This window comes from Serratia sp. root2 (assembly GCF_031931805.1).
GTDB lineage: Bacteria > Pseudomonadota > Gammaproteobacteria > Enterobacterales > Enterobacteriaceae > Serratia > Serratia inhibens.
Window position 1 is genome coordinate 1,658,507 of sequence record NZ_JAUJXB010000001.1, and the last position, 112,736, is coordinate 1,771,242.

General features: G+C 56.5%; 113 protein-coding genes and 1 pseudogene (2 of these 114 running past the window's edge). 62 read left to right on the top strand and 52 right to left on the bottom strand.

Annotation, left to right across the window (positions count from 1 at the left end):
* Positions 1-105: the 5' end (the start) of a transglycosylase SLT domain-containing protein gene (locus QZQ97_RS07430; protein ID WP_311992919.1), read on the bottom strand. Its footprint begins 561 nt before the window's first position; only the first 105 of its 666 coding nucleotides appear in the window; it begins with the start codon at positions 103-105; its stop codon lies off the left edge, out of view.
* 109 nt (positions 106-214) lie between these two features.
* Between QZQ97_RS07430 and ghoS the strand changes: the two genes are divergently transcribed.
* The 5 genes from ghoS to QZQ97_RS07455 all read left to right on the top strand — a co-directional run bounded on the left by ghoS (position 215) and on the right by QZQ97_RS07455 (position 4,196).
* Positions 215-514, top strand: a complete 300-nt coding sequence (gene ghoS, locus QZQ97_RS07435; RefSeq protein WP_311992920.1) for a type V toxin-antitoxin system endoribonuclease antitoxin GhoS — start codon at positions 215-217, stop codon at positions 512-514.
* 130 nt (positions 515-644) lie between these two features.
* A complete protein-coding gene (locus tag QZQ97_RS07440; protein ID WP_311992921.1) occupies positions 645-1,589 on the top strand; it encodes a metal ABC transporter substrate-binding protein in 945 nt (314 codons plus the stop codon).
* On the top strand, positions 1,586-2,476 hold the full coding sequence (locus tag QZQ97_RS07445; RefSeq protein ID WP_311992922.1) for a manganese/iron ABC transporter ATP-binding protein: 891 nt from the start codon (positions 1,586-1,588) through the stop codon (positions 2,474-2,476). Before QZQ97_RS07440 ends, QZQ97_RS07445 begins: the two co-directional genes overlap by 4 nt.
* The gene (yfeC, locus tag QZQ97_RS07450) at positions 2,476-3,336 is read left to right on the top strand and encodes an iron/manganese ABC transporter permease subunit YfeC (protein ID WP_311992923.1); all 861 of its coding nucleotides are present in this window, start codon (positions 2,476-2,478) and stop codon (positions 3,334-3,336) included. Before QZQ97_RS07445 ends, yfeC begins: the two co-directional genes overlap by 1 nt.
* Positions 3,336-4,196 carry a metal ABC transporter permease gene (locus QZQ97_RS07455; RefSeq protein WP_311992924.1) on the top strand — a complete coding sequence of 287 codons (861 nt, stop codon included), beginning with the start codon at positions 3,336-3,338 and terminating at the stop codon, positions 4,194-4,196. Before yfeC ends, QZQ97_RS07455 begins: the two co-directional genes overlap by 1 nt.
* Before the next feature lie 37 nt (positions 4,197-4,233).
* On the opposite strand, the gene QZQ97_RS07460 is transcribed toward QZQ97_RS07455, so the two are convergent.
* The gene (locus tag QZQ97_RS07460; protein ID WP_311992925.1) at positions 4,234-4,683 is read right to left on the bottom strand and encodes a GNAT family N-acetyltransferase; all 450 of its coding nucleotides are present in this window, start codon (positions 4,681-4,683) and stop codon (positions 4,234-4,236) included.
* Positions 4,684-4,937: 254 nt separating this feature from the next.
* Between QZQ97_RS07460 and QZQ97_RS07465 the strand changes: the two genes are divergently transcribed.
* On the top strand, positions 4,938-5,807 hold the full coding sequence (locus QZQ97_RS07465) for a fructosamine kinase family protein (protein WP_311992926.1): 870 nt from the start codon (positions 4,938-4,940) through the stop codon (positions 5,805-5,807).
* A 40-nt stretch (positions 5,808-5,847) separates the two neighbouring features.
* Here the strand turns inward: QZQ97_RS07465 and QZQ97_RS07470 are convergent, their stop codons facing one another.
* The gene (locus QZQ97_RS07470; RefSeq protein ID WP_311992927.1) at positions 5,848-6,408 is read right to left on the bottom strand and encodes a YniB family protein; all 561 of its coding nucleotides are present in this window, start codon (positions 6,406-6,408) and stop codon (positions 5,848-5,850) included.
* Between the two features lie 195 nt (positions 6,409-6,603).
* On the opposite strand from QZQ97_RS07470, the gene QZQ97_RS07475 reads away from it, so the two are divergent.
* The 6 genes from QZQ97_RS07475 to QZQ97_RS07500 all read left to right on the top strand — a co-directional run bounded on the left by QZQ97_RS07475 (position 6,604) and on the right by QZQ97_RS07500 (position 12,872).
* Positions 6,604-7,896, top strand: coding sequence for an HdeD family acid-resistance protein (locus QZQ97_RS07475; protein ID WP_311992928.1), 1,293 nt, complete (start codon positions 6,604-6,606; stop codon positions 7,894-7,896).
* Positions 7,897-7,960: 64 nt separating this feature from the next.
* Entirely contained in the window at positions 7,961-8,626 is a 666-nt protein-coding gene (gene hxpB, locus QZQ97_RS07480; protein WP_311992929.1) for a hexitol phosphatase HxpB, read from the top strand.
* Positions 8,627-8,883: 257 nt separating this feature from the next.
* Entirely contained in the window at positions 8,884-9,720 is an 837-nt protein-coding gene (gene kduI, locus QZQ97_RS07485; RefSeq protein ID WP_311992930.1) for a 5-dehydro-4-deoxy-D-glucuronate isomerase, read from the top strand.
* A gap of 58 nt (positions 9,721-9,778) precedes the next feature.
* Complete coding sequence (gene kduD / locus QZQ97_RS07490) at positions 9,779-10,540, top strand: 2-dehydro-3-deoxy-D-gluconate 5-dehydrogenase KduD (protein WP_311992931.1); 762 nt, start codon at positions 9,779-9,781, stop codon at positions 10,538-10,540.
* Between the two features lie 208 nt (positions 10,541-10,748).
* A complete protein-coding gene (locus tag QZQ97_RS07495) occupies positions 10,749-11,297 on the top strand; it encodes a metal-dependent hydrolase (protein WP_311992932.1) in 549 nt (182 codons plus the stop codon).
* A gap of 183 nt (positions 11,298-11,480) precedes the next feature.
* A complete protein-coding gene (locus QZQ97_RS07500; protein ID WP_006320323.1) occupies positions 11,481-12,872 on the top strand; it encodes an L-cystine transporter in 1,392 nt (463 codons plus the stop codon).
* 159 nt (positions 12,873-13,031) lie between these two features.
* Here the strand turns inward: QZQ97_RS07500 and kdgR are convergent, their stop codons facing one another.
* Entirely contained in the window at positions 13,032-13,823 is a 792-nt protein-coding gene (gene kdgR, locus QZQ97_RS07505; RefSeq protein WP_311992933.1) for a DNA-binding transcriptional regulator KdgR, read from the bottom strand.
* Positions 13,824-14,052: 229 nt separating this feature from the next.
* On the opposite strand from kdgR, the gene QZQ97_RS07510 reads away from it, so the two are divergent.
* The gene (locus tag QZQ97_RS07510; protein ID WP_311992934.1) at positions 14,053-15,447 is read left to right on the top strand and encodes an MFS transporter; all 1,395 of its coding nucleotides are present in this window, start codon (positions 14,053-14,055) and stop codon (positions 15,445-15,447) included.
* A 48-nt stretch (positions 15,448-15,495) separates the two neighbouring features.
* Here the strand turns inward: QZQ97_RS07510 and htpX are convergent, their stop codons facing one another.
* The 5 genes from htpX to QZQ97_RS07535 form a co-directional block, all read right to left on the bottom strand.
* On the bottom strand, positions 15,496-16,374 hold the full coding sequence (gene htpX, locus QZQ97_RS07515) for a protease HtpX (protein ID WP_006320327.1): 879 nt from the start codon (positions 16,372-16,374) through the stop codon (positions 15,496-15,498).
* Between the two features lie 197 nt (positions 16,375-16,571).
* The gene (locus tag QZQ97_RS07520; protein ID WP_311992935.1) at positions 16,572-16,952 is read right to left on the bottom strand and encodes a DUF4260 domain-containing protein; all 381 of its coding nucleotides are present in this window, start codon (positions 16,950-16,952) and stop codon (positions 16,572-16,574) included.
* Between the two features lie 95 nt (positions 16,953-17,047).
* Complete coding sequence (prc, locus tag QZQ97_RS07525; protein WP_311992936.1) at positions 17,048-19,081, bottom strand: carboxy terminal-processing peptidase; 2,034 nt, start codon at positions 19,079-19,081, stop codon at positions 17,048-17,050.
* Positions 19,082-19,100: 19 nt separating this feature from the next.
* Positions 19,101-19,811, bottom strand: coding sequence for an RNA chaperone ProQ (gene proQ, locus QZQ97_RS07530; protein WP_311992937.1), 711 nt, complete (start codon positions 19,809-19,811; stop codon positions 19,101-19,103).
* 95 nt (positions 19,812-19,906) lie between these two features.
* Positions 19,907-20,404: a GAF domain-containing protein gene (locus QZQ97_RS07535; RefSeq protein WP_311992938.1), complete on the bottom strand. Its 498-nt coding sequence runs from the start codon at positions 20,402-20,404 to the stop codon at positions 19,907-19,909.
* A 619-nt stretch (positions 20,405-21,023) separates the two neighbouring features.
* Between QZQ97_RS07535 and yebS the strand changes: the two genes are divergently transcribed.
* The 10 genes from yebS to QZQ97_RS07585 all read left to right on the top strand — a co-directional run bounded on the left by yebS (position 21,024) and on the right by QZQ97_RS07585 (position 32,894).
* Entirely contained in the window at positions 21,024-22,271 is a 1,248-nt protein-coding gene (yebS, locus tag QZQ97_RS07540; protein ID WP_311993890.1) for a membrane integrity lipid transport subunit YebS, read from the top strand.
* Positions 22,240-24,870 carry a PqiB family protein gene (locus QZQ97_RS07545; protein WP_311992939.1) on the top strand — a complete coding sequence of 877 codons (2,631 nt, stop codon included), beginning with the start codon at positions 22,240-22,242 and terminating at the stop codon, positions 24,868-24,870. Before yebS ends, QZQ97_RS07545 begins: the two co-directional genes overlap by 32 nt.
* 101 nt (positions 24,871-24,971) lie before the next feature.
* The gene (gene rsmF / locus QZQ97_RS07550; RefSeq protein WP_311992940.1) at positions 24,972-26,408 is read left to right on the top strand and encodes a 16S rRNA (cytosine(1407)-C(5))-methyltransferase RsmF; all 1,437 of its coding nucleotides are present in this window, start codon (positions 24,972-24,974) and stop codon (positions 26,406-26,408) included.
* Between the two features lie 273 nt (positions 26,409-26,681).
* A complete protein-coding gene (locus tag QZQ97_RS07555; protein ID WP_311992941.1) occupies positions 26,682-27,221 on the top strand; it encodes a Csu type fimbrial protein in 540 nt (179 codons plus the stop codon).
* Positions 27,222-27,223: 2 nt separating this feature from the next.
* Complete coding sequence (locus tag QZQ97_RS07560) at positions 27,224-27,727, top strand: Csu type fimbrial protein (RefSeq protein ID WP_311992942.1); 504 nt, start codon at positions 27,224-27,226, stop codon at positions 27,725-27,727.
* Between the two features lie 5 nt (positions 27,728-27,732).
* Positions 27,733-28,281 (top strand): Csu type fimbrial protein, encoded by a 549-nt coding sequence (locus QZQ97_RS07565; protein WP_311992943.1) that lies wholly within the window; start codon positions 27,733-27,735, stop codon positions 28,279-28,281.
* Positions 28,282-28,304: 23 nt separating this feature from the next.
* Entirely contained in the window at positions 28,305-29,069 is a 765-nt protein-coding gene (locus QZQ97_RS07570; protein WP_311992945.1) for a fimbrial biogenesis chaperone, read from the top strand.
* A 151-nt stretch (positions 29,070-29,220) separates the two neighbouring features.
* Positions 29,221-31,566, top strand: coding sequence for a fimbria/pilus outer membrane usher protein (locus QZQ97_RS07575; protein WP_311993891.1), 2,346 nt, complete (start codon positions 29,221-29,223; stop codon positions 31,564-31,566).
* 18 nt (positions 31,567-31,584) lie between these two features.
* Complete coding sequence (locus QZQ97_RS07580; protein ID WP_311992946.1) at positions 31,585-32,517, top strand: Csu type fimbrial protein; 933 nt, start codon at positions 31,585-31,587, stop codon at positions 32,515-32,517.
* A gap of 137 nt (positions 32,518-32,654) precedes the next feature.
* Entirely contained in the window at positions 32,655-32,894 is a 240-nt protein-coding gene (locus QZQ97_RS07585) for a YebV family protein (RefSeq protein ID WP_004943489.1), read from the top strand.
* 65 nt (positions 32,895-32,959) lie between these two features.
* On the opposite strand, the gene QZQ97_RS07590 is transcribed toward QZQ97_RS07585, so the two are convergent.
* Both QZQ97_RS07590 and QZQ97_RS07595 read right to left on the bottom strand, forming a co-directional pair.
* Entirely contained in the window at positions 32,960-33,562 is a 603-nt protein-coding gene (locus QZQ97_RS07590) for a C39 family peptidase (protein ID WP_311992947.1), read from the bottom strand.
* A 1-nt stretch (position 33,563) separates the two neighbouring features.
* Complete coding sequence (locus tag QZQ97_RS07595; protein ID WP_126482234.1) at positions 33,564-33,956, bottom strand: ASCH domain-containing protein; 393 nt, start codon at positions 33,954-33,956, stop codon at positions 33,564-33,566.
* 329 nt (positions 33,957-34,285) lie between these two features.
* Here QZQ97_RS07595 and yniD point away from each other — a divergent pair, with 329 nt between their 5' ends.
* On the top strand, positions 34,286-34,393 hold the full coding sequence (gene yniD, locus QZQ97_RS07600) for a small membrane protein YniD (RefSeq protein WP_311992948.1): 108 nt from the start codon (positions 34,286-34,288) through the stop codon (positions 34,391-34,393).
* On the opposite strand, the gene QZQ97_RS07605 is transcribed toward yniD, so the two are convergent.
* Positions 34,390-34,587, bottom strand: coding sequence for a hypothetical protein (locus tag QZQ97_RS07605; protein WP_311992949.1), 198 nt, complete (start codon positions 34,585-34,587; stop codon positions 34,390-34,392). The two genes, yniD and QZQ97_RS07605, sit on opposite strands and share 4 nt — an antisense overlap.
* A 168-nt stretch (positions 34,588-34,755) precedes the next feature.
* On the opposite strand from QZQ97_RS07605, the gene QZQ97_RS07610 reads away from it, so the two are divergent.
* Complete coding sequence (locus QZQ97_RS07610; protein WP_004943477.1) at positions 34,756-34,965, top strand: hypothetical protein; 210 nt, start codon at positions 34,756-34,758, stop codon at positions 34,963-34,965.
* A 208-nt stretch (positions 34,966-35,173) separates the two neighbouring features.
* On the opposite strand, the gene QZQ97_RS07615 is transcribed toward QZQ97_RS07610, so the two are convergent.
* Positions 35,174-36,517 carry a 2-hydroxycarboxylate transporter family protein gene (locus QZQ97_RS07615; RefSeq protein ID WP_311992950.1) on the bottom strand — a complete coding sequence of 448 codons (1,344 nt, stop codon included), beginning with the start codon at positions 36,515-36,517 and terminating at the stop codon, positions 35,174-35,176.
* Between the two features lie 491 nt (positions 36,518-37,008).
* Between QZQ97_RS07615 and pckA the strand changes: the two genes are divergently transcribed.
* Positions 37,009-38,628, top strand: a complete 1,620-nt coding sequence (gene pckA / locus QZQ97_RS07620) for a phosphoenolpyruvate carboxykinase (ATP) (protein WP_311992951.1) — start codon at positions 37,009-37,011, stop codon at positions 38,626-38,628.
* 212 nt (positions 38,629-38,840) lie between these two features.
* On the opposite strand, the gene QZQ97_RS07625 is transcribed toward pckA, so the two are convergent.
* Positions 38,841-40,238, bottom strand: a complete 1,398-nt coding sequence (locus QZQ97_RS07625; protein WP_311992952.1) for an amidohydrolase family protein — start codon at positions 40,236-40,238, stop codon at positions 38,841-38,843.
* A gap of 146 nt (positions 40,239-40,384) precedes the next feature.
* Here QZQ97_RS07625 and QZQ97_RS07630 point away from each other — a divergent pair, with 146 nt between their 5' ends.
* Positions 40,385-41,275: a LysR family transcriptional regulator gene (locus tag QZQ97_RS07630; protein ID WP_311992953.1), complete on the top strand. Its 891-nt coding sequence runs from the start codon at positions 40,385-40,387 to the stop codon at positions 41,273-41,275.
* Positions 41,276-41,302: 27 nt separating this feature from the next.
* Here the strand turns inward: QZQ97_RS07630 and QZQ97_RS07635 are convergent, their stop codons facing one another.
* Positions 41,303-41,965: a TetR/AcrR family transcriptional regulator gene (locus tag QZQ97_RS07635; protein ID WP_311992954.1), complete on the bottom strand. Its 663-nt coding sequence runs from the start codon at positions 41,963-41,965 to the stop codon at positions 41,303-41,305.
* Positions 41,966-42,058: 93 nt separating this feature from the next.
* On the opposite strand from QZQ97_RS07635, the gene QZQ97_RS07640 reads away from it, so the two are divergent.
* From QZQ97_RS07640 to QZQ97_RS07685, 10 genes are all read left to right on the top strand, one after another.
* Positions 42,059-42,757 (top strand): DAPG hydrolase family protein, encoded by a 699-nt coding sequence (locus QZQ97_RS07640; RefSeq protein ID WP_311992955.1) that lies wholly within the window; start codon positions 42,059-42,061, stop codon positions 42,755-42,757.
* 92 nt (positions 42,758-42,849) lie between these two features.
* Entirely contained in the window at positions 42,850-44,160 is a 1,311-nt protein-coding gene (locus QZQ97_RS07645) for an MFS transporter (protein ID WP_311992956.1), read from the top strand.
* 268 nt (positions 44,161-44,428) lie between these two features.
* Positions 44,429-45,430 carry an ABC transporter substrate-binding protein gene (locus tag QZQ97_RS07650; RefSeq protein ID WP_311992957.1) on the top strand — a complete coding sequence of 334 codons (1,002 nt, stop codon included), beginning with the start codon at positions 44,429-44,431 and terminating at the stop codon, positions 45,428-45,430.
* A 61-nt stretch (positions 45,431-45,491) separates the two neighbouring features.
* Complete coding sequence (locus tag QZQ97_RS07655) at positions 45,492-46,364, top strand: ABC transporter permease (RefSeq protein ID WP_311992958.1); 873 nt, start codon at positions 45,492-45,494, stop codon at positions 46,362-46,364.
* Positions 46,364-47,134, top strand: a complete 771-nt coding sequence (locus tag QZQ97_RS07660; protein WP_311992959.1) for an ABC transporter ATP-binding protein — start codon at positions 46,364-46,366, stop codon at positions 47,132-47,134. The genes QZQ97_RS07655 and QZQ97_RS07660 overlap by 1 nt, the downstream gene beginning before the upstream one ends.
* A 10-nt stretch (positions 47,135-47,144) precedes the next feature.
* Positions 47,145-48,473 (top strand): histidinol dehydrogenase, encoded by a 1,329-nt coding sequence (gene hisD, locus QZQ97_RS07665; protein ID WP_311992960.1) that lies wholly within the window; start codon positions 47,145-47,147, stop codon positions 48,471-48,473.
* 18 nt (positions 48,474-48,491) lie between these two features.
* Entirely contained in the window at positions 48,492-49,826 is a 1,335-nt protein-coding gene (locus QZQ97_RS07670; protein ID WP_311992961.1) for a hypothetical protein, read from the top strand.
* 59 nt (positions 49,827-49,885) lie between these two features.
* On the top strand, positions 49,886-50,668 hold the full coding sequence (locus tag QZQ97_RS07675) for an SDR family NAD(P)-dependent oxidoreductase (protein ID WP_311992962.1): 783 nt from the start codon (positions 49,886-49,888) through the stop codon (positions 50,666-50,668).
* Positions 50,669-50,864: 196 nt separating this feature from the next.
* A complete protein-coding gene (locus QZQ97_RS07680; protein WP_311992963.1) occupies positions 50,865-52,124 on the top strand; it encodes an MFS transporter in 1,260 nt (419 codons plus the stop codon).
* The gene (locus tag QZQ97_RS07685; protein WP_311992964.1) at positions 52,121-53,563 is read left to right on the top strand and encodes a glycoside hydrolase family 32 protein; all 1,443 of its coding nucleotides are present in this window, start codon (positions 52,121-52,123) and stop codon (positions 53,561-53,563) included. The genes QZQ97_RS07680 and QZQ97_RS07685 overlap by 4 nt, the downstream gene beginning before the upstream one ends.
* A gap of 48 nt (positions 53,564-53,611) precedes the next feature.
* Here the strand turns inward: QZQ97_RS07685 and QZQ97_RS07690 are convergent, their stop codons facing one another.
* From QZQ97_RS07690 to QZQ97_RS07730, 9 genes are all read right to left on the bottom strand, one after another.
* Positions 53,612-54,613 carry a LacI family DNA-binding transcriptional regulator gene (locus QZQ97_RS07690; protein ID WP_311992965.1) on the bottom strand — a complete coding sequence of 334 codons (1,002 nt, stop codon included), beginning with the start codon at positions 54,611-54,613 and terminating at the stop codon, positions 53,612-53,614.
* A 58-nt stretch (positions 54,614-54,671) separates the two neighbouring features.
* Complete coding sequence (locus QZQ97_RS07695) at positions 54,672-55,766, bottom strand: iron-containing alcohol dehydrogenase family protein (protein ID WP_311992966.1); 1,095 nt, start codon at positions 55,764-55,766, stop codon at positions 54,672-54,674.
* Positions 55,767-55,779: 13 nt separating this feature from the next.
* A complete protein-coding gene (locus QZQ97_RS07700; protein ID WP_311992967.1) occupies positions 55,780-56,934 on the bottom strand; it encodes an alpha-hydroxy acid oxidase in 1,155 nt (384 codons plus the stop codon).
* Positions 56,934-58,076 carry a histidinol-phosphate transaminase gene (gene hisC / locus QZQ97_RS07705; RefSeq protein WP_311992968.1) on the bottom strand — a complete coding sequence of 381 codons (1,143 nt, stop codon included), beginning with the start codon at positions 58,074-58,076 and terminating at the stop codon, positions 56,934-56,936. The genes QZQ97_RS07700 and hisC overlap by 1 nt, the downstream gene beginning before the upstream one ends.
* A gap of 88 nt (positions 58,077-58,164) precedes the next feature.
* Entirely contained in the window at positions 58,165-58,947 is a 783-nt protein-coding gene (locus QZQ97_RS07710) for an ABC transporter ATP-binding protein (RefSeq protein ID WP_311992969.1), read from the bottom strand.
* Positions 58,944-59,807, bottom strand: coding sequence for an ABC transporter permease (locus tag QZQ97_RS07715; RefSeq protein ID WP_311992970.1), 864 nt, complete (start codon positions 59,805-59,807; stop codon positions 58,944-58,946). Before QZQ97_RS07715 ends, QZQ97_RS07710 begins: the two co-directional genes overlap by 4 nt.
* 14 nt (positions 59,808-59,821) lie before the next feature.
* The gene (locus QZQ97_RS07720) at positions 59,822-60,802 is read right to left on the bottom strand and encodes an ABC transporter substrate-binding protein (RefSeq protein ID WP_311992971.1); all 981 of its coding nucleotides are present in this window, start codon (positions 60,800-60,802) and stop codon (positions 59,822-59,824) included.
* 231 nt (positions 60,803-61,033) lie between these two features.
* Positions 61,034-61,597, bottom strand: a complete 564-nt coding sequence (locus tag QZQ97_RS07725) for a HutD/Ves family protein (protein WP_311992972.1) — start codon at positions 61,595-61,597, stop codon at positions 61,034-61,036.
* Complete coding sequence (locus QZQ97_RS07730) at positions 61,597-62,967, bottom strand: formimidoylglutamate deiminase (RefSeq protein ID WP_311992973.1); 1,371 nt, start codon at positions 62,965-62,967, stop codon at positions 61,597-61,599. The genes QZQ97_RS07725 and QZQ97_RS07730 overlap by 1 nt, the downstream gene beginning before the upstream one ends.
* 215 nt (positions 62,968-63,182) lie before the next feature.
* Between QZQ97_RS07730 and hutC the strand changes: the two genes are divergently transcribed.
* The 4 genes from hutC (at position 63,183) to QZQ97_RS07750 (ending at position 67,949) form a co-directional block, all read left to right on the top strand.
* On the top strand, positions 63,183-63,899 hold the full coding sequence (gene hutC, locus QZQ97_RS07735; protein ID WP_208295248.1) for a histidine utilization repressor: 717 nt from the start codon (positions 63,183-63,185) through the stop codon (positions 63,897-63,899).
* 160 nt (positions 63,900-64,059) lie between these two features.
* Positions 64,060-65,283 (top strand): imidazolonepropionase, encoded by a 1,224-nt coding sequence (gene hutI, locus QZQ97_RS07740; RefSeq protein ID WP_311992974.1) that lies wholly within the window; start codon positions 64,060-64,062, stop codon positions 65,281-65,283.
* Positions 65,280-66,080 (top strand): N-formylglutamate deformylase, encoded by an 801-nt coding sequence (hutG, locus tag QZQ97_RS07745; protein WP_311992975.1) that lies wholly within the window; start codon positions 65,280-65,282, stop codon positions 66,078-66,080. The genes hutI and hutG overlap by 4 nt, the downstream gene beginning before the upstream one ends.
* A gap of 333 nt (positions 66,081-66,413) precedes the next feature.
* Positions 66,414-67,949 (top strand): serine hydrolase domain-containing protein, encoded by a 1,536-nt coding sequence (locus QZQ97_RS07750; RefSeq protein WP_311992976.1) that lies wholly within the window; start codon positions 66,414-66,416, stop codon positions 67,947-67,949.
* Positions 67,950-67,958: 9 nt separating this feature from the next.
* Here QZQ97_RS07750 and QZQ97_RS07755 read toward each other — a convergent pair whose 3' ends face one another.
* Both QZQ97_RS07755 and QZQ97_RS07760 read right to left on the bottom strand, forming a co-directional pair.
* Positions 67,959-68,489, bottom strand: a complete 531-nt coding sequence (locus QZQ97_RS07755; protein ID WP_311992977.1) for a chorismate mutase — start codon at positions 68,487-68,489, stop codon at positions 67,959-67,961.
* Between the two features lie 126 nt (positions 68,490-68,615).
* Entirely contained in the window at positions 68,616-69,128 is a 513-nt protein-coding gene (locus QZQ97_RS07760; RefSeq protein WP_311992978.1) for an anti-virulence regulator CigR family protein, read from the bottom strand.
* Between the two features lie 469 nt (positions 69,129-69,597).
* Between QZQ97_RS07760 and QZQ97_RS07765 the strand changes: the two genes are divergently transcribed.
* Positions 69,598-69,777 (top strand): hypothetical protein, encoded by a 180-nt coding sequence (locus QZQ97_RS07765; RefSeq protein ID WP_006324851.1) that lies wholly within the window; start codon positions 69,598-69,600, stop codon positions 69,775-69,777.
* A 53-nt stretch (positions 69,778-69,830) separates the two neighbouring features.
* Here QZQ97_RS07765 and QZQ97_RS07770 read toward each other — a convergent pair whose 3' ends face one another.
* From QZQ97_RS07770 to QZQ97_RS07795, 6 genes are all read right to left on the bottom strand, one after another.
* Positions 69,831-70,712 carry a nucleoside-specific channel-forming protein Tsx gene (locus tag QZQ97_RS07770; RefSeq protein WP_311992979.1) on the bottom strand — a complete coding sequence of 294 codons (882 nt, stop codon included), beginning with the start codon at positions 70,710-70,712 and terminating at the stop codon, positions 69,831-69,833.
* Positions 70,713-71,112: 400 nt separating this feature from the next.
* A complete protein-coding gene (locus tag QZQ97_RS07775) occupies positions 71,113-71,985 on the bottom strand; it encodes a glycosyl transferase (RefSeq protein ID WP_311992980.1) in 873 nt (290 codons plus the stop codon).
* Positions 71,986-72,200: 215 nt separating this feature from the next.
* Positions 72,201-72,473, bottom strand: coding sequence for a hypothetical protein (locus QZQ97_RS07780; protein ID WP_212559478.1), 273 nt, complete (start codon positions 72,471-72,473; stop codon positions 72,201-72,203).
* A gap of 72 nt (positions 72,474-72,545) precedes the next feature.
* Positions 72,546-73,439, bottom strand: coding sequence for an aromatic amino acid DMT transporter YddG (gene yddG / locus QZQ97_RS07785; RefSeq protein WP_311992981.1), 894 nt, complete (start codon positions 73,437-73,439; stop codon positions 72,546-72,548).
* A gap of 91 nt (positions 73,440-73,530) precedes the next feature.
* On the bottom strand, positions 73,531-74,901 hold the full coding sequence (locus tag QZQ97_RS07790; protein WP_311992982.1) for an APC family permease: 1,371 nt from the start codon (positions 74,899-74,901) through the stop codon (positions 73,531-73,533).
* A gap of 317 nt (positions 74,902-75,218) precedes the next feature.
* Positions 75,219-76,637, bottom strand: a complete 1,419-nt coding sequence (locus QZQ97_RS07795; protein WP_311992983.1) for a glutamine synthetase family protein — start codon at positions 76,635-76,637, stop codon at positions 75,219-75,221.
* 239 nt (positions 76,638-76,876) lie between these two features.
* On the opposite strand from QZQ97_RS07795, the gene puuD reads away from it, so the two are divergent.
* From puuD to QZQ97_RS07815, 4 genes are read left to right on the top strand one after another with little or no spacing between them, the layout of a single operon-like run.
* Complete coding sequence (gene puuD, locus QZQ97_RS07800) at positions 76,877-77,638, top strand: gamma-glutamyl-gamma-aminobutyrate hydrolase (RefSeq protein WP_126482185.1); 762 nt, start codon at positions 76,877-76,879, stop codon at positions 77,636-77,638.
* Positions 77,635-78,192, top strand: a complete 558-nt coding sequence (gene puuR / locus QZQ97_RS07805; RefSeq protein ID WP_006320460.1) for an HTH-type transcriptional regulator PuuR — start codon at positions 77,635-77,637, stop codon at positions 78,190-78,192. Before puuD ends, puuR begins: the two co-directional genes overlap by 4 nt.
* 15 nt (positions 78,193-78,207) lie before the next feature.
* Positions 78,208-79,704, top strand: a complete 1,497-nt coding sequence (puuC, locus tag QZQ97_RS07810; protein ID WP_311992984.1) for an aldehyde dehydrogenase PuuC — start codon at positions 78,208-78,210, stop codon at positions 79,702-79,704.
* Between the two features lie 11 nt (positions 79,705-79,715).
* Positions 79,716-80,996, top strand: coding sequence for an NAD(P)/FAD-dependent oxidoreductase (locus tag QZQ97_RS07815; RefSeq protein WP_311992985.1), 1,281 nt, complete (start codon positions 79,716-79,718; stop codon positions 80,994-80,996).
* Positions 80,997-81,035: 39 nt separating this feature from the next.
* On the opposite strand, the gene QZQ97_RS07820 is transcribed toward QZQ97_RS07815, so the two are convergent.
* Together QZQ97_RS07820 and QZQ97_RS07825 are read right to left on the bottom strand one after the other, a co-directional pair.
* Positions 81,036-81,791, bottom strand: a complete 756-nt coding sequence (locus QZQ97_RS07820) for an SDR family NAD(P)-dependent oxidoreductase (protein ID WP_311992986.1) — start codon at positions 81,789-81,791, stop codon at positions 81,036-81,038.
* A 330-nt stretch (positions 81,792-82,121) separates the two neighbouring features.
* A complete protein-coding gene (locus QZQ97_RS07825; RefSeq protein WP_311992987.1) occupies positions 82,122-82,550 on the bottom strand; it encodes a universal stress protein in 429 nt (142 codons plus the stop codon).
* 268 nt (positions 82,551-82,818) lie between these two features.
* Between QZQ97_RS07825 and QZQ97_RS07830 the strand changes: the two genes are divergently transcribed.
* On the top strand, positions 82,819-83,499 hold the full coding sequence (locus QZQ97_RS07830) for a hydrolase (protein ID WP_311992988.1): 681 nt from the start codon (positions 82,819-82,821) through the stop codon (positions 83,497-83,499).
* Between the two features lie 402 nt (positions 83,500-83,901).
* Here QZQ97_RS07830 and cspE read toward each other — a convergent pair whose 3' ends face one another.
* Positions 83,902-84,114: a transcription antiterminator/RNA stability regulator CspE gene (gene cspE, locus QZQ97_RS07835; protein ID WP_004943356.1), complete on the bottom strand. Its 213-nt coding sequence runs from the start codon at positions 84,112-84,114 to the stop codon at positions 83,902-83,904.
* Between the two features lie 395 nt (positions 84,115-84,509).
* Between cspE and QZQ97_RS07840 the strand changes: the two genes are divergently transcribed.
* Both QZQ97_RS07840 and QZQ97_RS07845 read left to right on the top strand, forming a co-directional pair.
* Positions 84,510-85,133, top strand: a complete 624-nt coding sequence (locus QZQ97_RS07840; RefSeq protein WP_311992989.1) for a LysE family transporter — start codon at positions 84,510-84,512, stop codon at positions 85,131-85,133.
* A gap of 47 nt (positions 85,134-85,180) precedes the next feature.
* Positions 85,181-85,510, top strand: a complete 330-nt coding sequence (locus QZQ97_RS07845) for a DHCW motif cupin fold protein (protein WP_311992990.1) — start codon at positions 85,181-85,183, stop codon at positions 85,508-85,510.
* Positions 85,511-85,559: 49 nt separating this feature from the next.
* Here QZQ97_RS07845 and QZQ97_RS07850 read toward each other — a convergent pair whose 3' ends face one another.
* The 3 genes from QZQ97_RS07850 to QZQ97_RS07860 form a co-directional block, all read right to left on the bottom strand.
* The gene (locus QZQ97_RS07850; RefSeq protein WP_311992991.1) at positions 85,560-86,204 is read right to left on the bottom strand and encodes a Qnr family pentapeptide repeat protein; all 645 of its coding nucleotides are present in this window, start codon (positions 86,202-86,204) and stop codon (positions 85,560-85,562) included.
* 168 nt (positions 86,205-86,372) lie between these two features.
* Positions 86,373-87,116, bottom strand: a complete 744-nt coding sequence (locus QZQ97_RS07855; RefSeq protein WP_311992992.1) for a DUF3658 domain-containing protein — start codon at positions 87,114-87,116, stop codon at positions 86,373-86,375.
* A 147-nt stretch (positions 87,117-87,263) separates the two neighbouring features.
* Positions 87,264-87,473 carry a hypothetical protein gene (locus QZQ97_RS07860; RefSeq protein WP_004943339.1) on the bottom strand — a complete coding sequence of 70 codons (210 nt, stop codon included), beginning with the start codon at positions 87,471-87,473 and terminating at the stop codon, positions 87,264-87,266.
* Between the two features lie 154 nt (positions 87,474-87,627).
* Here QZQ97_RS07860 and QZQ97_RS07865 point away from each other — a divergent pair, with 154 nt between their 5' ends.
* Positions 87,628-87,978: a GFA family protein gene (locus tag QZQ97_RS07865; RefSeq protein WP_311992993.1), complete on the top strand. Its 351-nt coding sequence runs from the start codon at positions 87,628-87,630 to the stop codon at positions 87,976-87,978.
* Between the two features lie 43 nt (positions 87,979-88,021).
* Here the strand turns inward: QZQ97_RS07865 and rhaM are convergent, their stop codons facing one another.
* The 4 genes from rhaM to QZQ97_RS07885 all read right to left on the bottom strand — a co-directional run bounded on the left by rhaM (position 88,022) and on the right by QZQ97_RS07885 (position 91,678).
* Positions 88,022-88,276: an L-rhamnose mutarotase gene (gene rhaM, locus QZQ97_RS07870; RefSeq protein WP_311992994.1), complete on the bottom strand. Its 255-nt coding sequence runs from the start codon at positions 88,274-88,276 to the stop codon at positions 88,022-88,024.
* A 49-nt stretch (positions 88,277-88,325) separates the two neighbouring features.
* On the bottom strand, positions 88,326-89,498 hold the full coding sequence (locus QZQ97_RS07875; protein WP_311992995.1) for a Gfo/Idh/MocA family protein: 1,173 nt from the start codon (positions 89,496-89,498) through the stop codon (positions 88,326-88,328).
* Between the two features lie 14 nt (positions 89,499-89,512).
* Entirely contained in the window at positions 89,513-90,436 is a 924-nt protein-coding gene (locus tag QZQ97_RS07880; protein ID WP_311992996.1) for a TIM barrel protein, read from the bottom strand.
* 204 nt (positions 90,437-90,640) lie between these two features.
* On the bottom strand, positions 90,641-91,678 hold the full coding sequence (locus tag QZQ97_RS07885; RefSeq protein WP_442995178.1) for a LacI family DNA-binding transcriptional regulator: 1,038 nt from the start codon (positions 91,676-91,678) through the stop codon (positions 90,641-90,643).
* 222 nt (positions 91,679-91,900) lie between these two features.
* Here QZQ97_RS07885 and QZQ97_RS07890 point away from each other — a divergent pair, with 222 nt between their 5' ends.
* Positions 91,901-93,103, top strand: a complete 1,203-nt coding sequence (locus tag QZQ97_RS07890; protein WP_311992998.1) for an MFS transporter — start codon at positions 91,901-91,903, stop codon at positions 93,101-93,103.
* A gap of 47 nt (positions 93,104-93,150) precedes the next feature.
* On the opposite strand, the gene QZQ97_RS07895 is transcribed toward QZQ97_RS07890, so the two are convergent.
* Positions 93,151-93,558, bottom strand: coding sequence for a hypothetical protein (locus QZQ97_RS07895; protein ID WP_311992999.1), 408 nt, complete (start codon positions 93,556-93,558; stop codon positions 93,151-93,153).
* A 184-nt stretch (positions 93,559-93,742) separates the two neighbouring features.
* On the opposite strand from QZQ97_RS07895, the gene QZQ97_RS07900 reads away from it, so the two are divergent.
* Both QZQ97_RS07900 and QZQ97_RS07905 read left to right on the top strand, forming a co-directional pair.
* Positions 93,743-94,204, top strand: coding sequence for a GNAT family N-acetyltransferase (locus QZQ97_RS07900; protein WP_311993000.1), 462 nt, complete (start codon positions 93,743-93,745; stop codon positions 94,202-94,204).
* A 577-nt stretch (positions 94,205-94,781) separates the two neighbouring features.
* The gene (locus QZQ97_RS07905; RefSeq protein ID WP_311993001.1) at positions 94,782-95,894 is read left to right on the top strand and encodes an AI-2E family transporter; all 1,113 of its coding nucleotides are present in this window, start codon (positions 94,782-94,784) and stop codon (positions 95,892-95,894) included.
* Positions 95,895-95,998: 104 nt separating this feature from the next.
* Here QZQ97_RS07905 and QZQ97_RS07910 read toward each other — a convergent pair whose 3' ends face one another.
* Positions 95,999-97,696, bottom strand: coding sequence for a hypothetical protein (locus QZQ97_RS07910; protein ID WP_311993002.1), 1,698 nt, complete (start codon positions 97,694-97,696; stop codon positions 95,999-96,001).
* 257 nt (positions 97,697-97,953) lie between these two features.
* Here QZQ97_RS07910 and QZQ97_RS07915 point away from each other — a divergent pair, with 257 nt between their 5' ends.
* Positions 97,954-98,133, top strand: coding sequence for a hypothetical protein (locus QZQ97_RS07915; RefSeq protein WP_311993003.1), 180 nt, complete (start codon positions 97,954-97,956; stop codon positions 98,131-98,133).
* 101 nt (positions 98,134-98,234) lie between these two features.
* Here QZQ97_RS07915 and tolA read toward each other — a convergent pair whose 3' ends face one another.
* The 3 genes and pseudogenes from tolA to QZQ97_RS07930 all read right to left on the bottom strand — a co-directional run bounded on the left by tolA (position 98,235) and on the right by QZQ97_RS07930 (position 100,679).
* Positions 98,235-98,762: a cell envelope integrity protein TolA gene (gene tolA, locus QZQ97_RS07920; protein ID WP_311993004.1), complete on the bottom strand. Its 528-nt coding sequence runs from the start codon at positions 98,760-98,762 to the stop codon at positions 98,235-98,237.
* Between the two features lie 931 nt (positions 98,763-99,693).
* Positions 99,694-99,861, bottom strand: a pseudogene (locus QZQ97_RS07925) (NADP-dependent isocitrate dehydrogenase); the annotation flags it as partial.
* 266 nt (positions 99,862-100,127) lie between these two features.
* Positions 100,128-100,679, bottom strand: a complete 552-nt coding sequence (locus tag QZQ97_RS07930) for a hypothetical protein (RefSeq protein ID WP_311993005.1) — start codon at positions 100,677-100,679, stop codon at positions 100,128-100,130.
* Positions 100,680-101,322: 643 nt separating this feature from the next.
* Between QZQ97_RS07930 and QZQ97_RS07935 the strand changes: the two genes are divergently transcribed.
* Entirely contained in the window at positions 101,323-102,093 is a 771-nt protein-coding gene (locus QZQ97_RS07935) for a hypothetical protein (protein ID WP_311993006.1), read from the top strand.
* Positions 102,094-102,371: 278 nt separating this feature from the next.
* On the opposite strand, the gene QZQ97_RS07940 is transcribed toward QZQ97_RS07935, so the two are convergent.
* On the bottom strand, positions 102,372-102,482 hold the full coding sequence (locus QZQ97_RS07940) for a DUF4113 domain-containing protein (RefSeq protein ID WP_311993892.1): 111 nt from the start codon (positions 102,480-102,482) through the stop codon (positions 102,372-102,374).
* A gap of 185 nt (positions 102,483-102,667) precedes the next feature.
* On the opposite strand from QZQ97_RS07940, the gene QZQ97_RS07945 reads away from it, so the two are divergent.
* Positions 102,668-103,204, top strand: a complete 537-nt coding sequence (locus tag QZQ97_RS07945; protein WP_311993007.1) for a YqaJ viral recombinase family protein — start codon at positions 102,668-102,670, stop codon at positions 103,202-103,204.
* A 13-nt stretch (positions 103,205-103,217) separates the two neighbouring features.
* Complete coding sequence (locus QZQ97_RS07950) at positions 103,218-104,120, top strand: tyrosine-type recombinase/integrase (protein ID WP_442995179.1); 903 nt, start codon at positions 103,218-103,220, stop codon at positions 104,118-104,120.
* A gap of 113 nt (positions 104,121-104,233) precedes the next feature.
* Here QZQ97_RS07950 and icd read toward each other — a convergent pair whose 3' ends face one another.
* A complete protein-coding gene (gene icd / locus QZQ97_RS07955; RefSeq protein ID WP_311993008.1) occupies positions 104,234-105,487 on the bottom strand; it encodes an NADP-dependent isocitrate dehydrogenase in 1,254 nt (417 codons plus the stop codon).
* Between the two features lie 132 nt (positions 105,488-105,619).
* On the opposite strand from icd, the gene rluE reads away from it, so the two are divergent.
* From rluE to purB, 5 genes are all read left to right on the top strand, one after another.
* The gene (rluE, locus tag QZQ97_RS07960) at positions 105,620-106,246 is read left to right on the top strand and encodes a 23S rRNA pseudouridine(2457) synthase RluE (protein ID WP_311993009.1); all 627 of its coding nucleotides are present in this window, start codon (positions 105,620-105,622) and stop codon (positions 106,244-106,246) included.
* A gap of 61 nt (positions 106,247-106,307) precedes the next feature.
* A complete protein-coding gene (locus QZQ97_RS07965) occupies positions 106,308-106,754 on the top strand; it encodes an NUDIX hydrolase (RefSeq protein WP_311993010.1) in 447 nt (148 codons plus the stop codon).
* A gap of 94 nt (positions 106,755-106,848) precedes the next feature.
* Positions 106,849-107,952, top strand: coding sequence for a tRNA 2-thiouridine(34) synthase MnmA (gene mnmA, locus QZQ97_RS07970; protein ID WP_004943312.1), 1,104 nt, complete (start codon positions 106,849-106,851; stop codon positions 107,950-107,952).
* Positions 107,953-107,954: 2 nt separating this feature from the next.
* Positions 107,955-108,581 carry a high frequency lysogenization protein HflD gene (gene hflD / locus QZQ97_RS07975; RefSeq protein ID WP_311993011.1) on the top strand — a complete coding sequence of 209 codons (627 nt, stop codon included), beginning with the start codon at positions 107,955-107,957 and terminating at the stop codon, positions 108,579-108,581.
* Between the two features lie 22 nt (positions 108,582-108,603).
* Positions 108,604-109,974: an adenylosuccinate lyase gene (gene purB / locus QZQ97_RS07980; RefSeq protein ID WP_004943305.1), complete on the top strand. Its 1,371-nt coding sequence runs from the start codon at positions 108,604-108,606 to the stop codon at positions 109,972-109,974.
* A gap of 58 nt (positions 109,975-110,032) precedes the next feature.
* Here purB and QZQ97_RS07985 read toward each other — a convergent pair whose 3' ends face one another.
* From QZQ97_RS07985 to pdxR, 3 genes are all read right to left on the bottom strand, one after another.
* The gene (locus tag QZQ97_RS07985) at positions 110,033-110,734 is read right to left on the bottom strand and encodes a GNAT family N-acetyltransferase (protein ID WP_311993012.1); all 702 of its coding nucleotides are present in this window, start codon (positions 110,732-110,734) and stop codon (positions 110,033-110,035) included.
* A 21-nt stretch (positions 110,735-110,755) separates the two neighbouring features.
* Entirely contained in the window at positions 110,756-111,208 is a 453-nt protein-coding gene (locus QZQ97_RS07990) for a GNAT family N-acetyltransferase (protein ID WP_311993013.1), read from the bottom strand.
* A gap of 135 nt (positions 111,209-111,343) precedes the next feature.
* On the bottom strand, positions 111,344-112,736 hold the 3' portion of the coding sequence (pdxR, locus tag QZQ97_RS07995) for a MocR-like pyridoxine biosynthesis transcription factor PdxR (protein WP_311993014.1). Its footprint extends 125 nt past the window's final position; only the last 1,393 of its 1,518 coding nucleotides appear in the window; its start codon lies off the right edge, out of view — the gene reads right to left on this strand; its stop codon occupies positions 111,344-111,346.

Sequence of the window (112,736 nt, forward strand, 5' to 3'; positions counted from 1 at the left end):
GCCACGCGATGTGCCACTGCCTGAAATAGTACTTGTCGTTTGCGGGTCTTTGGCGCACCCCGACAAAAGCAACATTGCCGTCAGGCAACCGATTTTTGTTTTCACAGAATCCCTCACTCCTTTCAATGGGTTGCGTAGCATATACAACTTGTAAGGACGCCTGCATGATTTTTTTGGTCTAATCTCAAGCTATCCATATACCAAGAGGTGATTTATGAGTCAATCTGCAACGACGTGTTTTGTGGTGACTTTCCACTATCAGGAAGAAGGATTGGCTGATTTGGCCAAGCTTACCGGACAATTAACCCGTGATGGATTTGTCACTTCGGTGACAGACGAACAGGGCGTTCCGCATCAGTTGGGCAGCAACAGTTTTGCGTTTATAACTCCATTGAATCAAGAAGATGTTCAACAGTTGGCGCAGAAGCTCGGTGAAGTTGCCTTGGGGAAAACCCCGGAGGTCGACATAGCTCTCTATGAGGAGTACGTTAAGCGGTTACATACGGATACATAAAATGCTATAACTCACCTGACGGTATTATTGGTTCAATGGATTGATAGCCTGCCGTCAGCTTAAAGGTGACGCTTGACTTCGCTTCAATTGATATTGATAATCATTTTCATTTGAGCCAGGAGATGTCACCATGCCTTTGAAACAACGTGTTTTTCCCCGCCAGTCACTCATTCAGGTCAGAGCCTTTTACCGCCCTTTTGCCCTGCTGTGTCTGCTGTTCGCTGCGGGCCTCGCCAGTAATGCCGCACTAGCAGAAAAGAAACTGCGCGTGGTGACGACCTTTACCATCATTCAGGATATCGCTCAAAACGTGGCCGGCGATGCCGCCGTGGTCGAGTCCATTACCAAGCCGGGAGCGGAAATCCACGATTATCAGCCAACGCCGCGCGATATCGTTAAAGCGCAGCACGCCGACCTGATCCTGTGGAACGGCATGAACCTCGAACGTTGGTTCCAACGCTTCTTCGAGAATATCAAACAAGTACCCGCCGCCGTGGTGACCGAAGGCATCACCCCGCTGCCCATCCACGAAGGTCCGTATAATGGCAACCCGAATCCGCATGCCTGGATGTCCGCCAGCAATGCGCTGATCTATATAGAAAACATCCGTAAAGCGCTGGTGCAGCACGACCCGGCCAACGCAGAAACCTATAACCGCAACGCCAAAGCCTATGCCGCCAAAATCAGCGCGCTGGACGCCCCGCTGCGCGAGCGCCTTTCGCGTATTCCCGCAGCCCAACGTTGGTTGGTTACCAGCGAAGGCGCATTCAGCTATCTGGCGAAAGATTATCAGTTGAAAGAAGTCTATCTGTGGCCCATTAATGCCGACGAGCAAGGTTCACCGCAGCAGGTTCGCCGGGTCATCGATACCGTACGTGCCAACCGCATTCCGGTGGTGTTCAGCGAAAGCACCATCTCCGACAAGCCGGCCAAGCAGGTAGCGAAAGAAACCGGGGCGAAATACGGCGGCGTGCTGTATGTCGACTCGCTATCCACCCAGAACGGCCCGGTACCGACGTATATAGACCTGCTGAACGTCACAGTACAAACCATCGCCAAAGGATTTGATCAATGACCACCGAGGTTTTTGTCCGCCCTGAGTTGAGCGTTGATGACGTTACCGTTACCTACAACAACGGCCATACCGCGATTCACAACGCCAGTTTTAACCTGAGCGGCGGTGCCATCTGCGCGTTAGTGGGCGTCAACGGCAGCGGCAAGTCGACGCTATTCAAAAGCATCATGGGGCTGGTCAAGCCCACCACCGGCCGTGTGCAGTTGAACGACAAACCGGTGGCGCATGCGTTGAAGAAAAATATTATTGCCTACGTCCCACAAACCGAAGACGTCGACTGGAACTTCCCGGTTCTGGTGGAAGATGTCGTGATGATGGGCCGCTACGGCAAGATGAATTTTCTGCGTATTCCCGCTCGGGAAGATCGATTACGCGTCGATAAAGCGCTGGAGCGCGTTGGTCTGAGCGAACTGCGCACCCGCCAGATCGGCGAGCTTTCCGGCGGGCAGAAAAAACGCGTATTCCTGGCGCGAGCGCTGGCGCAGCAAGGTTCCGTGCTGCTGCTGGATGAACCCTTCACCGGGGTCGACGTCAAAACCGAGAACGCGATTATCGATCTGCTGCGCGCGTTGCGTGACGAGGGTCACCTGATCCTGGTTTCCACCCATAATCTGGGTAGCGTGCCGGAATTTTGTGACCGGGTGATCCTGATTAACCGCACGGTGCTGGCCGCCGGCCCAACCGAAACCACCTTTACCCAAAGCAATCTGGAACAGGCGTTCGGCGGCGTGTTGCGCCATATCAACCTGTCCGGCCCGGATCTGCACGACGATAACGATCCGCGCACCGTGACGGTATTGACCGATGACGAACGCCCGGCGGTGTTCTATGGCCATACCAAAAGCGACCCTCCTGCGCAAAGCCAGCCAAAGGAGAAACACCCCTGATGCTGGAAACTCTGCTGCAACCCTTCAATTACAACTACATGGTCAAAGCCATCTGGGTCAGCGCCATCGTTGGCGCCGCCTGCGCGTTTCTATCGGCTTATCTGATGCTGAAAGGCTGGTCGCTGATGGGCGATGCACTGTCGCACTCGGTGGTGCCCGGCGTCGCCGGGGCCTATGCCCTTGGGCTGCCGTACGCCGCCGGGGCCTTCTTCACCGGCATGCTGGCCGCGCTGGCCATGACGCTGGTGCGCCACGTCACCCGCCTGCGTGAAGACGCGATCATCGGCTTTATTTTTTCAACCTTCTTCGCCGTCGGGCTGCTGATCATTTCACTCAATCCTACGTCGATTAACGTGCAGTCGATTATCTTCGGCAATATTCTCGGCATCGCCGACGAAGACGTGCTGCAGGTCGAGATTATCATCGGCGTCTCGCTGCTGATTCTATGCCTGGTGTGGAAAGATCTGCTGGCGGTGTTCTTTGACGAAAACCACGCGGTGTCGATTGGCCTGTCGCCGCTGCGGATGAAAATTCTGTTCTTCACCCTGCTCAGCGCCTGTACCGTCGCGGCATTACAAACCGTCGGAGCGATTTTGGTGATCGCCATGGTGATTACGCCGGGCGCCACCGCCTATCTGCTGACCGACCGCTTTAGCCGATTGGTGATCATCGCCATCGTCATCGGCGCGCTGACCAGCGGTATCGGCGCCTATCTGAGCTTCTTCCTCGACGGCGCTACCGGCGGTGTGATTGTGACCCTGCAGACGCTGGTGTTCCTGGCGGCGTTTTTCTTCGCACCCAAGCACGGCCTGCTGGCGTCCCGACGCCGCGTAGCCCGTGAACAAAACGGAGGCCACTGATGGAAACCCTGTATCAACTGCTCAGTGAGCCCTTCGCCTACCCGTTTATGCAGCGGGCGATCCTGGCCGCTATCGTTACCGGCGGGGTGTGCGCGGTGCTGTCGTGCTATCTGGTGCTCAAAGGCTGGTCGCTGATGGGCGATGCCATCTCGCACGCCGTGCTGCCCGGCATCGTCGTGGCATTCGTGCTTGGCATCCCGGTGGTTATCGGTGCATTTTTCTCCGGCATTTTCTGCGCGGTGGCCACCGGCTATCTGAAAGAGAACAGCCGGGTGAAAGAGGACACGGTGATGGGCATCGTTTTCTCCGGCATGTTCGCCTTCGGGCTGGTGCTGTTTTCCCGCGTCGATACCGACCAGCATCTGAGCCACATCCTGTTCGGCAATATGCTGGGCATTACCGACGCGGAGCTGAAGCAAACGCTGCTGATTGCCGGCATTACGCTGGTGGTAGTACTGCTAAAGCGCAAGGATCTGATGCTTTACTGTTTCGATCCCAGCCATGCCAGGGTGATTGGTTTGCCGGTGAAGCTATTGCACTACGGTTTGCTATGCTTGCTGGCGCTGACCATTGTCGCTTCGCTGCAAGCCGTCGGGGTGATTCTGGTCATTGCGATGCTGATAGCCCCGGGCATCATTGCCTTTATGCTGTGCCGCAGTTTCGATCGCATGCTGATCATCGCAACTCTGGTATCGGTATTCTCCTGCGTGTTCGGCACCCTGATCAGCTTTCACATCGACGGCGCGACCGGCCCCTGCATTGTGATCGTTCAGGCGATTGTGTTTGTTATCGCCCTGCTCTACAGCAAACTCAGGCCGTTACAACGTCACGAAGAGGCGTTACTCAACGAGAAGCCCTAACGCTGGCGGCGGTGCGCACTCTCACCGCCGCTTATCATTATTGCTGCCGGTAGATATCTGGACGGACGATATGCCAGACATAGTCCTGACGATTTACTGCTTCATATCCCACTTTTTGATACAGCCACGGCGCGGTGCCCGTCACCAGCATAATGCGCCGTAGCCGTTGCAGCGTCGGGTGTTCCAGCATACAGTCCATCAGCCAGCGGGCCAGCCCCTGCCCCTGATAATCCGGCGCGACAAACACATCGCACAGATAACCGAAGGTAGCGTAATCCGTCACCAGACGCGCAAAACCTATCTGTTGCCGGTGATGATACAGGCCAAAACACAGGCTGTTGTCGATGGAAAGTTGCACCGTCTCCCGCGCAATACCAGACGCCCAGCTCGAGGTGGTCAAAAATGCGTGGGTGAACGCCAAATCTAATTCACTCTTATCCGTATCGATCAGGTATTCGCCGTGCTGCCATTGCTGCTTCTGCGCCATGACTTCCTCATCCTATTGATTAGAAAAATTATCTTATATCCCCACCCTTGCCACCAGCCGGATAAACATCGCTCCGGCGCCGCAAAGTTGCAATAGGCTGCGTGCTTAAATGAATCAATAGCGTATATACTTTGAGCAAATGCGAATGGCGAAAAAATCGCCTGCCATTGGCGCCAGTGTGCGCCAGGTCGTGTTTTCGGAACGGTAAAGACGCTAACCTAATGAATTCGCAGGCAACACAGAGGGGGTGTACCATGTGGCAAGCCGTTAGCCGTCTGTTAAGTGAACATCTTGGCAGCGCAGACATCCGCGAAAGGACTGAACTGCCCGGGGGAGAAATCCACCCGGCATGGCGCGTGAGTTACGGTGACAACGAGGTATTTGTCAAATGCGATGCCCGCGAAATGCTGCCGATCTTTACCGCTGAAGCCGATCAACTGGCATTGCTGGCACGCAGTAAAACCGTGCGGGTGCCGCAGGTTTATGGCGTCGGCAGCGATCGTGACTACAGCTTCCTGCTGCTCGAGTACCAGCCGCTGAAACCCTTCGACGCCCACGGCGCTCATTGCCTCGGCCAACAGCTGGCCCATCTGCACAAATGGAGCGAACAGCCGCAGTTCGGCCTCGACTTCGATAACGATCTGACCACCACTCCGCAACCCAACGCCTGGCAACGCCGCTGGTCGGAATTCTTTGCCGAACAGCGCATTGGCTGGCAACTGCAGTTGGCGGCGGAGAAAGGCATGACCTTTGGTGATATTGATGAAATTATCGACGTGGTGTATCTGCGCCTGCAGCACCATCAGCCGCAGCCTTCACTGCTGCACGGCAACCTGTGGCCGGGCAACTGCGGTATGACTACCAACGGCCCGATCCTGTTCGATCCCGCCAGCTACTGGGGCGATCGCGAATGCGATCTGGCGATGCTGCCGCTATACCCTGAGCTGCCGCCGCAGATTTATGACGGTTACCAAAGCGTCTGGCCATTGGAACATGGGTTTATTGAACGCCAACCGCTGTACCAGCTGTATTACCTGCTTAACCACAGCAATCTGTTCGGCGGCCAGCATCTGGTCAAGGCCCAGCGTGCGGTAGAAGCATTGCTGCACCCTCAAGTCCGATAGTGTCAAGGCGCCGAATGCAGCGCCTTGACTTAGCCTCGCCTTAAGCCGCGCCGGCCAATTGACCAAGTAACTTGATGACGAACCAGGCAATTACCGCGATCACCACCGGCAAAATGTACAGCGGGAAGTACTGCAGAAAAATGGTGTGATGTGGCAGCGTAATGCGTTCTTCCAGTTGCGCGCGCGTATGCCCTTCATCGCCCTTGGCCTGTTCGAGAATCATCTGGTCCTCCAGGCCTTCGCGGATAAACTTCACCTGGCGCGACATGCGCGCACCTGAGGCTTGCAACGCCAGCCCGACAAAAATCAAAAAATAGATAATGATAAACATCAGATTGGCACCGCTGAACAGGCTTCTCGCTACGTCCGGCACCGGCGAGTTATACCAGAAGATATTCAGGAACGGCGTATTGAAGCGCACCATATCCACCATCACGTGGACGAAATCCAACATCACCGCATTAATGCCTTTGGTCTTCTCACTGTGTTGATAGAAAAACAGCAGCAGCGAGATCAGCGTTGACAGCAACGCGGGGATGAAAACCACCCAGCCAAGAATTCGTTTCACAATGGCGATGCGCCCAGCCTGTTGATACGTCATGTGTTCCCCTTGTAAGCGACGTAACCGTAATTGGCTAAGTCTACCTGTAGTTACTGAAACTCGCCCACCGTTTTCTTTCGCCTCGCTGTGCTACAAGCGTAGCCGGGATTGGCCGTTTTCAACAACTTAACGGCGACAACGCATTCTCATTAAATGGCTATCATAGTTAATGCAATCATTCTGAAAGGGGGCGTAATGATTCGCCTGATTATCCTGTTACTGGGCCCACAGGCGCTGCACGGTCAGCGGCGCGCGTTGCTGTTGTTTGGCTGTGCATGGATGGCCGCCGGTTCGTTGATGTTAGTTGACGTGCTCGAAGATGGCCGTTCGGTGTTGGCGCTGGATGCACTGGCAGTGGTGCTGGCGCTCGAGGGTTTGGTAGCGATCTCCGCCGCGCTGGTGATTGGCTCCGCCGCCAGCCGACCGGTATTACTGAAGGGCCTGGGATTTCTGATGATGGCCTTTTTGGTACTGGATGTCCCGGCAGACGACAACATTGTCGCCACGCTGGTGTTCGGCAGCGCGTTGTTGCTGGACGGTTCCGTGCGTATCGCCTCTTCTACCCTTATCCAGCACAGCCGCTGGAAACCGGTCGCGCTGGCCGGCGGCTTCGAAATCTTGCTGTCGCTATTTATTTTTACCGACTGGCCGGTGCCGCACCGCATGACGGTCCCCTTTTGCGTCGGCGTCATGCTTTTGCTGTCGGGTTGGGCGGTGTTGCGCATAGCGCAGCGGCTGGAGAGTTTTTCCCTGAACCGACACCCGCCTGCCGCTGCGCTAACGGCTCAGGCCGATCCCTTGACGGTCTATGTCTGGACGCCGGTGGCGGCGGCGAAAGATGCGCGCCGGCGCTACATTGTTGACCGCTATATCGCAGCGGTGGATGGCGGCGGCAATATCTCCACCGGGCATGCTGCTCTGGCGCTGGAACCGGATTTGTACATCAGCCATTATCCGCTTAATGACATCAGCCATTCAGTGCAAGATTTCCGTCAGTTACTGCACTCCGGCGAGCAAAATAACGTCGACGGCCGCTTTTTGCCCGGCTTGCAGCAAGAAGTCGCAGCCTGGTGCGCACCCGACAAAAAAATCCGGTTCCGCCGTTATAACCCGGCCGCCTTGCATGCCTTCTGGCAAGGGTATCGCCAGGACACAACCTACAACCTGACGCGCCGCAACTGTTCCACCGCGGTGATTCTGGCGCTGGACAGTGCGCTGGAGGGCGTGCTGGGCGACAAGCCTCTGTGGCGTCGTTTTCTGTTTTTGATCCTCGACCCTCATCTGTGGATGCTGGCGATGCTGCGTAGCCGTGGCGAGAGCATGACCTGGACGCCGGGGCTGGTACTGGACTATGCGCGCATGCTGCAACAGGTTACCGAGCAACAGCACCGGCGCTGGTGGTCAAAACTGCGAGATCTGTGGCGTATCCTGCGCTTCGGCAAGGCCTCCAAAGCGAATGCGGCGCAATCAGGCAGGCAAAAATTTTAGTCTGGTTCCCGGCGATGATAAAGTGGCGGGTACATTCACCGACCCCGGCAGGAGTTAATCGCTAATGGCCTATTCGCAACGCATTGAGACCGCTATTTTTGATATGGACGGTTTGTTGATCGACTCAGAACCTCTGTGGCTACAGGCGGAACTGGATATCTTCGGCGCACTGGGGCTGGATCTGTCTGACCGCCATAAACTGCCGGACACCCTCGGGCTGCGCATCGATCTGGTGGTAAAAATGTGGTATCAGGCCATGCCGTGGCAAGGCGTTTCGCTGGAGCAAGTCTCTGCACGGATTATCGAACGCGCCATTGAACTGGTGCATGAAAAACGGCCGTTGCTGCCGGGCGTGCAACAGGCATTGGAACTGTGTCGCAGCCTGGATCTGAATATCGGCCTGGCCTCCGCATCGCCACTGCACATGCAACAACAAGTGTTGAAGATGTTCGATCTGGCGGGGTATTTCGACCAGTTGGTGTCCGCCGAGTCTCTGCCTTACAGCAAACCGCACCCGGAAGTTTACCTTATCGCCGCCGAACGTCTCGGCAGCGATCCGTTGCGCTGCATCACGCTGGAAGACTCGTTCAACGGCATGATTGCCACCAAGGCCGCGAGAATGCGTTCAATCGTCATCCCGGCGCAAGAGTATCGCCACGACACGCGCTGGGCACTGGCGGACCATAAGCTCGATACCCTCGAACAGCTCACGCCCGCACATCTGGCGTAATCTTCGCGGCGGCGTTATCCCGCTGCCGCCCTGCCTCTCTTTTATCTTCAGATTCCCCCCACTAATTTTCAAAAGCATGCCTTAGGTCAAAAAATAAATAAAACATTATTTCATTTTTATTGAATTAACGTGCCGCCATCTCTATGCTGGGACATCGAGAAAGCGCCGGGTAGTCGGCGAGCGCTGTCACTGCCACGCAGCGCAACCCTGCCGTTCGGCGCTTTCTCCCGCGTTTCTTTAGCCAAAGGGGCATTGAGATGGACGTCCGTCAAAGCATTCATAGCGATCACGCCAAACAGCTCGACACCGCCGGCCTGCGCCGCGAATTTCTTATCGAGAAAATCTTCGAAGCCGACAGCTACACCATGACCTACAGTCACATTGACCGCATCATCATCGGTGGCATCAACCCGGTAAGCAAAACGGTGACTATCGGCAGTGAAGTAGGTCAACAACTTGGCGTCAGTTACTTTTTGGAGCGCCGCGAGCTGGGCGTAATCAATATCGGTGGCGCTGGGATCATTATCGTTGACGGCGAAACCTACGAAATTGGCCATGAAGAAGCCCTGTATGTCGGCCAGGGCGCTCAGAACGTCGGCTTCAGTAGCCTCGACCCGGCTAACCCGGCCAAGTTCTACTACAACAGCGCCCCGGCGCATACCCGTTACCCGAATCGCAAAATCACACTGGCAGAAGCCTCCCCCCAGACGCTCGGCGACGACGCCACCAGCAACCGCCGCACCATTAATAAATTCATCGTGCCGGACGTGCTGCCGACCTGTCAGCTCACCATGGGCCTGACCAAACTGGCACCCGGCAATCTGTGGAATACCATGCCCTGCCACACCCACGAACGACGCATGGAAGTTTATTTCTATTTCGATATGAATGCCGAAACGGCGGTATTTCACATGATGGGCCACCCGCAGGAAACCCGTCATCTGTTGGTGCATAACGAGCAGGCCGTGATCTCGCCAAGCTGGTCCGTTCACGCCGGCGTAGGCACCCAGCGCTACACCTTTATCTGGGGCATGATTGGCGAGAACCAGATCTTTGGCGATATGGACCACGTTGCCGTCAGTGAACTGCGCTGATCTCCTTTCCCCTGTCATGGCTGCGCGGCACCCTGCCGCGTGGTGAGAGAGTATGATTATGATTGCTGATTCTTTTGATTTAACCGGTAAGGTGGCGCTGGTGACCGGCTGCGACACCGGCTTGGGCCAAGGTATGGCTGTGGGTCTGGCCCAGGCGGGCTGCGATATCATCGGCGTCAACCGTAGCCGCCCGCAGCAGACTCAGGACAAGGTCACGGCACTCGGTCGGCGTTTTCTCGATCTGCACGCTGACCTGAGCACCATCGATGTCATCCCGCCCCTGCTGGAAAATGCCATCGCCGAATTCGGTCACATTGACATTTTGGTGAATAACGCCGGCATCATCCGGCGCGACGACGCCATCGATTTCAGTGAAAAAGACTGGGACGATGTGATGAACCTGAATATAAAAACCCTGTTTTTCATGGCACAGGCGGCGGCAAGGCAGTTTATCCGGCAAGGCGGCGGCGGTAAAATCATCAATATCGCCTCAATGCTTTCCTATCAGGGGGGCATTCGCGTGCCATCCTACACCGCATCAAAAAGTGCAGTGATGGGTGTGACGCGGCTGTTGGCCAACGAATGGGCTAAGCATGGCATTAACGTCAACGCCATTGCCCCCGGCTACATGGCCACCAATAATACCGAGCAGCTGCGTGCCGATGAGGATCGTAACCTGGAGATTCTGGAGCGTATCCCGGCCGGGCGCTGGGGCCTGCCGGAAGACATGATGGGGCCGGTGGTATTTCTGGCCTCTGACGCGTCGGATTACGTTAACGGCTATACCCTCGCGGTCGATGGCGGTTGGCTGGCGCGCTGACGTGAAGTTTATCCGCACCGGGCTCTGCTTACAGAGCCTTTTTTACCTCCGCGGTTATCACAACGCGCAATGTATCATCGCGTTACGTAACAACTCCTTGTAAAACCGGGGAAAATAAACAATTAGTTACAGGGTAACTGCTTCCGCTACTGGGAATTTTCCCATATACTGGATAAATTAACAGTTTACCAGCCGGAACAACAGCAGCATGACCGCGGAAGGACATCTTATTTTCTCTGTCGCTTGCGCGATTTTCGCCAAGAAGGCCGAAGTGACTCCAGAACTGGCCACCGGAGACTGGTGGCACATCATTCCTGCCGCGCTGCTGACCTCACTGCTGCCCGATATCGATCACCCCAAATCGGTACTGGGCCAACGCCTGCGATGGATCGCCATTCCCATCTCCCGTGCCTTTGGGCATCGCGGTTTCACCCACAGCCTGCTGGCGATCGTCGGCGGTATGGCACTGTTCCAGTTAGACGTGCCGCGCAGTTGGCCAATTCCGCCCGACGTGCTGCATGCAATGATCATTGGCTATTTCAGCCACCTGTTGGCCGACATGCTCACCCCTGCCGGCGTGCCGTTGCTTTGGCCCTGTCGCTGGCGTTTTCGCCTGCCGGTGCTAAATTCTCAGAAAGGCAACCAATTGGAGCGCGCCCTGTGCCTGTGCCTGGTGGCTTTCGCCATTTACTGGCAAGGGGATTGCACTATTCCAGTGCAGTCCTATTTTGAACAAATCAAAAATATCAGACTGTGATCACAAAAAATCGGCCACTAAATATTCACAAAGTATATTAATCAAACAAATCCATATTCAAAGTTATATCAAATTCCATTTGGATATAAGTGAGCCGTTGCGCAAACTGTTACGATATTTGGTATCGCTACACGTTGGTGCGTAGCCGTTTTTATATAAGAAAAATGATTGGAGACATTGGGGATGAATTTTCCGCTGGTAATTAACGTGGTGGTTTTTGTCGCCCTCCTTTTGCTGTTGGCGCAAACCCGCCATAAGCAATGGAGCCTGGCGAAAAAAGTACTGGTCGGCCTGGTGATGGGCGTAGTGTTCGGCCTGGGCCTGCAACTGGTGTATGGCTCGGACAACCCGGTACTGAAAGAATCCATCAGCTGGTTCAACATTGTCGGTAACGGCTATGTGCAACTGCTGCAAATGATCGTGATGCCGCTGGTATTCGCCTCAATCCTGAGCGCGGTGGCCAAGCTGCATAATGCCTCTTCACTGGGCAAAATCAGTTTCCTGACTATCGGTACTCTGCTGTTCACCACGCTTATCGCCGCGTTGGTGGGTGTGCTGGTGACCAACCTGTTTGGCCTGACCGCGGAAGGCCTGGTGCAAGGCACGCAAGAAAGCGCGCGCATGGCGGCCATCCAGAGCAACTACGTCGGTAAAGTGGCGGATCTGACCGTACCTCAGCTGGTGTTGTCGTTCGTGCCGAAAAATCCGTTTGCCGATCTGACCGGTGCCAGCCCGACCTCGATCATCAGCGTAGTGATCTTCGCTGCCTTCCTGGGCGTGGCTTCGCTGCAATTGTTGAAAGACGATAAAGAGAAAGGCCAGCGCGTACTGGTGGCTATCGACACCCTGCAAGCCTGGGTGATGAAGTTGGTGCGTCTGGTGATGAAACTGACCCCGTACGGCGTGCTGGCGTTAATGACCAAAGTGGTGGCCGGTTCCAACATCCACGACATCGTCAAACTCGGCAGCTTCGTGGTGGCGTCTTACCTCGGTCTGGCAATCATGTTTGGGGTACACGCCCTGCTGCTGGCCTTTACCGGCGTTAACCCGGCGAAATTCTTCCGCAAGGTCTGGCCGGTCATCACCTTCGCCTTCACCAGCCGCTCCAGCGCCGCCAGCATTCCGCTGAACGTCGAAGCGCAGACTCGCCGTCTGGGCGTACCTGAGTCCATCGCCAGCTTCTCCGCTTCGTTCGGTGCCACCATTGGCCAGAACGGTTGTGCCGGCCTCTATCCCGCGATGTTGGCGGTGATGGTTGCCCCAACCGTTGGCATCAACCCGTTAGACCCGGTGTGGATCGCCACGCTGGTGGGTATCGTCACCATCAGCTCCGCCGGCGTTGCCGGTGTGGGCGGCGGTGCTACCTTCGCCGCGTTGATTGTGCTGCCTGCGCTTGGCCTGCCGGTCACGCTGGTCGCCCTGCTGATTTCGGTCGAACCGCTGATCGACATGGGCCGTACCGCGCTGAACGTCAGCGGTTCAATGACCGCCGGCACCGTCACCAGCCAATTGATGAAGCAGACGGACAAAAGTATCATGGACAGCGAAGACGAAGTGGAACTGGCTCACCAGTAAGTTTCGTCCGCAATAAAAAACCGGGGCTGCGATGCTCCGGTTTTTTTATGTCTGCGGTAGCGGTTCGTTGATTTATTTCGGCAATCGCCTGGCGCACGGCAAGTGCCAAACAATGAAGGCACGGCAGGCCGTGCCTTGACTCATCCAACGCCGGCGGGCTCAGAATGGGTAATCGTGGTAGCCCATTTGCTCGGAAATGTTGCGCGCGGCGGTATGCAGACGTTTAACGTAATCCGCCTTGGCATCTTCAGAGAAACGGATGGTGGGGAACGAGATGCTCAGCCCGGCGATCACCACGCCAAAGCGATCGAATACCGGCACCGCAATGCAACGTAGCCCCTCTTCCTGCTCTTCAATGTCTTCGCCCACCCCGTGCTCACGAACCTGATCCAACACCGACAGCAGCGCAGCGGCGCTGGTAAGGGTATGCGGCGTACTGCGGGTAAATTCAATCTGCGACAGGATTTCTTCCACTTCAGCACGATCGCGCCAGGCCAGCAACACCTTACCAATAGCGGTGCTGTGCAGCGGGTTACGGCGACCGATGCGTGAATACATACGCAGGTTATACATTGAGTCGATTTTATGGATATAGACAATGCTGTCTTCATCCAGCGCACCGAGGTGAATGGTTTCACGGGTGTGATTCGACAGCTCGCGCATCTGAATATCGGCGCTGCGGATCAGATCGACGTTCTGCAGCGACTTGGCGCCGAGTTCAAACAGCTTGAGAGTAAGCGCATATTTTTCCGATTCCCCTTCCTGTGAGACATACCCCAGCGACTTCATGGTCTGCAGAAAACGGTAGACGGTGCTTTTGGACATCATTACCCGTTGGGAAAGCTCAGTAATGCCGATCTCGCGTTCCTCGCCCAGTGCTTGCAAGATGCCGAACACTTTCAGCACTGATGAAACAGAATCCGGTTGTTTATCTAGATCTGCGTTAGCCATGGTAAATATCCTACTCAGCTTTTTCTGTTTTAAGAAATTTGAACAAGGGTTTCAGTATACGCGCAAGCCCTGATGCCACGCAATGGAGCCAAAGGGAAATGCCAGAAGATGAAGGGATTAGGCCTGCCCTCATCGGTTATTACAATTGAGCCGGCCAGTGAAGGTGCAATCATCGGCGAATATGATTAGCATATTAATATTCCCCCGTATTAATACTTTTGAGATCAACATGCGTTCTTGTACTGACGGCCTCCCCGTCCCGCAACGCTATGGGGCTATCCTCGCCATCGCCCTGGGCATTACCGTTTCCGTGCTTGACGGTGCGATCGCCAATGTGGCGCTGCCCACCATCGCACGCGATCTTAACGCCAGCCCGGCCAGTTCGATCTGGGTGGTCAACGCCTATCAATTAGCCATTACCATTTCACTGCTGTCGTTGGCCTCGCTCGGCGACCTGATTGGTTATCGCCGCATCTATCAGGCCGGTTTGCTGGTGTTCAGCATTACCTCGCTGTTTTGCGCCCTGTCCGATTCGCTGGTGACCTTGACCCTTGCCCGCGTGCTTCAGGGGTTTGGCGCCGCCGCCATCATGAGCGTCAACACAGCACTGATTCGCATTATCTATCCGCAGCGTTTTCTCGGGCGCGGCATGGGCATCAATTCGCTGATTGTCGCCTTTTCGTCGGCCGCTGGCCCCACAGTGGCGGCGGCGATACTGTCCGTGGCTTCCTGGCAATGGTTGTTCGCCATTAACCTGCCGATTGGCATTGTGGCGCTGGTGCTGGGAATGAAGTTCCTGCCCGGCAACAGCCAGAAAAGCAGTAATCAGCGTTTTGACCCGACCAGCGCCGTGATGAACGCCCTGACCTTCGGGCTGTTGATTACCGCCATCAGTGGCTTTGCCCAGGGCCAGAACCTGACGCTGATTTTCAGCGAGATCGCCGCACTGCTGGTTATCGGTTTCTTCTTCGTCCGCCGCCAACTGCGACAAGAGTTTCCGCTGCTGCCGGTCGACCTGCTGCGCATCCCTATTTTCGCCCTGTCGATGGGCACCTCCATCTGTTCCTTCGCCGCGCAAATGCTGGCAATGGTCTCGCTGCCGTTCTTTTTGCAAAGCACGCTGGGCCGCGATGAGGTTGCTACCGGGCTGCTGCTGACACCCTGGCCGCTGGCGATTATCGTTATGGCACCGATCTCCGGGCGACTGGTGGAGCGGGTTCACGCAGGGTTATTGGGCTGTATCGGGCTGGGAGTCTTTGCCCTGGGGCTGTTCCTGCTGGCGCTGTTACCGCATAACCCATCGGATCTGGACATCATCTGGCGCATGGTGCTGTGCGGCGCCGGCTTCGGGCTGTTTCAGTCGCCGAATAACCACACCATTATTTCTGCCGCGCCCCGCAACCGCAGCGGCGGTGCCAGTGGCATGCTCGGCACTGCCCGCCTGTTAGGACAAACCTCCGGTGCCGCGCTGGTGGCACTGATGTTCAACCTGTTCCCCACTTCCGGTACTCACGCCTCGCTTATCCTGGCCGGCGCCTTCGCCACGCTGGCGGCAGCGGTCAGCAGCCTGCGTATCACCCAACCGCGCGCGGAACCGGCGGAACACAGCCCGCAAGCCAAATAGCAGACATAAAAAAACCCCGGTAAACCGGGGTTTTTAACATTCTCAACGTTACTTCAGGTACTGACCTGAGCGCAGTGCTTCGATACGCTTATCGAGCGGCGGATGCGACATGAACAGTTCGCTGAACGACTTGGATTTGCCGTTGATGCAAAACGCCATCATGCTGCCCGCTTCCTGCGGTTCGTAGCTGGTTTTCAGGCGTTGCAGCGCTGCAATCATCTTCTCGCGGCCCACCAGTTTGGCGGAGCCTGCATCGGCGTAGAACTCACGGTGGCGTGAGAACCACATGGTTATGATGCTGGCCAGAATGCCGAACACCAGTTCCAGCACCATCGACACGCCGAAATAAATCATCGGGTTGCCGTTGCTTTCGCCTTCACCGTCGCGGTTGCCGAGGAAGCCGGCGGCGACTTGCGCAATCAGGCGAGAAATAAAGATCACGAAGGTGTTCACGATGCCCTGAATCAGCGTCATGGTGACCATATCGCCGTTGGCGACGTGGCTGATTTCGTGCGCGATAACCGCTTCCGCTTCATCCCGGCTCATGCTTTGCAACAGGCCGGTACTGACGGCGACCAGCGAAGCATCACGGCGTGCGCCGGTGGCGAAAGCGTTAATGTCCGGTGCGTGGTAAATAGCGACCTGCGGCATGGCAATGCCTGCCTGCTGCGACTGACGGCGCACCGTTTCGAGCAACCAGTTTTCGGTTTCGTTACGCGGCTGTTCAATCACTTCCCCGCCTACGGAGCGCAGCGCCATCCATTTGGACATCAGCAGTGAGACAAACGCACCGCCGAAACCGAACAGACCGGCCATAATCATCAGGCCCTGAACGCTACTAGATTGGATTCCTGTCAGGCTGAGCACCAGCCCGAAAACCAACATCACCGCCAGGTTGGTGAGCAGGAACAGAGCTATACGCATCATAAAATGTTTACTTCCTCATAAATGTTAACAAAACGCTGCCTTGGATACCCTAGATCGTATGGGCATTCGTCACAGTTTCAAGAGTTGCACGCCATTAACCTACTAAAAATACGAAACTTTACAAAATCGGCATTCCAGCATGGCTTTTCAAATTGTAAACGATTGTTGCACAAGGCGGTGGTTTTTCTGACGGCAAGTCAGTGGCGTTTGTTATTCAAATGCCCGAGGTGGGTATAGGCAAAACCTTGGGTATATTTCAACCCATAGCCCAAGGTGCGGTCAAAGCCGATATGAGCACACCAAATCAGCGACGTCATCAGCCAGTACGGCTGTGGGGAGAAGACAAACGCGAAGGCGCACAGTGCCGGGCCGATATAGGAATGAGCAAGATTATAGCCGATAGTCCCCACCTTTTTGCCAAACGCATAACCCAGAAACGAAATGTCCGGTATCAGGAAGCAGGCGGCAAACAACCACCAGCCGTAGTGTTGGCTATGATATACCGCTACGGACAACAACAGCACCAGCAGCGACTCAAGCCGCAGAGTAACGCGCATCGGGGGAGTTAGCTCGCTCATCATTGCCTCACAGAATGTTTGACGCCTGAATGCGCCTTCAGCGGCGCTTAACAAAAAACGCACCCGAAGGTGCGTTTTTTATTTACTCGACTGCATTATTTAGCCGTTGGCTGCGCCTGTTCAAGGTGAGCCAGATCCAGCGCGATATGCACGCTTTCATCCAGGTATGGGTCCGGCTCCTGGTAATCCTTCGGCAAATCTTCCAGCGCCTTCAGCGGTTTTTTACCTGCGCGCTGCAGACGATCGTTAATGCGCTGCAAACGGGTAGCGTCATCATCGTGGTTCTCTTTCTCGCGCTGGGCAAGATTGAGTGAGACGATGTTGCGCTTGTCTTTCAGCGCCTTGTAATGGGCGATATCCTGCGCGATGTACTGGAACTCCGGATCCTTGGCTATACGCTGCTCGTGGTCTTTCAGCAGTTCAGGATCGAAAGGTGTCAGGTCGCCGGTTTTGCTGTAGGTAGCCGCGTTGATGCTGTCCCACGGCATGGCGTTGTCTTCAAACGCCTCGCCGGTTTCCGCTGGATCGACACCCGTAGGCATCAGGATATCCGGCGTTACGCCCTTACGCTGGGTGCTGCCGCCGTTAACGCGGTAGAACTTCTGGATGGTGTATTGCACCGAGCCCAGCGCCGGCCATTCCGGCCGCAGCATCTGATCGTAAATGCGGTTCAGCGAACGATACTGCTGCACGGTACCTTTACCGAAGGTCGGTTCACCGACAATCAGCGCACGGCCGTAGTCCTGCATCGCCGCAGCAAAGATCTCGGAAGCCGAGGCGCTGAAGCGGTCAACCAGCACCACCAGAGGGCCTTTGTAGTAAACGATGCCGTCAGCGTCGGCGTCTTCACGCACTTTGCCGTTGTTATCCCGCACCTGTACCACCGGGCCGCTCGGAATGAACAGACCGGAGAGCGAGACCGCTTCGGTCAGCGCGCCGCCGCCGTTGGTACGCAGATCGATAATCAGACTCTTGACGTTCTGCTTGGCCATTTTCTGCAGTTGCACTTTCACGTCATCGGTCAGGCCCACGTAGAAGCCAGGAATGTCCATCACCGCGACTTTCTCTTTGCCGACGGTCTTGATGGTCATTTTCACCGCACGGTCTTCCAGACGGATACGTTCGCGGGTCAGCGTAACGACGCGGGTTTTCGTGCCCTTGCCGGCCGGCAGGATTTCCAGGCGCACTTTGCTGCCCTTCGGCCCTTTGATCAGGGAAACCACGTCGTCCAAACGCCAGCCAATAACATCGACTACAGGTTTCCCCGTCTGGCCGACGCCGACAATGCGGTCACCCACGGTGATAGCCTTGCTCTTCGCCGCCGGGCCGCCCGGTACCATGGAGTTGATCAACGTGTAATCGTCATCCATCTGCAGTACCGCACCAATACCTTCCAATGACAGGCTCATCTCGGTGTTGAACTGTTCGGTGTTGCGCGGAGAAAGATAATTGGTGTGCGGGTCGATCTCGTGCGCAAAGGCATTCATCGCCAGTTGGAACACGTCTTCGCTGTTGCTTTGCGTCAGGCGCTTAATGGCGAACTGATAGCGCTTGGTCAGCGTCTCGCGGATTTCTTTGTCGGTCTTGCCGGTCAGCTTGAGGTTCAGCTCGTCATATTTGACTTTCGCATCCCAGAGACTGTCCAGTTCGGCCTTGTCTTTCGGCCACGGCGTTTTGCTGCGGTCGAGATCGATAGTGTCGTTGCCGGTAAAGTTCATCGGCTTTTCGAGCAACGACAACGCATAGGTATAACGCTCAAAACGGCGTTTCTGGGCCAGATTGTACAGCGCGTAAGGCGTATCCAGCTTACCGCTTTTCAGTTCTTCGCCCAGTTGATTGCGCTTGTCGGCGAACTGCGCCACGTCGGAGGCCAGCAACACGTTATGGTTGTAGTCCAGCATATTCAGGTAACGATCGAAGATCTTGCCTGAAAAATCCGCATCGAGGGCAAACTGACGGTAATGAGAGCGAGTGAAGCGCGAGGTTACGCGCTCACTCACAGTAGCATGCTGCGGCTCCTGATGAAGCTGAGGCAGTTGGTCGATGCGGATGTTGGCTGTATCCGCTCCGTAACTGACACCCGCCCACAACAGACCCGCGACTGCTGTTAATCTGACAAATTTGTTCATGCCTTGGTTGGCCTCCGTATCAGAACTGCAAGTGTTCTGCGCGCACAATCATCGCCAGACCGGAAGAGAGCTGCACACGTACGCCATCTTTAGCGATTTCAAGTACGGTTGCAGCCATCGCGCTCTGGCCTGCTCTGACTTTGATTTCTTGGCCAATTTGCAGTTTAGAGATATCCGTGACTGGCACATGACGCTGCTGGCCTTCCTCTTTTGCTGCACGAGGTTGACGAGCTTGCTGTGGACGAGTTTGTGGGCGCGGCTTGCGGTTCTCCGGTGCGGCTCCGCCTTCGCGACGTGCAGCAGGTTTTTTACCGGCTGGACGTGGACGGCGTGGCTCGGCATCGGCTGATTCACCGGCAGCTTCACGTTTTTTGGCATTTTGTTCGGCACGCTGTGCCTGAACGCGCGCTTTGGCTTCTTCAAGCTGTTGGCGGGCATGATCGACATGCTGCTGTTCCAGCTCACCGCACGGGTTACCGTCCAGATCGACGCGCTGCGCGCCAACTTTGACACCGTACAGATAACGCCAGCTTGAGGTGTACAGGCGCAGTGCAGAACGTAATTGCGTTTTGCTTAAGCTTTCTTCCCCCTGAACACGCTCTACCAGATCTTGAAAAATACCGATTTTCAACGGGCGAGCTTCGCCCTCGGCGCTAAAGCAGAGCGGAAAACGCTCGGCAAGAAAAGCAATGACTTCTTTACTAGAGTTCAACTTAGGTTGATTTTCCATGAAATTTCCTGATTACAACGGGTTGCCAACAAGCCACAGGCATGAACAGGCGTCATTATAATGACGTCATCGGTAAATGCCACGTTAACCGTAGATCAACTTGCCGCCACAGTGACGTATTTCGCACTATCACAGTGTTCCAGTTGCACGCAAAGCCCCGCCACCACTGCTTCCAGGCCCAATTGGTCCTGTTCGTCGAAACGTTGATAAACTGTGCTGTCGATATCAAGAACGCCGATGATCTGACCGCGAACCTGCAGCGGCAGTACGATTTCCGCATTACTGGCCGCGTCGCAGGCGATGTGGCCCGGGAACGCGTGGACATCGCCAACGCGCTGCACGCGATTTTCCGCCACCGCGGTTCCGCATACGCCCTTGCCCACCGGAATGCGCACGCAGGCGATTTTGCCCTGGAACGGGCCTAGCACCAGTTGGTTGCCGTCCATCAGGTAAAAGCCGGCCCAGTTGACGTCGTCAAGACGTTCATTAATCAACGCGCTGGCGTTGGAAAGTGCGGCAATGAAGTTGGTTTCCCCGTCGAGCAACGCACTTAAGTCGCGTTTTAATTCCGCGTAGAATTCTTCTTTTGTCATTTGTTAACCATGGTTATCTATTCCCGTGCCGAATAGAGTGAAACACAGGAACCAGTCATAATGTGCGCAAGCTACAATAGATTTGATTTTCTATTGTATATCATGCAGGTAGTTTCGCTGTCTTGCCATTTTCCTGTCGGCTTGCCCCCAGCATAATTGCTATTGCGCCGCATTGTCCAAAGCAATCATGAGACGTTTTGAAACAGGGAGTTAGCGTAAGGAGCGCACGATCAAACACCCTGGTTTTTATTCTTTTAATATCAATAAATTGAGGGTCAAGACGAACAACGACGCTCAGGAGCGGCACAAGGTTTCACCACCGGCAGCCCGCAAACGACTGCCGTGACTATCGACTGCCGTGACTATAATGAAGCCATGTCCAGAAAGGCCAACCTCGAAAACGCTGCGGTGATGGCCGGCCCGCATTGCTCTTCCTACAAAAAATGCGTATAGCCATCGGGTTCTTCATCTGTCGCTTCACAAACCCCTGCCGGGCAAGGTATGTTTGCCTCGCAGAAACCCTGTTTACCGCCCCGCGCTTTACCCGAAGCGGGTTACAGCAGGTTTATTTTTCAGCTACGCTACCCATCCGGCGGGCTTTAGAGCAGCTTTTGTCATGATGAAAATACACGCGATCACCGGCCCCCTTTCCAAAGCACGCCACCAGCGCTGTTGCGAATGCGACCTGCTGTTCGTGTTACCGCCGCTGAACGGCAATCAGGCCGCCTACTGCCCGCGCTGCAATGCTAAAGTGGTGCATGGCCGCGACTGGTCGATGACCCGCCTGACCGCCATGGCGGTCGCCATGCTGCTGCTGATGCCGTTCGCCTTCAGCGAGCCGCTGATCAGCATCCGCTTGCTTGGCACGCGCATTGACGCCAGCCTGCTGGAAGGCATCTGGCAGATGAGCCGCCAGGGCGACCCTCTCACCGCCAGCATGGTGGCGTTCTGTACCTTGGGTGCCCCGCTGACGTTAGCGCTGTCGCTGCTTTACCTGCGTTTCGGCCATGCCTTCGGCATGAATTTACGCCCGGTACTGCTGATGCTGGAGCGCTTGAAAGAATGGGTGATGCTCGATATTTACCTGATCGGCATGGCGGTAGCGGCGATAAAAGTCAAAGAGTATGCCGATATCCAGGCCGGAAGCGCGCTGATCGCCTACCTGTCGCTCACGCTGCTCAGCATCCTGACTCTGATCCACCTCAACCTGGAACAGCTGTGGGAGCGCTATTACCCGCAGGAACAACCGGAAGGCCCGCCGGCGGCGCTGCATGTTTGCCTGTCGTGCCATTTCACCGGTTATCCGGACGATCGGGGACGCTGTCCGCGCTGCCATATCCCCATGTGTCACCGCCAGCCTTATAGCCTGCAAAAAACCTGGGCGGCGCTGATTGCGGCGATGATCTTGCTGATCCCGGCCAACCTGCTGCCGATTTCCATCGTTTACGCCAACGGTGCACGGCTCGAAGACACCATTTTCTCCGGGGTAGTGTCGCTGGCGACCTCCGGCAACGCGCCGATCGCCGCTATCGTTTTTATTGCCAGCGTACTGGTGCCCTTTACCAAAGTCATCGTACTGATCACCCTGCTGTTCAGCATTCATTTCAAGACCTCGCACAGCCTGAAAACGCGTATTCGCCTGCTGCGGCTGGTCACCTGGATCGGCCGTTGGTCCATGCTCGATCTGTTCGTTATTGCGTTAATGATGTCGCTGGTGAATCGCGACCAGCTGTTATCTTTTACTATGGGGCCGGCAGCCTTTTACTTTGGTTCGGCGGTCATTTTAACTATTCTTGCCGTAGAGTGGCTGGATAGCCGATTGATTTGGGATGCACATGCAACAGGAAACGCCGAATACACCGACTGAAGCGCGGGTCAAAAACAAGCGCCGCATTTCGCCATTCTGGTTACTGCCGTTTATCGCCCTGCTGATCGCCGGATGGCTGGTCTACAGCAACTTTCAGGAGCGCGGCAGCACGGTTACCATCGATTTTCAGTCTGCGGCGGGCATCGTCGCGGGCCGCACCCCTGTGCGCTATCAAGGGGTAGAAGTCGGCACCGTGCAGTCCATCAGCCTGAGCAAGGATCTGCGCAGCATCGTGGTTGAAGCCAGCATCAAGAGCGATCTGGAAGATTCGCTGCGCGAAGGCACCCAATTCTGGCTGGTTACGCCGAAGGCTTCACTGGCCGGGATATCCGGCCTGGACGCGCTGGTAGGCGGTAACTACATCGGCATGATGCCGGGCAGCGGCAAAGAACAAACCCATTTTACCGCCCTCGACACCCAACCCAAATACCGGCTGAACACCGGTGAGTTGATGATTCACCTGCACGCCGACGATCTCGGCTCGCTCAACACCGGTTCGCTGGTGTATTACCGTAAAATTCCGGTCGGCAAGGTGTACGACTACACCATCGCGGAAGGCAATAAGGGCGTCACTGTCGACGTGCTGATCGACCGCCGTTTCGCCAATCTGGTAAAAGGTAACAGCCGTTTCTGGAATGTTTCAGGCTTTAAGGGCGATTTCAGCCTGGCGGGCGCTTCGGTACAGGTTGAGAGTCTGGCGGCGCTGGTCAACGGCGCGATAGCCTTCGATTCACCGCCCGACGGCCAACAGGCCAAGGCCGACCAAAGCTATGACCTGTATCCGGATCTGGCACACAGCCAACGCGGCGTGAACATTACGTTGGATCTGCCCAGCGGTAATAACCTGAACGAGAACCGCACGCCGCTGATTTACCAGGGGCTGCAGGTGGGCACCCTGACCAAGCTGACACTGCAGCAGGACAGCAAGGTCACCGGCGAACTGACCGTCGATCCCTCAGTGGTGGATTTGATGCGCAGCGGCACACGCATTGTGATGCGCAGTCCGCGCCTCAGCCTTAACGACGCCAAAATCAGCCAACTGCTGACCGGCAATACCCTGGAACTGGTGCCGGGCGACGGAGAACCGCAGCAGCATTTCAACGTACTCGACAGCAGCGAAACCCTGCTGCAACAGCCGGGCGTGCTGACCGTGACGCTCAACGCCCCGCAAAGCTACGGCATCGACGTAGGCCAGCCGCTGATTGTTCACGGGGTTAAAGTCGGCCAGGTAATGAGCCGCGCACTGACCGACAACGGCGTAGTCTTCACCGCCGCCGTCGAAGCCCAATACCGCCGCCTGCTGCATAAAGACAGCAAATTCGTGGTCAACAGCCGCGTCGACGTCAAGCTGGGGATCGACGGCATGGAAGTGCTGGGCGCCAGCGCGCAAGAGTGGCTGGACGGCGGCGTGCGCATCATCCCCGGCAGCAAGGGTGAGCCGGTCGGCCAGTATCCGCTGTATGCCAACGCCGAGAAGGCCGAAGCCGGCATTGTCGGTAACAGCCCAACGCCAACCCTCACGCTGAATGCCGTCAGCCTGCCGGACGTGCAAACAGGTTCGGTGGTGCTGTACCGTAAATTCCAGGTGGGTGAAATAGTTAATGTTCGCCCGAAAGCCAACGAGTTTGAGGTAGACGTCTATATCAGCCCGGAATACCGCAAACTGCTGACCAGCGAAAGCATCTTTTGGGCCGAGGGCGGCGCCAAGGTACAACTGAACGGCAGCGGCCTGACGGTGCAGGCTTCGCCGCTCAACCGGGCGCTGAAAGGCGCCATCAGTTTCGACAATCTGCAGGGCGTTACGCTGGATAAAGGCGCCAAACGCGTGCTGTATGCCAATGAAACCGCTGCCCGCGCGGTGGGCAGCCAGATAATCCTGAAGACCTACGACGCCAGCAAGCTGTCACCCGGTATGCCGCTGCGTTACCTCGGCATCGATATCGGCCAGGTAGATTCGCTGAAACTGGCGCCGGAGCGTAATGAAGTGCTGGCCAAGGCGGTGCTGTATCCGGAATACGTGCAAACCTTCGCGCGTCTGGGCAGCCGTTTCTCCGTAGTGTCGCCGGAAATTTCCGCTGCCGGAGTCAGTAATCTCGATACCCTGCTGCAGCCGTATATCAACGTCGAGCCGGGCCGCGGCCGCGAACTGCGCAGCTTCGAACTGCAGGAAGCCAGCATCACCGACTCACGCTATCTGGACGGCCTGAGCGTGATCCTCGATGCAGCGGAAACCGGCTCGTTGCAGGTCGGCACGCCGGTGCTGTTCCGTGGCATGGAAGTGGGCACCATCACCGGTTTCTATCTCGGCGCCATGTCCGATCGCGTCCACGTTGCGCTGCGCATCAGCAAGAAATATCAGCACCTGGTGCGCAACAACAGCGTGTTCTGGCTGGCCTCGGGCTACAACTTGCAGTTCGGCCTGACCGGCGGCGTGATCAAGAGCGGCACCTTCCAGCAGTTCATCCGCGGCGGCATTGCCTTCGCCACCCCGCCAACCATTCCGCTGGCGCCTAAGTCGACGCCGAACAAGCACTTCATGCTGAATGCGGAAGAACCGAAAGACTGGAAAGAATGGGGCACCGCGATCCCAAGGGATTAACCGTGTAACCCAATGCCGGCAGGGGGTATCCGCTCCCCCTGCCGGCCCATTTTATGCTAGAATCCCGCCCTTGTTTTGATTGCTGCCAGAGAGCTCACCCCGTGGCCAAACCTGCCTCCGTTATTTTGCCTCCCGCTTTTCTCGACGCGACGCGTGCCGTCATGCCCGCCGAACTGTCGATGGACGATTTTATAGCCGCTTGCCAGCGCCCGCTGCGCCGCAGCCTGCGGGTGAATACGCTGAAGATCAGCGTCGCCGACTTTCAGGCGCTGGTGCAAGGTTATGACTGGCGGCTGGAACCTATTCCCTGGTGTGCGGAAGGCTTTTGGATCGAGCGTGAAGATGAAGAGTTGCGACTCGGCAGCGCGGCAGAGCACCTGAGCGGCCTGTTTTACATTCAGGAAGCCAGTTCGATGCTGCCGGTCAGCGCCCTGTTCGCCGATCGGGAAAAACCGCGTCGGGTACTGGACGTTGCCGCAGCGCCGGGTTCCAAAACCACCCAGATTGCGGCACTGATGAACAACCAGGGCGGTATCGTGGCCAACGAATACTCCGCCAGCCGGGTCAAAGTCCTTCACGCCAACATCAGCCGCTGCGGCGTGAAAAACGTGGCGCTGACCCACTTTGACGGCCGGGTGTTCGGCGCGGCGCTGCCGGAAAGCTTCGACGCCATTTTGCTCGACGCCCCCTGTTCCGGCGAAGGCGTGGTGCGCAAAGATCCGGACGCCATGAGCAACTGGTCACCGGAAAGCGTTACCGCCATTGCCGCAACCCAGCGCGAACTGATCGATAGCGCTTTCCATGCGCTGGCCCCCGGCGGCGTTATGGTCTACTCCACCTGCACGCTCAACGCGCAGGAAAATCAGCAAATCGTCAACGGCCTGCTGGCAGCGTATGGCGATGCGGTGAGCATTGAACCGCTGGGCGAGCTGTTCCCCGGCGCGGCAAAGGCGCTGACCGCCGAAGGCTTCCTGCACGTCTTCCCGCAGATCTACGACAGCGAGGGTTTTTTCGTGGCGCGGCTGCGCAAGAACCATTCCGTTGCCCCGTTGCCAAAACCGAGCTACAAACTGGGCAAATTCCCGTTCACCCCGCTTTCCGGCAAAGATTCGGCCGTGGTTAGCCAAGCCGCTGCGGCTTCCGGTCTCGCCTGGGATGAAACCAGCCGGCTGTGGGCGCGCGATAAAGAGATCTGGCTGTTCCCTGCAGAACTGGAAACGCTGGTCAGCAAAATACGCTTCTCACGCATCGGGGTGAAACTGGCCGAGTGTTTCCCTAAAGGATACCGCTGGCAGCATGAAGCCGTCATTGCGCTGGCCGTCGCCGACGGCAAGCAGCGTTTCGAGTTGGACGCCGCGCTGGCGCAAGAGTGGTATCACGGCCGCGATCTGTATCCGGAAGCACCGCCGCAGAGTGATGAATGCATCGTGACCTACCAACAGCAGCCGCTGGGTATCGCCAAACGTATCGGCAGCCGGATTAAAAACAATCTGCCGCGCGAACTGGTCCGCGATGGTACATTGGATTTCCATCAATAGTTTATAAGTTGGCCGGGAAACTCCGGCCAATTAACACCGCTAATAATATTCCTAACGATAAGTATTACCCTTCTAATAATTCTACATTCATGCCTTCACGCTTCCCAGACGGCGAAATACCGATATCTTTCAAAATAAAGAAACTTTTTAGCCTCCTACCAAGACAATTCCGAATTCTTACTCTATTAATTAACCTATAAAGAAATTAATACGTTCGGCCCCCTTTCTCGGATGGGCTTTTGCGATTCTCTCTGGCACAGCAAGGAATAAAATATGAAAAAGACTCTGGTGGCATTGTCCTCGGTAGCAATCTTGCTGTGCGCAAACGGCGCAGCCAATGCAGCGGGTACCATTCAGGGCAACCTGGGGGTGACGTTGACCATCGGCGCAGGCTGCGTGGTGGGCGGCGGCAACAGCAGCGGCACCGCCAATGATTTTGGCTCCATCAGCTTTGGCACCTACTCCTCGCTTGCAAATATTATCGACGCCAGCGCAACCGGCTCCGGCGGCGCCGGCACGCTGTCGCTGACCTGCACCGACGGCACCGACTATACCGTCGCGTTGGACAACGGGCTGCACGTAACCACCGGCAGTCAGCGCCGCATGGCCAGCACCGCCGGCGCCTTTATCAATTACAACCTCTATCAGGATCAAGCCCGCGCTACCGCCTGGGGCAGCGGTGCCAACGCCCTGACCGGCACCGGTACCGGTGTGGCGACCCCTCTGATTGTCTACGGGCGCGTTCCGGCAGCAGGCAGCACGCCGGCGGCCGATACCTACAACGATACCGTGACGATGACGGTAACCTGGTAAGGGTGCGGCAGGCGGTTTTCGGTTGCGGATTACTGGCGTTAAATCTGGCGGTTTACGCCGATAGCAAAACCGCCAATATTGGCGTCAGCGCAACACTGCTGAATGCGTGCGAAGCCGGCAGCAGCTCGGGAGGCAACGTCAGTTTCGGCTCGTTGAACTTTGGCACGGTGTATTTTCTCACTACCGCCGTCAGCGTAGCCGGGCAACAAAATTCCGGCGCCATCCGCGTGAAATGCAACAACGGCACCAGCTACAACGTGCTGCTTGGCGGCGGGCAAAGCGGCAACACCGCCGCACGCTACCTGCAAAGCGCCGCCAGCCAACGGGTAAACTACAACCTGTACACCAACAGCGCCCACAGCGTCATTTGGGATAATCTGACCGGGGTCTCGCAAACCGCTAACGGCCAGGATAACTGGTTGCCGGTGTATGGCATGATCCCGGTGCAATCCACCCCGCCGGTCGGCAGCTACACCGATACCGTACAGGTGACCATCAATTGGTAACGGCAATGCGCATTTCAGCCTGCGGGCTGCTGCTCGCGATGACGGCGGCCCCGGTAATCGGTGACACCGGCGTCAACGACTTGCAAAAGAGTACGCCGTTCACCGTCAATGCGACGGTAGTAAAAGGCTGCGTCTTGGGCAGCGGCAATAGCGATGTCACCACCTTCGGCACTCTCAGTTTTGGTCAGATCTCTTCTTTGGCCAGCAATATCAATATTGTATCCAGCGCTGGGGCCGGCTCAGTGCTGTTCCGTTGCAACCCGGGTCTGAGCGTCACGCTGGCGCTCGGCGTCGGCAACAACGTCACCGGCTCCATCTCCGCAGGACGCAAACTGAAAAATACCCTGACCACGGAGACACTGCTTTATCAGCTCTACCAGGATAACAACTACTCCACGCTGTGGGGCGATGGCGGCAACGGCGGCAACGCGCAGGTGATCGCCGCCACCGGCAGTACCCAGGAAATCAAAGTTTATGCCCGTCTGTTTTCGGCCAGTACCCTGCCCAGCAGTGGCACATACAACGATACGGTCTTGCTGACGGTAACTTATTAAGTATTTTGAATAAGGATTTAGCTATGCGTATTCCCTTCTCCCTGCCGTTGACGGCAGCGCTGCTGCTTGTCGGCCAGCAACAGGCGCTGGCTGCAGCGTCGATTCTGATTTGGCCCATCGATCCGGTGATTGAAGATCAACAGCCCGCAACGGCGCTGTGGCTGGAAAACCGCGACACGAAACCGGTCTATATGCAGGTACGGGTACTTGGCTGGAGGCAAACCGACGGCAAAGACGATTACCGTAACCAGAGCGAGGTGATCGCCAGCCCGCCGGTCGCTTCGATAGCGCCGGGCAAGCGCCAACTGATCCGACTGATTAAGCAGACCCCGCCGCCCGCAGGCCAGGAACGCGCCTACCGCATTCTGATTGATGAAGTGCCGGTAAAAGAAAACGACAGCTCGTCCGCACCCGACGGTGCCCAAATGGGATTGAAATTCCAGATGCGTTATTCCGTACCGCTGTTTGTCAGCGGCCAGGGTATCTGGACCAAGCCGGATCCTGAAAAGCCGCGCGACTACGCCACCGCCAGCCAACCGCAACTCAGCTACCGACTATTGCAGCAAAGCAGCCAACGCTGGGTGGAAGTGCGCAATCAGGGCATTGTGCACGCGCGTATCTCCAAAGTAACGTTACAGGGAAAAACGCTCAATGCCGGGTTGATGGGCTACGTGCTGCCCGGTTCGCAAATGCGCTTTGCCGTGCCGCCTTCAGGCAGTTTCAGCAGCGGTACACTGCAGGCGACGGTCAATGACAATAAACAACCAATGACCTTCCCGTCTTACTGAGTTTCACGTGCGGTTAACAGGGAAGCCATCACCCAGCGGCAACGGATTCGCGCTGAAACCGTTAGCCTTCGCCGTAGTCTGTACAGTGGCCACGCCGTGGCTACCCTGCGCGTACGCCGATGATTTGCCGCCGCCTCCCAGCGCCATCAGCATGCCGGATACCACCCTCTATCTGGAGCCGGTGGTCAACGGTCGCCAGACCGGCAAAGTGGTGCCGGTGAACTACCGTGGCGGTCACTATTACCTCACGCCGCAGCAATTGATCGACGCCGGCCTGCCGGTGGAGGACAAACAGGCAAAAGAAATTGCGGTCGACCTGTTGAAGCAGGTGGATGTCACTTACAGCGGCGAAACTCAGCAATTGCTGATCAACATCCCCAACGACTGGCTGCCCAAACAGAAGTTCAACGCGCAGAATCCGCTGGATCGCCTGCCGGCGCAAAGCAGCCTCGGCCTGCTGTTCAATTACGACGTTTACGCCAGCCAAAGCAACACCAACGGCCAGCCGGGCTACCTTTCCGCCTGGAGCGAACAGCGGCTGTTTGACGGTTTTGGCGTGGTAGCCAACACCGGCATCTTCCGTGGCAGCTTTAACGGATCCGCCGGCGATAGCCAGGAGAGCCGTTATATTCGCTACGACAGTCAGTGGCGTTACACGGATGATGAGCGCCTGCTCAGCTATGCCGCCGGCGATCTCACCACAGGTTCACTGCCCTGGAGCAGTGCCGTGCGCATTGGCGGCGTTCAGCTGGCGCGTAACTTTAACGCTCGCCCGGATCTGATCACCTACCCTCTGCCGCAATTTTCCGGCCAGGCGGCGCTGCCCAGCAGTGTCGATCTGTATATCAACAGTTATAAAAACAGCACCACCAACGTCAATCCCGGCCCCTTTACCCTGGATACGGTGCCGTACATCAACGGTGCCGGCGAAGCCAGAGTGGTCACCACCGACGCTCTTGGCCGCCAGGTCAGCACCCTGGTACCCTTTTATGTTGCCAGCAACCTGTTGCAGGCCGGCATGAGCGACTTTAGCCTGTCCACCGGTGCCCTGCGCCGCAATTATGGTTTGAATTCAGCCGATTACGGCCAGTGGGTCGCAACCGGTAGTGGGCGTTACGGTGTCACGGATTGGTTGACGATGGAAGGCCGCACCGAAGCGGCGGCGGAACTGGCGGTGGCTGGTGCAGGCGCCGATATCCAACTCGGCCAGTGGGGCGTGTTTAACGCATCGTACAGTTACAGCCAGGCCGGCGACAACGCGTTTAACGAGTATCAACCTTCGCGCCAGATAAACTATTACGATCCGCTGACCGGCAAACCACTGCCGCAGCCCGATCCACAAAGCGTCTACCAATACACCAGCAACCGCGGCGATCAAAGCAGCTTCGGTTACACCTACAGCAACCGGTATTTCAGCCTCAATGCCCAACGCATCCTGCGCAGTGCAGGCTTTGGCGATATTTCGGTTTATAAAAGCGACTACCGCCTGAGCCGCCGTACCGATCAGCTCACAGGTAGCCTGGGGCTTGGCCGCTTTGGCAGCGTTGGCACCGGCTATTTCGACGTGCGTGACGCCATCGGCACGCGCACCCGGCTGGTCAACTTCTCTTACAGTCTGTCGTTATGGCGCAATATGAGCCTGTATGCCTCGGTAAACCGGGAGATCGGCAACAGCGGCTACAGTACCCAGTTACAGCTCTCCATTCCCTTCGACAGTTGGGGTACCGCCAGCGTCAGCGCCGCCCGCGACAACAACAACCGCTGGAGCGAACGCGTCAGCTACAGCCGCGCCGCGCCGACCGACGGCGGCCTGGGCTGGAACCTGGCCTACGCGGATGGACAAAACGGCAGCAGCTACCGCCAGGCCGACATGACCTGGCGCACTCACCTGCTCGAGACCCGCGCCGGAATGTACGGCAACAGCGACGATTATACCCGCTGGGGCGAAGTGAGCGGCTCGCTGGTCATGATGAAAGGCGATCTGTACGCCACCAACACCATCAACGATGCCTTCGCCCTGGTTTCTACTCAGGGTTACCCGGACATTCCGGTGCGCTATGAAAATCAGTTGATCGGCGTGACCAACGCCAAAGGCTATCTGCTGGTGCCGACCGTGACCTCGTATTACCACGCCAAATTCCAGATTGATCCGCTCAATCTGCCTGCGGACGTTGCCATTCCTACCGTCGAGAAAACCGTGGCGATCCGCGATCACAGCGGTTTCCTGGTCGATTTTCCGGTCCAGCAGATCGCCGCCGCCGACGTCAAACTGGTCGACGCACAAGGCAAGCCGCTGGCCAACGGCAGTGAAGTGGCGGTTATCGGCGGCAGTCAGCGCAGTTATGTGGGCTGGGACGGTATGGCCTATCTGGATCCGGTGCAGCAGCACAACCGGTTGAGCGTTATCCCCGCAGACGGCGGAGCACCTTGTCAGGCGCAGTTCAGCCTGACAAAAACGCAGGGCATTCAGAGCATCGGGCCGATCGTTTGCCAGTAACCCATTATGGAGAAAGATATGATTCGGGGATTCAAAGCGATATTACTGACGCTGATGCTGCTGGCAGGCCGGCAAGCGCTGGCTGACTGCGCCACCACCAATGGCAGCGTGACGCTGCCTGGCGGCAGTTCTTTCAGCGTCTACAACGGCCCGACCAGCGCCCAGGGCACCGCCGGGCTGAACTGCACCGGCCTCGGTCTGTCGTTGCTTTCGCAAAACACCGTAACGGTGAAAATCACCTCAACCACCCACAATATGGCGATAGCCAACACCGACGGTTCCGGCGATCAAATCCCCTACCTGATTTACCCCGATTCGAATTACCAATACGCGTATAGCGTCGGGCAAACCATCGATTATAGCTCATTGAACCTGCTGTCGCTGATCCTCATCTCCTCCAACGTCAATTTCCCGCTGTATGTCAGGACCACCGCCGGGGCTAACGTGCGCTCAGGTACCTATACCGATACCGTCAACCTGACCTGGAACTACCATATCTGCGGTCTGGGCGTGCTTGGCTTGTGTATCTGGTGGGATGGTGTCAACAAGCTAAGTACCGTGACCATTACCGCCGTGATCACCAAAGACTGTTTGCTTGGCACCGCGCAAAACGTCAATTTTGGCAGCATGGCGCTGGTGGGCCAGTTTAACCCGGTGAACCAAAGCATCACCCTCACCTGCACCAAAACCGAGGGTTACAACACCTATTTTACCAACGGCAATAACCCGGTTACCGGCTGGCGGCAGATGAAAAACGGCACCAGCAATTTTATGCAGTATCAAATTTACCTGCCCAATACCACCACCGTCTGGGACAGCACCCACAAGCAAAGCGGCGCCGGGACTGGGCTGGCGCAAAGCATTCCTTATCTGGCGGTGATTAACCCTGCACAAACAGAAAGGCCGGTCGGTACCTACCAGGACAATCTCAGCTTTGTCGTGGAATATTAGCCTCATGCGCTAGTCGCCGGCGTCGATTGTTGCCAGTTTGTATTTTTTATGTGGCATTTTTTGCTCATTTAGCTATGCTCAAAGAGATGGCCTTAACTGGTCATACCTCATACCAGCAGATCGAGCAAGGAGTTCCAATGGGCAAAACCGTAGTAAAAATAGGCAGTTTTGAGGTTGATGATGCGCATTTGTCCTCCTCGTCCGAGCAGGCCAGCACGCTGACCATTCCCTGCAAGTCGGATCCCGACTTGTGCATGCAATTAGACGGATGGGATGAACATACCAGCATCCCGGCGACGCTGGATGGCAAGCATTCGCTGCTGTTTAAGCAGCATTACGATCGGCAATCCGATGCCTGGGTGATGCGGCTGGCATGAACAACAATGAACTGAAAAACGCGCTGTGAGCCCCAGGGAACACGGCGCGTTTTTTTATGTGGTGGCTATGTGATGGCGATACCGCGACCGGCGAAGAAACGGCCAAAAACATTCAGCGGCAACGTCACCTGTTGGCGCGTGACTGGGCTGTCGCCGGATGGATTGTGAAAGGTCACGCCATCAGCCTCAACGGCAGTAACCAGCACCAGATGGCCGCCCCGCTGCGGCGGCGTCTGATCGGGCTGACGAATGCTCGGGTGTACCGAAGCCATGAAATAACGCCGCTGCGCCAGCAATTGCGGCAACGCCTCCGCGTCGAGACCGACCCGCACCTCAGCGTCCAACGCAAACTCCTCACGCACATAATCGACAAAAGGCGCGTAGATCAGCCCTTTGATGTTTTCACCTTCACGGACATAGGCGCCGTACGGCAAGCTGTGGCGCGCCAGTTCCAACACCGGCGGCGCATCGCCGTTACGGTGGCTCAGTACCATTTTCAGGCAGGCCATACCGCAAACGTGATTGGCCCATTCGATATATTCCGCCCGATCGCGCGCCCCGCTGCGCGCCCAGTTGGCGTCATCTGCCAACGTCGCACGCCCGGCAATCAGATCGGCCGCCAGTTCAGGCGTCGCCCATTGGCAAACGTAAGGGACCGCAGTCGTCAAATCAGAAAGTCTCAATCACTTTGAAATTCATCAGCACCAGCGTCATATCCGGTGAAAACAGTTCGTACTCTTCAAAGAAACTCTGCAGCTCTTTACGCCAGTACGCCAGTGAACGATCGCCTTCCCCTTCGGCATAGGCATGCGCTTCATCAACCTGATCGTAGGTTTTCATCTCCACCGAGGTCAGCTCTACCGCACAGACCGGAACATTTTTACCGTCAACGACCACAAACACGTCGCCGGCCAGCGGAATGCCTTCCCCGTCGAGGTTCGAGCAGGTGGCGGTCTTGGTGCCGTTGAGGATCAGCTTGACCACATCATCAGCCTGCTGCTCGGTGTTGCCGAACGCCCAACGCTCGGTGTTCTCATATTTCTTCGGAATTGCGTCTGCCATTGCCTTACCTTATTAAATGAATCATTGTGCAAACAGAATAGTACAACGTATTCCCCGCCGCCTGCACCTGCCGAATTCGCCGCGCCGCGGCGCAAACCCACACTATTTACAGGTTTTTTACGGTAAATCTCTGTGCCTGCACCAGGACAACAGGCATACTGTGATCGATATTCACACCATGGCTAAGGCCAGGCGGTAAAATGAAAAATGACGACAAAGATCCCGATGACACCTTCAGTGACTTATTAAAAGTCATTGCGCTGGTCGTGATTGCTCTCTTTGTTATCGGCGGCTGGTACTTCAGCTGATCAATAGAACAGGAGATCACCTTGGCAACCAAACGCATGCGCACCAAGCACTGGAAGATGTTTTTGATTCTGTTGCTGATCTGTCTCGCCCTATTGTTATTGCGTTGGGCGGCAATAATCTTCGGTTAACGCCGGCCCGGCCGAACCCCGGTGCCGGTTTCAGTTATCCGTTCGCCCGGCGTTTTAGCCACCGGCTCCAGCAACTCCCGCAAATAGGTTATTCGCGCTTCCCCCTGTGGCAACCACAGACGGCATAACCGATTTTGCACTTCTGCCCGCCGGCTCAGGCGATAATATTCCGCCAGTTGATCGACCAGTTTCATCACGCACTCTCCAGATATTCGACAGGATCAGTATTGGGCGAAAAAACCAGAAGAAACACTGATGCCTTATTTTTTATGCTTCCGGTTTTAGCGTTGTGCGACCGGTGCAGTGGCGAACCCCGGGACCAACTGCTACATTGACCAAAAATCACCCAGCCGAGGTAAACGATGATGTTCTCGGAGCAGGAGATAAAACCCGTGTGGGATGAGGTCGCCCGTTTGATTGGTGACAGCGTGATGCAACTGCGCCATCGCGGCGAGGTTTTATCGGTAGAAACACTGGCGAAGCACCTGGCGCGGCAGTTGGCGGAAAGCAACGATATCGAACGCCGGATCCTGATCGGTGCGGCGATCAACATGCTGAAAGATGGAAAGTGAATCGCCAACCGGAATGGTTGGCGATTCGGCAGAAGCCCGAGGTATGCAAGCCCGGCCTTCTGCGCGCTACTATGTCAGCCTGACCCGATGAAATTAATAGGAATTATCGCGTTTTTACCAAAAATCACTATTTTTGTTGCTCTGGTCTATCAACGGCAAAATAAAAAACCGGAGGAATACCCCCGGTTTTCCATCATAAATTTTGGGCTCAGATTAACCACCCCAGCAATAATGTCGCGCCAATCACGGTAGAGGCGCCGCCAATGCGCGTGGCAATCTGCGCGAACGGCATCAGCCCCATACGGTTGGACGCAGAGAGGATCGCTACGTCACCGGTGCCGCCCAGACCGCTGTGGCAGCAGGTGACGATCGCCGCTTCAATCGGGTACATTTTCAGGTAAGGCGCAATCAGGAAGCTCACTACGCCCATCGACAACACCACCGAACCGCAGACCACCACATACCCCACCGAGAACACCGCCACCACGCTTTCCAGCGGCACATACAGCATGCCCAGGCCAATCATCAACGGCCACACCAGGGCGGTAGAAACGAACTTGTAAAAACTGTGCGCACCGGTTTCCATCGAAACCGGGATCACCCGGCAATATTTGCACAGCACGGCAAACAGAATCATCAGCACCGGGCCGGGAATATGCACAATGTGTTCAAACAGGCCGCCGACGATAAAGAAGGCGCAGATCACCAGCAGCCCACCGCCCATCAGTTGGAAATCGACATTGCCGTTGGTTTCCTTGATGGCGAACACTGCGTTTTCCTGCGCCGAACGGATCAGCATGCCATCCCCGCTCAGCGCCTTGCGCTGCAAGCCGATACGCGCCAACACTCCAGCCGCGACGATAGCGAAGATATTGCCCAGCACCGCCGCCGGCGCCAGTTGCGCCACGTAGACGTCCGGTGTCGAGCCTAAAATGGCGGAATACGCCAGTGACAGCGGCAAAATGCCCTCGCCGATACCGCCACCGATGATCGGCACGATGATAAAGAAGAAGGTGTGATAGAAGGTAAAGCCAAACAACTTGCCCACCAGCAACCCGGTGGCCACCGCCGTTATCGTCCCGACCACCAAAGGCACGAACATGCGGATCATGCCCTGGATCAGAATCACCCGATTCATGCCGAGTATGCTGCCCACCACCAGACTGGCGATAACGAAGTACAACAGGTTGGCTTCTTTCATCAACAGATGGACGGTGCCCATCACGTTGGGCTGGAAGACATTGAAGTAAACCAGAACCGAAGGCACCATCAGGCACAAAATGGCCGGGCCGCCAATATCCCGCAACACGGGAATGCTTTTACCTAAATGCGCCAGCGCGAAACCCAGCGTCATAATCACCGCCAGGCCGCCGATCATATTCTTTGGCAAGAAGTTGGCGTAAGCCGACAGGGTAACAATGGCGCAAATAGTGATAAACAACGCGACCGGAACCGCGCCGATATCCATTTGTCGAATTTGGTTAATTAATCCTGATGAATCAGGTAGCGGCGTATCTTTCTCACAGGCAATTTCTGCATTTATCTGTTTCATTATTCACCCTGCTGACAAGTGTTCGTTGCGGAACGGTTCGCCTAACCACATGCGAAGAACGTTATTAAACAAAAACAACTGCTTATAATAAATTTTATTGCGTGCTTTCGTTTTTTAATAATGGAAAAAACAGTGGACAGCCCAGACAATATGATAAAAAATAAAAATACAAAACTAAATTGCGTTGCGTTAATTCAATATTGTGAGCCCCAGCCAATGTTGGTTTTAATTAATTATCGTCAGCATTTTGTAATTAAATTAATCAGGTGAAAATTCACTGCTATGCTATAGATGGAAGTAAAAATCCGTGCGTTTATTAATGAGAACCGGAGCAGTAATTAGCTGAATCCGGTCAGCTGTACCCGGGCCTCTTCTCTGCACGCGGCACCGTGCGAGAGTGAGGCACATAATATATGCCGTATGGCTTTCATCTTTACCAATGCCCCAACGGCTTGAAAGGCTACGGACATAGAACCGATAAGGAAGTAGATATGTCTTCAATCGCTGTTACCCCACAAACGCTGGCCCGCTACGGTATCCATCAGGCTACCGAGATCGTCTATAACCCAAGTTACGAACAACTGTTTAACGAGGAAACCCGTGCCGATCTGCCGGCGCTGGAGCGCGGTACGCTGACCCGGCTGGGTGCCGTTAACGTCGATACCGGCGAATTCACCGGTCGTTCCCCGAAAGACAAATACATCGTCCGCGACGACACCACGCGCGATACCGTCTGGTGGTCCGATAACGGCACCGGCAAAAACGACAACCAACCGCTGTCGCCGGAAGTCTGGCAGCACCTGAAAACCCTGGTGGGCAACCAGCTCTCCGGCAAACGCCTGTTTGTGGTGGATGCATTCTGCGGCGCCAATGCCGATACCCGCCTGAAGGTGCGTTTCATCACCGAGGTGGCCTGGCAGGCGCACTTTGTCAAAAACATGTTTATCCGCCCGACCGACGCCGAACTTGCCGGTTTCGAACCGGACTTCGTGGTCATGAACGGCGCCAAATGCACCAACCCGGACTGGCAACAACAGGGCTTGCATTCAGAGAACTTCGTCGCCTTCAACCTGACCGAACGCATTCAGTTGATCGGCGGCACCTGGTACGGCGGCGAAATGAAAAAGGGTCTGTTCTCCATCATGAACTACCTGCTGCCGCTGCAAGGCATAGCTTCCATGCACTGCTCGGCCAACGTCGGCGAACAGGGCGACGTTGCGATATTCTTTGGCCTGTCCGGCACCGGCAAAACCACCCTCTCCACCGATCCCAAGCGCCAGTTGATCGGAGACGACGAACACGGCTGGGACGACGACGGCGTGTTCAACTTTGAAGGCGGCTGTTATGCGAAGACCATCAAGCTCTCGCAGCACGCCGAGCCGGAAATTTATCAGGCGATCCGCCGCGATGCGCTGCTGGAAAACGTGCAGGTGCTGGCAGACGGCAGCATTGACTTCGATGACGCCGGCAAAACCGAAAATACCCGCGTGTCCTACCCGATCGACCACATCGAAAACATCGTCAAACCGGTGTCCAAGGCCGGCCATGCCAAGAAGATCATCTTCCTGACGGCGGATGCCTTCGGGGTGTTACCGCCAGTTTCTCGCCTGACGCCGGAACAAACCCAGTACCACTTCCTGTCCGGCTTTACCGCCAAGCTGGCCGGTACCGAACGCGGTATCACCACGCCAACCCCGACATTCTCCGCCTGTTTCGGCGCCGCGTTCCTGACGCTGCACCCGACGCAATACGCCGAAGTGCTGGTGAAACGCATGGAAGCGGCCGGTGCCCAGGCCTATCTGGTGAATACCGGCTGGAACGGCAGCGGCAAGCGCATCTCCATCAAGGACACGCGCGGTATTATCGACTCGATTTTGAACGGTGAGATTGAGCACGCCGAGACCTTCACCCTGCCAATCTTTGGCCTGGCGGTCCCGACGGCGCTACCGGGTGTTGATCCTTCAATCCTCGACCCGCGCAAAACCTACGCCGATGAATCGCTATGGCAGGAAAAAGCACAGGATTTGGCACAACGCTTTATCGATAACTTCGCCAAATACACCGTGAATCCGGCCGGCGAGAAGCTGGTGAGCGCCGGACCCAAGCTGTAAACACTCCCTGTTTTATCCGGGCGCCTGAAGGCGCCCTTTTTATTTCCATGCTCCGTCCAGAATGGGTGAAACGACCGGTAGTCAGGCTGTATCACAGGCAGGATGCCAGTCCCATCGGCAGCACATATTTGCAAGCCGTAGAAAAACGCTGCTCCTCTGTCACCGAACAGGGCGATGGCCGACAGATAATAGACTGTGCTCCTCTCTCCCCTTTACCGGGCCGACTCAAGCGGCAGAAACGTCTCGGCAAAAATGTCAGGCTGGTAGCCTGCGGCGGCAAAAAGATGCCGGCGGGACTCGTCGATCGCCGCACGGAGCAGTGCGCTGTCCACTCCCAGCACCTTGCCGTCGCGCTTGACGACGCGCCCGCCAATCATGACAGTATCAATATTGCTGCGTTCGGCCGCATGCACCACCGTGCCGAATGCGTTGCCTGACGGGTAAAGGTTAATGTCCTCGGTACGGATAAGGATCAGGTCGGCCTGTTTTCCCGGTGCCAGGCTGCCGATTTTGTCCTGCAACCCTGCACAGGCGGCGCCGTCAACAGTGGCGGCTTTCAGCAGGTTCTGGGCCTGCTGGGTCACCGGAGGATGCTCTGATCCGCAGCACTGCCGCTGATGCATGCCCATCACGCGCTGCAGGTAAAATGCCACCCGCATCTCCATAAACATGTCGCCGCTGTAGGACGTCTCGTTATCCACGCTCAGCCCCGGGCTAATACCGTGACGCAGGGCTGACTGCAAGGCGAACATTCCATCCTCGATACCGTAGTGTGCATCTGAGCGCGGACATACGTTGACCCGCACACCGGCCTCGCGCAGAATTTGCCATCCGGCGTCCGGCAGTGCGGTGCAGTGGTTAAAGATGTTATCCGTGCCCAGCAGCCCTTTCCGGTGCAGCCCTTCCAGCTCCGCCGCCATTTCTCCCCCGAAAAACTCGGTGATAATCGGCAGGCCCAACCGCCGGGCTTCCGCCCACAGTTCAGGTTCCAACTGTGCCATCACGGCCAGCGAAACCAGGCTGTTGTCCTCTTTATTGAAATACTTTTCCTGCAGACGCTCCAGATTGCCGGGCCAGTGGGCCTTGTCCCACGCCCCGGACACGGGTGCGCCGGAGGCGTGTACCGACCGGATACCGGCGTCAAGCAACGCCTCGACGGCAGCATCGGAGTGTGCGCCGGTGCGGCTGTTGTGCGAGTTATCGATAACGGTGGTGATGCCGGCGTCGATGCAGCCCAGTGCGGTAAGCAGGTTGCCGATATACATGTCAGCCGGGCGATAGTATTTGGCAAAAGAGTAGTGCGTTGCGTTGCAGTAGTCTTCAAGCGTTGCGGCATTCGGGTTAAGCCGGCGCAACTGCCCCTCCCATGAGTGGCGATGCGTATCGACCATGCCCGGCATGGCAATCATGCCTGACGCGTCGATAACGACGGCGTCGCCGGCATCAATGCTTTTACTTATGTCCGTGATGGTGCTGCCTTCGATAAGAATATCGCCACTGACCAAATTGCCTATATCACCGTCCATGCTGAGAACAGTGGCGCCCCGGATAAGTGTCCGGGGGGCCGGCGAGTCAGCGGCCTGCACTATATTCCGCGTATAATCAGTCATCTTCAGTTCACCTTTTTTGAATGTTGTGAAGCAAAGGTAAGGAAAGTGATACTTCCGAAAAAGAGGGTTAAACTGTTTTCATTATTCAGCAATCACGAACAATAACGTGTCCCGGTTGCTTCTGTTGCGGCTTAAGGAAAAAGAATATGGACCGTATCCAGGCAATGCAGATTTTCGTCCGTGTGGCAGAGGCAGGGAGCTTTATTCTCGCGGCGGAAACGCTTTCTTTACCGGCCTCAACGGTGAGCAGCACGATTAAAAATCTTGAAAAATATCTGCAGGTGCGCCTGCTGAACAGAACCACGCGGCGGGTCAGCCTGACGACCGAGGGCGCACAATATCTGGCGCAATGCCGGGAAATACTCGAGCTGATTGAGCATACGGAGTCCAGCCTGACTGATTCCGTAAAACGGCCGCAGGGGCGTTTGCGGGTTGATATGCCTGGCGGCATTGCGCACTTTGTAGTCATGCCAAACCTGAAAGACTTTTACAGGCGGTACCCGGATATCTACCTGATGATAGGCGTCAACGATCGGCAGGTAGATCTCGTTCAGGAGGGCGTAGATTGCGTCATTCGAACAGGAGAGCTCAATGACTCAACGCTCGTTGCTCGCCCGCTCGGCAGGTTTCGCTGGGTGACCTGTGCTTCTCCAGCCTATCTCGGAGAGAAGGGTATTCCGCAGACCCCGGAAGACTTGTCTCACCACCGAGCCATCCATTATTTTTCAGGACACGCCAGGCGAGCGGGTGAAATGTGTTTCTTCAGCGGCACTGAAAAAATATCGGTCCCGGTCAACGGCGTTGCCGCCGTCAATGAGACAGGGCTCTACATAAAGATGTGTCTTGAAGGATTCGGGCTGGCGCAGCTTGCGGAGAGAGTGGTATCAGAGCATCTGCAGGAAGGCCGGCTGATCGAAGTTCTGGCGGACTGGCAGCCCGCGTCCGTGCCGGTTACCCTACTCTATCCGCATCAGCGTTTTCTCTCGCCGGCCGTGCAGGCATTTACTGACTGGATAACCGGACTTATTAAAGGTTGATCGGTCAACGTGAGTGGACCGGTGCATTTATCGATTCCGCGAAGCCATGGCATCCCGTACCAGCCCCGGCAGCACCAGCGCCAACGCCGCCGTAATGCGATTGCCGATGTCGCTGCCCGGCGGCAACAGTCCAAGCGCCATCTGGCGCAAGGGTTCGGCCATCACCATCGCCAGCAGCAGATCGCTGGTTTGCGCGCAGTCCAACTCGCGCAGCCACCCGCGTTGCTGCTGACGTTGCAACCAGTCCGCCACAATGGTCCGACCGCGTTCAATACCATTGCGCTGATAGGCTGTCAGCATCGCCTCCCGCCCAGGAAACTCGCTCTGCAACAGGCGAAAGATCCCCACAGCCTGCACGCTCAACACCTGTTGTGCAATGGCGCGCAAGCCCTGCTCAAGCAGCGGCTGCACCTCTGCCGCCCGCTGCGCATCCTGTTCAAACGTCGGCCGAAAAGCGTCGGTCCAACTGGCTATCGCCTGCATCACCAGCGCATCGCGATTTTCGGCAAAACGGTACAGGGTCTTCTTGGCCATGCCGGCCCGTTTCGCCACCGCGTCCACGGTGGTGGCGGCATAACCCTGCGTCAGCAACAGCGCCAGTGTGGCCTCAACCGCCGCCGCGCGCAGCTCCGCCTCCGGAGCCGAAGGCCTTCCGCGCGAGCGCGGTTCGGCATCGTTTTCATTTGCCATGATGGTTCCTCGAAATCGTTGACAGAGACAGCATACCGGCATAGCCTTAATTAGGAAACCAATATCGTTTCCTAATTAATAAGGATGACCGCTATGACACATCAATCGCTAATGCTCCCTTGGGGCGTTAATGATATCAACGAGTTGCTTAAACCGGAACCGCTGCGGCTGGAGATGGGACTAACGCGCAGCGCCGACGGTTTGCTGACCGTTGCGATCCGCACCGATCTGCACGGTTGCAAGGGCCGTATGCTGGACTGGTGGTTTACCTTTTTTGAGACCACCCAGCACATTCGCTGGTGGCACCCGCACGATCACCTTGAGCACCGCGGCTGGGACCGGCACTGGAAAAAAGGCGAAAGCTACATTGGCGCCAGCATCGAAGCGGTTGAATGGCTGGCGGAGCTGCCGCCGGTGCCGGCCCGGCTCAAGTTTCACGCCGCCGAAGATTTTTTTGCCACGCAACAGCTGCAACAGGCGCGCGACACTCAGGCACTGTCTGCCGCCATTTGCGCCCGTATCGGCTTCGGCGAGCAGGTAGCGCTGGACGACAAGGGCGACCCCCGCGACGGTGAAATGCTGCATTTGGCGCGCGACACGACCTACGGCTGCGTGCTGCGCAGCCGCTTTCTGCTGGGTAAATCCTGCGCAAACGCGCATGACGAGCTGCCGGACGAGATTGGCTTTAATCTAATGCGCCACTGCTACAATGAATTCAGCTATCTGGCGCAGTTCCTGCCATCGTTGTACTACGCCGAAAATGGCCGCGAAGCGGCACCGTTACCCTGGTGAACCCCCTTCACACTTCCCGTTGAAAATAATTGATTGTTTTGTCATATGAATTTAGAAGTGGATGACAACAAGTCAAACGCACGGGAGCGGGAATGGACGTACAAACGACGGTTATTGACGCACGCCAGTCACGTCAGGCATTACTGGCCGGATCGGTCGGCAACTTTATCGAATGGTATGAATTTGGCGTTTACGGTTTTCTGGCCACCGTCATCGCCGCCAATTTTTTCACTCTGCAGGGTGAAAGTGAAATCACCAGTCTGATACTCACCTACGCCGCCTTCGCGCTGGCATTTTTCTGCCGCCCGATCGGCGCGGTGATTTTCGGCCGCATCGGCGACCGGATCGGTCGCCGGCCGACGCTGATTGCGGTATTGCTGCTGATGACCCTGGCTACCGCCCTGATCGGCGTGATGCCAACCTACGCCTCTATCGGCGTCGCCGCCCCGCTGTTGCTGACCCTGCTGCGGATGTTTCAGGGGTTATTCGCCGGCGGCGAATTCGGCGGCGCGGTATCGCTGATGACCGAGTTCGCGCCCAAGGGGAAACGTGGGCTGTACGGCGCCTGGCAATCGCTGACCGTGGCATTCGGGCTGTTGGCCGGTGCAGGTCTGGTGGCATTGCTGGCTGCGCTGCTGACGCCGGAACAGTTACATGACTGGGGCTGGCGCATTCCCTTCCTGTTGGCGTTGCCGATGGGCGCCGTGGCGCTGTGGTTGCGGCTGAAACTGCAGGAAACGCCGAGCTTTAAACAGGCGCAGCAAAGCGGCGGCGAAACGGCGCAAGCGCCGGAGGTGAAGCTGGGCAGTGTACTGAAAACCATTCTGATCGGCATTGGCCGTATGATGGGCTGGTCCGCCGCCGGTTACACCTTCCTGGTGGTGATGCCGTCCTACCTGCAAACCTCGCTGCACGCCACCTTCCAGCAGGCGCTGGTAGCCACGGTGCTGGCCAACGTCGGCTTCGCCCTGACGATTCTGCCCGCCGGTATTCTCAGCGATAAGTTGGGGCGCAAGACGGTGATGCTGACGGCGGTCATCGCGGTGATCCTGTTCACCTTCCCGCTGCTGCACCTGCTGCAAGACCCGCAAAGCTCTCTGCTGACCAAAGGCATGGCGGTATTGATCGCCGGTGCGGTGGTCGGGATGCTGGCCGGTCCCGGCCCGGCCATGCTGGCGGAGATGTTCCCGACCAGAGTGCGCTACACCGGTCTGGGGCTGGCCTATTCGCTATCCAACGCGGTATTTTCCGGTTCTGCGGGGTTAATCATCACCGGTTTGATCAAGCAGACCGGCAATCTCGATATTCCGGCTTACTACGTGGTTGCCACCTCGGTGGTCAGCCTGTTTGCGCTGATGACCCTGCGGCGCGACGATCATCTGCGCTCGCTGAACGAGCGTTAATCCTGAAGGGGCGTATAGCGCCCCAAATTCGATCCGCTGCGCAATTTTTGTGCGCCGCTATAGTGCATCCCCCTGACCACCGTTTCAATGCCCCTCTAATCCCGCACGAAAAACACCTGATTATTCATAATTATTAATAAGTTGAAAAATAATTCCCACCGCTGTTCGCAGTTGGCCCTTAACTTGCTCCGCCTTGTATATACATGGACGGACATTACCGACACGGACATCACTATTTCTCACCAGTGCGAAAGACGAGGGTTCTCCCATGAAGCAACCAATAAAAACGCTGCAAAAAGTGCTCGCCACCGCCTGCTGCCTCAGCATGCTTGCCGCTCCGGCGTTCGCCGCCGAAGCTCCCTTGCCCAAGCCGGAGGCCGGCACCTTCAAAATGGGCATCGAACCCTGGTTGGGCTACGGCCAGTGGCACGTAGCCCATAGCCTTGACCTGTTCAAACAACAGGGGCTGGACAAGGTCGATATCATCAATTTCGCCGAAGATAAAGACATCAACGCCGCACTGGCCAGCGGCCAGATCGACGCCGCCAATATCGCTACCCACACCGCCATGGGCATGGTTTCCGCCGGTCTGCCGGTCAAAATCGTGCTGCTGCTCGATCAAAGCCAAACCGCCGACGCGCTGATTGTCGGCCCAGGCATCAAAGCGCTGAGCGATCTGAAAGGCAAACAGGTGGCGTACGAAGAAGGCACCACCAGTGACATCCTGCTGCACAGCGCCCTCGCCTCCGCCGGCATGAAATGGAGTGACATCGTGCCGGTGCCGATGCCTGCCGACGCCGCAGGCAGCGCGCTGATCGCCAAGCGCGTCAGCGCCGCCGTCACCTACGAACCTTACCTGAGCGTGGCGAAGAAACAGGATGCCGGCGTGAAAACGCTGTACAGCGGCGAGTCCGATCCGGGCCTGATCAGCGACGTGCTGGTGGTGCGCGACGAGGTGATCAAGACCAAACCAGGCCAGGTCGCCGCCATGATTAAAAGCTGGGATGCCGCGTTGCAGCATTATCAGCGCAACACCGCGGCGGATCGGGCAATCATTGCCAAACAGGTTGGCGCCAGCCCCGCCGATCTGACCAGCGCGTTTGACGGCGTGAAGTACTACTCGCTGGCGGAAAACAAGCAGGTCCTGAGCGAGCACTTCGCCAAGCACACCTTTGCCCACGTGCTGAAAGCAGCCACGGAAGCCAGGCTGGTGAGCAAACCGGTCACGCCGGAAAACCTCATCGACGCGCGATTCGTTAACGGTCTGTAAGACGGATTAGCGCCGGCCGACGGTTTGTGACCGGCGCAACTCCCCACCAAAGGAAAACCCGATGAGCTCGATAAAACTGGATGCGCCCAACGCGCGCACTCATCTGAAAACCGCCCCACCGCCTGGGCGGCGCAGGCGCAGACCGCTTGGGCTGATGGTGATCGGCAAAACGCCGTCACGTGGGCTGTTCGTCGCCATCGCCGTGGCGGTGTTCGCGCTGCTGCTGTTGAGCTGGTGGCTGGCGACCCGCAGCGGCGCGGTACCGGCGATTTTTATGCCCACGCTGGACGGCGTATGGCACCGCATGGTCAGCCTGGCGCAGGACGGTACGCTGTGGAGCGATATTCGCAGCAGCCTGTACCGCATCTCGGTGGCCTTTCTGATCTCGTCGGTGATGGCCATTGTCATCGGCGTATTGGCCGGCTGTTACGGATTTTTCAAAGCGGTCACCGAACCGCTGGTGGATTTTGTCCGCTATATGCCGGTGGTGGCCTTTGTGCCGCTGACCATTTTGTGGACCGGCACCGATGACGTACAGAAATTCCTGATCATCTGGATCGGCACCTTCTTTCAACAGGTGCTGATGGTGATCGACACGGTAAAGCGCGTGCCGGGGGATTTTGTCGGCCTGGGACGCACGCTCGGCATGCCGGACCGCAATATCCTGTTCAAGATCGTGCTGCCCAGCGCGCTGCCGGGCATCTGGGATGCGTTGCGCATCAGCCTCGGTTGGGCCTGGACCTGGCTGGTGCTGGCGGAACTGGTGGCTTCCACCTCAGGGCTGGGCTACCGCATCGTGGTGTCGCAGCGCTTTTTCCAGACCGACACCATTATCGGCTACATCCTGCTGCTGGGGCTGCTTGGGCTGATCACCGATCAACTGATGCGCGCCGCCGAGCGCGTGTTGTTCCGCTACAACGCGAGGCGTAAATAATGGCGACTCTAACACTCAATGGCCTGAACAAAAGTTTTCAGGTCGGCAAAGGTGCGCGGCAGGTGCTGCATGACATCGACCTGACGCTGCACGACAACGAGTTCGTTTCTGTGGTCGGCAGTTCCGGCTGCGGCAAAAGCACCCTGCTGTCGATCGCCGCCGGGCTGGAGGATTTCGACAGCGGCAGCGTACGCGTTGACGGCCTGGACATTCGCGGCCCGGGGATCGATCGCGGCGTGGTGTTCCAGTCCTATACCCTGCTGCCGTGGCTGACCGCCCGCCAGAATATTGAATTCGCCCTAAAGGCGGCGGGCTATAACCGCAGCGAATGCCGTGACATCGCCGACGACCACCTGGCGCTGGTCAAGCTGACCGAATTCGCCGATGCCTATCCCAACGAGCTGTCCGGCGGCATGAAACAGCGGGTGGCGATTGCCCGCGCGCTGTCCTACCGGCCGAAAATCCTGCTGATGGATGAACCCTTCGGCGCGCTCGACGCCATGACCCGCCACCAGATGCAGCTGCTGCTGACGCGCATCTGGGAAACCCATCGCCTGACGGTGATGTTTGTCACCCACGATATCGAAGAGGCGGTCTACCTGTCGGACCGTATCGTGGTGATGGGGCCGGGCAAAATCGATACCACCTTTCAGGTCGATCTACCGCGCCCGCGCAGCGAAGAAGTGAGCGGGGACGCACGCTATATCGATCTGCAACGTCAGGTTCTGAAATCTATCCGGGAACAGGCTTCCCAACACGAATTAGCTTAGGAGCATCCCCATGTCGCACACAGTGACCTTTCACGATCTCAGCCACAGCCGGCAATTGCCGGAAGCGCTGTTCCAACGCACCGAAGCCGACTTGTCGTTCTTTATCGAGCGGGTGCAACCGATTATCGCGGCGGTACGCGATGAAGGCGATGCCGCGCTGCAGCGCTTCGCACGGGAATTCGACGGCGTGCAGGCCGAGCGGATGTCGGTTCGCGTCGAGCAAAGCGAGTTCGACGATGCCATGGCGCGGCTGGATCCCGCCGTCACCGCCGCTATCGCCTATGCCGCCGGCAATATTCGCGCGTTTCACGAAGCGCAAAAACCGGAGGAGATGTGGCTGAAAGAGATGCAGCCCGGCGCTTTTGCCGGCGATCGTCACCTGCCGATCGATTCCGTGGCCTGCTATGTGCCGCGCGGAAAAGGTTCGTTCCCCAGTGTGCTGCTGATGACCGCGATCCCGGCGCTGGTGGCGGGCGTGCCCCGGCCTGTGGTGATCACCCCGCCCGGCCCGGATGGCAAAGTCGATGATGCCACGCTGGTGGCGGCGCAGTTGGTCGGCATCCGCGAAATTTACAAGTGCGGCGGCGCACAAGGGGTCGCGGCCGTGGCTTATGGTACTGAAACGGTGCCAAAGTGCCTGAAGATCGTCGGCCCCGGCAGCCCCTGGGTGGTGGCCGCCAAACGCCAACTGGTGCAGATGATCGATCCCGGCGTGCCGGCCGGCCCCAGCGAAAGCATTATTTTGGCCGATGACAGCGCCAACGGTGCGCTGGCGGCGCTGGACTTGATCATTGAATCGGAACATGGCCCGGACTCCTCCGCCTGGCTGGTGACCTCCAGCCGTCGGGTCGCGGAACAGGCGATCGCCGCGCTGCCGGGTTACTGGGCGCAGCTGGACGAGAAACGCGCCGGCTTCTCGCAAAGCGTGCTGTGCGGTGCCCACGGCGGTGTGGTGCTGACGCAGGACTTCGCCGCCGCAGTAGAGTTTGTTAACGGTTACGCACCGGAGCATCTGGAGATCCTGGCGGAAGAGCCGCTGGCGGTGATGGGCCAAATTCGCAACGCCGGTGAAATCCTGCTGGGCAATTACACCCCGGTGACGTTAGGCAACTTTGTGCTCGGCCCCAATGCGGTGCTGCCGACCAATGCCGCCGCCAAGGTGGCCGGACCGCTGTCGGTATTCGACTACATGAAACGCATTTCGGTGGGTTACGTCACCCGCAGCGGTTACGACGCGTTGGCGGAAAAGGCGCACGGTTTTGCCCTGTATGAAGGCTTCCCCGCACACGCGCTGGCGGTGTCAGCGCTGCGTAAAACCCTGCTCGATCGTCAGCCCTGAACAGGCAGCGAGGTTACGATGACCGATAATCCTATTTCCCGCGCCGGCCGGGGTGAACCCCTGGCGGCGCAGGCCAGAGCACTGACCCACGCCGGCGAATGGCGGCAGGCGGCGGACAAACTGCGCCAACTGGTGTTGGAGATCACCGGCGTGGCGGTGGGCGAGTTGACCATCAACCGCGATCAGTACAGCCTGAACTCGCTGAACGGCCAGTTGCAATTGGCCGACGGCCGCGGCCTGTTCTTTAAATATCATCACGAGGAAGGTGAAGACCACACCATCGAGGAGTATTACAACGCCGAGCTGCTGCGCAATAACGGTTTCCGCGTCGACGTGCCGCTGTATGCCTGCGGTGAGCCGGGGCGGCAGATCCTGCTGTACCGGTTGCGCCACGATCGGCGGCTGGCCGACGTGTGCCGGGAGATCGAGTTGCAGCAGAGCTGGCCGCAGATGGCGCCGGTGGTCGATGCGCAGCACCGCGCCGATGCGGAGATCCTGCGGATGACGCTGCCGACGCTAAAAATCGGCCAGCCTGCAGCGGTGGCTCGCGAACCGATCCACCAGCTGTTTCATCACCGGCTGGTCAGCCCAGGCGCCACACCGGGATTGGGCGGCCGGGTGGCGCAGTTCTACGTGGGCAAAACCTTCCGGCTGGCGCAGCAAGCGTTGAGCTGGGCGCAATTGCAAGACCTGCATTGGGAAATCAACGGCGTGCTCTATCGCCATACGCTGGGAGAGCTGTTGTTGCAGGCCGGCGAGCTGCTGGCCCCGGTTGCACTGGCGCAGCACGGCGTGGTGATCGCCCACGGCGACGCGCACAACGCCAACGTATGGTACGAAACCGATCGCCCGCCGCCGCAGTTGGTCAGCTTCGATCCGGCCTTCGCCGGGCGTAATATCCCGGCGCTGTTGGCGGAGATCAAAGCGACTTTCCACAATATTTTCGCTCACCCGTTCTGGCTGTACGAACCGCAGCGCTGCGCGACGCATTACCGGGTGGCTGCCCGTCTGGAGGGGCAACGGCTGATTGTCGAGCATGACTGGCAGTTGACGCCCTTGCGCGCCGCCTTCCTGCAGGACAAAGGCGCGCTGTACTGGCGGCCGCTGCTCAGCGAACTGACGATACGCGGCTGGCTGCCGCATAACTGGCGACGGTTGATGCGGCTGGCGCTGTTCTGCTGCCCGACGCTGGTGCTCGATCTGCGCGCCGGTGGCGGCAGCGGCCATACGCCGGAAAGCTCGGCGCTGGGCTTCGCCATCGCCATGATGCTGGGCAGCGAACCCGTCGACGGCAAGGACGTGGTCAGCCGCTGGTTCACCGCCATAGATCCGCAGTTCGGCGGTAAGGTATGAAAGCCATGCGCTTTAAGGCAGAGGCCCGCTAAAACCTTTTGGCTCCCTGAGGAGAATGTATGCAAAACACCCATTTACCGCCGGGCCTGGCCCCCTTTTCATTGCGCGGCAAGCGCGCGCTGATCACCGGCGCTACGCGGGGGATTGGTCAGGCGCTGGCTATCGGGCTGGCGCAGGCCGGTGCGCAGGTGATCGTCGCCGGGCGACAACGCGCCGCGCTGCAAGAGGTGGTGCAACAGCTGAATAACTGGGGGGAACACCCGGAAATGCTGCTGCTGGATGTCCAGGATCCGGCATCGATTGAAACCGCCTTCGCCACGCTGGCGGGCAAACCGCTGGATATCCTGATCAACAACGCCGGTATCGAACGCCTGTGCCCGTCTCTGGAGGTGGATGAAACGCTGTGGGACAACATCGTCGGCACCAACCTGAAAGGCGCTTTCTTCTGCGCGCAGGCGGCGGCACGCCTGATGGTCGAACAGGGCAGCGGCTGCATCATCAACCTGTGTTCATTGACCAGCGAAGTCGGCGTACCGGGGGCTACCGCTTACGGCGCGTCGAAATCCGGGCTGGCGGGCATGACGCGCGCGCTGGCCAGCGAATGGGCCACCCACGGGATCCGGGTCAACGGTATCGGGCCAGGCTATTTTCAGACGGCGATGACCGAGGTGTTTTACCAGGACAACGGTTGGCGCGAGTCCATGCAGGATAAAATCCCGCTAGGCCGCTTTGGCAAGCTGAGCGACCTTACCGGCGCGGCCATTTTCCTCGCCGGCCCGGCGGCGGCCTACATCACCGGCCAAATCCTGTATGTCGACGGCGGTTATCTGGCCAGTATCTAAATGCGGGCGCGGGGGCGAATGCCCCGGCCCCATCCTCTTTCCATCCCCTTGCATCCATCCAGTGATGACGATCACAATGCAAATATGTTAACGTTAACTTTTGTGATTAACATCGCAATCCGCCGTGTTGATGGCTTTATTTGGCGAAAGGTTAACGTTAACAATAAGGCTGACATTATCCATCAGGGCATCTCACATGAACCGCGAAACAAAAAAATATTATGTGCTCCTAAGCGGCCTGTTGTTTTTCTTCTTCTTCACCTGGTCGGCCAGTTTTTCACTGATCTCCATCTGGCTAAACCAAAAAATCGGCCTGAAAGGCACCGAAACCGGCCTGATCTTCTCTGCCATGTCGATCATGGCGTTGTGCGCGCAACCGCTGTACGGGTTTATTCAGGACAAGCTCGGGCTGCGCAAGCATCTGTTGTTGTTTGTCGGCACGCTGCTGCTGCTCACCGGGCCGTTCTTTATCTATGTTTATGCCCCGCTGCTGCAAACCAATCTGGTGGTCGGCGCGCTGGTTGGCGGCCTGTTCGTCAGCCTGGCGTTTAACGCCGGCATTGGCGCGCTGGAATCCTATACCGAGCGCGTCAGCCGCATCGTCGGCTTCGAGTTCGGCCGGGCGCGCATGTGGGGATCGCTGGGCTGGGCCAGCGCCACTTTCTTTGCCGGCTTTATCTATAACATCAATCCGAACATCAATTTCTGGATCGCCTCGGCCTCGGCGGCGGTATTCCTGCTGTTGCTGTGGCAAGTGCGAGAGCTGAAACCCAACGCCATGGCCGGGCTGGAATACGGCAAGCCGGAAAACCTGAAGTTGCAGGACGCCCTGGCGTTGCTGCGCCTGCCGGGGTTCTGGGCGCTGGTGGTGTTCGTGCTCGGCACCAGCATCTACGGCGTCTTCGACCAACAGTTCCCGGTGTACTTCGCCTCGCAGTTCGCGACCCACGAGGAAGGCAACCGCATGTACGGTTTCCTTAATTCGCTGCAAGTGTTTCTGGAGGCCGGCGGCATGTTCCTGGCACCGCTGCTGGTCAACCGCATCGGTATCAAACAAAGCCTGCTGCTGGCCAGCAGCGTGATGGCGGTACGCATGTTCGGCTCCGGCTTCGCCAGTGGCGCGCTGACGATTTCCGCCATGAAACTGCTGCATGCCGTGGAATTGCCGATCCTGCTGGTGGCGATGTTCAAATACATCACCACCCGCTTTGACAGCCGCCTGTCCTCCACGCTGTATCTGGTGGGCTTCCAGTTTATCAGCCAGATCGTCGCCGGCATTCTGGCACCGCTGGCCGGCCTAGGCTACGACCGTATCGGCTTTGCCGATACCTATTTGCTGATGGGCTGCGCCGTCGCCGGCACCACGCTGATCTCCTGTTTCCTGCTGCGCGGCGAGACTCCCACCCGCGCGCCGCAATTTCAATCCACGATAAAATCAAGTGAGCCAATCCAATGAACAATGCCTTAGCTCAAGCCGACCATGCGGTCGAAACCCTGCGCGCACAGCGTCAGGACGATTACTACCCGCAATTTCATCTGGCGCCGGCCGCCGGCTGGATCAACGATCCCAATGGGCTGGTGTACATTAACGGCGTTTATCATGCGTTCTATCAGCACCACCCCTACGACGAAAACTGGGGGCCGATGCACTGGGGCCACGCCATAAGCCGGGATCTGGCGCACTGGCAGCACCAGCCGATAGCCCTGGCGCCCGGCGACGATTACGACAAAGACGGCTGTTTCTCCGGCTGCGCGGTGGACGATAACGGTGTGCTGACGCTGATCTACACCGGCCACGTCTGGCTGGACAAAGTGGGCGATGACGATCAGGTGCGCGAGGTACAGTGTCTCGCCACCAGCGAGGACGGCGTGCATTTCGTCAAACACGGGCCGGTGCTGGCGCCGCCGGAAGGCATTCAGCATTTCCGCGATCCCAAGGTCTGGCGTGAGAGCGATGGCTGGTGGATGGTGGTCGGAGCCAAACAAAAGGGACTCGGGCAGGCACGGCTTTATCGTTCAAAAGATCTGCGTGACTGGCAGTTTGACCGCGTGCTGGACGGCGCGCAGACGTTGCATCAGGGCTATATGTGGGAGTGTCCGGATTTCTTCCCGCTTGGCGAAAAACAGGTGCTGCTGTTCTCGCCGCAGGGGCTGGCGGCGCAAGGCTATCGCCATCGTAACCGCTTCCAGAGCGGCTATTTGCTCGGTCACTGGCAGCCGGGCGCCGATTTCAACGTCACTCAACCTTTCTGCGAACTGGACGCCGGGCACGATTTTTATGCGCCGCAAACCTTCACCGCCGCCGACGGTCGCCGCCTGCTGTTCGCCTGGATGGACATGTGGGAATCGCCGATGCCGAGCAAGGCACACGGTTGGGCCGGTGCGCTCACCCTGCCCCGAGAACTGACGCTGAATGCCGAAGGCGAGGTACTGATGAACCCGGCGCGGGAACTGGCGGCGCTACGCGGTATACCGCAGACGTTTGCCGCAACGCAACTGCGCAACCAACGCCAGGCGCTGGCGGAGAACGTGCAAGAGCTGACGCTGTCGTTGGATCTGGCCGCCAGCGATGCCGAACGCTACGGCATCGCCATTGGCAACGCCGCACGGCTGTACGTGGATAATCAAGCGCACAGGTTGGTGTTGGAGCGTTTCAGTGAGGAACCGGGGCTGTGCGGTTGCCGCAGCGTGCCGCTGCCGGCGGGCGACACATTGTCGCTGAGAGTGTTCATCGACCGTTCATCGTTGGAAGTGTTCGTCAATCAAGGCGAAGCCTGTCTGACCAGCCGCATCTACCCGAGCGACGGCCAGCGCGGCGTGAGCCTGTTTGCCGAAAGCGGCCAGGCACAGTTTGGCGCGCTGCAGGGGTGGGAACTGGAGAGCATCCGGGCCTGATTGCCCTGGGGGTTTGATTGCAGGGCGCGCCGGTCGTGCCCTGTTTGATCACATCGACTCGCGCAGCAACAGCGGGCAGGTAACCTTCACCGTCTCGCAGTGATCCAACTGGTTAATCAGGTGCAGCGCCGCCTGACGGCCCAGTTCATAATGCGGCAGTTGCACCGTGGTCAGCGGCGGCAAGAACAGTTGACCGATGCCGACCATGTTGTCATAGCCCAACACCCCCACCTGCTGCGGGATCTGCCAGCCCTGCGCCAACAGCACCTGATACACCATAAACGCCACCCGATCGTTGCCGCACACCACCACATCGCAATCGCGCTGTCCCGGTGCGAAATGCCGTTCCAGCAGTGCCACGCAATCGCGGTAGCGCTCGTCGCCGTCGGTCAGATCAAGGTGATACTGCTTCAGTTGTTCTACGTCGCCGCCCGTTTCACGCCAGGCGCGCTCCAGCCCACGACGGCGCAGCCCGGCTGCCAGCGTATTTTCCGGCAGGTGAATGCACAGCGGCGCCCGGTAGCCTTTGGCGATCAATGCGCGCATGGCGTCGTACTGGCCCTGTTCGTCATCAGGAATGTAGCTGGCCACCCGGTTGTTCCGGCTGACGCAGTTGGCCAGCACCAGCTTTTTATCCAGTAACTTGGGCGGCACGGTGACCTGTCGCAGCCCCATGGTGGTGAAAATCACCCCATCCGGCCGGTGCGCCAGCAGCAAATCTATGGTGTGTTCGGCGCTGTCGTCGGCGAACAGGTTGACGACAAAGCTGTTCCAGCCGTGTTCGCGCGCGGTCTTTTCGATCGACAGGATCATTTCCACCGAGAACGGTGTGGTGGCGGTATCCAGCGCCAGCACGCCGAGCGTCTGCACCCGGTTGCTGTCACCGCGAATGCGCCGGGCCGAGAGATCGGGCACGTAATCCAGTTGGTCAATCGCCTGCTTGACGCGCTGGTAGGTGTCTGGCCGCAGTTTGCCTGGCTCGTTGATGGCGCGGGAAACCGTCATCAGCGACACCCCGGCAAGTTTTGCAACGTCTTTCAGCGAGGCCATGCGCCCTTCTCTGTTGTAGGATGGAAAACCAAATAATCCCACAACTTAACGCCGGACTCTACCCCTTGCGCACTCTGTCGGCCAGTTCATGTACCCGCTGCATGGCTTGCGCCAACTGGGTGACGGTGACCGGGTGCGGCATATTGGCCATATCCGGCGCGTCAACCGCCGCCGCCATAATGGCGTTGATGGCTTGATTGTCCAGATCGTCGGCGATATCCGCCAAATGCAGCGGTATCCGGCAGGCCTGCGCCAGCCGCAACGCCGCCAGCAGTTCCTCGTCGCTGCGCTGTTCCAGCGCCAGCAGGCACAGGTTGCCGTAACCGACCAACAGACCATGACCAAAATTGCGCGTCTCGTCGCAGACGGTAAAGCCTTCAAACAACGCATGGGCCGCTGCGGCATGTGCCCCGCTGCCCATTACCGAGGTCAGCCCGGCGAACAGGAAGATGGCATCCAGCGCCTGCTCCAGCGCGTCATCGGCTTGGCGTCGCTCCGCCGCCTGACAGGCCGCAGCCCCGTACTCTTCAATCAGTTGGTAACAGATGCGGCTGTTGGCCTGTGCCGCCAGCGCCATGCCGTTCAGTGCCGCCGGGTGGCCGATGGCGCGATATTCGTACCATTTCGCCAACGTATCCCCTAACCCTGCCGCCAACCAGCGGACGGGTGCCGCGGCCAACAGTTGGCTGTCAATCACTGCCGCCGCCGGAGCATGCGGCAGGTGCAGCATGTCGCGAAAGTGGCCATCGTCATGATAGCGAATGGTCAACGGCGTAACGGCAGCGCAAGTGGCGGCAATGGTCGGCACGGTGATGACCGGCAATCCGCAGGCCGCACCCACCGCCTTGCCGGTGTCAATGGCCTTGCCCCCGCCCGCCACGATCAGCATCTGCGCCGCCGCTGAATGCGCCAATGCGGCCAGCCGCGCAATCTGCGTTTCACTGCATTCACCGCCATACTGCTCGCAGCCAACCAGCTCCACCGCCGCCGCACGCAGGCCATTGCCTATGCTCGCCTCGGTGATTGCCAGCCCACGCGCGCCGCCAATCAGCATCGCCCTTGAACCGTAGCCGGCACACAGCGGGCCGATCTCCTCCAATGCTCCGGCACCGCGCACCACGCGCGCCGGGAAAGCGATTTGCGCTAAAGACATCTCAGGCTCCTTATCACCGTTCATTCACCGGCCGCAGCAGATGCGGCCCCAATTCCTGCACGCTGCCACAACCCAGCTGCGCCAGCGTGCGGTCAATTTCTTCGCTGAAAATCCGCAGTGCCTGAGTCGCGCCTGCCTGCCCGGCCAGCGCCACGCCGTACAACAACGGGCGCCCAAGCAGCACGGCATTGGCGCCCAGCGCCAGCGCTTTCACCACGTCGGTGCCGCGCCGGAAACCGCTGTCGATCAGGATCGTCGCCGTCGGCCCACAGGCGGCACGCACCGCCGGCAACAGGCTGATGGGTGCCACACAGCCGTCGAGCTGGCGGCCACCGTGGTTGGACAGCACGATGCCATCCGCCCCGGCATCGAGCGCCTGACGGGCATCCTGCGGGTGCAGAATGCCTTTCACCAGCAGCTTGCCCGGCCAGCATTGCCGTACCCAATCCAGCGTCTGCCAGTTCAGCGCGGCGTCCATCTCGCGGGCGAAATAAGCGGCCCCGCTCAGGCCCCGCTGCCGCTCCGCCGGCAGATAGGGCTGCAGGTTGCCGAAGCCGGGCATGCCCGCCGGGCGCAAAGTGTGCCATAACCAGCGCGGGTGCAGCGCCACGTCGCACAGGCTGGCGAGGGAGAGTTTCATTGGCCGCCGGTAGCTGCGTCGATCGCGCTCGCGGTTGCCGAAATGCACCGCATCCACCGACAGCACCAGAGTGTTGCAGCCTGCGGCCAGAGCGCGTTGCAACAGCCCGGCGGTCACCTGCCGATCGCGCAGTACATACAGCTGGAACCAGTGCTGCCCCTGACCATCGGCGGCAATCTCCTCCAGCGAGGCGGTCGACACCGTGCTCTGAATATAGGGAATGCCGAACGCCCGGGCGCTGCGCGCCAGCATCAGATCCGCCTGATAGCGCAGCATGCCGTTGTAGCCGGTGGGCGCAATCAGCAGCGGTGCCGCCAGTTCCTGCTGCCAAAGCCGAATGTCGAGCGCGCGGCGGCTGGCATCGCGCAGCACCGGCGGCACAAACTGCCATTGGCTAAACGCCACTCGGTTCCCGCGCAGCGTGTGTTCATCTTCCGCGCCGCCCGCCAGGTAACGGTAAGCGAAACGCGGCAGGTAGCGCCGCGCCGCACGCTGTAAATCCGCCACGTTGAGTATCGCCCCGCTCATCAGCGCGCCGCCTCAGCCAGCACCTGTCGCAACGCATCGAGAAAACGCCGGTTATCCGCCGCGCTGCCGATCGATACCCGGATGAACCGCTGATAACCGGCTTCGCGCCAGGGTTTGACGATGATGCCGTGCGCCAGCAACGCTTCGGCTATCCGCTCGCTCGGGTAACCGCAATCAAAAAACAGGAAATTGGCGCTGGACGGCGCCACATGCAACCCCAGGGCACGCAACGCCGTCGCCATCGCCGCGCGCGCTTCGCTGACCCAGGCGACGCTGTCGGCCACATGCTGCCGATCGTGCAATGCTGCCAACGCCGCATTCTGCGCCGCCCGGTTAATGTTGAACGGCGTGCGCACCCGATCGAGCAGCGACACCAGCTCGGCGTCACAGGCCAGACCGTAACCGACGCGCAGCCCGGCCAACCCGTAGGCTTTGGAGCAGGTGCGCAGCACAATCCACGGTCGTGACTGTAACGGCAGCAGCTCCAGACTGTCCGGGTAGTCCGCCTGGTCGGCGCAGTATTCGTAATAAGCCTCGTCGATCACCAGCAGGCAGTCTTGCGGCACGGCGGCAATCAATTGCAAAAAGTCATCGCGACCGAGCATGCAGCCGACCGGGTTCGACGGGTTGCTGAACACCACCATCTTGGCCGGCCGTTGCAACGCCAGCCGCCAGGCGGCCAGATCGAACTCCAGCGCCTGATTGACCGCCACCAGCGTTACCTCCGCCCCCATCATGCGCGGGTAGATTTCATGCAGCCCAAACGACGGCAGCAGGGTCACGACCCGGTCACCCGGATTAATAAACGCCAGACACAGCATTTCCAGAATGTTTTCCGAACCGTTGCCGATCACCACCTGCTGCGGAGGGATGCCGGTCAGGGCGGCGATTTCCGCCCGTAACGCCTGGCTGTTTGGGTCGGGGTAAACGCCGCTATGCTGAGCCAAATCGCTCAGTGCCTGTTGCACCAGAGGGCTGGCGCCAAACGGGTTTTCGTTGCTTGCCAGACGGGCAATTTCAGTGACACCGTAACGGTTACGCACCGCCTCGCTGGATAACCCGGCGTTGTAGGCGCCAAGCGAACTCGCCTGCTGGCGCGCCAGGCGGCGCACCGCCTGCGCTGCGGAAAAAATGGCTTGCATCCTCACCTCATGGGTTGAGTATCGGTAAAGTCAAAAAGCGCATGAACCCCTTCCCGGCGAATGGGAAGGTTTCATGGTCTGACGGGGTTTAGTGCAGGCTTTGCAACGTTTCGCTGCGGACCTCTTCCGTGACCTGCGCCTTGATCGCCATAAACTCCGGCGACGTTTTCAGGGTGTAATCGCGCGGATGCGGGAAATTGACCGGCACTTCGGTTTTGATCCGCCCCGGGCGCGCGCTGAAAATCGCCACCTTGTTGGCCATAAAAATCGCTTCATCGATGTCGTGCGTCACGAACAGCACCGTCTTGCGCGAGGCTTCCCAGATGTTGAGCAACAGCTCTTGCATCATCACCCGCGTCTGGTTATCCAGCGCGCCGAAAGGTTCGTCCATCAGCAGGATTTTCGGATCGTTGGCCAACGCGCGGGCGATGGCGGTGCGCTGTTGCATGCCGCCGGAAAGCTGGCGCGGGAAATGCCGTTCAAAACCGCGCAACCCGACCTTGTTGATGAAATAGTCGCTGCGTTCTTTCTGCTGCGCCGCGCCCACACCGCGTTCCTGCAGGCCAAAACGGATGTTCTGCTCCACCGTGAGCCACGGGAACAGCGTATAGCTCTGAAATACCATGCCGCGATCGGCGCCTGGCCCCTCTACCCGCTGGCCATCCAGCCACACCTCCCCCTGCGTCGGGCTGTCCAGCCCGGCAATGATGCGCAGCAGCGTGGATTTGCCGCAGCCGGAAGGCCCGAGAATGGTGATGAAATCATTCTCCTGCACCTGGTAATCGACCGGCAGCAGCGCCTGCGTCTGCTCGCCATGCGGCCCGGTAAAAATCCGCGATACGTTTCTGACATTGAGCTTGTCGGCTTTCATCGCAGAGAACTCCAGATAAACAGGCGTTTGTTAGCCGCCTTGAACAGCAGATCGGACAGCAGACCGATACAGCCGATAACGATAATGCCGAAGATAATCTGCCCGGTGTTCAACAGCGCCTGACTGTCGACAATCATGTGGCCGATACCGCTGGAAGAACCAATCAGTTCGGCGACAATCACGTAGGTCCAGGCCCAGCCGAGCACCAGACGCAGCAGTTCGGCAATCTCCGGCGCCGCGCCAGGGATCAGCACCCTTCGTACCACGCTGCGATTGGAGGCGCCCAGGGTATAGGCCGCCTCCACCAGATCGCGCCGGGCGGCGCCGACGGTCACCGCCACCATCAGCACTATCTGGAAGAATGAGCCGATAAAGATCACCAGAATTTTTTGCATTTCGCCGATACCGGCCCACAGGATCAGCAGCGGCACAAACGCCGATGCCGGCAGATAACGGCAAAACGAAACGAAGGGTTCGAGAAACGCTTCCACCAGTTTGTACGAACCCATCATAATGCCGAGCGGCACCGCAATGGCCGCCGCCAGCAGGAAACCGCTCAGCACCCGGAACACCGTCATGCCGATATCCAGCGAGAAATCGTACTCGGTGAACAACAGTACGCCTTCGCGCAGCATGGTGAGCGGATCGGCCAGAAACGTCGGCGACACCAGCCCGGTGAAGGTCGCCAGCCCCCACAGCGCCACAAACAGCGCGAAAAAGGCCAGGCCGAGAAACCCGCGCAGGCGCCCGGCAACCGGCCGTAACGGCACCATCATCGGGTTATGCCAATGCGGCTTGGCAGGCGGCAGCGCCGCAGGCTCCCGTTCCAATTCCGCCACTGGACTGAGGGGTGAATTCATTTCGGACTCCTCCTTCATGGCTGGTTTACGTAGCTGGCGTCATACAGCGTGCCGATGTCCGGCAGTTTGCGGATCACGCGCATTTCCAGCAGCAGCGCCGCGGCCTCTTTGCTGAAATCGGCGATTTCACCGCTGAAGAACTTGCGGTTCTGCTCGCGATCCTGCCAACGCAGGTAGCCGGCGGACTCGGCAAACTGCTTGCCGCTGGACTTCACCGCCGCCCCCATGATTTCGTAGGATTTATCCGGCTGCGCCTTGATCATGTCCAGCGCGTCGAAATAGCTCTCCACCAGCGCTTTCGCCGCCTGCGGGTTTTTCTTCAGCCAGTCAGGCGTACAGCCCAACGTATCCATCACCATCGGGTAATCCAGCGTGGTGGCCAGGATTTTGCCCTGCTTGGGGTTGTCGCGGACCGTCGACAGGTAAGGTTCGTAGGTCATCGCCGCGTCGTTCTGCCCGGCATTGAAAGCCTGCGCCGCCGCCTGCGGTGACAAGGTGGCCAGCTTGACGTCTTTCAGCGTCATGTGGTTTTTGTCCAGGATCCATGCCAGCGCAAAATAGGAGGAGGTGCCGGGTGCATCGACGCCCACCGTCTTGCCCTTCAACTGCGCCACGCTACTGATGCCGTTACGCACCGCCAGCCCGTCGGCCCCGTAGGATTTGTCCAACTGCACGATTTGCGTGATTGGCACGCCGTTGGCGTTCCAGGCGACGTAGGTTTCCACCGTGGTGGCGGCGCACTGCACCCCACCGGAGGCGATCGCCAGATGGCGGTCTTTCTGCGGGATCATTTTCAGATCGACATCCAGGCCATGCTTTTTGAAAATCCCCGCCTTGTCTGCCAGCGTTAACGGGGCGAAGCCGGTCCAGCCGGAGATGCCGATCGCCACCGGCGTATCGGCCGCCTGCGCGGCCGTCAAACCGCAAAATCCTGTCGCTGCTGCCAGGATCGAAAGTGTCCCCATTGCCGTTTTCACGGAAAAGCCCTTGCTCATGCTGTGCTCCTGTCTTGCCGATAAAACGCCCCACCGCGGGCGCCAGAATGGCTCTGTATAATCTTGTCTATACAAGCGAAGTGACTGGAGCAAAGACTGTGCCAAACGCGCAAGCGGCGTGGACGGCGGAAAAAAGGATTTCAGGCGCGGGGATGGCGGATGCGGGTGAATCATGATGGCGCAGGCGGCGCACCTAATTGGAGCAAGGGCGCCGCCTGCCGGATGAGCGGATTAAACCGGGTGAATATCGGCCCACAGGGCCAGGCTTTCTTTCGCCAGCGGCATCAGTTGCCCGTCGTGCTGTTCGGCCGGCCACCAGCCGCCCTGGCGTGCAGCCAGCGTGATGCCACCCGCCAGCGACCAGGTTCCCCGCAGCACATACAGCACACCGGCGTGGCCCGCCGGCAAGGTCACGCCGGCGGTGATGCGTTGCACCTTGGCCACCCAGCGCCCACGCCGGGTCATGATGTTAAAATCCTGGCTGGCGCCGCCCAGCAGCCTGGCGTCCAACGCCACGTCGCCGGAAAAGGCAAAGGGCTCGCCGACCTGCGACAACCGGTGATCGATTTGCCCCGCGCTGAACAAATGCACGCCGTCGCCCTCCAGCAGAGTAATCGAGCGGTCGATGCCGTCAAATGCCGAAAACGGGCCGTCCTGCGCGATGGTGGCAATGCTGGCGCGCCAGTCGAAATCCTGCGCACCCGGTGGCCAACAGGCGATCTCACGGGTTTCGCCGCCGCCGTTGCGCCAGGGCGTCACCGGCAGGGAATCAAAATCAAAACGGGTCAGGCTCATCACGCCTCCTGCTGGAAAGTTTTCAGCACCTGCAGGAATTCCGCGCTGCTCTGCCGTTGCAACGCGTGACGCCCCTGTTCGATCACCTGGCGGCCGCCGACGAAGACATCGCGGATTTGTTCTTTGCCGCCGGCGAACAGCCAGCGGTTGAGGATCGAGGCATCGGGTGCGGCGGCCAGATAAGGATCGTCGCCATCGAGTACCAGCCAGTCGGCGCGGTAACCGCTCTGCAAACGGCCAATCGGGGTGCCACAGGCCTGCGCCCCACCCTGCAATGCCTGTTGGTACAGCACGTCAGCCACCGCCGGTTGTTGTGGCGTGGTCAGGCGGTTACGGCGCTGATCGCGCAGCCGCTGGCCGTATTCGAACCAGCGCAACTCTTCTACCACGTTGAGCGACACGTGGCTGTCGGAACCTATGCCCCAGCGGCCCTGATGGTGCAGATAGGCGTCACCGGGGAAAATGCCATCGCCCAGGTTGGCCTCGGTGGTCAGGCACAGGCCAGCCACCGCCTGGCTGCGCGCCAATTGCTCCAGCTCCGCGCGATCGAGATGGGTGGCGTGCACCAGGCACCAACGCGAGTCCACCGGCATGTGCTCATACAGCCAGGCCACCGGGCGTTGGCCGCTCCAGGCCAGGCAATCGTTGACCTCTTTTTGCTGCTCGGCGATATGGATATGCACCGGCAAGGCGCTGTCCGACGCCGCCAGGATCTGTTGCATCTGGCTCAGCTCTACCGCCCGCAAGGAGTGGAAGCACAGCCCCTGGTTTTGCAGCGGTTGGTTCGCCACCTGACGGGCAATCACCTGCTGCTGTTGCAGGTAGCTGTCCGCATCCTGAATAAAACGTTTTTGCCCGGCTTGGGCGGGCTGGGCGCCAAAACCGGCATAGCTGTACAGCACCGGCAACAGGGTCATGCCTATCCCCGCCTGCTGCGCCGCCTGGCTGAGCCGGCCGGTCATTTCACCGCGATCGGCATAAGGGTTGCCGTCGGCGCCATGATGCAGATAGTGGAACTCGGCAACCTGGGTATATCCTCCCTTCAGCATTTCGATATACAGTTGTCGGGCGATAACTTCCACCTGCTCCGGAGTCAGTCGCTGCACCAGGCGATACATCAGATCGCGCCAGGTCCAGAAACTGTCCTGCGGGTTGCCCGCGACCTCTGCCAGCCCGGCCATCGCACGCTGAAAGGCGTGGGAATGCAGGTTCGGCATGCCCGGCACCACATCGCCGTGCAGGCGAATGCAGCCTTCGGGATCTGAATCGGCAATCACCTGTGCCAGGTGACCGTGCGCATCGACGTCCAGGCGGACGTTATGCGCCCACCCCTCAGGGAGCAGAGCGCGTGAGGCAAAATAAGCAGGCATGGCAGTATTCCACTGTTAGTGTAATGGCTAATAACGCGCGAAGATCACGCATCCGAAAATGCACAGGCCCATCGCATTGCTGTGGCGAACCGGCCCCTAGTTGTATATACATATACATACGCCAGCATCAACAGTAAACTGGTGTTATTATTTTTTTATTTGACGAGGTTAACGTCGTGGTTGATCAACAGACCCTGTTACAACTGGCTGCTGCAATGAGCGATACCCCCGCCCCGATCTACCAAAGGGTCAAGCAGGCGATCGTAAACCAAATCCGTGCGGGCCATTGGCTGCCGCACCAGCGTGTGCCCTCTGAAAGTGAACTGGTGGCGGAACTGGGCGTCAGCCGCATGACCATCAACCGCGCACTGCGCGAGCTGACCAGCGAAGGTTTCCTGATCCGCATGCAGGGCGTCGGCACCTTCGTCGCCGAGGCCAAAGCGCATACCGCGCTGCTGGAAGTGCATAACATCGCCGACGAAATCGCCGCACGCGGCCATCGCCACAGCAGCAAGATCCTGCAACTGAAAGCGCGGCCGGCCAGCGAGGAAGAAGCGCTGGCATTAGGTATCCAACCCGGCCAGCAGCTGTTCTATTCGCAGATCGTGCATTACGAAAATGATCTGCCGGTGCAGGTGGAAGACCGCTGCGTCAATCCGGTGGTCGCGCCCGATTACATGAAGCAGGATTTCGACCGCGTTACGCCGTATATCTACCTGACGCAAGCCGCCCCGCTGACCGCCGGCGAACACATTGTGGAAGCGGTAGTACCGACCCGCCAGGAGCGCGACCTGCTGCAACTGGAAGATCACGAACCGGGTCTGTTGATTCACCGCCGCACCTGGTCCGGCAAAAACGTAGTCACCTCGGCGCGCCTGTTGTATCCCGGCAGCCGCTACCAACTGTTTGGCCGTTTCACCAGCGACGTTTAATTCCCCCGCGGGTGCAGCCTTTGCGCCCGCTCTCTCTTCGCGATCACATCCCGATAACAAATTTTTACCCCGCCTCTTGTGACAAACCGGTGAATGCGCTAGGTTGTTTTTAATTGTATATACAACCATGTGGGAGCCAAGGCTCCGGCGGAGGAAAGCAATGACGTCTGAGATTCACTGCGACAGCCTGTGGCACGGGGCCGACATCGTCACCATGCGCGACGGCAAGTATCACACCCTCAGCGATGGCGCGATCGCCGTGCGCGCAGGCAAAATCGTCTGGGTGGGCGAATATGCGGCGCTGCCTGCGGGGCTGACAGCGGATGAAACGGTGAGATTCGACGGCGGTATCATCACGCCGGGCTTTGTCGACTGCCATACCCATCTGGTGTTCGGCGGCAACCGCAGCGGCGAATTCGAACAGCGCCTGAACGGCGTAAGTTATGCCGAGATCGCAGCTCAAGGCGGCGGCATCATTTCCACCGTCAAAGCCACCCGCGACGCCGACGAAGAGGCGCTGCTCGAGCAAGCGCTGTTCCGTTTACGGCCCCTGTTGGCGGAAGGCGTAACCTGCGTGGAGATCAAGTCCGGTTACGGGCTGACGCCGGAAAGCGAACTGAAAATGCTGCGCGTGGCGCGCCGGCTTGGCGACATGCTGCCGGTTGAGGTGAAAACCACCTGCCTGGCGGCCCACGCGCTGCCGCCGGAATACGCCAACCGCGCCGACGACTACATCGATCTGGTGTGCAATACCATTATTCCTCAGGCCGCCGCAGCCGGGCTGGCAGACGCGGTCGACGCCTTCTGCGAGCATCTGGCGTTCTCACCGGCGCAGGTTGAGCGGGTGTTCGCCGCCGCCGAAGCCGTCGGCCTGCCGGTGAAGCTGCACGCCGAACAGCTTTCCGCCCTCGGCGGCAGCGAGCTGGCGGCGCATCACCATGCTCTCTCCGCCGATCACCTGGAATATGCCACTGAGCAAGACGCCCGTGCGATGGGCGATGCCGGCACCGTCGCGGTGCTGCTGCCCGGCGCTTATTACCTGCTGCGCGAAACCCAGTGCCCGCCGGTGGATCTGTTCCGCAAGCACCGGGTGGCCATGGCAATCGCCAGCGATGCCAACCCAGGCACTTCGCCGGCGCTGTCGCTGCGCCTGATGATCAACATGGCTTGCACGCTGTTCCGCCTGACGCCGGAAGAAGCGCTGGCAGGCGTCACGGTTCACGCGGCCAAAGCGCTGGGCCTGCAAGAGAGTCACGGCACGCTGGAAGCCGGCAAGGTGGCGGATTTTGTACACTGGCCGATTTCCCGGCCGGCTGAACTGGCTTACTGGTTGGGCGGACAACTGCCCTGTACGGTGATTTTCCGAGGAGAAGTACGTCAATGACCATTCGCGATCCCTATGATTTTCAGGCCGGCAGCCTGCCACTGCTGATCAGCATTCCCCATGCCGGCACCCGATTGACGCCGGCGGTCGAAGCCGGTTTGACCGAAGAGGCTCGGCCGCTGCCCGATACCGACTGGCACATCCCGCAGTTGTATGATTTTGCCCGCGCTATGGGTGCCAGTGTGCTGGTCGGCAACTACTCGCGCTTTGTCATCGATCTTAACCGCCCGGCCGACGATAAGCCGCTGTATACCACCGCCACCACCGGCCTGTACCCTGATGTGCTGTTTGACGGCCGCCCGAGTTTTTTGCCGGGCAAAGCGCCGTCGGACGATGAGCGCGCCGGCTATTTGCAGCAAATCTGGCAGCCCTACCACCAGCAACTGCAGGATGAACTGGCGCGACTGAAAGCCAAACACGGCTACGCGCTATTGTTCGATGCGCACTCCATCGCCTCGGTGATCCCACGGCTGTTCGACGGTAAGCTGCCGGATCTCAACCTGGGTACCAACGGCGGTGAAAGCTGCGCCCCGGCGCTGAGCGATCGTCTGGTTGCCTGCTGCGAACGGCAACAGCAGTTTACGCACGTGCTTAACGGCCGTTTTAAAGGCGGATACATCACCCGTGCTTATGGCCAGCCGCAGCAACAGCAGCATGCGATTCAGCTGGAGCTGGCACAGGTCAATTACATGTCCGAGCAATACCCCTTTGCCTTTGAGCCACAGCGAGCGGCCGCTTTGCAACGCCTGCTGAAGCAAATGATCGATAGCCTGCTGTCCTGCGAGCTACCACGTTAACCCACCGCCTATGCCCAAGCCGGGGCGACTCCCTTGCCCCGGCGTCACCAAGACGTCACTTCGCCTCCTGATTTTTTGGCATAAATCATGCCTCCTTTCCTGTACCCGTTTCAATTTGCGTACTGCATCGCAGTTTGAGTGAAAACCCTTGTATCTGGTCGGAACAGCGCACAAAACAGCGGCATAGGGATTGCACGGTACGCCACAATCTGCCGAAAAGCCCGGCCGTTGCCCGGCAATAAACCCCGTAAACCTTTCCCCGGCAACCTTGACTGCCAGGGGGCGGGTGTGCGGAGCAAGGCCCAAAATTGATCACCCACTCTGGAGGCTACCATGTCTGAAACCCCGTTAAACTGGCGTGCCGCACAGGCCGTTGCCGATCGTCTGTTGGCGAATTGGCGCTTCGATGGCGAACCCGGTGGGGCAATGACCCTGTTCGATGCCAGGCAGATACGGGCAACCGCCAGCGCCGGCCTGGCCGACCTGGCGCAAAATACCCCCTTTACCGCCGACAGCGTGGTGCGCTACGCCTCGATTACCAAGCACATCTTCGCCGCATTGGCGCTCAACGCCACCGATAACGCCCTCAGTCTGCACGATCGCCTCGGCGATTTGCTGCCTGATCTGCATGCCCCGTTGGCAGAGGTGACCGTCGGCCAGGCGTTGGACATGACCAGCGGATTGCCCGACGTGCGCGAAACACTGGGGCTGCTCGGTATCTCGGTACATACGCGCAGCGATGCACAACCGGTGATGCAGTTCCTGCAGGGGCTGCGCGGGCTAAATTATCCGTCCGGCAGCGAAGTGGCCTACACCAATACCGGATACCGGTTGGTTGAAGCGGCGCTAAAAGCCAAAGGTTATGACTTCGAACAACTGGTGCAACAGCATATTGCCAAGCCGCTGCAGGTTCAGTTGCGGGCGCCGGAAAGCTGGTTTGACGTGGTGCCCGGGCTGTCGCCCGGCTACTGGCGTTCCCCGCAGGGTTGGCAACTGGCCAGCGCCGGCCTGCACCTGTCCGCCTCCGGCAGCCTGGCCGGCAGCGCCAATGCCCTCACCCGCTGGCTGCAAACGCTGCTGGCTGATGAAGGCCCGGGCCACGGCGTGTTGGCGCAGCTTGGCGCCCCGCGGCGGCTCAATCAGGGCCAGCTCAGCGCTTACGGTCTGGGATTGGCGCATACCTCGCTCGGCTCGCATTCTTTACTGGGCCACGGCGGTTCGCATGCCGGTTACAAAAGCTATTTTCTGCTGACGCCCGATCGGCAGGCTGGGGTAGCGCTGGTGGCCAACCGCGAGGATTGCGACAGCTTTGGCATGGCGCTACAGGTGATGGCCGCCCTGCTCGACGAGGCACTGCCGCAGCGCAGCACCGCCATTCCCGACGGCATTTACGCCACGGTGGCAGAGCCTTACTGGCTGGAGGTGAAAGACGGTAACCTTAGCTATTTGGGGATCGGCGAACCGCTTTACCAGGCCGATGACGGCTATGCGGTGTCGCTTTCTGCCCATATGCCAATGCGGCTGAAATGGACCGGTGAAGCGGTTGAAGGCGAAGTGGGCCACGTGGCGCGCAGCTTCCTGCCGGTAACGCCCAACGGCGACTGTCTGAAACACATACAGGGTCTCTGGTATCATCCACAATACCGCACCGCCTTCGAGATTTGCGGCGATCGGGTGCACATCGGCGTGGGTCCGGCGGCGCAGACCGGCACTATCAGTTCGCTTGGCCACGGCCGCATGCTGGTAGAAAGTAGCGACGGCCCGTGGCTAAAGCGCTTTTGTCTGTATTTTCGCGGTTACAGCGTGGATCTGATAGCCAACCGCAGCCGGGTACTGACTTTTCAGCGCGGCAGCGCCAGCCACGATTAGCCACGCCGCTCACCCCATCTTGCCGGCCCTGACTGCCAGCAAGGCGGTGAACAACCGCTGCTTGTCGGCTTCGCTGAGATTAGCCTGACTGATGGTGCTGACAAAAGCGCTCCGTGCCTGTTCTGTCAATGGCCCGGCTTTTAATTGCTGCGCCAGCCGTTGCAGAATGCGGTTGCTTAGCTCGGCGATCTGAGGCCGCACGCTGTCCAGCGGGCGCGGTTGCCAACCGCTTTCCGGCGTCGCCAGCCAGTCTGCGCGATAGCGGTACTGAATCGCCTTGGCGGCATCCATCTGCGCCACGATAAACGGCCGCACCGAGAGCGGGTCCAACCCTAATCTGCCCGCCTCCGCCTCCGTACTGGCCAGCACCTTGGCTTCCTGGGCAAGATCCTCGATCGGCAAGTGCTGCCGAGCTTTGTAACCGGCGACGTCTTTCATATAAGCCAGACGCTGGTTGACCAATTCGCCCAGCGTCCCCCCGTCGCCTGCCAGCGCCGAAAAACTGGCCAGACAGCAGGCGAACAATAACGCTCTGAACATAACGCCTTCCTTTTTGTTTACCCAAATGAAAACAGAGTTCATCACAGTCGCCACCGCTCAGGCAACTCTCCATCGGAAAGAAAAAAGCCCCGCCGAAGCGAGGCTTTGAGTCGAAGACGCCGGGCGTCAGTCAAACACGCCGTTAATCACCGAAGCTACAATGGCGGTGCTCAATGCCACCAACACCAGATCGTTACCGGCAATACGCCATTCGTAACCCGGATAGGACGGCAGATCGCGCAGCATTGAAGAAGGCACCATTTTCTTGGCGATGCCTGGAGGCAGCGGTTTGCCGCGTGCCAGGTTCTTGGCGATGCCCGGCGGCAAAGAACGATAACCGGTCAGGCCGTAATTCAGCGCAAGCGAACGTACCCGATCGTGAGAGATATTGACCGACACCAGATCGCGTTCGTCACCTTTGGCTTTATGGCCCTTGTCTTTATTGCCTTTGACGTGGTCGCCGCTATTGCCTTTGCCGCTGTTGCCGTGACCATTACCGCCACCGTTGCCTTGACTATTACCGTGCCCACCGCCGTTGCCGTTGCCATTGCCGCCTTTATCGGCGAACACTGGCGCAGAAGACAGACCCAGCGAGACAATCAGCGCCAGTGCCGTGAGAGTTGTACGTTTTTTGTTCATGCTATGACTTCCTGCCTGGGGTATTACATTAACTATAGCGGTAATTCCCCCCATAAAGGATAAGGAAAACTCCGAGATTGTGAGCCATGAAAAGGCGACCGGACCGGCCAGAGCAAGGAGAGTGATGAAAGATTATTCCAGCGCAAAACTATTCGAAAAAACCGAACCTAGCGACAAGATTTTTCTTGCAGCAAAATAAGCCTTACAGTACCTTGAAAAGGTACTAAAAAGAGTTAGTCTGCTCTTTTTCGTCGCACCTCAAAATCTTATTTTATCGTCCAGAATGATAAACTGAATGCTTCCCGCCTCTCCGTGCGGGATTCTTTTTTTACTAAATTTGACGCCTGTCGCACCATCCTGGTGCTTTATGTTGAGATTTGGTAGCCAATACTTTAAATTCAGCGTCTGAGAAACCTTAACCTCCCGCGGTGGCCAGTTGGCAACGGGTGGGCGTTCAGGAGCAAAAGACATGCAAATGACCCTCATGGAATATATCACTCAGCACTTTAACGGCGATCTTCACCGCTACGCGCAATCCGAAGGCGTGAGCCGTGAACAAATCATCCATTGGATCGATAATGAATGCCACGTAATCAAAGGACGATTATTTATGCCGGTGAGACATTTACCTGGTGAACAAGCGCAGTGATAACAAAAAAACCCCGCCAAAGCGGGGTTTTCTGTTTCTGATACCACGGAAAATCAGAAGTTATAACCGGCCACGAGGTAATAAGCCCAGCCTGTAGATTTAATTGGGCCCTGCGGCGTACCAATCTCCGAGCCATCTTGCCACTGGCCGCCGTTATGGAAGTAACGGGCCACGAACGAGTAGTGCCAGTGATCGTAGTTCAGCGCCAGAATGTGGCTGGAAGCGATCGAATTGCTGGTGCGAACCTGTTTGCCGGTGCCGTCGGTCCAGTTGCTGTCTTTGCCCAGATCGGAACCGAAGTCAAAGTTGGTGAAACCGATGTAGCTCAGGTTTCCGCCCCACACTTGGGTCAAGGGCACAAAGTATTTCACCTTGAAGCGGTAACCATCCCAGCTGTTCTCATTGGCAGCCTGGTAGTTTTCCCACTGGTATTTGGCATAGATGTTCATCGACAGGCTCATCGGCAGGCCGGTATCGATGTCCGTACCCAGCCCCATGTACCAGGTATTCTGGCGGCCTTCGGTGTTATGACCCAGATCATAGATATAGTTGTTGGCGAAGTACCATTCTTTGAACGGCCCGAAGCTCAGATCCGTGCCGGTCAGCTTGTCGATGGAGAAGCGCGGTTCGATCTCCATAAACAGCGGTGAACCCTTGTCCCAGATGCCGCGGTCCGGCGTATTGCCGACACCGAAGAACTTGGGCACATCGACGTAGCCATAGAAATCGAACCAATCTTTTTTGGCGAAGGCTTCGTATTCAAGATACAGATCATTGTTCAACTGCGGCCCGAAACGGGTGTGGTAGCTGCCCACCACGTTAACGCTCTGATGCCACCAATCCGAGACGAATTGGCTGTCTTTGCTATCAGCCATTGATGATGCACTGTAAGACGCTGCGAGCAATACACCTGCTGCTAGAGCTATTTTTTTCATTTTTATTACCACATGCTTAAAGGGCCATTTCCTGCCCGTTAGAAAAGATGACAATGAGTCTGACGACACCTGGCGTTACCCCCGCTGACGATTTCTCGGGCGACGCGCGCATTATAGAAATCACCGAGTGTAATAATCTGTGATCCAGTTATGCATTTCGCGAATAGGTAATCGATTGCGTTCACATTTGTCAAATTATGTTTCATGCAAATTCACGTTCGATGTGATTTTTGTCATGCCCGGTGATTTATAAAGCAGTTTTTGTGCCAATTGTGTACAACACCCAAAACGAGTGCAGATGACATTTTTCGAGGTTAAAAAGCCGGAACGAATTGGCCGGCAGAGAGGAGGATGACAGGCAACATGAGAGCGTTAACGAAGGAAAGCGCTACTGACGGCGTTAACCGAACATATTGCCGAACATACGCTGCAGAAAGGGTTTTTTCTTGCGAGTAATGGTGTTGCCGTTATATTGCTTTTGCGATTGCTTGTTAAAGTGACCGAAAAGCTGTGGATTGCGGTACTGTTCCAGGGTGTAACCTGCCGCCAGCGCTTCGTGATAGTACTGTTCAAACAGTTCGCGCAGATCGTCACGGTAATGGCTGTAAATTTTGCCGTCGAACCAATGGCGACGGTTTTCAGATTGCAGGCGCGGCAACGAGAAACGGTGCGAGAACTGGCTGCCCATGTCTGAGTAATGCAATGCCTTCAACGCTTCCAGCGGCAAATCGTCACCGTCGAGATTGCTATATTCCGGTGCCAGGGATTCAACATATTCAGGGTGTTGTTCAAAGAACTGCTGCATCTTTTTATGGCCATGCCGGTCACGGTGCAATTCTTCGAGCGGCGGCAGAAAATGCGCCGCCGCTTCGCAATCCCACAGCATTTCACCCAACCGTAAATCCTTGCCGCTGCCCGATGCTAATATGGCTTTCCCCTCTTCCATCGGATGGTGCCAAATTTCTGCAATGTCGCTGAGATACAAGACATCGGCATCCGAATAGAATGCGCGCCCCTGAAAATTACAGAACGCAGGAATACCCCAGCGGAACGCCGAAAAAGGCGTAGCCCAGCATTCCGTATTCCAACCAACGCCTGCGCCGTTGGAGTGCCAGAAACTGGCGGGATCCCGTGAAAGCCTCATCCATTCGATATGGACGGGAATGGATGCGTGTTTACGCAGGCTATATTCCAGAACCATCATCTGTTCCAGATCGCAATCATTCGGATCACAGCCAATAAAAATACGGGCGGTATCTGCCGGTTGTGTCATAGTAATTCAGTCAACATCCCTATAAGCCACATCAATCCTGTAATATTAACAACGACTATCAGAATATTCTAATGGCAAATGGAAATCCTTATCATTCCCCTTAATGAAAAGGAATGATAAGTTGACACAATCGTTTGAATTTAAAAAATAAATCAAAAAAACAACCTGATGTATCCGTTCCTATTTTAAGATAAAGCAGAACGGATATTTACGCTTCAGCGTGCCCCCGGTACCGCTTTGGCAATATTTTCCTGACGGAAAACCACTTCCTGCCCCGGTGCCACCTCCCACTCTTTGGGTGGGATATCCACCTTCGGCGCAGCGGCAACTACCGAGCCGAAAATCAACTTGCCTTCCCGGCGCAGAATGCCGACATCAAGCTGGTATTCATGGCGCAAGTTAGCGGTGGTCAGGCGCACTGTATCACCGCGCATATAGTTTTCATCGTCAATCACTGGCTGCTGAATGAATTGGATATCGTCTCTCATTTTTATGTTCCTTCAGGTACTGTCGCTAGTTAAATTCTAGCCCACTATCCCAGGGTCGACTGATAATTTCCGTTACTTTCCACGGGTTGCCCGCCAGCAGATCAGCGAACCGAGGGTGACCATCACCACGCCCTGCCAGAAACTGACCGTCAGCGTAGTATCGAGCACCAGCGCGGCAAAGACCGCCGACAGCACCGGCGTAAAATAGGATACCGTCGCCAGCAGCGTCATGTTGCCGTGCAAAATGCCGACATTCCACGCCGCATAACCGGCCCCCATCGCCATACCGGCACACAGCAGCGTCAGGCTCACCGGCCAGGTAAACTGCATGCCGCTTTCGTCGCTGAAGGCATATTTCAGCCACAGCGCCACGGCGGTCAGCGTAATAAACAGCACCACCCCGTTGCTGCCCTGCGCAATTTTTTTGGTCAGGTTGCAATACAGCGCCCAAATCACTGCGCCGCCAAAAGCCAGCGAATAACTCAGCGGGTTACTGCGCACATTCTCCAGCATCTGCGCCGGCGACCATCCGCCCTCACCGCTCATGATCCAGCCAATGCCGAACAGCGACAACAACAGCCCGGGCAGCAGCCACCATTTGGCTTTTTGCCCGTTGAACACCAGCGCCATCAACACGGTAAAACAGGGCCAGAGATAGTTGATCATCCCCACTTCTATCGCCTGCAACCGGGTATTGGCATAGCCCAGCGACAGCGACAGGCAGATCTCATAGCTGACAAACAGCAGGCTGCCGAGGATCAGATAAAGACGCGGAAAATGACGCAGATTCGGCAGGCGGAGCACCAGCAACAAAAACAGTGCACTGACGCTGTAGATCATCGCGGCACCACCGATCGGCCCCAACCCTTCGCTAACGCTGCGTATCAGGCCAACGACGCTGCTCCACAGCAGGATCGCCAACAAACCGAGCAGCGTGGCTTTGTATGGGGTGGGTAAAGAAAACATGAAAGCCATCCAATGGGTTATTTTTTATCGGAATTTTCACTCTACTGCCGGACGGCAGAAAAAGAAAGGCGGGAAAACCCGCCTGATTTCGTTATTGCTGCGGCTGCCGCTCAAACTGCGGCGGTGGCTGACGGAAACGCCGGGTGAGGTACACCAGATAAGCAAAACCGAGTGCCGCCCAGATCAACCCCATGGTCAGAGAGCTTTTTTCCAGGTTCAACCACAGCACCGCCACCGTCAACGCACCAATCAGCGGCAGTATCAGGTAGTGGAAGCGGTCCTTCCAGCTCTTGTTGCGCCTCTCGCGAATAAAGAAATGGCTGATGACCGACAAGTTAACGAAGGTGAAGGCCACCAGCGCACCGAAGTTGATCAGCGCCGTGGCGGTGACCAGATCAAAAGACAGCGCGGACAGCGCCACCAGCCCAACCATCAGCACGTTCAATGCCGGCGTGCGCCATTTAGGGTGAATATAGCCGAAGAATTTTTCCGGGAACACGTTATCGCGCCCCATCACGTACAGCAGCCGTGAAACGCTGGCGTGCGACGCCAGGCCGGAGGCCAGCGTATTGATAAAGGTAGTGCAGAGGAAGATGGCCTGGAACAGCTTGCCGCCCACGTACAGCGCGATTTCCGGCAGCGCCGCATCCGGCTGATGAAAACGCTGAATGGAAGGGAAAAACAGCTGGATAAAGAACGACACGCTGATAAAGATCACCCCGCCGTACAGCGCGGTAAGGAAGATTGCACGCGGGATCACCTTGGCGGCATTGGGCGTTTCTTCACACAGGGTGGTGACCGCATCAAAACCGAGGAACGAGAAGCACAGGATGGTAGCGCCGGTGATAATCGGCAACAAATGCGCGTTCTCACTGATGAACGGCTGCAAACTCCATACCGTTCCTACCCCTTCGCCGTTGCGCAGGCCGTGCACCACCAGGTAGATAAACACCAGAATAATCGCCACCTGGGCCAGTACGAACAACGTATTGAAGTTCGCCACCAGATTGACGCTTTTCAGGTTAATCGCCGTCATGATGATCACGAACCCCACCACCCAAATCCAGGGCGGCACCTCGGGGAACAGCGCGGTCAGGTAAATTTTCGCCAACAGCGTGTTGATCATCGGCAGGAACAGGTAATCCAGCAGCGAGGACCAGCCGACCAGAAAGCCGACGTGCGGGTTAATCGCTTTCTGCGCATAGGTGTAAGCAGAGCCGGCGGTCGGGAACTGGCGTACCAGCTTGCCGTAGCTGATGGCGGTAAACAGCACTCCGGCCAGCGCAAACAGGTAGGAAGAAGGCACATGGCCGTCGGTGACGCCGGACACGATGCCGAAAGTATCGAATACCGTCATCGGCGTCAGATACGCCAGGCCCATCATCACCACCTGCCACAGCTTGAGGGTCTTGCGCAGTTGCGGCTTGGCCGCCGGATTACAGTCGGTAGCATTAATCGTCATAGCGCTTCCCCTCGTTGTCCTCTGCTGGTAACCGTTTGGCGTCATTCAGAGAGGCCGCGGGGAAACTGCTGCTCGGACGGCGGGAAAAGCGATATGAAGGTAAACGAACTCGGCCAGCGAATGGCCCGTATTCACTGCGGCACAGGCAGACGCCCGCGCTGACTGACGGAAGGGTAATGGCTGTCATGGTTATTTCCTCGCCGGCGTCCTGTACGCCCAGATGGAAGAAATGCGGTACCGCAGCGCGCAGCTTCGCAGGCCACAGGATAGCCGGCGCAATGCGCCAGACGCGCGCGGTAGGTTCGGATTGAGCGGGATCAGGCGTTTTTCAGCATCCACTCGATTTCGGTCTCGGTGATCAGGCGCTCGAACTGCACCATTTCATCCGTTTTACAGGCCAGGTAAACATGGCTGAACCTTTCGCCGAGCAGCGCATTCAGCACCGGCTGGTGTTCGAATTCGTACAGCGCATCGCTCTGGCGGATCGGGAACGCCAGTCCCTCCTGCTCCAATCCGTTGCCGGTCACCGGCTCTTGCAGCGGCAGCGGCGTTTCCAGCCCGTAAACCATACCCGCCAGAATGGTCGCCATCACCAGATAAGGGTTGGCATCGGCGCCGGCCACGCGGTACTCCACGCGGTGGCTATCGCGGTCGCCGCAGGGGATGCGCAGCGCCACGGTGCGGTTGTTATGGCCCCAGGAAGCCTGGGTCGGCACGTACATGCCCGGCTGGAAGCGGCGATAGGCATTAACGTTCGGTGCCAGCAGCGCAATAGAAGAAGGCATCAGGGCAATCATCCCCGCCAGCGCCTGCTTCAGCAACGCGGAGTCCTCGCCGTCGTCATCGGCGAATACGTTGTTACCCTGTTTGTCGAGCATGCTGATGTGCACGTGCATGCCGCTGCCGGCGTGTTCTTCATACGGCTTGGCCATAAAGGTCGCGTGCATATTGTGATTTTCCGCCACCATGCGGATCAGGCGCTTCAGAGCCAATGCGTGGTCGCAGGCTTGCAGAACGTTATCGGTATGATGCAGGTTTACCTCAAACTGGCCCGGTGAGGCTTCCGCCACCGCGCCGTCCGCCGGGATGCCCTGCAAACGCGCCAGCTCGTCGATGTCGCTCAGCACGTCGGCGAAGTGATTAAGGTTGTCGACGGAATACACCTGGCTTTGGGTATTGCGCTCCTGAGTGCCTGGCGCACACGGCGGCTGAAGATAGCCTTCCGAGTCGCGCTGACGATCGATGAGATAGAACTCCAACTCTACCGCTACTACGGGGGAAAGCCCGCGCTGACGCAAACGCTGCCACACTCGGTTCAGCACATTACGCGGTTCAACGTCAAAGGGAGTACCATCTTCATCCAGCATGGTGAGTAATACCTGGCCGATATATTGCGGGTCCGCCGCAGACGGCGTCAGCGTGCCCGGCACCGGGACACAGATATGATCCGGCTCACCCAGTTCCTGCCCCAGCCCGGCTTCTTCTACTACGTTGCCGAGAATATCCATCGCAAACACCGACGCCGGGAAGTAGCAGCCCTTCTCCAGCTTGCTCAGGCCACTGACAGGTATGCGTTTGCCGCGGAAGCTGCCGTTGAGATCGGTCAGCAGAACGTCAACGTGCTGAGTCAATGGATAACGTTCCAGGTATTTCTTCACTTCACGCTGGAACGCGCTACTTCGCCTTTCTTCGTTGTGCTGAACAAAGTTTTCCACTTCTACTAAGTTGGTCTGCATGATTCACCCGCCATTTATGTTTTTGTCTGTGGTTCCCACACCTATTGACGTCGATATTTTTTGACCATCGCGTTCAATATAATGCCCACCAATGAAACATAGTTGCAACAAAATTGTTTTGCAAGTGTTAATTTGAGTTTGAATATTGCCCATTTGACTGCTAGATTTATAAAATATTGAACGAAAACGGCACTGGAGAAGCTTATCGTTCATAATTTCGAACAACCCAAGGGGATAGCATGGGCAATATATTTAACAGACCGATGGTCGGCGTAGTGATGTGCAGGTATAGGTTAAACGAGCATCTCACTCAGACCTTGCAAGAAAAGTACCTGAATGCAGTGATCACCGCCGGAGGGCTGCCGATCGCCCTGCCGCACGCGCTGGCGGAGCCCACACTGCTGGAAGAATTGCTGCCGCACCTCGATGGCATTTTGCTGCCCGGCAGCCCCAGTAACGTGCAGCCGCACCTTTATGGTGAAAACGGCGATGAGCCTGACGCCGATCCCGGGCGAGATGAATTGAGCCTGGCGCTGATCCGTCACGCGCTCGACAGGCGCATTCCCCTTTTCGCCATTTGCCGCGGCATGCAGGAAATGGTGGTTGCCACCCAAGGCACTTTGCATCGTCGATTGTTTGAACTGCCCGAACTGCTCGAACACCGTGAAGATCACGACCTGCCGCTGGATCAACAATACGCCCCCGCCCACGAAGTCATCGTTCAGGAAGGCGGGCTGCTCTCGCAACTGATACCGGATTGCAACAGATTCTGGGTTAACTCACTGCACGGGCAAGGGTCAAAAACCCTCGGCCCCAACGTCCGCATCGAAGCCCACGCCGCCGATGGGCTGGTGGAAGCGATCAGCCTGCGTGACCAGCCCTTCGCGCTGGGCGTGCAATGGCATCCGGAATGGAACAGTGAGGAGTATGCCCTGTCGCGCCTGTTGTTCGACGGCTTCATTACCGCTTGCCGGCACTACCAAAAGGAAAAACGCCTATGAGCGATGTCAGCTTGGCACCGGGAAAACGTCTGTCGCAGATCCGCCAGCAATTAGGGTTGTCACAGCGCCGCGCCGCCGAACTGTCTGGATTAACCCACAGCGCCATCAGCACTATCGAGCAGGACAAGGTCAGCCCGGCCATCAGCACGCTGCAAAAACTGCTGACGGTGTATGGGCTGTCACTGTCGGCGTTTTTCGCCGAGCCGGAAAAGCCGGATGAGACGCGGATTGTCATCGATCATGAAGATCTGATCGAGATTGGCAGCCAGGGGGTGTCGATGAAGCTGATTCACAACGGCGACCCCAACCGCACGCTGGCGATGATGATCGAAACCTACGAACCGGGTACCACCACCGGCGAACGCATCAAACATCAGGGGGAAGAGATAGGCACCCTGCTGGAAGGCGAAGTGCTGCTGCAGGTCAACGGGCAGAACTATCACCTGTTGGCCGGCCAGAGCTACGCCATCAACACCGGCATTCCCCACAGTTTCAGCAACACGTCGGCGCGGATTTGCCGGATTATCAGCGCCCACACGCCGACGACATTCTGATCAACGGAGCAAGGCATGGACTTCCATCACCTGCAGTATTGGCAACACCGGGCGCAAGCCCTGAATATTGAGAACCGACTGTTTATTAATGGCCGCTATCAACAGGCCGTACAAGGCGAAACCTTCGCCGTGGAGGATCCTGCCGCTCAGCGCGAATTGACGCAGGTGGCGCGGGGGAGCAGCGCCGATATCGATCTGGCGGTCAGCGCGGCGCGCGAGGTGTTTGAGCGCGGCGACTGGTCACGGGCCGCACCGGCGCAACGCAAGGCTACCTTGCTGCAGCTGGCGGCATTGATGGAGCAGCACCAAGAGGAGCTGGCACTGCTGGAAACGCTGGATACCGGCAAGCCGATCCTCCACAGCCTGCGCGACGACGTGCCCGGCGCTATCCGCTGTCTGCGCTGGTACGCCGAAGCTGTCGACAAGGTCTACGGCGAAATCGCCCCCACCGGCGGCGACGCACTGGCGTTGATCGAACACGAGCCGATCGGGGTGGTGGGCGCTATCGTACCCTGGAACTTCCCGTTGCTGCTGGCCTGCTGGAAACTCGGCCCGGCGTTGGCCACGGGCAACAGCGTGATCCTCAAACCTTCGGAGAAATCCCCGCTGAGCGCGATCTATCTGGGCAAGCTGGCGCAACAGGCCGGGTTGCCGGACGGCGTGCTGAACATCATCCCCGGTTACGGCCAGGATGCGGGCAAGGCGCTGGCGCTGCATAACGACGTCGACGCCCTCACCTTCACCGGCTCCACCCTGGTCGCCAAACAGCTGATGATCTACGCCGGTCAATCCAATATGAAACGCGTGTGGCTGGAAGCCGGCGGCAAAAGCGCCAATATCATTTTTGCCGACTGCCCGGATCTGGACAAAGCGGCGCAGGGCGCGGCGGCGGGTATCTTCTACAATCAAGGGCAAGTGTGCATCGCCGGTACCCGGCTGCTGGTGGAAGAGAGCATTCAGCAGGAATTCTTGCAAGCCCTGCGCAAGCATGCGGCAACCTTCATGCCGGGGGATCCGCTCGATCCGACCACGGTGATGGGCACGATGATCGATCAGGCCCACTGCGAAAAAGTGGCCGATTATATCGAGCAAGGATTGAGCCAGGGCGCAGCGCTGTTCCTTGACGGGCGCGAGCACGCGCGTAGCGGCCATGCCGGTTACCTCGGCCCGACCATTCTCACCCAGGTGGATAACACCATGAGCGTGGCGCGCGATGAGATTTTCGGTCCGGTTCTGGCGGTAACGTCGTTTAACGGCGAACAGCAGGCATTGCAGTTGGCCAACGACAGCGAGTATGGCCTGGGTGCCGCCGTCTGGACTCGCGACCTGTCCCGCGCCCACCGCATGGCTCGACAGTTAAAAGCCGGTTCGGTTTTCGTCAATAACTACAACGACGGAGACATGACCGTGCCGTTCGGCGGCTACAAGCAAAGCGGCAACGGTCGCGACAAATCGCTGCATGCGCTGGATAAATTCACCGAACTGAAAACCACCTGGATTTCGCTGGAATAAGGGCACCCATCATGACTGAACACGTAAAAAGCTACTATGCGGCTTCGGCCAACAGCCATCAGCCCTACCCGCAACTGAATGAATCTATTGAATGCGACGTTTGCATCGTCGGCGGCGGCTACACAGGTCTGTCTTCTGCGCTGTTCCTGGTAGAGGCCGGCTACAACGTGGTGGTGCTGGAATCCGCCCGCATCGGCTTCGGCGCCAGCGGCCGTAACGGCGGCCAGTTGGTGAATTCCTACAGCCGCGACATTGACGTCATCGAAGAACGCTATGGTGCTGAAAGCGCCCGGGTGCTCGGCAGCATGATGTTCGAAGGCGCAGAGATCATTCGCAGCCGTATCAAGCGATACGCCATCGAATGCGACTATCGCCCCGGCGGTATCTTCGCCGCGTTGAACAACCGGCAATATCATGCGCTGATCGAGCAGAAGCAGAATTGGGAACGCTACGGCAATACCCAGTTGGAACTGCTGGACGCCGAGCGCATCCGTGAGGAAGTGAACAGCGAACGCTACGTCGGCGCACTGCTGGATCACAGCGGCGGCCATATTCATCCGCTGAATCTGGCGCTCGGCGAAGCCGAGGCTATTCGCCTGCAGGGCGGGCGCATCTTCGAGCAGTCGGCGGTGACCCAGATCCGCCACGGCGAACCCGCGCTGGTCAGCACCGCAGGCGGCCAGGTGAAGGCCCGCTATGTGATTGTGGCCGGTAATGCTTATCTGGGCGATAAGCTGGAGCCCAGGTTGGCGAAACGCAGCATGCCGTGCGGCACGCAGGTGGTGGCTACCGAACCGCTGGCGCCGGAAGTAGCGCAGTCGCTCATCCCGCAGAATTACTGCGTGGAAGACTGCAACTATCTGCTGGATTATTACCGCATTACCGGCGATAACCGCCTGCTGTACGGCGGCGGCGTGGTGTATGGCGCGCGCGATCCGGACGATATCGATAATCTTATCCGGCCAAAACTGTTGAAAACCTTCCCGCAGTTGAAAGGCGTACGCATCGACTACCGCTGGACCGGCAACTTCCTGCTCACGCTGTCGCGCATGCCGCAATTCGGTCGGCTGGAGAATAATGTGTATTACATGCAGGGCTACAGCGGCCACGGCGTGACCTGTACCCACCTGGCGGGCAAGCTGATTGCCGAACTGATGCGCGGCGATGCGGAACGTTTCGATGCCTTTGCCAAGCTGCCGCATCTGCCGTTCTTCGGTGGCCGCAACCTGCAAATCCCGTTCACCGCAATTGGCGCAGCCTACTATACGCTGCGGGATCGGATTGGGGTGTGATACCGAGAGGCCCGGCGTGCCGGGCCTCCGTACTCATGGTTATACGATCTTCGGTTGACCGTCTGATGCGGTCGCGCCGCCGTCAACCGGGATGTTGGCGCCGTTGATAAAGCTGGCGTCGTCGCTGGCCAAAAACGCCATCACCGCCGCCACTTCTTCCGGCTCTGCCGCACGCCCCAACGCAATACGCTCGTTGAACTTGTCGCGGATTTCCTGCGGCCAGCCATTGGTCATATTGGTTTTCACCAGGCTCGGGCACACCGAGTTCACGCGTACGCCGTCACCGCCGTGATCCAGCGCCATGGCGCGCGTCAGGTTGACCACCGCCCCTTTCGCCGCGCAGTAATAAGCCGCCCCCCAGTCGCCGCCCAGGCCGGATACCGAGGCGGTGTTAACGATACAGCCCTTGGTTTTCAGCAGATGGGGCATCGCGAATTTTGAGCAGAACACCACGCCATCGATATCCACCCCGGCGATGCGCCGCCAGTCGGCTACGCTGGTTTCCAGCACTGTACCCGCCACGTGCACACCGGCATTGTTCAGCAGCACGTCGATACGGCCCAACTTCGCCGCCACCTCGTTCATCATTTTTTCAACTGCGACCGGGTCGGAAACGTCGATGTGCACCGCCATCGCCCTGCCTTTCGGCAGCGAAGCGGCAACGGTATCTACCGCGTCCTTCGCCCAATCCGCCAGCACCACCACGGCCCCCTCGGCGGAAAATCGGCGTGCCGCCGCTTCCCCCATCCCGTTGCCTGCTCCGGTGATCACTACCACTTTATTGTCGAAACGCATGAGACCTCCTCCATGTGAATATATTTCTATAAATCATACAAATCCTGCTGAGATCCGAGGATAAAACTCATGGAGGGCAAGGGCCAGTCAAAACGTGCGTTTTATTAATCATAAAGAGGTATCACCTGGCAATTCAGCACATAAGGCCAGGCATTATCAGAATTAAGCCAATGCTTTGATAGCAATGATAAAATTAAGAGGGGAGACTATTTCAATGAGGGATTATCAGTAATCTATAAGTTCAATAGCGTCCCTATACCGCCGTTCGTTGGATAAGCGGCAGTAATAGGACATCATCGCCGCTTCGTTTAGCGGCGGCGATGAACAGGCTTATTTCTTGTCGATTGGGATCACCAACAGATCAACCTGCAGGTGATTGATGGCCTGTCGCGCCGATGACATTAGCCGGCTCCAGATATCCTGGTGATGACCAAAAATCACCAAATCAATGCCCTTCTCCTTCACCGCCCTGTTCAGCTCTTGCGTCAGTTCGCCACGGCCGATAATCACCTCCTCGACCGGATAGGATGACTGGCCCTTGATTGCATTCAGCATATTTTTCACGCGTTCCGAAAAAGTAGCATCGGTGTAGTTGTATTCACCCACGCCCAGTTCGGCGTAATAGCCGGTACGGTGGATATCGATATAGATCAGGGATAACCTGGCATTGAGAGCGCCGGCCAGTTTGGCGCCTTTACCGAGCAGAAACTCCGCGTCTTCGCTGAGATCGGTTGCGACAACGATATGTTGATAAGCCATGATGCTGCCCTCCACATTGCGCTGATGAACACAAATGGCGCCCCCGACAGGGGCTTTTCACGTGCTTCTTATACAGTTCAAGTTTAGTTCAGCGGTGAAATTATCGCCTGCACGTTGCCTTTATCGTTCTTTTTATAGAACGATGAATCCTGAGTTACCTCTCTAGCGGAATTTTCCCCTGGCCCTACACTGTTCGTAAGCACTGAGATTACATCTTGGTTAGGAAAAATTAATTGTTATCAACCCCCCGATTACAGAGGAAAACAAGATGAGCGCCCCAGCAAACTTTAATGGTCAGCGTCCTGTTATTGATGCCAATGACGCGGTCATGCTGTTGATTGACCACCAGAGTGGCCTGTTCCAAACCGTTGGCGATATGCCCATGACCGAACTGCGCGCTCGCGCCGGCGCACTGGCCAGTATCGCTACTCTGAGTAAGTTGCCGGTAATTACCACAGCGTCAGTACCTCAAGGCCCTAACGGCCCTTTGATCCCTGAGATCCACCAAAATGCACCTCACGCACAATATGTTGCGCGCAAAGGCGAGATCAACGCCTGGGATAACCCGGACTTTGTTGCGGCCGTTAAAGCTACCGGGCGCAAAACCCTGATTATCGCCGGCACCATTACCAGCGTTTGCATGGCCTTCCCGTCGATCAGCGCCGTTGCCGAAGGCTATAAGGTATTTGCCGTCATCGACGCTTCAGGCACCTATTCTAAAATGGCGCAGGAGATCACTCTGGCACGCGTGGTTCAGGCCGGTGTCGTGCCTATCGATACCGCTGGCGTGGCCTCTGAACTGCAGGGTAGCTGGAACCGCGAGGATGCACAGCAATGGGCCGAGGTTTACACCAAAATCTTCCCGGCGTATCAACTCTTGATTGAAAATTACGTTAAAGCCCAGGACGTGGTGAAAAATAATGAAGTGCTGGATTCCCAGCGCGGGTAACGGTCATGTTATGGCTGGCCCGCTTCACATTGGGCCAGCCTGTTCGCCGGGGCGATAAGCATAAAAAAACCCCGGCGTTTAGCCAGGGTCATCAATGTTTGCCGGTTACTTTCCCGGCTGTCATGTTATGGCGTAAGCGTCCATCGAACACTCCAACGTTACGCAGCCTAAGCACAACTTTTTCACAACAGAAAAAAAGACTGAATCAGTGTCGTTATTAAAGTGGCGACGCCAATCTGTTTTTCTGTTGAGAATATTTATCGCAACTAAAAATAGAGCGAAATATTCAGGTTTAGATAAACCCCGGGTAATCCCGGAGTTTATTCGGGCAACGCTTTTATTTCTCATCCGCTCCGGCTTAAGCCATCATCGCTATCGCAAGAAATAAAACATTACCTTAAATCATAAAACGACTACGTTGCCTGCTGAAGGGCCTTTTGCACCACTTTCGATGGTGAACTCAACGCGCTGACCTTCATCAAGAGTTTTGAAATCATTGCTCTGAATGGCAGAGAAGTGCACGAACACGTCTTTGCTGCCGTCTGCCGGAGAGATAAAACCAAAACCTTTACCCGCATCAAACCATTTTACCAAACCAGTCATTTTAGTAGACATAGATATTTCCTTTATATTTTGAGACGCCATACGGCGATAGAGGTCTGTTTTTGTTGGAAACTTATTGGGCACTAGAGAAGGTAATTCGCGGGAGAAGAGGTATCTATGGGATATCACTAATACTGAGAACTGCTTTACTAAAACTGCTTTCATAAGGTCTGTACTACAAACCGATGACGCTATTTACACACAGCCAGATTATTTAATCAAGGAATATTTATAATTATATTTATTCACACTATGAATTTATTACGTACGCCGCGAAGAAAACTCGCCGCCGAGAAAGGCGGCATACAGACAGAAGAGAAATTTTCCGCTCCGCACGATATCAGGATGGATTGTGGCCGCGATTCATTATAAAACTGCTGATATGTTCCTTTCTGATCGGCTGTAACATGATGATCGATATGCCCGCAGTCATCGCCGTCTTCACCCTGTATGTGGTCGGCGTAGTGGTACCTGGCCCCAATTTTGTCGCCGTAGCGCATAAAGCCGTCTCTGCCCGGCGGGCGGAAGCCTTCGCCCTGGTAGCCGGTATCGTGCTGGTCAATTTGTTCTGGGCCAGCGGCGCAATCCTCGGCATCGGCCTGGTTTTTGCCCTCTTCCCCTGGCTGGCGATGGCGGTCAAAATCGCCGGGGCCGGCTATCTGATTTGGTTTGGCTGCCGTCTGTTCGCCAAAGCAAAACCCGCCTCGGGTTTGATAAACGCAAACTCTCGTGCAAAGAGTGGATCCCGCGTCGCCTTTCTGCAGGGTGTCGCGACCAATATTGCCAATCCCAAATCTGTCGCCTTCTACGCGGCGGTATTCTCGTCAGCGGCGCCGGCGCATGTCTCAGCGGCGACCTTCGCCGCCATGCTGGCGGAAGTGGCGGTGATTGCCGGTTGTTGGTACGGGCTGGTCGTCCTGGTGCTGTCGCACGCCCCGATCGCCAGCGCCTACCGCCGCAGCAAAGCCCATATCGACAGGATCTGCGGCACGTTGATTGTTGGGTTGGGAATACGGCAGTTGCTGCGTTGACGGTGGCATGCCGGCCCAATTTATAGGCTGAGTCTCAGGAAAAAAACATGAAAATAACCGACCTCCCCTTCGGCATCACTGACTGGCAAGACATCGCCGCAACGGAGCATCCAGGCGTTACCGGCATGGCCTACTGGCGAACTCGCCGGTTCGGCGACCTGCGCGTCAGGATGGTTGAATACACGCCCGATTACCTTGCCGATCACTGGTGTACCAAAGGCCATGTTCTTCTGTGTCTGAGCGGTGAGTTACATACCGAGTTGGCCGATGGCCGACGCTTTGTTCTGCTGCCGGGCATGAGCTATCAGGTGGCGGACGACGCAGAACCGCACCGCTCGTCAACGCAAGGTGGAGCGCGGTTGTTTATCGTCGATTGATGCCTGCGCCGGCTTCCAGGCGTTGCCTGCTCCTCAGCAGTCAACCGCTCTAACCGATAATCGCAATACCCAAGCGCTCCATGATTTGGAACGCCTGATAACTGTCCAGTTTGACCCCTTGCAAATCGATGCCACGCACGTCCAGTTCGCCCAATTCGGAATTGGTCAGGTCGCAATGGGTAAAGTTGGCGGCACGCCAGTCGAACGAAGAAAATTCGCCCCCAGAGAGATCGGAGCCGCTGAAGGTCGCGCCGAGGACCTGCGCCCCATTCCAGCGGTTTTCCCACAGCTCGCACTTCTCCAGCACCACTTTCGAAAAGTTGGCGTAGCTGAGGTTGGTTTTGGTGATGTAAGCGCTGCAGAACCAGGTGCGCGTGGTGATCATGTTCATAAAACTGGCACCGCGAAAATCGGCGCCCTGGGCGCGACACTCGCGGATTTCAATGCCCAGCGCACTGGCATTTCTGAAGTCTGCCATCGATAAATCGCAGCTTTTGAAGCCGGCGTCTTTCAATAGCGCGCGGCTGAAATTGCCGCCTTGCCGGCTCTCGCGATCATAAAACTGGCAGCCGATAAACTCGGTGCCGGTCAGATCTGCTCCCGAGAAATCACAGTTGCGAAAAATGCCGTTTTCAATCTTCTCACCGGTAAACCGGTTACGACCAATTTTTTCACCATCCAAAACCAGCGCCATGCAACCAACCTGTTTATTTATACAGTTATCGGCGCATTATAAGCCGATCCTCTCGGCCGAGAAAACCGCTTTGGCGTTTTTTCTCCGCCGGAAAGCACAAAAAAAACCGCTTTGGTATATTTTCCCGCCGAAAGGCACAAAAAGAGCCGTCATGCGCCGTGAGGGGGGTTATGCCTGCCTGACCTTGATGCGGTTCATGTTCATGCCGGCGGTCTGAGCCTGCAATGCGCCCTGTGCAATCAAGGCGTACAAACGGAAATTAAGAAAGGTATCCCCCACCAGATAAGGCGAGTTCACCATCGCTTCGCCCACCACCCGCGAACCCTGGGTGTAATCTGCGGGGCAGGCATCCAGCAATTGGCGGTCGTAAAAATTCTGCGCCTGGCCGTGCACCGCGTTTTCCGCAAAGATCCGCACCGGCGCATTCTCCGCCAGCAGACGCTGCCAGTCGGCGGTGAGTGCCGTTTTGTCTTCCGACGTCAGCTCGCGCCGTCGGATCCACAGCGGCTCCAGCATCTCCGTCGTACACCAGCCGGTGCTCGGTCGCCCGGTGTGTTCGGTTACGCTGACGACAAAGATGGGGCGTTCGCCAAGTAGCGGCAGCAACGCGCGCAGCATCAGTTGTTCGTCGGCGTTATCGGCGACCCACAGGGTCACTTGCCCGGTGACGGCGGCAAGCTGCGCTTTTAACGTCGTCACACCCGCCTGGCACTCTTCAGAAGTGTCCCACTCAGGTGCGTTAACGGATTGGTACAGATCGCGAAACCAGCGGGTTCTGGCCTGCAGCGCGCTATCGTCGTCGAGCGCATACAGCGGCCCAAATGACAGCCGGTCGGGAAAATCCAGCACGTCCTCTCCCGGGTAAGCCAGCCGTACACAACTGCCCGACAATACGATATGCACATTCTTCATCAACGTTCTCCTCACGCTCTTTCCTAAGATAATCCTGAGGTCGATTTTACAACCTTTCCCGTTTCGCTCTATGACAAACAATCCGAATATGTCGGACAAAATGCAAAAAACCGCCCACAGGGGCGGTTGATGATGGGACGCTGGCGCTTACTTCAACGCTTCCTGAATGGCATCCGCCATGGGGCCAATGTGCTTTTCGGCGGCTTTCAGTTGAAAATCCACGCCGTTGCCGTCGTTGGTATCGGACAATGTAGCCTTGATCAACTCCAGCGCCGCCTGCACCGCCACTAGCCTTTTATGCTGTTCGTCCGTGACAGGTTTGGAGCTCATCGTCGCCGGGTAGTATTGCTCTAACATCGTTCTCTCCTTGTGATTGGGCCAAGCCCTACCCTACCAGCCTTTCCCCCGGTTCTCTAATGAGGCAGATCACTCTATCGTCCCACAGAAGGCCTGAGTGGCGAAAAAGTGAACTACAATGGAACGAACCGACGTTTTCAGCAGGTGAACCCCTATGTCCTTTCAAGGAAGCTGTCACTGCGGCGCCGTCACCTTTACGGTGAAGGCCGAACTGCCCCATGAAGCCTTAAGCTGTAACTGCTCGATTTGCCGCCGCAAAGGCATGTTGCTGGCGTTCTTCCCTATCGATACCTTCGAGCTGAACAGCGGTGAAGACTTGCTGCGCGGCTATACCTTCAACAAACACATTATTCAGCATCAGTTCTGCCAAACCTGCGGTACCGAGGCTTTTGCCTACGGTAAAGGTCCGGACGGCGCGGCGATGTGCGCCATCAATCTACGCTGCGTGCCTGCTCTGGCGCTGGATGGGTTGAACATACACCCGTTTGACGGTGCCAGTGCCTGAATGGCAACAAGGCGGGAAATATCCCGCCCTGTTGTTTTGTCCGCTACGCCAAATAAAACACCGGTTTTAGCGCTTCGCTTACCGGGCTATTATCGGCATGGCTCGGCATTAAATCGCGCATCGACACCCACCAGCGTTGGCACACGTCGGTGTCGGCCACCGCCTGCCAACGAGCCTCGGATTCAATCTCGACTACCGCGAACAACAGGCTGCGCCCGGTATCCAGAAAGATACTGTAGCGATGCGCCCCATGCTGTTTCAGCGTCTGCGCCAGCTGACGGCTGGTGGCATAGCCCATGTAAAACTCATTAAGGATGTCGCTAAAGGCCCGCCACGCCGGCGGGGCTTTAGCGAAATTCAACCCAGCTTGCACCGGCATCTGCAGAACGCACGCAGTTTTCCACCCAGCGCACCCCCATCGCCCCGGCATGCACGTCGGGGTACCAGAAATCTGCCAGGAAAGCCTCGTCCCGCCGATCGGTGGCGTCCATCGCCAGCGCAAAACGGCGGTACAGATTTGACCAGGCTTCAAACAGCCCCTCGGGATGACCGCCGCCAATCCTGTCGTCCGCCAATGCGGCGTGATCCAGATAGGGCATGCCCCGCTCCAGAATGCGCACCGGCTCGCCCTGTACTTCAAAGCGCATTTGGTTAGGCTGTTCGTCCCACCATTCCAGGCTGGCCTTCTCGCCGACGATGCGTACCTTCTGCCCATGCATCGAGCCGCTGTTGACCGCCGAGCACCACATCGAGCCAACGGCGCCATTGTCGTACTCCATCAGCACATAGGCGTTGTCTTCCAGCGGAGTACGGGTTTTGACAAAGCTCTGGCGGCTGCACATCAGACGTTTGACCTTCAATTGCGGCACCATGGTTTCCGCCAGGAACAACGGATGGGTAGCCAAATCACCCAATACATAGCTGGGGCCGACAAAACGCGGATCCACCCGCCAGCGCGTGCTGGGGTTTTCCTGCTCCACCGCCGTGGCGTGAAAACCGTGCGAGAACTGCATGTTGATAATGCGAATGTCGCCCAACAGACCGTCGGCAATCATCTGCCGGGCCTGCAAAATCAGCTGGTGGCCGGAATAGCCGTAGGTGACGCCGATAATTTTTTGCCGTTTTTCACACAGCTCGACCAGCGTTTGCGCCTCTTCGGCGGTAAAGCACAACGGTTTTTCGCACACTACGTGCAGGCCGGCCTCCAGCGCCGCCTGGCAAATAGCAAAATGGGTGTTGTTTGGCGTGGCGATGGAAACCGCCTCAATACCGTCCGATCTCGCGGCTTCCTCGCGGAATAACTCGGCATAGTCCGAATAGCAGCGCTCCGCCGCCACGCCCAGACTTTGCCCGAAGCTGCGCCCGCGTTGCGCGTCAATATCAAACGCGCCTGCCACCAAGCTGAAAGTCCCGTCGCGCAGCGCGGCAGAACGGTGGATATAGCCAATTTGACTGGTGCCGCCGCCGCCCACCATGCCCCAGCGCAGGGAGCGTTCCAGAGGTTTAATGCCGTTGATCATCACGTTTCTCCTGATTAAAAACCGACTGTTCGCAAATAATTAAGGCTTTCCATCACATCCTGCAGGCTGCCCTGCACGTTGCGCGGATCGCGTTCCTGCTCAATGGTGATCCATCCCCGGTAACCGCGTGCCGCCAGCAATGCGCGTACCGCAGGGTAGTCAATGGCCCCCTGGCCCAACGGACACATCACCCCTTCCGCGCAGGCGGTAAAGAAATCCAGCCCACGCGCCAGCACGTTGCGGAAGACTTCCGGGTCAACATCCTTGAAATGCAGATAATCGATACGCGCAAAATAGGTGTCGAGCCAGGCCACCGGATCCATGCCGGAGTAATACAGGTGACCGGTATCCAGGCACAGCCCGGCGGTGTGATGCGGGATCTGGGCAGCCAGCCGCTCTATTTCATCGGCGAACTCGATACAGCCACCGGCATGCGGATGGATCACCGGCCTGACGCCATATTCCCGCCAGGCAATCTCGCTGACCGTTTTGATGTGGCCGATCATCCGGTTCCAATCCGCATCGCTCAGGCGCGGCGCCTGTGCATACTGGCCGGCCAATTTGGCCCGCTGCGGATTGCCGAAATCGATAATCACCAGATACGGCGCGGAGAAAGACCTGCCCTGAGTTTTCTGCGCTTTAGGCGCCTGAGACAAATTGCGGCAAATGTTGTGCGTCAGCGCGAGGATATGGCTGAAGTTTCGCTCGCTGACCAGATCATCAAAAATGGTACCGGCCACCAGCGAAAGCCTGTGCCGCTCCAGTTCCGTGCTCAAGGCTACGGCGTCTATCGGCAAGTAGCCCCACGGCCCCAGTTCTATGCTGCCGTAGCCGGCGGCGCTCGCCTCCTGCAGCACTTTCCGGTAAGGCGGAAGATAGGGATTTTTAGGGTCGTCCACCCCCCAACTGCAGGGCGCATTGGCAATCGGTAAATTCATCGTCTTGGTTCCGTTTCGAGCAGCATGTAACGCCAGTATCAAACAAACGTTTCGAAACAACCAATGATGAAACTTTCATTTTTTGATGGAGATCGCGTTAAATTTGATAGTTAAAATGATGGTTTTTTATCAAATACAGGCAGGCCGCGACCTGCAAGATAGCGACGCAACTCAGGGGAAAAAGGCCCGCAGCGGGGCCGGCGATCAGATATTTTCTTTGGTGATCAGATCAAAGCGGTTAATGACGTGCATAAAACCAGGGTGTTCGCCGCCGCCGGCGGCGACAAAGCTGTTGATGACCGACGCGGCGAATTCATGAATGCGGTGCGTCAACATCAGATCCAGCGTGCCGTCGATCAACGCCATCTCCGCGTTTTCCACCGGGCCATGACAAACCAGCATCACGTCGTGCTGCCTGCCGCTCTCCCGCAACGCGGCGATAATCCCTTCCACGCCGCCGCAGGGCGCGTACAACGCCACCAATTCGGGGTGCTGCGCCAACATACTCAATGTCACCTCTCTGGCGCTCTCGGCCCGTTCATGGCTGCGTAGCGGCTCCAGCACCTGGTGTCCACTTTGGTGTTCGCGCAGGTAAGAGCGAAAGCTGATTTCGCAGCTTTCCTGGCACAGGAAGCGATTATCACCGATGATAACCCCAACTTCCCCCTGTTTTCGACACATGCGCTCTACCGCCCAGGCAGCCGTGCGGCCGGCCTGCTGATTATCCAGACCAACATAGCCGGCCCTGCTGTGCACTGACAGATCCGACAGCAGCGTAAACACCTTAACGCCCACGCGGCAAGCTTCTTCGACCGCATAACGGATCATCGGGTTATCCAGCGCCACCACCCCCATCACATCCACGCTCTGGCTCAGTTGCGTAATGGCAGCGGCGGTATCGCTTACCGCGCTGATGTCATGAAAAATGAACTGCGGCGGATGGGCCAGATCGCAGTACGGCGCGGCCTGTTCCAGCAGGCTTTCCGCTAACTGCGCATAGAAAGAATGTTCGCGGCGCAGCAGGATAAAACCCATTTTTAGCCGCACCGGCGACTGCCCGGCCGCCTCGAACAACCGGTGAGACTTTTCGAGGGCAAAACCCAGTTTTTTCGCCGCCGCGATAACTTTGCGTTCCGTTTCCGGCCGTACCGACGTGCGCCGGTTCATCACCCGGTCAACCGTAGCAATGCCGACCCGTGCTTCCCGGGCAATGGCGCTCATGGTGGTTTTCTTGCCTGCCATACTCTTCCTCATCACGATTTTGATAAAAACTATCATGGTGGCGATGACGGAGGAAACCCGGCCAGGGGTTTTGTGTGATCGGGCGCGTTAATCGCGATTTGAGTCGTTGCAGAGAGCGGTCAAAAGCTCGAAATGAACGTTTTTTGGGCAGGCGAAGCAACAATTGAACTGCTGCTGTTTTCGCCGTAACGCATAGTCTGATTTTATCCCCCGGAGCGAATCATGATATCGACAAAATCTGACGCCATCGCGTCTGCAGCGCCCAATGCCACCCAGTGGCCGGCGATCCTGAACATAGTGTTCGCCGGTATTGCGGCAGCCCTGCAGGTGGGCAAAGCGACGATTGCATTACCGGAGTTGCAACGCGAGTTCGGCCGCTCGCTGGAGTCATTAAGCTGGGTAATCTCGGCCTTCCCTTTCGTTGGCGTGTTCAGCGGCATCCTCGTCGGCATTTTGGTCCGCCGTTGGGGCGATCGCCGCTTGCTGTGCCTTGGGCTGGTGATCATCAGCGCCGCCAGCTTTGTCGGCGCCGGCCTGCATAACTTCAACGGACTGATCGCCACGCGGTTCATCGAAGGCCTGGGTTTCGTCATCGTCGTGGTCGCCGCCCCGGCGGTACTCAATCGCGTGGTTCAGCCGCAAAAGCGTAATCTGGTGTTTGGCATCTGGAGCACCTTTATGCCGGCGGGCATCGCCCTCTCGATGTTTTTCGGCCCGTTGCTCGGCGGCTGGCAACAGAGCTGGCTGGCGAGCGCCGCTCTGACGCTGTTAGCGGCGTTGTTGCTGCCGCTGACGACCCGCCGGGAGGCTACCGGCTCCGTGGCGGCTTCACACATCGGCCTGCGCCAGGCGTTGTCTCGCCTGTTGCGCGCACGACAACCTGGGCTGCTGGCGCTGATATTCACCAGCTACAACCTGCTGTTCTTTGCGGTAATGGCTTTTTTGCCTCTATTTTTGATGCAGCACGTCGGGCTGTCGCTCGCCAGCACGGGCAGCATCAGTGCCGCGATCATAGCCGTCAATATGATTGGCAATCTCTCCGCCGGTTTACTGTTGTCGCGTGGGATCAGCACCAAAGCACTGCTCACCGGCACCTTTATCGCCATGGGGCTGACCGGCAGCGGTATCTTCTTCTCGGTAACGCCGATGAATATGCTGATACCGCTGTGTTTTTTGTTTTCCGCCATCAGCGGCATGCTGCCTTCTACCCTTCTCGCCGCCACGCCGATGTCGTCACCGGAACCGACCCTCATCCCACTGTGCCTGGGGTTGGTGATGCAAGGCAATTATCTGGGCCAGGTGATCGCCCCCATCGCGATAAGCAGCATCGTCGCCAATGCCGGCTGGTCCGCCCCCGCCGCAATGGTACTGGCCGCCGCCGCATTGGGCGTGGCGTTGGCATTGCGACTATCAAGCCGACAATAAAGACAAGTAAAAAAGGCCGCTTGCGCGGCCCTGTATTCCCGTAATGATTACTTCACTCGCCACATGCGGTATTGGCCCCAAAAGCCATTTTCCGCAAGGTATTCCTGATCTGTCCCATCGGCGATGATATCGAGGGTTTTTCTCATCCCCATCGACAGAACATTACAGTCATTGCTCACTTTCAGTTTGTGTGGGCCTTTATCCAGATAGGCAATGGCGTATTGATTCTGCCGCAGCAGGGCAATTTTAGTCTCATCGACCGCCACCACAAACCGGCAGGTACCACCGCTGCCACCACCGATAAACTGCTTATTTCTGGTAACAGTCACTTTACTCTGTACCACATTTTCTTTTTTCTCAGCATATTTGGTGCTCAACACTTCATCCGCCGGGCCATATGGCCTTGCACAGCCTACCAGAGTAAATAATGCTGCCGCTAATAATAATATTTTCATTGTAATTCCTGATTAATTAAAGCGTTACAATGATAACACCCTGTCGTAAAAGGGAAAATAAAACTCTCGATCAAGCTGTCTGCCAGCCGGAAAAGGAATACGATTTCCCCCTGCGCCGCAACGCAGCCAAAGGGCGCTGTGATACTGTGGTTATCTGGATGCCCCCTGTTATACGAGAGCGAGTATGGCTGTATCTATTGAAGAAACCGCGGTGACCGATACCGGTTTTGCTGCGTTGGTGACGGCGCTGGACGACTACCAGCAACCGCTTTACCCCGCCGCTTCATGCTATTCGGTGTCGGTTGAGGAAATGACGTCGTCAGAAACCTGCGCTTTTGTCGCAAAAAGCGCAGGCGGCTACGCGGGCTGCGGCTGCCTGTACATTTCAGAGGGTAAAATTGCCGAGATCAAGCGCATGTACGTTGATCCGCGCTTTCGCGGGCAAGGTATCGCCTACCGGTTGATCGAGGTTATCGAGCAGAAAGCGCAATCGCTGGGTTATGGCGAACTGTATTTGGAAACCGGCGTTAACCAACCCGAGGCGATCAGCCTGTACCGAAAAGCCGGCTACCGACAGACAACGCGCTTTGGCAACTACTCGCCTGATCCGCTGAGCGTTTATATGATGAAGCGCCTGATGGGTTAGACGTAATGCAAGACATCCGATCTGAGCGGGAGATTCAACGGCCGGCGTTTAACTTATGGATTTCCGCCGCCCTTTCCTCGCCCGAACGCAACGTCTGAATAGCGTAATTTTATTTTTTATCCGCCATGTTCAGTATGCCCTGGCAAATCACTACAGTTATCTTGATGGATATGGCCAATGGTGCTCCAGCCCTGACAGTGACAACGTGCCCGTGGCTATCAGGTAAATCACCAAACCGCCAAAAGCGATCGCTACCAACATCTCAATGAATTTAAGTCGTTTATGCTCAGTCATTTGCCTACCTCTGCGTTTCAGGTGAAAATACCTTCACCTAAAACGTAGATAACCCGCTCCTTCACATCAAGGTGAACTCACAAAATGAAACACAATCAATAAGATTTATTGATAATTTACACAAAAACCCGTGAGCAATCCGGCTTACAGGCTATAGAACCTCCGCTCGCCAACAATCTGCTAACTGTTAAATCATTGTGATGCTATGGTTTGTTTGTCACCGCGCGTCAATGTCGGTGAGCACCAAGATTCACCGATAAAATCTATCATCAGAGGGACTGATATGATGTCTAAAGGTATTTCAAAGGGATTCTTTATTCTGATCCTTTTCATCGTCACCGCCGCTTTTCTGGACGTACTGGGTCCCTATTACTCGTCGGTGCTCTGGGCCATCATATTGGCCGTGATTTTCCACCCGCTGAAAAACAAGCTTAAGCAATACCTTGGCGACCGCAACGGCCTGGTCTCATTGTTAACGTTGCTGGTGATCTGCCTGATTGTGTTCACCCCATTGGCGATCATCGCTTCGTCGCTGGCGCTTGAATTCAACGTTCTCTACGAAAAACTGCAGAACAACAATACCCAACTGCCTGCGATGCTGGCCGAAGTGATGCAGCATTTACCCAGTTGGGCACGGCATTTTCTGGCGGAGCATAACCTCGACAGCGCCGCGGAAATACAAAAGCAGCTTTCCGAAGTGGCGCTCAAGGGCGGGCAATTCCTGGCGGGCAGCGTATTCCTGATCGGCAAAGGCACGTTCAACTTTGCCGTCGGCTTTGGCATCATGCTCTATCTGCTGTTCTTCCTGCTGAAAGACGGCCCCTATCTGGTGACCCTGGCGCTTGAGGCGCTGCCGCTGTCCGAGCACGTTAAACACCACCTGTTCGTGAAGTTCGCCGCCGTATCCCGCGCGACGGTGAAAGGCACCGTGGTGGTGGCGATTGTGCAAGGCGCCCTTGGCGGCCTGGCATTTTACATCACCGGCATCGATGGCAGTTTGCTGTGGGGCGCGCTGATGGCCTTCCTCTCCATCATCCCCGCCGTCGGTTCCGCCATTATCTGGGTACCGGCAGCCATCTATTTCTTCGCCACCGGCATGCTGTGGCAAGGTGCATTCCTGGTCGGGTTCTTCGTGGTGGTTATCGGGTTGGTCGACAATATTCTGCGCCCGTTGCTGGTCGGCAAAGACACCAAGATGCCGGATTACCTCATCCTGATTTCCACGCTGGGCGGGATGGAGATTTACGGCATCAATGGCTTCGTTATCGGCCCGTTGATCGCCGCGCTGTTCATCGCCTGCTGGAATATCCTTTCCGGCCGCGACAGCGAGGAAACCACCGACGAGATTGATGAAGCCTTTATCGAAGAAGGCAAAAATCATCCTGATGCCGGTTAAGTTGGGCTTCGGGATTCTGTTGTCAGTTCCGTGATTTGCCTGTAACGCAGGAAAGGTCGGACTAAACCGACCTTTCCTGGCTGGAACCGAACACCTAATGGGGTTTATGGGGTTAGGTTAAACGTAGACTCCTGAGGATACTTCATTACAGCCGTTTTTGCGGGATCTGCTGCAACCCATGACTGCGGACTGCGCCACGATGCCAAGGACAAAGTACCCGCTAATTTAGGCTTGGCGGTATAATTGCCAGCAACCACCGTTGGCCCCCATGACATGAAACCACTCCCATCACCATCAACCACAATTGGCGGATTGGTCGTACTTTTCATATTGGACAATGTGATTTGGCCAAAAGTAGGCAATGAAGCCGCAGTCACATAAATCACCGTACCATTAATACCATCGACCAGAACATTTTTAATGACAGGCGCACCATAGGTTTCAATGAACGTAGTTGTCGAGAGGGAACCCCCTGGATTATAAGCTTCGATGCTTCCTATATTGTTCTTTCCGTTCAGGTAAATTGTTCTGTTTACTGATGTATTTCCCACGCTACGCATGTAAACCCGGCCAATATTCATACCATTCGCCCGTAAAAACACCGCATTACCAAAGTCGACATAGGCGTCACAAATAATGGATGAGATATGAATTTTATCAATTGTATTTTGCAGCACATCATCAGCAGAAATGATTATCGGCGCGTAACCAACAAAACCGCCACTGATATACACATCACCAACCAAGATCTCTGAGGAGCCGGATTGAATAATCACCCCGGCGTTAATCGAACCGATTGAAACATCACCAATTGAAATACTTTTACCGCTAATCCAAACACCTACCCCCAAGTTACCGGAAATGTATGTTGACAGATAAATACTGCCTACATTAATTACACCTGAAACATTGACGTATTCACCGGCAATAGCCAATCCGCCCGCGCCGGTGTAACGACACTGCACATCGGAGATGTTGACATACTTGCAACCGTCCTGATGTCCGTCCTGCCCAGTGCTGATTAAACATCCCCTTGCTGCTGTAGTTTTCTCTTCACTATCCGAAGGAATAACACCGGCATACTCCACGTTAATGTTATGACAAGAGACGAATTGGCTATAAATGACAATGGCATCACCGGCACACCAGCCACATTTAACGTTGCTAATATGGTTGTTATTATTTCTTTCCGACCAAACAGAGTTTCTTAAATCATCAGCAACGACATTAGTAGTAAAAGTATTGCCAAATACGCGAAAAGCATTGGTAAAACCGGAAATGTTTAGATTGTTAGCGTAGCCGTTGGCATAATTTAATGCATGGCAACTTGCAACATTCTCCCATTTTGACGTCGTGTGGACCGGCCCTGTTACGGTGAAGTTTTCATAGTTTTTCCCTGAGGTATATCCTCTTTTACTGCCATCAGCCAATATTTCGTCCCACATACTGCCAGTCGGATCTGTCCAGATAAAAGAACAGCCATTACCATTAATGGTTTGCATTTCAGCGCCGGCAGGAAAAACAAGTTGGCTGGTCACTTTATATACCCGCCCCGCGGTACCACACACGCTGTTACCCGTGTTGATCGCCAATTGCCAAGCCTGAGTATCGTCGGTAACACCATCACCTGCAGCGCCAAATGATTCGGGGGTAGTTATTACAGAACATGTTTGCAACATACTCATCTCTCCAGTATCAGTTAAGTGTCCAGACAGAGGTTGCCAGATAGGCATATGACAAGATACGAGGATGTATTGTGTGGTGTACCAGCGACCGTTTACAGGATAAACCCGTTTCTGCATGCCGCTATTCCTCCTGTAATCACATTCTGAGAACTGTCACTTCCGTCAGCCATTGGATGAGTTATGTCTCAATTGAATACTCTGTTCACGGTTCTCTGAGTGGGTGACAAATCGGACACTTTGCTGGTGGGGTTGCCGGGCAGGAAGAACACCTAACCCATCATCGTCCAACAGCCCCGAAAAGCGGCTGAGCGCGGCTTGATTGTTAATGCAAAAGGGGGGATATTTTCATCCATATCTCTCGAAAAGGATGTCCCATGAGCGCCGCCTGGATCAAAGCGTGGTTTACCTTCGCCACCGTTTACACCTGCATTGCCCTCAGCAAAGAAATAAGTGAACAATTCTTCGCCTGTGCCCAGTGGCCCAAATTTGTCGGCGCTATCGGCATGCTCGCCATTGCTTGGGCTGCACGCGCCAAACTGAAAGAAATGAAATAAGGTCGTTGATCATAAAAAATGGGAGCCCAGAGGCTCCCGTTTTTATTCAAATTGACCCGGCCCAAATAGCGTTGACACGTTTTCCCCTTTCATTCAGGTACTCAGGGGCGGAATTCCAATATAGGATTTTTCAAGGCATCATAAACGGCTGGTGAAGGCGGTTTGGGAAAACGGGCCTTTGTGGCCGCCTTTATCGCGGCACGACAAAGATCAGGGTCACCTTCTTCGGCTCGCGCATTTATAAGCATGCCATCCGGTGCCAGCATAAGTCTTAAAGAGCATCGTTTACCGGTATATGAGCCGGCGTCTTGAAAATGGCTTTGAATAGCGGATTGTATCTGCGCGGCATACTGGCTAGCCTCCGCCCCAGGTACAGGTGCTGTTTTACCTTCGAAGGCAGCAAACATCGCATCGACACCCTCATCAGACGGCACAGGTTTAATCGCAGAACTCGTCTTCACACACCCCGTCAACAACAGCGCGGCGATAACAAGCGATAATGCCGGCGCGCAAATCCTAAACCCCAAATGAACTCTCTTCATGATTCCCTTCTTTAATAGAATATCCGCAGGAAAGAATAATAAACCAACACAGGCAAATTTAAGCAGGTTTAGGTCAATGTCTTGCAAACCCGTTGTCGATTTTCGCATCAATCATGCGAGCACACAGGGATAGGGAGGCCGTACATTTGCAGTGCCAAGGGATTGAGCCATCGGCCATAGCGGGTCGGCGATACGAAGTCTGCCAGGTATGCGGCGGATGTTCGTTGAGGCTGAAATGCAAAAAGGCCACACCGGAGTGCGGCCCTGTGATTACGCGATTTGTAATCGATTTTTCAATGGTGAATGCCGCTGTGTGGCATTACTGGATGGATTACAGGTTGGTACATTTATTTGTGATATCACTGCGCCAAGACTTACCCTTATCCTTGACCTTGCAGTTATGTGCATCTCGATGGCTTAACACTTTACCGGAGCAGTTCTTCGCGCTATAGCACGTACCAGCAGCCGCAGACGCGGTTAAAGGAAGTAAGAGGCAGGAAGATAGAACAACTAAAATCGACAAATTTTTCATAGCATGTGTCCTTATGCGTAAGTTCATAAATTGGTCTTTTCGTTGCGCGCACAACAACTTTAAAATAGCCCCATCACACTGTATGTCCAACTTTTGTGCTGATTCGTATATTGAATGTTTAGGTAAAAATCCGATTTATATAAACATGTCAGAGCTTTCAACTACCCTTATCTCTCGAAAATCACCGCACCAATGACCGTTACGACTCACTTCCGTCGTAGTTCATTCAGAGACAGGATGTGTTTGCGTTGCGGTTGACTGGAGGCTAAAACGATAAGGGCCAAGCATAAGCTCAGCCCTGTAATCGTTGAACCTCATAGTAGAAGTGATTTCTTGCTTGTTCTTGTTTTGAAAGTAAGTCTTTCTGTAAAGCCAGATGAGAAAACCGACTAAGTGTTTGATAACTTGTTTTGATAACCGTTGCACTTTGAACAATAAAAAACGGGAACCATCAGGCTCCCGTTATCATTTAACGCTAAAACACACTTACATATGTTTAACGATAGCGTCGCCAAACTCTGAACATTTCAGCAGCTTAGCGCCTTCCATCAGGCGTTCGAAGTCATAGGTCACGGTCTTGGCAGCGATTGCGCCTTCCATGCCTTTAACGATCAGGTCAGCCGCTTCGAACCAGCCCATGTGACGCAGCAGTATTTAAACAAACATCCACTAACGATATAATTTAATTTAAGTTAAAAAAAACAACACTCATTGTTAGTCTCCATTTAACCTATTCATACCCCTTTGAGTTTAATAACTTTTTTTTGGGTTTTGATAACTAATAATTAACTCGTAGCGGTGATTTCACATCATGCTCAGTTTAACTGACAAGAGGAACCGATACATACGTAGGTACATGTACTTACTATCATGTAGATAATGCAACTTCCCATCATCGTATAAAAAATATTACTCCATTGTTATTTAAAAACAAAATTCTCACTATATAACTCATGTACCGACCTTTGGAGCTCCAACCCGGTAACTTCTCCTTCCGAAAATTTATTCGTCATATCAATTATATTGCTCCAACCTTCACTTATTTTTGACTTTGAAAATAAATGTTCTGTTGCCACCCAAGAATCGCAACAATTCAAAAAAACCTGATTGAATTGGTTAAATTTTCTAGCCTCATTAGCTGCATCTCTATCTCCCCCAGTTAATTCGAAACAAGAGTCGACGTATTTTTGCCCATAAACTACCTTTACTTTGTCGAGGTAATCAGGATATGAATAACACGCCGTCTTAAGTGCCATCAGTGATTTTTTAAAATCCATTTTAATTTTTAGTATCTCTTGTTTTTTCCAAGTATCAATAGCTCTCCAGGCTATACCTAATGTAATCAAGGAAATAGTCGTACTCACTGCAGTTAACAGCATAGTAAAATAAGCCCAACCTGCAGCCTCTTGGGCAACACTGACAGCGTCTCTAGCCGCAATCATATTTTCATAGGATATATAATTAGCATCCATTTTCAGCCTTATCTATAATAATATTAGCGATTACATCAGAAAATATTCACTTTTCTTCCACTGATACTCATCTCCGCTGTAACACTCATATCGAGTATTCAAGTCTAGCCAACCCACCAACATCAGATTAACCGCTACGATGCTCTCATAAGAGCAATGCGAAGTGTGATCGTACTCAAATAGAGATCCGTGCCTACTACCTTGATGTACTGGTATCTGTACTAAAATTTTCCATTGTATTAGATAACACCCACACCTAACACATAACGTGCCTCCAGCCCCCATCCGCTCTTATGATTAATCAACGTGAAGACAAGTGTATCTCACTCCTGTCAAGCATGGTTATGGGTCAGACTGGTGGGTAGAAATGAAACGCAACCCATTATCAATACACGCCGTTGAAATCGCAGCCACCATACGAATGTTCAAATCACTGTGGGTTCATAGCTACACATGGCACAAAGTGATGTCAAATCAAACGAAGTATACACAAGAATGCATATTGAGTTAATTAAATCTCCACAATTTGATGCAAATGATTTAATTTTAAATCTAACAATTTTAAAAATCAATCAAATTGAAATTTGAACATTGCACCAAAAAAAACTAACATACATGGGAATATACAAATGGAGGTTTGCAAATGGATATCAGACAATACACAGAACTTGTAAAACTTATAGAGTCAAGTGGTTTTAATCCTTGGGCAATAGCTGTAATGATATTACTTAGCGGTCTTATTGCTTATTTTTGTGCATTTCTAAGCGCATCTCAGTCTGAAAAAGGAAAAATGAGCGCAATTAATGAAAATTTTGAGAAATTAAAAAAACAACTAGGTGAAAATACAAAGCTAACTAAAAGAATAGAAACACAATTCTCTGAAAGGCTATGGATTAATCAACAGGTTTGGTTGAGAAAGCAAGAGATCTACGAAGATATATTTACTCAGCTTGATAGAATTTCTAGACATGCAAAGCTTGAAGTCAGCCATTATTGGACTGCATCACACTATAATGAAGGGCCAGATATTCAATATGGCATGAGCGATGCTGAAGCTAATGAGATATATAAAGAATGGAAAAAGGATCAGGAAGCTTACAACGAACATGTCAATAGTGAAGCATTTAAAAATGGGAAAAAAGAATCAACTGAACTACACAAGAAGTCATTAAAACACTTAATAGAAATTACATTTATAAAAAGTGTTTTCCTATCTAGCGAGACTCAGAATGCTATAGAGTCCCTGGTAACAGCAGCCGATCGTAGTTATTATGATGAAGATTCATGGTACGATTACGTTACAACTTTAGATTCCACTTGCCAGCAAGTCATCGGCACAGTCAGAAAGGCATGTTCAATTGAACTATCAATAAATCAACCAAGCGAAACAGTAAACCCAACGGTAACTAATTGATTTATAATTGTAAAATTCACACCTAAAAGTCTGTGTGTTGCCCGCCAATTTTGGCTAGAATGTAATTTCGATAGATCTTGGAGCAATTTTCTCTTGAACGTGCAGTGACACTTGATACTGGCAAATGAAAACATAACATTGCTCAAAGACTTTGTATTACATCCTATCGGAAATTCAGCCAGCAATATCAGAAACGATACTGTCGACCTGATTAAGCTTATTGTACCTATATTCGTTTAATACACCCGAGAGCGCGGTAGATCACTCAGTCGCGTCGTTTATGCCGACGACAGTAGCTCATGTTTCATTGACCATGACTGATGTGCCCCTTGCCCAGCGAACCATAGCTGGGCCCTGCCCGAGTTATTGATGCGATCAAGCACACCCATCACAAGCTTGGTAGTCACTAGGTTACCCCATTACCCGGATGACCAATTCAGCGCAAATCTTCCTGGCTGGCAAAAGATGATCGAATCCGGCAGAAAAAAAGCCAACGCCGTGATCGCCACCGTCAGTACCAAATTCACCCTTTCAGAAGCTCAAACCGAAGCTATCCGTAAATTGGAGCCTATCGATGCAAATCATTAACGTACAGCAGGGTTCTGCTGAATGGCACGCGCTGCGCGCCAAACACTTCACCGCCAGCGAAGCGCCAGTGATGATGGCCGCGTCCAGCAAAATGCGCCGAGACGAACTGCTGAGCATGAAAGCCACCGGAACGGAACGCGAGATCAGCGATTGGGTGCAAGCCAACCTTTTCGACAAGGGCCACCAGCAAGAAGCAACGGCGCGGATCATCGTTGAGAGCATGATCGGCGAGGATCTTTATCCAGCGACTGCTGTCGATGACTATTTGTTAGCCTCGTTCGATGGTATGACCATGATGGAAGACACGCTGTTCGAACATAAAATGTGGAATGCCAGCCTGGCGGAAGCCGTGCGGCAGCAGGAATTGCCGCCGGAATATTACTGGCAGTTGGAGCAGCAATTGTTAGTGAGCGGCGCAGACCGCGTAATTTTCGTTTGTTCCGATGGCACCGAGGAAAACTTTGTCTCGATGGAATACCGGCGGCAGATTATACCTGCCAACCGGTTGATGCTGTTGCGCTGATGTCGGAGGTGAAATGAAAGAGCGCCCAGTGATGCCGGTCAATGAAACCGCTCAGCTCATTCACGCAGATTGCATGGAAGCCATGCATCTAATCGGCGATGGCTCAGTTGATATGGTGTGCGCTGACGTGCCCTACGGCACCACGCAATGCGCTTGGGACTCTGTTATTGACCTTGAGCTGATGTGGTCACACCTACACCGTATCGCCAAACCAAATGCCGCTATCGTGCTATTCAGCGCGCAGCCGTATACCTCTGTTCTGGTCAACAGCAACATCCGGAACTGGAAAACAGAGTGGATTTGGGAAAAAGGCAACGCGACTGGTTTCCTAAACGCCAAGAAGCAGCCGCTACGCGCCCACGAAAACATCCTCGTGTTCTATCGCGGCATGCCGACATACAACCCGCAGTTTACTGAGGGGTACATGAAGAATGCAATGCTGCTAGCACTCGTTACAGCCCAACGGCAGGGTGATATCAGCAAAATGCAGTTTACAGACGTCTGGGACGGACACTTACACGTTGAACAGATTAAAACGGGGGCGAAAGTCGCCATTCCCTTATCTCTTCACTGCGATGCCATTGGTATGACTCTGGAGCAAGTGATCACTCAATGTCGGGATCACATCGTAAGCCCTTATTTGGTCCACTACACGCACAATACGGCAATGGCCAGGCGTGGTGGTATGGTCAAAGCCAACACGATCAGCACCAGCTTTAAAAAAATTCGGGAGCTATCGGGGTTGTCATGGGACAAAGGATCGCCCCCTACTTTTCATGAAATTCGGTCGCTTTCGGAACGCGTATACAGAGAGCAAAAAGTTAATACCAAGGATTTATTAGGACATAAAAGCCAGCGTCAAACTGACCGCTACAATGATGCTCGAGGTAAAGAATGGAAGGTTGTGGGCATATAAAATTAGGTCAACTTTTAAGCAGTTTTGCAGAAGAATTTTGCAGAAGAACTTTTTGAGAGAGGAAAAACTACGGGGGCCGAAGCCCCCGTTGACATTTTCAGCAGTGCTGAAAATTACATGTGCTTAACGATAGCGTCGCCAAACTCTGAACATTTCAGCAGCTTAGCGCCTTCCATCAGGCGTTCGAAGTCATAGGTCACGGTCTTGGCAGCGATTGCGCCTTCCATGCCTTTAACGATCAGGTCAGCCGCTTCGAACCAGCCCATGTGACGCAGCATCATTTCTGCGGACAGGATGATGGAACCTGGGTTCACTTTGTCCTGGCCTGCATACTTAGGCGCGGTGCCGTGGGTCGCTTCGAACAGTGCGCAATCGGAACCGATGTTGGCGCCCGGTGCGATACCGATACCGCCAACCTGTGCGGCCAGGGCGTCGGAGATGTAGTCACCGTTCAGGTTCATACAGGCGATCACGTCGTATTCCGCCGGGCGCAGCAGGATTTGCTGCAGGAAGGCGTCGGCGATCACGTCTTTAACCACGATCTCTTTACCGGTGTTCGGGTTCTTGATTTTCAGCCATGGGCCGCCGTCGATCAGTTCGCCGCCGAACTCTTCGCGCGCCAGTTCGTAGCCCCAATCCTTGAAGGCACCTTCGGTGAACTTCATGATGTTGCCTTTGTGAACCAGGGTCACGGAGTCACGGTCGTTGGTGATGGCGTATTCGATCGCCGCACGTACCAGACGTTTGGTCCCTTCTTCGGAACATGGCTTGACGCCGATACCGCATTGTTCCGGGAAGCGGATTTTCTTCACGCCCATTTCGTCGCGCAGGAACTTGATCACTTTGTCTGCTTCGGCAGAACCGGCTTTCCATTCGATACCCGCGTAGATGTCTTCGGCGTTTTCGCGGAAGATCACCATGTCGGTCAGCTCTGGCTGTTTAACCGGACTAGGGGTGCCCTGGTAGTAACGCACCGGACGCAGACACACGTACAGGTCCAGTTGCTGGCGCAGAGCCACGTTCAGGGAGCGAATACCGCCACCGACCGGGGTAGTCAGCGGGCCTTTGATGGCAACGCGGTAGTCACGGATCAGATCCAGAGTTTCTTCCGGCAGCCACACGTCTTTCCCGTAAACGTGAGTGGATTTTTCACCGGTGTAGATTTCCATCCAGGAGATTTTACGTTCACCGTGGTAGGCCTTTTTCACAGCCTCATCAACCACGTGAATCATAGCAGGGGTAACGTCAACGCCAATGCCGTCGCCTTCGATGAACGGGATGATCGGGTTATTCGGAACAACCAGTTTACCCTGGGCATCGACCGTAATCTGTTTACCTTCTGCCGGAACAACTACTTTGCTTTCCATCAACCTCTCCTTCAAGCGCAATTTTTGTTAATGCTTTGTAAGATGCGTGTAGATACTACTCGAATATTCAGTCCGCGCCAATCCGAAACGGATTCGGTTATAATGCGCCTATCATCCGTAATCTCAACTGTTATGAAAAAATTCCCTGTTAAAAATCACAACGTTAAACGATTCAGCAAGCCGAACGCCGCCAAACCCGCTGTAGCACAGGGTCCGCGCCGCGTGGTGTTATTCAATAAACCCTTCGATGTGCTCCCCCAATTTACCGATGAGGCCGGCCGCGCCACGCTGAAAGAATACATTCCTTTTCCCGATGTATACGCCGCTGGGCGACTGGATCGCGACAGCGAAGGATTATTGGTGCTGACCAATGACGGCAAGCTGCAAGCGCAACTCACCCAACCGGGCAAACGCACCGGCAAAGTGTATTACGCCCAGGTGGAAGGCGCGCCGCAGGACGCCGATCTGGCGCCGCTGCGCAGCGGCGTTACGCTTAAAGACGGCCCCACTCTGCCGGCGGGCGTGGAGCTGGTCTGCGAGCCGGAATGGCTGTGGCCGCGCAACCCGCCGATCCGCGAACGCAAGGCGATCCCCACCGCCTGGCTGAAAATCACCCTGTTCGAGGGCAGAAATCGCCAGGTGCGTCGCATGACAGCGCATATCGGGTTCCCTACCCTGCGCCTGATTCGCTACAGTATGGGCGAGCTTTCCCTGGGCGCCTTACAACCTGGCGAATGGAAAACCCTTGATTCGCTGTAGCCAGCCGCGGGAAAAACCAAGGGTATGCCAGCACATCAACCAGCCGCTGCAAGAGGCCGTTATGTTTAAACCGCACGTCACCGTTGCCTGCGTGGTTCACGCCGCCGGGAAGTTTCTGATCGTCGAAGAGACCATCAACAATAAAGCGTTATGGAACCAGCCGGCCGGCCACCTGGAGGCCGATGAAACCCTGGTGCAAGCCGCCGAACGCGAACTGTGGGAAGAAACCGGCATCCGCGCCACCCCGCAATCGTTCCTCAAGCTGCACCAGTGGATCGCCCCGGACAACACGCCGTTTTTGCGTTTTTGCTTTGTCATTGAGCTGGAGCACCCCCTGCCCACCGAACCGCAAGACAGCGATATCGACCGCTGCCTGTGGCTGAGCGCCGAAGAGATTTTGCAGGCACCCAACCTGCGTTCCGCACTGGTTGCGGAAAGCCTCCGCTGTTACCAGCAGCCGGAGCGCTACCCGCTGTCGCTGGTCAGCAGCTATAACTGGCCGTTCTGAGATGAATAAGTGCCGTGCGCCCGCGCGGCCAACGTGGTAAAATCCTGCGCTTGTTTTTTATCGCACGGTTCGTGTTCAAGTTCGTGAGACTCCCATGTCAGATAACAGCCAGAAAAAAGTAATCGTCGGTATGTCCGGCGGCGTCGACTCTTCCGTTACTGCCTATTTGTTACAGCAGCAGGGCTATCAGGTCGCTGGGCTGTTTATGAAGAACTGGGAAGAGGACGATGACGAAGAATATTGCTCCGCAGCGACCGATTTGGCCGACGCGCAGGCGGTATGCGACAAACTCGGCATCGAGCTGCATACGGTGAACTTCGCGGCAGAGTACTGGGACAACGTTTTTGAGCTGTTCCTCGAAGAGTACAAGGCCGGTCGCACGCCGAACCCGGACATCCTGTGCAATAAAGAAATCAAATTCAAAGCCTTCCTGGAATTCGCCGCAGAAGATCTGGGGGCTGACTTTATCGCCACCGGGCACTACGTGCGCCGCCAGGACGTGGACGGCAAAAGCCGCCTGCTGCGCGGCGTCGACGGCAACAAAGACCAAAGCTACTTCCTGTACACCCTGAGCCACGAGCAGGTCGCGCAAAGCCTGTTCCCGGTCGGTGAACTGGAAAAGCCGGAGGTGCGCCGCATCGCCGAGCAGCTGGAGCTGGTTACCGCCAAGAAAAAAGACTCTACCGGCATCTGCTTTATCGGCGAGCGCAAATTCCGTGATTTCCTCGGCCGCTACCTGCCGGCGCAGCCAGGCCCTATCGTTAACGTCGATGGTCAGACCGTCGGCGAGCACCAGGGGTTGATGTATCACACCCTCGGCCAGCGCAAAGGGCTGGGCATCGGCGGTATGAAGGACAGCAGCGAAGATCCGTGGTACGTGGTAGACAAAGACGTCGCCAACAACGTGCTGGTGGTCGCTCAGGGGCATGATCACCCGCGCCTGATGTCCACTGGCCTGATCGCGCAGCAGCTGCATTGGGTCGATCGCCTGCCGCTGAGCGGGCCATTGCGCTGTACGGTGAAAACCCGTTATCGCCAGCAGGATATCCCGTGCACCGTTACGCCGCTGGATGACCAGCGCATCGAAGTGCGTTTCGACGAGCCGGTCGCCGCCGTCACCCCAGGCCAGTCAGCCGTGTTTTATCAGGACGAAATCTGCCTCGGCGGCGGCATTATCGAACAGCGTTTACAGGAGTAACCGTGGCGAAGAATTATTATGACATTACGCTGGCAATGGCTGGAATCAGCCAGTCGGCGCGTCTGGTCCAGCAGCTGGCGCACGAAGGGCAATGCGATAAAGACGCCTTGCATGTCTCGTTGAGCAGTTTGCTGCAAATGGATCCCCCTTCCACGCTGGCGGTGTTCGGCGGCGAAGAGCGCAACCTGAAAATGGGCCTCGAGACGCTGATGGGCGTGCTCAATGCCAATAACAAGGGGCCGGGTGCCGAACTGACCCGCTATACCATCAGCCTGATGGTGCTGGAGCGCAAGCTCAACGCCAACAAGCAGGCGATGAACCAGCTTGGCGAACGCCTCGGCCAGCTTGAGCGCCAGTTGGCGCATTTTGATTTGGAATCGGACACCATTATCAGCGCGCTGGCCGGCATTTATGTCGACGTGGTCAGCCCGCTCGGGCCGCGCATCCAGGTGATAGGTTCGCCGGCTATCCTGCAGAACACGCAGGTGCAGGCCAAGGTTCGCGCCACGCTGCTGGCCGGCATCCGTGCCGCCGTGCTGTGGCAACAGGTTGGCGGCAGCCGCCTGCAATTAATGTTTTCTCGTAATCGTCTGTTTAAACAGGCGCAAAATATCGTTGCTCATTGTTAATCGATCCCAGGAGTTGCTACCGATGGAATTATCCTCACTGACCGCCGTTTCACCCGTTGATGGACGCTACGGTGATAAAGTCAGCGCACTGCGCACCATTTTCAGCGAATACGGTCTGCTGAAATTCCGCGTGCAGGTTGAAGTACGTTGGCTGCAAAAACTGGCCGCCTGCGCAGAAATCAAGGAAGTTCCCGCTTTTGATGCCGACGCAAACGCTTTCCTCGACAAGATCGTCGCAGAGTTCAGCGAAGAAGACGCACAGCGCATCAAGACTATCGAACGCACCACCAACCACGACGTGAAAGCGGTTGAGTATTTCCTGAAGGAAAAAGTGGAAGCCGTCCCTGCCCTGCAGGCGGTCTCCGAGTTCATCCACTTTGCCTGCACCTCAGAAGATATCAACAACCTGTCCCACGCGTTGATGCTGCAAACCGCACGTCAGGACGTGGTGCTGCCGTACTGGCGCAAAATCATCGATTCGATCAAGGGCCTGGCGCTGGAATATCGCGATATTCCTTTGCTGTCCCGCACCCACGGCCAGCCGGCGACCCCGTCGACCGTAGGTAAAGAATTCGCCAACGTGGCCTACCGCATGGAACGCCAGTTCCGTCAGCTGGAACGCGTTGAGATCATGGGTAAAATCAACGGTGCGGTCGGCAACTACAACGCCCACATCGTCGCTTACCCGGAAGTGGACTGGCACCAGTTCAGCGAAACCTTCGTCACCTCGCTGGGCATCACCTGGAACCCGTACACTACCCAAATCGAACCGCACGACTACATCGCCGAGCTGTTCGACTGCGTGGCGCGCTTCAACACCATCCTGATCGACTTCGACCGTGATATCTGGGGTTACATCGCCCTGAATCACTTCAAGCAGAAGACCATCGCCGGTGAAATCGGTTCTTCCACCATGCCGCACAAGGTCAACCCGATCGACTTCGAAAACTCCGAAGGCAACCTGGGCCTGTCCAACGCGGTGCTGAGCCATCTGGCCAGCAAACTGCCGGTTTCCCGCTGGCAGCGCGATCTGACCGACTCCACCGTGCTGCGTAATCTGGGCGTGGGCCTGGGCTATGCGCTGATCGCCTATCAGGCGACCATGAAAGGCATCAGCAAGCTGGAAGTGAACCAGGCGCACCTGCTGGACGAGCTGGATCACAACTGGGAAGTGCTGGCCGAGCCGATCCAGACCGTAATGCGCCGTTACGGCATCGAAAAGCCGTACGAGAAGCTGAAAGAGCTGACCCGCGGCAAGCGCGTGGATGCCGCCGGCATGCAGGCGTTCATCGACGGTCTGGCGCTGCCGGAAGAAGAGAAAACCCGCCTGAAAGCCATGACCCCGGCAAACTATATTGGCCGCGCCGCCACCATGGTTGACGAGTTGAAGTAACCTGTCTGGTTAGAAAACAAAAAGGCGGCCAAATGGCCGCCTTTCGTATTTTAGCGTCTCAACGCATAAACGCCTGCAAGCGCTGTTTCTGCTGCCCCTGCGCGTTGAAGTTGCCGGGATTTAACCACTGCTCGAAGGCGGCTTTAATGGCCGGCCAGCGATCCGAGGTGATGGAGAACCAATCGGTATCGCGGCTGCGGCCCTTGGTGATCACCGCATACCTGAACCGGCCCTCGTAATTGAAACCGAATCTTGCCGCCGCCTGTCTGGACGGCGCGTTGTGGCTGTCGCACTTCCATTCACATCGGCGATAACCCAAATCATCGAACAGGTGCCGCAGCATCAGATAAACGGCCTCCGTTGCGCTGGAGCGTTGTTTCATCGCCGGCGACCAACTGACGTGGCCAATCTCCAGCACGCCGTTGCTTTCATCGATGCGCATATAAGCTACGGTGCCGACCGGGGCGTGGCTCGCGCTATCGAACACCGTCAGGTTCACCAACGCGGGGTTGGCCTGAAGCTGGGTCAGGTGTTGCAACATCGCCGCCGGGCTGTTCGGCCGTTCGATCGACAAATAGGTCCAGTCGCGGCCATCCGGCGCCAGCTGGAATGCGCTGAACAGGGCTGCGTGATCCCGCTGCGGATCAAGCGATTTCAAAGAGCAAAAAGCGCCGTTAAGCGGCTCTCCGGCAGGCCGTTGCGGCGCCCGCCAATCGGTTAATGGCTCGCCCACCGGCTGCCCGAATTGATTGAACGCCATAAAGCCCCTCGCAGCCTGTAATTAACGGGTATAGATGATAAACGAACTTCTTTTGCCTATTTTGTCGTACAGCGAGCGCGCCGGGGCATTATATTCCTGGGTCATCCAGTAAACCCGGTCGCTGCCCTTTTCATTGGCCAACTGATAAGCCTGCTTGAATAACTTTTCGGACACCTTCTTGCCGCGTGCCACCGGGGAAACATAGAGATCTTCAATATAGCAATAACCGGCAGAGCTCCAGGTTGAGGGGTGGAAAATCAGGTTCATCAACCCCAGAAGATTGCCGTTTGCGTCTTCCGCCACCAGCCCATAGACCTGCTGATCCGAGCATAAGCGCTCAAAAGTGTGCTCGGTAACCTGCGCGGCAATTTCCGCACGATAAAAATGAAGATATCCCTGCCACAGATCCAACCACTGCGATTTATCGCCGTTTTGTATTTTGCGTACCACAACGTCATTGTTTACCGGGTGCATAGTGCCTCTCTGGTTTTAAGATATTATTTCCACAGGAGAAATAATCTAATGCCAACAGGGTACACCGGCCATTGCGGGCTGAATACAGACCAATTAACAACAGCGAGCAGACCAATTTGGACGACATAAACGCCCTTAATCGGCCTGCGGCAGTGCGCTGAAAATAGAGGATAATTTTTTGATGAATTTTACGATTTCATCCGGTGTGTAGGCCGAGAAGCCAAACACCAGCGCCCCTTCCCGAGGTTGGCCGGTGTAAAAATCCGCCAGCCCATAGACCTTCATTCCCTGCGCGGCGGCGGCCTGAATCAAACGCCGCTCGGTAGCCGCATCCGCCAGCGGGCAGACCAATTGCAGCCCGCCCTGCGGCAGCGGCGGCCGGGTCCAGGCAGCAAGATGTTGATGGACCGCCGCATGCAGAATATCGAGCCTGGCCTTATACAGCTTGCGCATATTCCTTAAGTGTTCGGCATAAAAATCGCCATTTAAAAAGCGGAACAGGGTCATTTGCGGCAACGCAGAGGTATAACCATCCTGGAATTGTTTGGCAGCCACCATCGGTGTGATTAACTGTGGCGGAACGATGATAAAACCAATGCGCAGCCCCGGAAACAGGGTTTTGCTGTAGGTGCCGATATACAACGTGCGTTGGTTTTTATCCAGCCCTTGTAACGAGGCCCTGGTCAGCCCGTCATAATTGAATTCGGAATCGTAATCATCTTCAATAATCCAGCCCTTGTGCCGCTGCGCCCATTCCAGCAGTTTTAATCTTCTGTCGATGCTGAGCGAGTGCCCCAACGGATAGTGATGAGATGGCGTGACATACACGCCCCGCCCGCGATGGCGCGCGTCAATTAATGCATCGATATCCATTCCGTCTTGATCGACCGAGACAGGCTGGGCGATGATCCCCGCGGACTGCACCAGCTTTTTAGCCCCCTGATAACCCGGCTCTTCGACAAATACCCTGTCGCCAGGATTGAACAACACCTGGGTACACAGCGACAACGCCTGTTGGGAACTGGTCACTACGATCACCTGCTCCACACTGGCCTTAACGCCCCTTTCGCGCCGCAGGTACTCAATGATCTCGCCCCTCAGCTCCACCACTCCCTGGGGATCGGCATAACCCAGCAAACGTTCGCCGTACTGCCGAACCGCCAGCCTTTCCAGTTGCAACCAGCTATCTATCGGGAACAGCCGCAGGTCAGGCAGCGACGGCGTGAGTGAACTGGCGCGGCTGGTATGCGGCACATGGGCGGCCACCAGCAACGAGCGACCATGCGCGCTCAGTTCCCGCTCCGCCAGCAGTGCGCTTTCGGCATCATCCGCCGCCAACAGCTCGCGGCCAATCAGGGTGCTTCGCTGATAACTGACAAAGCTGCCGCGCCCCACCGCTCGGGCAATGTAACCTTCGGCTTCCAGTTGGGCATAGGTCAGTTCGACGGTATCGCGAGAAACGCCCAACCCGGCAGCCAGCACCCGGCTGGGGGGAAGTTTCGCCAGATATTGCAGCTCCCCGGCAGTC

What these genes read in the sequence shown, in the direction of transcription:
- QZQ97_RS07730 (WP_311992973.1), bottom strand. Translation starts at nt 62,967, where the DNA reads ATGCCTGCTTATTTTGCCTCACGCGCTCTGCTCCCTGAGGGGTGGGCG.
- QZQ97_RS07650 (WP_311992957.1), top strand. Translation starts at nt 44,429, where the DNA reads ATGAAGCAACCAATAAAAACGCTGCAAAAAGTGCTCGCCACCGCCTGC.
- QZQ97_RS07500 (WP_006320323.1), top strand. Translation starts at nt 11,481, where the DNA reads ATGAATTTTCCGCTGGTAATTAACGTGGTGGTTTTTGTCGCCCTCCTT.
- QZQ97_RS07775 (WP_311992980.1), bottom strand. Translation starts at nt 71,985, where the DNA reads ATGACACAACCGGCAGATACCGCCCGTATTTTTATTGGCTGTGATCCG.
- QZQ97_RS07965 (WP_311993010.1), top strand. Translation starts at nt 106,308, where the DNA reads ATGTTTAAACCGCACGTCACCGTTGCCTGCGTGGTTCACGCCGCCGGG.
- QZQ97_RS07845 (WP_311992990.1), top strand. Translation starts at nt 85,181, where the DNA reads ATGAAAATAACCGACCTCCCCTTCGGCATCACTGACTGGCAAGACATC.
- QZQ97_RS07905 (WP_311993001.1), top strand. Translation starts at nt 94,782, where the DNA reads ATGATGTCTAAAGGTATTTCAAAGGGATTCTTTATTCTGATCCTTTTC.
- QZQ97_RS07685 (WP_311992964.1), top strand. Translation starts at nt 52,121, where the DNA reads ATGAACAATGCCTTAGCTCAAGCCGACCATGCGGTCGAAACCCTGCGC.
- QZQ97_RS07675 (WP_311992962.1), top strand. Translation starts at nt 49,886, where the DNA reads ATGCAAAACACCCATTTACCGCCGGGCCTGGCCCCCTTTTCATTGCGC.
- htpX (WP_006320327.1), bottom strand. Translation starts at nt 16,374, where the DNA reads ATGATGCGTATAGCTCTGTTCCTGCTCACCAACCTGGCGGTGATGTTG.
- hisD (WP_311992960.1), top strand. Translation starts at nt 47,145, where the DNA reads ATGTCGCACACAGTGACCTTTCACGATCTCAGCCACAGCCGGCAATTG.
- QZQ97_RS07565 (WP_311992943.1), top strand. Translation starts at nt 27,733, where the DNA reads ATGCGCATTTCAGCCTGCGGGCTGCTGCTCGCGATGACGGCGGCCCCG.
- QZQ97_RS07460 (WP_311992925.1), bottom strand. Translation starts at nt 4,683, where the DNA reads ATGGCGCAGAAGCAGCAATGGCAGCACGGCGAATACCTGATCGATACG.
- QZQ97_RS07935 (WP_311993006.1), top strand. Translation starts at nt 101,323, where the DNA reads ATGGATATCAGACAATACACAGAACTTGTAAAACTTATAGAGTCAAGT.
- QZQ97_RS07765 (WP_006324851.1), top strand. Translation starts at nt 69,598, where the DNA reads ATGCAAATGACCCTCATGGAATATATCACTCAGCACTTTAACGGCGAT.
- QZQ97_RS07865 (WP_311992993.1), top strand. Translation starts at nt 87,628, where the DNA reads ATGTCCTTTCAAGGAAGCTGTCACTGCGGCGCCGTCACCTTTACGGTG.
- QZQ97_RS07575 (WP_311993891.1), top strand. Translation starts at nt 29,221, where the DNA reads ATGCCGGATACCACCCTCTATCTGGAGCCGGTGGTCAACGGTCGCCAG.
- QZQ97_RS07495 (WP_311992932.1), top strand. Translation starts at nt 10,749, where the DNA reads ATGACCGCGGAAGGACATCTTATTTTCTCTGTCGCTTGCGCGATTTTC.
- QZQ97_RS07880 (WP_311992996.1), bottom strand. Translation starts at nt 90,436, where the DNA reads ATGAATTTACCGATTGCCAATGCGCCCTGCAGTTGGGGGGTGGACGAC.
- QZQ97_RS07670 (WP_311992961.1), top strand. Translation starts at nt 48,492, where the DNA reads ATGACCGATAATCCTATTTCCCGCGCCGGCCGGGGTGAACCCCTGGCG.
- QZQ97_RS07535 (WP_311992938.1), bottom strand. Translation starts at nt 20,404, where the DNA reads ATGACAAAAGAAGAATTCTACGCGGAATTAAAACGCGACTTAAGTGCG.
- QZQ97_RS07720 (WP_311992971.1), bottom strand. Translation starts at nt 60,802, where the DNA reads ATGAGCAAGGGCTTTTCCGTGAAAACGGCAATGGGGACACTTTCGATC.
- QZQ97_RS07470 (WP_311992927.1), bottom strand. Translation starts at nt 6,408, where the DNA reads ATGACGTATCAACAGGCTGGGCGCATCGCCATTGTGAAACGAATTCTT.
- QZQ97_RS07840 (WP_311992989.1), top strand. Translation starts at nt 84,510, where the DNA reads ATGATGATCGATATGCCCGCAGTCATCGCCGTCTTCACCCTGTATGTG.
- QZQ97_RS07570 (WP_311992945.1), top strand. Translation starts at nt 28,305, where the DNA reads ATGCGTATTCCCTTCTCCCTGCCGTTGACGGCAGCGCTGCTGCTTGTC.
- QZQ97_RS07645 (WP_311992956.1), top strand. Translation starts at nt 42,850, where the DNA reads ATGGACGTACAAACGACGGTTATTGACGCACGCCAGTCACGTCAGGCA.
- yebS (WP_311993890.1), top strand. Translation starts at nt 21,024, where the DNA reads ATGAAAATACACGCGATCACCGGCCCCCTTTCCAAAGCACGCCACCAG.
- QZQ97_RS07990 (WP_311993013.1), bottom strand. Translation starts at nt 111,208, where the DNA reads ATGCACCCGGTAAACAATGACGTTGTGGTACGCAAAATACAAAACGGC.
- QZQ97_RS07630 (WP_311992953.1), top strand. Translation starts at nt 40,385, where the DNA reads ATGGACCGTATCCAGGCAATGCAGATTTTCGTCCGTGTGGCAGAGGCA.
- kdgR (WP_311992933.1), bottom strand. Translation starts at nt 13,823, where the DNA reads ATGGCTAACGCAGATCTAGATAAACAACCGGATTCTGTTTCATCAGTG.
- QZQ97_RS07850 (WP_311992991.1), bottom strand. Translation starts at nt 86,204, where the DNA reads ATGGCGCTGGTTTTGGATGGTGAAAAAATTGGTCGTAACCGGTTTACC.
- QZQ97_RS07510 (WP_311992934.1), top strand. Translation starts at nt 14,053, where the DNA reads ATGCGTTCTTGTACTGACGGCCTCCCCGTCCCGCAACGCTATGGGGCT.
- QZQ97_RS07945 (WP_311993007.1), top strand. Translation starts at nt 102,668, where the DNA reads ATGCAAATCATTAACGTACAGCAGGGTTCTGCTGAATGGCACGCGCTG.
- QZQ97_RS07655 (WP_311992958.1), top strand. Translation starts at nt 45,492, where the DNA reads ATGAGCTCGATAAAACTGGATGCGCCCAACGCGCGCACTCATCTGAAA.
- QZQ97_RS07610 (WP_004943477.1), top strand. Translation starts at nt 34,756, where the DNA reads ATGATGTTCTCGGAGCAGGAGATAAAACCCGTGTGGGATGAGGTCGCC.
- QZQ97_RS07475 (WP_311992928.1), top strand. Translation starts at nt 6,604, where the DNA reads ATGATTCGCCTGATTATCCTGTTACTGGGCCCACAGGCGCTGCACGGT.
- QZQ97_RS07875 (WP_311992995.1), bottom strand. Translation starts at nt 89,498, where the DNA reads ATGATCAACGGCATTAAACCTCTGGAACGCTCCCTGCGCTGGGGCATG.
- QZQ97_RS07715 (WP_311992970.1), bottom strand. Translation starts at nt 59,807, where the DNA reads ATGAATTCACCCCTCAGTCCAGTGGCGGAATTGGAACGGGAGCCTGCG.
- QZQ97_RS07820 (WP_311992986.1), bottom strand. Translation starts at nt 81,791, where the DNA reads ATGCGTTTCGACAATAAAGTGGTAGTGATCACCGGAGCAGGCAACGGG.
- hutG (WP_311992975.1), top strand. Translation starts at nt 65,280, where the DNA reads ATGACCATTCGCGATCCCTATGATTTTCAGGCCGGCAGCCTGCCACTG.
- QZQ97_RS07910 (WP_311993002.1), bottom strand. Translation starts at nt 97,696, where the DNA reads ATGCAGAAACGGGTTTATCCTGTAAACGGTCGCTGGTACACCACACAA.
- QZQ97_RS07700 (WP_311992967.1), bottom strand. Translation starts at nt 56,934, where the DNA reads ATGAGCGGGGCGATACTCAACGTGGCGGATTTACAGCGTGCGGCGCGG.
- QZQ97_RS07625 (WP_311992952.1), bottom strand. Translation starts at nt 40,238, where the DNA reads ATGACTGATTATACGCGGAATATAGTGCAGGCCGCTGACTCGCCGGCC.
- QZQ97_RS07755 (WP_311992977.1), bottom strand. Translation starts at nt 68,489, where the DNA reads ATGTTCAGAGCGTTATTGTTCGCCTGCTGTCTGGCCAGTTTTTCGGCG.
- hutI (WP_311992974.1), top strand. Translation starts at nt 64,060, where the DNA reads ATGACGTCTGAGATTCACTGCGACAGCCTGTGGCACGGGGCCGACATC.
- QZQ97_RS07750 (WP_311992976.1), top strand. Translation starts at nt 66,414, where the DNA reads ATGTCTGAAACCCCGTTAAACTGGCGTGCCGCACAGGCCGTTGCCGAT.
- QZQ97_RS07950 (WP_442995179.1), top strand. Translation starts at nt 103,218, where the DNA reads ATGAAAGAGCGCCCAGTGATGCCGGTCAATGAAACCGCTCAGCTCATT.
- QZQ97_RS07440 (WP_311992921.1), top strand. Translation starts at nt 645, where the DNA reads ATGCCTTTGAAACAACGTGTTTTTCCCCGCCAGTCACTCATTCAGGTC.
- QZQ97_RS07455 (WP_311992924.1), top strand. Translation starts at nt 3,336, where the DNA reads ATGGAAACCCTGTATCAACTGCTCAGTGAGCCCTTCGCCTACCCGTTT.
- QZQ97_RS07860 (WP_004943339.1), bottom strand. Translation starts at nt 87,473, where the DNA reads ATGTTAGAGCAATACTACCCGGCGACGATGAGCTCCAAACCTGTCACG.
- puuR (WP_006320460.1), top strand. Translation starts at nt 77,635, where the DNA reads ATGAGCGATGTCAGCTTGGCACCGGGAAAACGTCTGTCGCAGATCCGC.
- QZQ97_RS07520 (WP_311992935.1), bottom strand. Translation starts at nt 16,952, where the DNA reads ATGAGCGAGCTAACTCCCCCGATGCGCGTTACTCTGCGGCTTGAGTCG.
- QZQ97_RS07825 (WP_311992987.1), bottom strand. Translation starts at nt 82,550, where the DNA reads ATGGCTTATCAACATATCGTTGTCGCAACCGATCTCAGCGAAGACGCG.
- QZQ97_RS07690 (WP_311992965.1), bottom strand. Translation starts at nt 54,613, where the DNA reads ATGGCCTCGCTGAAAGACGTTGCAAAACTTGCCGGGGTGTCGCTGATG.
- QZQ97_RS07605 (WP_311992949.1), bottom strand. Translation starts at nt 34,587, where the DNA reads ATGAAACTGGTCGATCAACTGGCGGAATATTATCGCCTGAGCCGGCGG.
- QZQ97_RS07615 (WP_311992950.1), bottom strand. Translation starts at nt 36,517, where the DNA reads ATGAAACAGATAAATGCAGAAATTGCCTGTGAGAAAGATACGCCGCTA.
- QZQ97_RS07780 (WP_212559478.1), bottom strand. Translation starts at nt 72,473, where the DNA reads ATGAGAGACGATATCCAATTCATTCAGCAGCCAGTGATTGACGATGAA.
- yddG (WP_311992981.1), bottom strand. Translation starts at nt 73,439, where the DNA reads ATGTTTTCTTTACCCACCCCATACAAAGCCACGCTGCTCGGTTTGTTG.
- pckA (WP_311992951.1), top strand. Translation starts at nt 37,009, where the DNA reads ATGTCTTCAATCGCTGTTACCCCACAAACGCTGGCCCGCTACGGTATC.
- QZQ97_RS07930 (WP_311993005.1), bottom strand. Translation starts at nt 100,679, where the DNA reads ATGGATGCTAATTATATATCCTATGAAAATATGATTGCGGCTAGAGAC.
- QZQ97_RS07710 (WP_311992969.1), bottom strand. Translation starts at nt 58,947, where the DNA reads ATGAAAGCCGACAAGCTCAATGTCAGAAACGTATCGCGGATTTTTACC.
- QZQ97_RS07760 (WP_311992978.1), bottom strand. Translation starts at nt 69,128, where the DNA reads ATGAACAAAAAACGTACAACTCTCACGGCACTGGCGCTGATTGTCTCG.
- QZQ97_RS07770 (WP_311992979.1), bottom strand. Translation starts at nt 70,712, where the DNA reads ATGAAAAAAATAGCTCTAGCAGCAGGTGTATTGCTCGCAGCGTCTTAC.
- prc (WP_311992936.1), bottom strand. Translation starts at nt 19,081, where the DNA reads ATGAACAAATTTGTCAGATTAACAGCAGTCGCGGGTCTGTTGTGGGCG.
- QZQ97_RS07855 (WP_311992992.1), bottom strand. Translation starts at nt 87,116, where the DNA reads ATGAAGAATGTGCATATCGTATTGTCGGGCAGTTGTGTACGGCTGGCT.
- QZQ97_RS07445 (WP_311992922.1), top strand. Translation starts at nt 1,586, where the DNA reads ATGACCACCGAGGTTTTTGTCCGCCCTGAGTTGAGCGTTGATGACGTT.
- QZQ97_RS07595 (WP_126482234.1), bottom strand. Translation starts at nt 33,956, where the DNA reads ATGGCAGACGCAATTCCGAAGAAATATGAGAACACCGAGCGTTGGGCG.
- yfeC (WP_311992923.1), top strand. Translation starts at nt 2,476, where the DNA reads ATGCTGGAAACTCTGCTGCAACCCTTCAATTACAACTACATGGTCAAA.
- QZQ97_RS07695 (WP_311992966.1), bottom strand. Translation starts at nt 55,766, where the DNA reads ATGTCTTTAGCGCAAATCGCTTTCCCGGCGCGCGTGGTGCGCGGTGCC.
- rluE (WP_311993009.1), top strand. Translation starts at nt 105,620, where the DNA reads ATGAAAAAATTCCCTGTTAAAAATCACAACGTTAAACGATTCAGCAAG.
- QZQ97_RS07795 (WP_311992983.1), bottom strand. Translation starts at nt 76,637, where the DNA reads ATGCAGACCAACTTAGTAGAAGTGGAAAACTTTGTTCAGCACAACGAA.
- QZQ97_RS07545 (WP_311992939.1), top strand. Translation starts at nt 22,240, where the DNA reads ATGCAACAGGAAACGCCGAATACACCGACTGAAGCGCGGGTCAAAAAC.
- ghoS (WP_311992920.1), top strand. Translation starts at nt 215, where the DNA reads ATGAGTCAATCTGCAACGACGTGTTTTGTGGTGACTTTCCACTATCAG.
- QZQ97_RS07885 (WP_442995178.1), bottom strand. Translation starts at nt 91,678, where the DNA reads ATGGCAGGCAAGAAAACCACCATGAGCGCCATTGCCCGGGAAGCACGG.
- QZQ97_RS07465 (WP_311992926.1), top strand. Translation starts at nt 4,938, where the DNA reads ATGTGGCAAGCCGTTAGCCGTCTGTTAAGTGAACATCTTGGCAGCGCA.
- QZQ97_RS07660 (WP_311992959.1), top strand. Translation starts at nt 46,364, where the DNA reads ATGGCGACTCTAACACTCAATGGCCTGAACAAAAGTTTTCAGGTCGGC.
- hutC (WP_208295248.1), top strand. Translation starts at nt 63,183, where the DNA reads ATGAGCGATACCCCCGCCCCGATCTACCAAAGGGTCAAGCAGGCGATC.
- hisC (WP_311992968.1), bottom strand. Translation starts at nt 58,076, where the DNA reads ATGCAAGCCATTTTTTCCGCAGCGCAGGCGGTGCGCCGCCTGGCGCGC.
- QZQ97_RS07915 (WP_311993003.1), top strand. Translation starts at nt 97,954, where the DNA reads ATGAGCGCCGCCTGGATCAAAGCGTGGTTTACCTTCGCCACCGTTTAC.
- icd (WP_311993008.1), bottom strand. Translation starts at nt 105,487, where the DNA reads ATGGAAAGCAAAGTAGTTGTTCCGGCAGAAGGTAAACAGATTACGGTC.
- QZQ97_RS07985 (WP_311993012.1), bottom strand. Translation starts at nt 110,734, where the DNA reads ATGGCGTTCAATCAATTCGGGCAGCCGGTGGGCGAGCCATTAACCGAT.
- QZQ97_RS07580 (WP_311992946.1), top strand. Translation starts at nt 31,585, where the DNA reads ATGATTCGGGGATTCAAAGCGATATTACTGACGCTGATGCTGCTGGCA.
- cspE (WP_004943356.1), bottom strand. Translation starts at nt 84,114, where the DNA reads ATGTCTACTAAAATGACTGGTTTGGTAAAATGGTTTGATGCGGGTAAA.
- QZQ97_RS07900 (WP_311993000.1), top strand. Translation starts at nt 93,743, where the DNA reads ATGGCTGTATCTATTGAAGAAACCGCGGTGACCGATACCGGTTTTGCT.
- QZQ97_RS07680 (WP_311992963.1), top strand. Translation starts at nt 50,865, where the DNA reads ATGAACCGCGAAACAAAAAAATATTATGTGCTCCTAAGCGGCCTGTTG.
- QZQ97_RS07830 (WP_311992988.1), top strand. Translation starts at nt 82,819, where the DNA reads ATGAGCGCCCCAGCAAACTTTAATGGTCAGCGTCCTGTTATTGATGCC.
- proQ (WP_311992937.1), bottom strand. Translation starts at nt 19,811, where the DNA reads ATGGAAAATCAACCTAAGTTGAACTCTAGTAAAGAAGTCATTGCTTTT.
- QZQ97_RS07635 (WP_311992954.1), bottom strand. Translation starts at nt 41,965, where the DNA reads ATGGCAAATGAAAACGATGCCGAACCGCGCTCGCGCGGAAGGCCTTCG.
- puuC (WP_311992984.1), top strand. Translation starts at nt 78,208, where the DNA reads ATGGACTTCCATCACCTGCAGTATTGGCAACACCGGGCGCAAGCCCTG.
- puuD (WP_126482185.1), top strand. Translation starts at nt 76,877, where the DNA reads ATGGGCAATATATTTAACAGACCGATGGTCGGCGTAGTGATGTGCAGG.
- QZQ97_RS07555 (WP_311992941.1), top strand. Translation starts at nt 26,682, where the DNA reads ATGAAAAAGACTCTGGTGGCATTGTCCTCGGTAGCAATCTTGCTGTGC.
- purB (WP_004943305.1), top strand. Translation starts at nt 108,604, where the DNA reads ATGGAATTATCCTCACTGACCGCCGTTTCACCCGTTGATGGACGCTAC.
- QZQ97_RS07640 (WP_311992955.1), top strand. Translation starts at nt 42,059, where the DNA reads ATGACACATCAATCGCTAATGCTCCCTTGGGGCGTTAATGATATCAAC.
- QZQ97_RS07815 (WP_311992985.1), top strand. Translation starts at nt 79,716, where the DNA reads ATGACTGAACACGTAAAAAGCTACTATGCGGCTTCGGCCAACAGCCAT.
- QZQ97_RS07940 (WP_311993892.1), bottom strand. Translation starts at nt 102,482, where the DNA reads ATGGGTGTGCTTGATCGCATCAATAACTCGGGCAGGGCCCAGCTATGG.
- kduI (WP_311992930.1), top strand. Translation starts at nt 8,884, where the DNA reads ATGGACGTCCGTCAAAGCATTCATAGCGATCACGCCAAACAGCTCGAC.
- QZQ97_RS07890 (WP_311992998.1), top strand. Translation starts at nt 91,901, where the DNA reads ATGATATCGACAAAATCTGACGCCATCGCGTCTGCAGCGCCCAATGCC.
- QZQ97_RS07790 (WP_311992982.1), bottom strand. Translation starts at nt 74,901, where the DNA reads ATGACGATTAATGCTACCGACTGTAATCCGGCGGCCAAGCCGCAACTG.
- kduD (WP_311992931.1), top strand. Translation starts at nt 9,779, where the DNA reads ATGATTGCTGATTCTTTTGATTTAACCGGTAAGGTGGCGCTGGTGACC.
- QZQ97_RS07895 (WP_311992999.1), bottom strand. Translation starts at nt 93,558, where the DNA reads ATGAAAATATTATTATTAGCGGCAGCATTATTTACTCTGGTAGGCTGT.
- mnmA (WP_004943312.1), top strand. Translation starts at nt 106,849, where the DNA reads ATGTCAGATAACAGCCAGAAAAAAGTAATCGTCGGTATGTCCGGCGGC.
- QZQ97_RS07585 (WP_004943489.1), top strand. Translation starts at nt 32,655, where the DNA reads ATGGGCAAAACCGTAGTAAAAATAGGCAGTTTTGAGGTTGATGATGCG.
- QZQ97_RS07725 (WP_311992972.1), bottom strand. Translation starts at nt 61,597, where the DNA reads ATGAGCCTGACCCGTTTTGATTTTGATTCCCTGCCGGTGACGCCCTGG.
- hxpB (WP_311992929.1), top strand. Translation starts at nt 7,961, where the DNA reads ATGGCCTATTCGCAACGCATTGAGACCGCTATTTTTGATATGGACGGT.
- rhaM (WP_311992994.1), bottom strand. Translation starts at nt 88,276, where the DNA reads ATGGGCTATGCCACCAGCCGTCAGCTGGCGCAGACGCTGAAACAGCAT.